Origin of the sequence: Magnetospirillum sp. 15-1, from assembly GCF_900184795.1 — a bacterium.
GTDB lineage: Bacteria > Pseudomonadota > Alphaproteobacteria > Rhodospirillales > Magnetospirillaceae > Phaeospirillum.
The window spans coordinates 224,515-339,857 of the sequence record NZ_FXXN01000023.1 but is presented as its reverse complement, the minus strand read 5'-3'; the positions used below and the strand labels follow the sequence as shown (position 1 = coordinate 339,857).

Genomic DNA, 115,343 nt, shown 5'->3' with positions numbered 1-115,343 from the left:
GACGACCTGGTGGGCTTCGACATCCGGCTGGTGGACGGCCGCGATTATCTGGCCGGCCTGGACGGGCCGCGCTTCGACCGCATCGCCCTGTTCGACGTGGCCGAGCACCTGCCCGAAGCAGCCTTGACCGAGCTGATGCGATCCCTGGCCCGGGTCCTGAGGCCCGGCGGCAAGGTGGTGATGCGCTCGCCCAATTGCGCCTCGCCCTGGGGCCTGAAGATGCAGTTCGACACCTTCGACCACGTCACCCCCATTACCAGGGGACGCATGGAGGAACTGGCGGCCGCCACCGGCTTCGCCTGCCGCGAGGTGATCGGCGGCACACGGGGAACCGGCCTGCGCCGCCTCACCCAGGCGGCGCTGCACTTCGTGCTGGACCGCTGCCTGGCCTATGGCCCCGACATCTGGGACGCCACCATCATCGGGCTGTTCGAAAAGGCCGATTCCTGATACTTCCCAAGCCACAACAAACGGGTGGAAAGCGATTGCGGATTTCCTGGTCACTGGGAGCTTGGCGGCCCATGGTGCGGCAACTGGCCGATCCGTCGGTCGTGGCGATCACCATCGACGACGCCCCCATGCCCGACACCACGCCCGCCCTGCTCGACCTGCTGGACCGCTTCGGGGCCAAGGCCACCTTCTTCATGAGCGGCTGCCGCGCCGTATCGGCCGGCGACCTGATCGCCGAGACGGTGAGGCGCGGCCACGCCGTCTATGCCCATGGCTGGGACCATGTGCGCCTCGACCGCGAGCCCACCACCCGTCTGCTGGACGACATGGAGCGCTGCGAGGCGCTGCTGGCCGTCCACCGCCCGACGCCGGAACCCTATCTGGTCCGCCTGCCCTATAACGGCGGGCGGCGCTCGGCCCGCATCCACCGGGCGCTGGCCCGATGGCGCCCCGGCTGCGCCCTGGTCCATTGGGGTCCCAGCACCGAGGACCACATGACCGCCACCCGCTGCTCCGGACCAGAGGACGTGGAGACCGAGTGCCGCAAGGATGTGGAGCGCCTGCTGGCCGATCCGCGCCTTCCGGGTGGCATCCTCCTGATGCACGACCAGCCCATCAACGAGCGGCCGGGCGCCGAGTTCAAACCCGCCGTCACCATCACCATGCTGCGCCTGCTGCTGGAGGGCCTCGCCGCCCGCCGCCTAGGCTGCGTCACCCTGCCGCCGCCGCCGCCCCAGGCGTGGTGGCGGCGCTTCATCCTGGTCTGAGAGAGGGATTTCCTTGCGCATTCTCCACACCATTCCGGGACGCAATTGGGGCGGCATGGAGCATCGCACCATCGAGCAGGTGCGCTGGCTGAAGGCCCACGGCCACGACGTCTGGCTGGCCTCGCCATCGGATGGCGAATCATACAGGCGCGCCGCCGCCGCCGGCCTGCCGGTGGTGGATTTCGACTTCGACCGCCCGTGGAAGCCGGCCACGGTGCGAAGCCTCCGCAGGCTGCTGATCGAAAAGCGGGTCGAGGTGGTGGATACCCACGTCACCCGCGACGCCAAGGCCGCCGCTGCCTGCCTCGATCTGGTGGCGGTGGTGCGCTCGCGCCACGTCAACCAGCCGCTGAAGGGCGGCATGATCCGCCGGGCGCAATGGCGGCTGGGCGCCGACCACATCATCACCGTGGCCGAATGCACGCGGCAGCAATTGCTGGGCGTCGGGCTGGCCGATGCCGGACGCTCGGTGTCCATCGGCGGCTGGGCGGACGAGCGCTTCTTCGACCTGCCCGATCCGGTCGCCACCCGCGCCAAACTACGCGCGGAGTTGAGCATTCCCGCCGATGCCTTCGCCTGGGTCTGCGTCGGCATGATCCGTCCCGACAAGGGCCAGGACCATCTGCTGGCCGCCCTGGCCCTGCTGCGGGACAAGGGTCTGACGCCCACGCTGACTGTCGTCGGCTCGGCCACCGCCGAATGCGCCGATTACGAGCGCGGCCTGCACGCGCAGTTGAGCCAATCCCGACTGACCGGTCAGGTCAGGTTCACCGGCTACCGCGACGACGTATCGGAACTGATGCAGATGGGCGACGCGGTGGTGATTCCCTCGCTGACCGAGGCCCAGCCCCGCGTCGCCGTCCAGGCCTTCGCGGTGGGCAAGCCGGTGGTGGCCAGCAATGTGGGCGGCGTGCCCGAGATCGTGCTGGATCATCAGACCGGCCTGTTGGTGCCGCCCGCCGACCCGACCCGGCTGGCCGATGCCATGGCCCTGGTGATGACCGACCATGAGGCCACCGCCCGCATGGCCGCCGCCGCCCGTTCCATGGCCGAGAAGGACATGCGCTTCGACAACCGCATGAGCCAGACGCTGGAGGTCTACCGCACGGCGCAAGCCCATGCCCGCAAGCGCCTGCTGCCCCGGTTCCGGGGGGTGGGATCATGAATACGCTGACGGCCCTGGTCGTGGTCTGTAACGAGGAAAAGCGGCTGCCCGCCTGTCTGGACAAGCTGCGCTTCGCCGATAAGGTGGTGGTGGTGCTGGACAAGTGCACCGACGGCACCAAGGACATCGCGCTCGCCTTCGGGGCACACATCGTCGAGGGGCGCTGGGACCTGGAGGGCGACCGCCGCAATACCGGCATCGCCGCCTGCGACACCGACTGGGTGCTGGAGGTGGATGCCGACGAACACGTGCCGCCGGCTTTGGCCGAGGAAATCCGCCGGGTCATCGCCGCCACGCCCTTCGACTGGCACGAGATCCCGGTGGACAATTACATCGGCGACCGGCTGGTCCGGCACGGCTGGGGCGCCAGCTACGGCAAGGCCGCCTATCCCGGCCTGTTCAGGAAGTCCGCCAAGACCTGGGGCCGCGACCGCGTTCATCCCTCGCTGGTCTGGCAGGGCAGGAAAGGCCCCATGCTGGCCAACCGGCTGAACCATTACGTGGACAAGAACATCTCGGACATGATCCGCCGGCTGGATTCCTATTCCACCGCCAAGGCCCGCGACCTGCGTGACCGGGGCGAGACCTGGGGCTCCACCGCGTCCAACATCCGCCGGCTGTTCAGCCGCTTCTTCAAATGCTATGTCCGGCGCGGCGGCTACAGGGAAGGCGGTTACGGCCTGATCATCGCCATCTGCGCCGGGCTCTATCCCCTGCTGTCCCACTTCAAGGCCAAGTACGAGAAGGAATAGCGCCGCCGTCATTCGGCGTGATACTCTGAATGACGCTGCATCCCAGGAGGCCGCCATGACCGAGCCTGTCGCCAAGACCCAGATTTCGCTGCGCGTTCCCGCCGAGCTGGTGGAAGCCTTCGATGCCATCGCCAAGGGCATGGAGCGCGATCGCTCGTGGGTGATGCTGCGCGCCCTGAAGCAATACCTGGAGACCGAGGGTGCCGACGTACTGCGCGAGCTTGAAGGACTGGCCGCGGCTGATCGCGGCGAGATGTTCGACTTCGACGAGGTCATGGCCGAGGCCAAGGAGATCATCCGCCAGGCCGAACAGCGTCACAAACGTAAAGCCTGCTGATGTCGCCGAGGCTCGCTCCCTTCACGGCACAGGCACGGGCCTGGTTCATGGCCGAGATCACCTATCTCGCCGAGCGCAATCCCGCCGCCGCAACCACCGTGATTACCCAGTTCCAGGAGGCGCGCCGGACGCTGGCGAAACATCCCGACATCGCGCGCCCCGGCCCCATCGTTGGCTTGCGTCATTTCGTCGTCGGCCCGTATGTGCTGACCATCCGGCGGAAAGCGGGCTCGGTTGAAATCCTGTCCATCCGCCACGGACGGCAGGCGGACGAAAAGGAATAGCGCCGATGGCCCGCATCGTCATGACCGACGACGGCATCGTCTTCGACGGCGCCACCCTGGAGGAGCGGCCCTTGGGCGGGGCCGAGACCTCGTTCATCGAGATGGCCAACGCGCTTGCCGCGCGCGGCCACGAGGTGCTGGTCTGCAACAAGTGCGAGGCCGAGCGCGTCCACAGGGGCGTCACCTGGCGGCCTTTGTCCCGGGGCGTACCCGAAGGCGCCGACCTCTACATCCCCAATCGCGGCGACAGGCTGATCCGCCTGTGCCCGGAGGCCCGGCGCACCATCTTCTGGATTCACAACCCCGCCGGTTACCTCCTGAAGTGGCGCTATCAATGGAAGCTGGCGCTGCGCCGCCCGGTGATCGTGTTCTCGGGGGCCAGCCACGCCTCCACCTACCCCGGCTGGGCCTTCGCCGGTGGGCGCGAGATCGTGCCCTATGGCCTGACCGACCTGTTCTGCCACGCCACGCCGCGTACCGAGGCGCCAAGGCCCCGCGTGGTGTTCACCTCCAATCCCATGCGGGGCCTGGACTGGTTGCTGGACATCTGGGAGAAGCGCATCCGCCCGGCCGTGCCCAACGCCGAGCTGCACGTCTTCGCCGGCACCGCCACCTACGGCGCGGCGGGCGCCGCCAAGGCCGGCCGCATGGGCCCGGTGCTGGACAAGGCCGCCGCCATGGCCGGCCAGGGCGTGGTGCTGCGCGGCCCCGTCCCCAAGACCCGGCTGGTGGGGGAACTGGCCGAGGCCCGCGCCCTGCTCTATCGCGGCGATATCGGCGAGACCTTCTGCTCGGCGGTGGCCGAGGCCCAGGCCATGGGCGTGCCCGCCGTGCTGGGCGACATCGCCTGCATGAGCGAGCGGGTGATCGGGGACGAGACCGGCTATTGCCTGCGAGGCGACGACGCCTTCGCCGAGGCCGGCATCCGCCTGCTCACCGACGACGACCTGTGGCGACGCATGCATCTGGCCTGTCTGGTCAAACAGCGATCGTGGCGCTGGGATCAGGCGGCGGCCGAGTTCGAGCGCATCGGCCGGTTGGGGTAGCTTGCATTCAGGAAATCTTTGGCCTACGAAGACTTGAGACGCAGAAAGCGGGGGAACGGGTGCCATGAAGTACGATCGCAAGCGGGTTCTGGTCACAGGTGGAGCCGGGTTCCTCGGCTCTCACCTTTGCGAGCGGCTGCTGGCGGAAGGCTGCGACGTGCTGTGCGTCGACAATTTCTTCACCGGCACCAAGGCCAACATCGCGCACCTGCTGGATAATCCCTATTTCGAGATGATGCGCCACGACGTCACCTTCCCCCTTTACGTGGAGGTGGACGAGATCTTCAATCTGGCCTGTCCGGCGTCGCCCATCCACTACCAGCGCGACCCGGTACAGACCACCAAGACCTCAGTACACGGCGCCATCAACATGCTGGGCCTGGCCAAAAGGGTTGGCGCCAAGATCTTCCAGTCCTCCACCTCCGAGGTCTATGGCGATCCGGATGTGCACCCCCAGCCGGAAAGCTATCGCGGCAACGTCAATCCCATCGGCCCGCGCGCCTGCTATGACGAGGGCAAGCGCTGCGCCGAGACGCTGTTCTTCGATTACTGGCGCCAGCACAGCCTGCGCATCAAGGTGGCCCGCATCTTCAACACCTATGGCCCGCGCATGCACCCCGACGACGGCCGGGTGGTATCCAATTTCATCATGCAGGCGCTCCAGGGCCACCCCATCACGCTCTACGGCGATGGCAGCCAGACCCGTTCGTTCTGCTTCGTCGACGACCTGATCGAGGGTTTTATCCGCCTGATGAATACGGCGGACGACATTACCGGCCCGGTCAACCTGGGCAATCCGCGCGAGATGACCATTCGCCAGTTGGCCGAACTGGTGGTCGAGATGACCGGCGCCAAGTCCGAGATCGTCTACAAGCCCCTGCCCGCCGACGACCCCTTGCAAAGGAAGCCCGACATCGCCCAGGCCAAGGCCTTGCTCGACAACTGGGAGCCCAAGGTGGTGCTGGAAGCCGGCCTGGAAAAGACCATCGCCTATTTCAAGGCAAAGATCGCGTGTTGAACCTCGCCCCGTCATGAAGCGCTCCACCGCCGTCGGTCCCCGCGTTATCGCCGTCGATCTGCTGTCCGCCGTGCTCGACAAGGGGCGCCTGCTGGATGAGGTGCTGGACGATCCCCGCCTCGCCAAGCTCGACGAGCGCGACCGCGGCTTTGTCCGCATGCTGCTGGGCACCACGCTGCGGCGCCTGGGCCAGATCGACGCCCTGATCGAACATTGCGTGGAAAAGCCCATGCGGGCCGGTGCCGCCTGGGCCGAGCACGCGCTGCGCCTGGGCATCTGCCAGTTGCTGTTCCTGGACGTGGCACCCCACGCCGCCATCTCCACCACCGTCGATCTGGTCAAGGGCGGCTCGCAGGCCGGCTTCGCCAAACTGCTCAACGCCGTGCTGCGCCGCCTGGACCGCGAGGGCCGCGAGCTGGTCGCCGCCCAGGACGCCCCCCTGCTCAACACGCCGGAATGGCTGTGGCGCTCGTGGTGCCGCGCCTATGGCGAAGAGATCGCCCACGCCATCGCCGCCGCCCACCTGATGGAGGCGCCGGTGGACATCACCGTAGCCGCCGATCCCCGGGGCTGGGCGGAAAAGCTGGAGGCGGAGATTCTGCCCACCGGATCGCTCCGCCGTGCCGCCGGCGGCTCCATCGCCGCCCTGCCCGGCTTCAGCGAAGCGGCATGGTGGATACAGGACGCCGCCGCCGCCCTGCCCGCCCGCCTGCTGGGCGATATCACGGGCAGATCGGTGGCCGATCTGTGTGCCGCGCCGGGCGGCAAGGCGCTGCAACTGGCCGTGGCCGGCGGCAAGGTCACCGCCGTCGATCGCTCGGCCAAACGGCTGGTCCGCCTGACCGAGAACCTCAAGCGCCTGGGATTGTCCGCCAAGGTGGTCGAGGCCGATGCCGGGGCCTGGACCCCGCCCGAGCCGTTCGACGCCATCCTGCTGGACGCGCCGTGCTCGGCCACCGGCACCCTGCGCCGCCATCCCGACGTGGCCCGCCACAAGAACCCGGCCGAGGTGATGAAGCTGGCGGCGGTCCAGGCCCGCCTGCTGCGCGCCGCCATCGCCATGCTGAAGCCCGGCGGAATCCTGGTCTATTGCACCTGTTCCCTGGAGCCGGAGGAAGGCCCTGAGCAGATCGAGGCCCTGCTGGCCGAGGGCGCGCCGATGACCCGCCTGCCCATCCGCGCCGACGAGGTCGGCGGTCTGGCCGAGCTGATCACGCCCGAGGGCGATCTGCGCACCCTGCCCTGCCATCTGGCCGACAAGGGCGGCATGGACGCCTTCTTCGCCTGCCGGCTGCAAAAAGCCTGAGGCGCCATGCGCATCTTGTTCCTGACCGAGAATTATCCGCCCGAGACCAACGCCGCCGCCACGCGGGTGTCCGAGCGCGCCGCCTATTGGGTGCGGGGCGGCCATCAGGTCACCGTGCTGACCTCGGCCCCCAATTTCCCCGGCGGCAAGCTGTTTCCCGGCTGGAGTAACAGCTGGCGGCAGGTGTCGGACATGGGCGGCGTGCGGGTGGTGCGGGTCAAGACCTATATCGCCGCCAATGAGGGCTTCGCCCGCCGCATCCTGGACTTCGTCTCCTTCATGGTCTCGGCCTTCGTCGCCGGCCTGTTCGAACCCCGCCCCGACGTTGTGGTCTCCACCAGCCCGCAATTCTTCGCCGCCGTGGGCGGCTGGGCCCTGGCGGCGGTACGCCGGGTGCCGTTCGTGTTCGAGCTGGGCGATCTGTGGCCGCGCTCCATCACCGCCGTCGGCGTCATGAAGGACAGCATCGTCATCCGCTGGCTGGAGAAGCTGGAACTGTTCCTGTATCGCCGCGCCGCCGCCGTGGTGGCCCTGACCCGGGCCTTCAAGGCCGACCTGACCGGGCGGGGCATCCCCCCGGAGAAGATCGCCGTGGTCATCAACGGCGTCGACCTGCCCCGTTACGCGCCGCGCCCGCGCGATGCGGCGCTGGAGGCGGAATGGGGCCTTGAGGGCTGCTTCGTCATCGGCTATGTGGGCACCCACGGCATGGCCCACGGCCTGATCAACGTGCTGGACGCCGCCCAGCGCCTGACGGATGCGCCCCGCATCCGCTTCCTGCTGGTGGGTGCCGGGGCTGAACGCCAGATGCTCATGGACGAGGCCGTCCGCCGAGGCCTCGCCAACGTCGTGTTCGGCCCGCCCCAGCCCAAGGAGCGCATGCCGGCGGTATGGTCCCTGTGCGACGCCGCCCTGATCCACCTCAAGAACTCCCCCGCCTTCGCCGAGGTCATCCCCTCCAAGATGTTCGAGGCCATGGGCATGGGCCTGCCCCTGCTGCTGGTGGCGCCCCGGGGCGAGGCCTCGCACATCGTCGAGGCCGACCGGGCCGGCCTGTTCGTCCCCGCCGCCGACCCGGACGGTCTGGCGACGGCGGCCCGGCGGCTGGAAAGCGACGGAGAGCTGCGGCGCCGGCTGGCCACGGACAGCCTCGCCGCCGCCGCCCGCCACACCCGCGAGCGTCAGGCCGAGCTGTTCCTCCAGGCCCTGTCCCTGGTGGTGGCCGGCAAAGGCCCGGCCGGAGCCGGAAGCGTCGAGGGATAAGACGGACGACTGTCATCCTGAGGGGGCTCGCGACCGAAGGACCTTTCACCCGAGAGAGGCGCCGTCAGAGGCTGAAAGATCCATCGCTACGCTCAGGATGACATTTCCCCAGCAGACCCGCCGCCGCCCGGGCCACCGCGTCGACCTCCAGGTCCAGCATCATGCAGGCGGTGCTGCGGTGGTCGAAATCGGGGGCGTGGCAGATGTCTTCGAAGCTGCGGGGACCGCGCACCGAGGCCACCTTGGGGCCGCACGGCCCGTAGAACAGCTCGGAACTGGGGCCGAACAGCCCCAGGGTCGGCACCCCGGCGGCGGCGGCCATGTGCATCAGGCCGGAATCATTGCCGATATAAAGGCTGGCGCGGCGCAGGCAAGCCCCGGCCACCGCCAGCGATACCCTTCCCACCAGATCGATGGTCCGCTCCGGCGGCAAGGAATCGATCAGAGCCCGAATGGAATCCCGCTCCCCCGCCGCGCCGAACAGCGCCACCCGGGCGCCGGGCAGCAAGCCATCGGCGGCGGTCAGCCGCCGGGCCAGGACGGCAAAGCGCTCGGCCGGCCATTGCTTGGCGCCCCAATTGGCGGTCGGCCCCAGGGCCAGGACCGGCGAGCCCTCGGGGATCAGGCAGGCGGCCTCGGCCTCGGCCTCGGCCGAGGTCCACAGAACCGGCGCCTGCGGCCCGATGCCCAGCAATTCGCCGAGATGGACGGTCCGGTGCCGGGGCTCCCACGAGGATTTGGCGATGCGCCGCCGAAGGGCCGGCACCACCCAGCCCAGGGCCGAGCCGCGCAGGTCGACCACCAGATGCCAGAAGCTGCCGCAGGTGGCCCGCCACAGGTCGAACCAATGGCCGGCGCGCTTGCGCTTGACCATGGGAATCACCCGCTCGACATTGGGCGCCGCCTCGAACAGCCCGGCGGCGGCGGCACCGCAGGCGACGGTGATCCGACATCCCGGATAGGTCCGGCTCAGCCAGTCCAGCAGCCCGGTGGACAGCACCGCGTCGCCGATCCGGCTGGCCGTGACGAACAGAATGCGCAAGGTCCGGGCCTAAAGCCGCCAGACGCGCAGGCCGTCGGGGATATCCATGCCGCGCCACATGCCCTTGACGTCGGCCACCAGGCCGCCGGGGCGGACCAGGACGGAGAAGCTCTCCTGGCCGAAGCCGAGATAGGGGGTGTGGGGAACGGCGCCGATGATGCAGTCGAAGCCGGACGCGCCGTCCAGGCTGGGCATCAGGGTCTCGCCATATTCGTGCTCGGCCTCGGCGGGATCGGCGAAGGGGTCATGCACCATCACTTCATGGCCCAGGCGCCGTAGCTCGCGGATGACGTCGACCACCTTGCTGTTGCGCAGGTCGGGGACGTTTTCCTTGAAGGTCAGGCCCAGCATCAGGGCCTTGGAGCCCGGCGCCAGCTGGGCGGAAATGCGCTCGGCGATCCAGGGGCCCATGCCGTCGTTGATGCGGCGGCCGGCCAGGATGATCTCGGGGTGATGGCCCTTGTCCAGGGAGCAATGGGCCAGATAGAACGGATCGACGCCGATGCAGTGGCCGCCCACCAGACCGGGCTTGAAGTTGAGGAAGTTCCACTTGGTGGCCGACGCGTCCAGCACGTCGTAGATGGAAATCCCCAGCTTCTCGAAGATCATGGTGATCTCGTTGATGAAGGCGATGTTGATGTCGCGCTGGGAGTTCTCGATCACCTTGGCGGCCTCGGCCACCTTGATGGTGGCGGCCCGGAACACGCCGCCGGTAGTCACAGCGCCGTAGACCTCGGCCAGCAGGTCGGTGACCTGGGGAGTCTCGCCCGCCACCACCTTGGTGATGCGGTCGACGGTGTGCTCGCGGTCGCCGGGATTGATACGCTCGGGGCTGTAGCCCAGGAAGAAATCCGTGCCGCGCTTCAGGCCCGAGATCCGCTCCAGCTCGGGGCCGCAGATATCCTCGGTCACGCCGGGATAGACGGTGCTTTCGAACACCACCACCGCGCCCTTGGCCATGGCCTTGCCCACCGTGCCGCAGGCGCTGAGGACCGGGCGCAGGTCGGGCTGGTTGGCGTCGTCCACCGGCGTCGGCACGGTGACGATGTAAAGGTCGGCGCCCCGGATGTCGTCGGTCGAGGCCGAAAGCTTCAGGGTGCTGGCCCGCAGCCGCGCCGTCTCCACCTCTTCGGTGCGGTCGTAGCCGCGATGCAGCTCGGCGATCCGCTCCCTGGAGATGTCAAAGCCGGTGGTGTGGAAACGCCGCGCCAGCGCCACCGCCAGGGGCAGGCCCACATATCCGAGACCGATGACGACGATTTTCTTGCTGCTCATAATGGTATAGCCAAATGCTGTCGATGAGGTGGTTTAGCCCGGTTCAACGCCTTTGTCACGACTCCAGGGGCCGGGAACGGCCGGCGACCTCGCCCAGGATGTCCAGCATGCGGTCCACATGGCTGTCCCAGGTGAAGAATTCCAGCACGCGGGCGCGCCCCCGGGCGGCCAGGCCGGCCCGCAGCTCCGGGTCGCGGTCCAGCAGGGTCAGGCAGGCCACCAGGGAGGCCACCGAGCCGGGCTGGAAATAAAGGGCGGCATCGCCGCAGACCTCGCGGTTGACCGGGGTATCGGCGGCCACCACCGGCAGGCCGCAGCCCATGGCCTCGACCATGGGATGGCCGAAGGTCTCGGAAATGGAAGGAAAGACGAAGACGTCGTTGCCCCGGTACAAATCGGGCAGGCCGTCATAGGGCTGCCGGCCCAGGGTGATGTGGCCCTTGGCCAGGGCCTCGGCCATCATCAGCCGGTCGAACAGCCCGCCCTTGAAATTGCGGGTCTCGTCCATGTTCATGGTGATGGTGGCGTGCACGGTATCGCCGGCGGCGGTCATCTGGTCCACCGCCCGGCAGATGATCTCGGGCTGCTTGTGCGGATAATAGACCGAGACATAGATCAGCCGCAGGCAGCCGTCGGCCCGCCACGGCCGCTGGGCCTTGGGCGAGGGGGCGAAGCTGTCGCTCTTGGTGCCGTAGGAATTGACCAGGATCTTGCCGGCCAGATCGGGCGCCCAGTGCAGCAGCAGGTCGCGCATGACCGCCGTCGGCGTAACCACCCGGTCGCTGTGGCGGGCCGAGGCCAGGATCAGCTGCCGGCGTACGGCACGCTGCAGGGCGGCGACCACCCCCTGGTTGGGCGTGCAATTGGCCAGATAGAAGGGATCGAACAGGTCGCCCTCGCACACCAGCAGAACCTGGGGCACCGGGCTGCGCAGCAGGCCGAAATTGGCCGACGAGAACAGCACGTCGGGCCGGATGCGTTCCACCGTGCGGCGCCACATGGTCTGTTCCCACAAGAAGCGGGCGATGGGGCCGAGATCGCTGGCCCAATGGCGCCACAGCCCCTTGCATTCATGGGGAAAGCGCGACGACACGGCGATGGTGGCGTCGACCTCGCGCTCGGCCAGGGACAGGGCGAGGTTGCGGGTATAGGTGACGATGCCGCCGATCCGGGCCGAAATGGCGTTGACCAGAATTCTCATGCCCGCTCCCCAACACAGAAATCCACCGCCTGCCGGAGCCCGGCCATGTCGGCCTCGAAATCCCACTGGACGATGCGGCGCGGCAGCGGGGCCTGAAACGGCACGGGATGGCTGACCAGATGGAGCGGCCGGATCACGACGCCCCCTTCGCCGCCGCGCGCAGCAGCACCTGGGCGGTCTGGCGGCCGGTCTCCGCCCAGGAATAGCTGGTGGCCCGGGCCATGGCCCGGGCCGCCAGCTGGTCGCGCAGGGCGGCATCGTCCAGCAGGCTCAGGATGGTGGCGGCCATGGCGCCCTCGTCCAGGGGGTCCACATAGAGGACGGCGTCGCCGGCCACCTCGGGCATGGCGGCGCTGTTGGAACAGACGACGGGGGCGCCGCAGGCCATGGCCTCCACCAGGGGATTGCCGAAGGTCTCCACCGTCGAGGGAAAGACGAAGGCGGTGCAGCGACGGTAAAGGCCGAGCAGTTCGGCGGGCGTCTGGCCGCCCAGGAAGGTCACCGACTCGGTGACGCCGCATTCCCGGGCCAGCTGCAGCAGCTCGCCGTGATACTCGGCGTCCACCAGCCGCCCGGCGATCACCAGCCGCGTGGCGGGATGGGTGCGGACGACCGTGGCCATGGCTCGAATCAGGGTGTGGAGGTTCTTTTGCACATAGACGTCGGACACCACCAGCAGTTCGTCGGGCCGGCGCGGAACGGCGGGCTCGGCCGGCGTGAAGCGGGCGTCGACGCCGTGATGGATGATGGTGGTCTTGCCCCGGAACACCGCCGGCATGCCGAAACTGAGGACGCGGCGGGCATAGTCGGACACGGCGATGGCCGAGCGGCAGCCCACCAGCGAGGCCAAGGTCGCCACCGCCAGACCGGCCCAATAGGCCCATTTGGACAGGCGCCGCTCGCGCCGGACCACCGCCAGGGAGTTTCTCAGCACGATCACCGGATTGGGTGCCAGCAGCGGGCCGTAATTGGCCAGGGAGAAGGTGACGTCGGCCCCCATCTCGCGCGCCAGGATGGGCAGGGCCAGCTGCTCCCAGATCATGAGGCGGAGAAAGCTGTTGCGGTATTCCAGCAGGTGGATGCGGACCCCTTCCGGCGGCACCCCGAACAGTTCAAACTGGTCGGCATGCAGGAAGAGATGCAGCTCCAGACCCGGTTCCGCCGCCAGATGGGGCAGGATATTGCGCAGATAGGTGACGCCGCCGCCGGTCTTGGCGTGCAGGGCGTTGATGATCACCCGGACCCGGCCCGATGGATTGTTCCGGCGCGCCATGATCACTAGACCAGCGTCTCGATCACCTTGACCGCCTGGGCAAGGTCGTCGACCACGTAATCGGCCTTGGTGCCCCCGGCATGCTTGGCGCCATGGCCGGTGCGCACCAGGAAGGAGACGGCGCCGACGCCGTGGCCCAGCTCCACATCCACCTCCTTGTCACCGATCATAAAGGCCCGCGCCGGGTCGAAATGATGGTCGGCCACCGCCTGCTCGACCATGCCGGGCAGGGGCTTGCGGCAGGTGCAGTCGTCGTCGGGGCCGTGGGGGCAGACATAGATGCCGTCGATGGCCGCGCCTTCCGATTCCAGCAGCGCGAACAGGCGGGTGTGGATCTCCTCCAGCCGGGCCAGATCGAAATAGCCGCGCGCGATCCCCGACTGGTTGGTCACCACCACCACCCCCAGGTCCAAGCGGTTCAGCCGCCGGATGGCGGCGCCGACGCCGGGATAAAGCTCCAACTGGTCCGGGTCGGACAGATAGTGCTTTTCCACGTTGATGGTGCCGTCACGGTCGATCAGCACGAAGCGCCGGGAAGTCATGGCATTTCCTTTGCAACCGGGTCAGGCCTTGGGGGCCGCCGCGTATTCGGGCACCAGCCCGCGCAGGCCGGCGACGATGGAGTCCACGTCGTGGGCGCGGCAGGCCCGGTCCAGCCGGTCGATGGCCAGGGCCAGATCGGCGGCATCGGCGGCGCGCGGCTCGGCCACCAGGATGCCCGGCAGTTCGGTGGTCACCGTCGGTTCCGAGCCGTGGAACAGCTCCTCGAACAGCTTTTCGCCGGGACGCAGGCCGGTAAAGGCGATCTTGACGTCCACATCGGGCCGCAGACCGGCCAGACGGATCATCTGGCGGGCCAGATGGACGATCTTCACCGGTTCGCCCATGTCGAGGACGAAGATCTTGCCGCGATAGGCCGGGTGGCCGATGCCGAAGGCCGAGGCCTGCAGCACCAGCTCCACCGCTTCCCTGACCGTCATGAAATAGCGGGTCATCTCGGGATGGGTGACGGTCAGCGGCCCGCCCTCGGCCAGTTGCCGCTGGAACAGGGGCACCACCGAGCCGGTGGAGCCCAGCACGTTGCCGAAGCGCACGGTGACGAAGCGGGTGCCGTCGGTATCGCGCTCGGCCAGGTCCAGGGATTGGGCGTACATCTCGGCCACCCGCTTGGAGGCGCCCATGATGTTGGTGGGATTGACCGCCTTGTCCGTGGAAATCTGCACCATCAGCGCCACCTTGTTGGCGCGGCAGGCATCGGCCACCAGACGGGTGCCGACGCAATTGGTGAAGACGCCCTCGTCGGGATTGTATTCGACCATGGGCACATGCTTGAGGGCGGCGGCGTGGAAGACCAGATCGGGCCGGTAGCGCGCCATGGCGCCGTTGACCCGCACCGGATCGCGCACGTCACCCAGCAGCGGCACCAGTTCCAGCCCGGGCTGACGCAGGGCGATTTCCTGGTCAATGGCGTAGAGATTGAATTCGCAGGCGTCGAACAGCACCAGACCGGCCGGGCTGAAATCGCTGATCTGGCGCACCAGCTCGCTGCCGATGCTGCCGCCGGCGCCGGTGACCAGCACCCGCCGGCCCTTGATCATGGCCTCCATGGCCTGACGGTCCAGCACCGCCTGGGGCCGCCCCAGCAGGTCCTCCACCGCGATGGGGCGCATGGTGACGCGCTCCTCGACCCCGTCCTTCAGCTCCATCAGGCGCGGAATGCGGGCCAGGGTCATGCCCAGGCGGTCGGCCTCGTCCAGCAGCTGGCGGACCTCGGCGCCGTCCAGGCGGTGATCGGTGATGACCAGACGCTGGGGCTGCTGCCCCTTGGCCTTCAATGCCGCCACCACCTCGGCCAGTTCATCGACAGATCCCAGCACGTCGATACCGTGGATATGGCGCCCGACCCGCCCCCCGCGCGAGCCCAGCAGGCCTACCGCCCGGTATTCGGCATCGGGCGAGCGGGCGGCGCGCAGAAACAGCTCGGCCTCGTCGCCGGCGCCCACCAGCAGCACCGGCACGCGGGAATGGTCGGTGGCGGCGCGCTTGCGGTTCTGGTGATGGTCCTTGAACATCCTGTAGATGAAGCGCGGCCCGCCCAACAACGCCAGCAGCACAAACCAGTTGATCAGCAGCACCGAGCGCGGCAGGACTTGTAACCGGGTGGTGAGGAACAGTAACAGCAGGAAGATCAGGATAGTCAGCGTTGCCGCCCGCGTCAGAGCCAACAGGTCGTTGACCGAAGCATAGCGCCAAATACCACGATACAGACGCTGGGAGACAAAGACCGGCGCCGCGACCAGGATGAAGAGGGCCGTAGCCAGCCCCAGGTCTAGCCGGTCCCACCAGGTCCATACATCGTCACCCAGCCGGAGATACAGCGAAATGACGAACGACAGCGCCGCCACCAAGATATCGTGGGCGAAGGCGAGATGGGCGCGCGTCAGCGGCGGCAGTGTCATGGACCCCTTCTTCCTCGGCATGGCCGGTCTCCCAGGCGCCGAGTATCCCTGATTAAGGGAGAGCGACAAGGCGGTCAAGAGCGACGCGGGAATGGCGCCTTCCCGTTCCGCCCTGGACTTACCCCTGGGGCTTAGATATTACCTGCCGCACCACTGTCTCGGAGGCCGGGTTCCATGAGTGTCACCAGCCAGCTTGGCGCATCCCTCCACCAGCTGGCCCAGACCTCGGTCCAACCCCTGGCCGTTATGGCCGCAATCACTACAATCATCGGCCTGACCCTGGCCGGGCGCATCCTGGTGCGCCGCGCCGACCCGGCCTCTTCCTTCGCCATGGGCATGGGCGGTTTCGTCCTGCTTTCCACCATGATCGGCTTGGCTGGCTGGGACGTGCGTCTGGGCCTGATCCCGCCGATGGCCGCTGCCGCCTGGATCCTGTCCCGACCTGACCGCTTCGCCGGCTGGGGCCGCGGACCCCTGCTGGTCTTGGCCACCATCCTGCCACTGCTACTGCTGCTGTCCGACCGACAGGGCTCGGAATGGGATGAGTTCAGCCACTGGCTCCACGCGTTCCGCTATCTGGCCGTCTGGCATGTCCTGCCCGGTGGAGCACAGGCACCTGCCATGGACTCCTGCTGCGCCGCCTATCCCTACGGCTGGCCGCTGGTAGGCATGGCGGCCATGAGCCTGTCGGGCTTCTCCGAAGCCATCCCAGCCCTGCTCAACATCCTGCTGCTGGCCCTGTTCGCGGTGCTGCTGCTGGACCTGGCCCTGGACGGGCGCCCCGCCGACTTTGGCGCCGCCGCCATGGCCGTGCTGGCGGCGACCATCGCCTCGCCCACCTTCGTGCATAAGTTGGCCTTCTCCGCCTATGCCGATGTGGCCACCGCCTTTCTCGCCGCCATGCTGGCGGTCATGGGCGAGCGCATCGCCACCGGCGAGACCGATACCGCCCCCTGGCGCCGGGCGGTGGGCTTCGGCCTCGCCGCCGCCGCCCTGCTGGCGGTCAAGCCCGGCAACGCGGCACTGTTCGGCTGTGTGCTGGGCGGCGCCGCTCTGGTGGCGCTGCGCCATCTGGGCTGGCGCGGCGTCCTACGCGTCCAGTTGCTGCCCATGGTGTTGCTGCCCCTACTGGGCTCGGTCCTGTGGCGCTGGCATGTGGGCAAGTATCTGTCGGGCCAGGAGATGGTGATCCTGGACTCTGCCCACTGGCATGTGGCCCAGATTCCCCTAATCCTGAAGGGCATGGCCGATGTGGCCGTCAACAAGGGTGGGCATTTCGGCCTGGGTCTGGTCATGGTGGTGCTGGGCCTGCGTGGGCTGGCCCGCGATGCCGGCCGGGTGGACCGGCTTTGCGCCCTGGCCGGACTGGCCTTCCTCGGCTACAATCTGTTCCTGCTGATCACCTATGTAGTGGTGTTCGGCGAGTACGAGGCCCTGCACGTGGCCTCGTACTGGCGCTACAACACCCATCTCGGCCTGATCATCATGTTGCCCGCCGCCATCTATGCCGGCCGGCTGGCGGCGCGGCTCCAGGGCACCAAAGCCGCCAATGCCTTGGGAATCCTGGCCGTTCTCCTGGTCCTGGCCGGACCGGGCCTGATGGCGGGCCAGATCCGCTTCGACGCCGATCCCATGAAGGTGTTCCTGCGCCAGGCCCTGCGCCAGGCCGGCACCGCCATGCCGCCGGGCGAGACCGCCGTGGTGGTCGATCCCTCGGGCAGCGGCCTGACCGGCGTCTTCGCCACCTATGAATGGTCGGGCCGGGTCAGGTCCAAGGGCTATTTCTCCGCCTTCAACGCCGAGCCGCCGCTGACGTGGCTGGCGCGCCAGAACGTCAACTGGGCCTTCGTCGCCTCGGGCCAGGACCGCATGGGGCTGGAGCCTGCCACCGCCGCCCTGCTGTTGCACCGCGACGGATTATCCTGGACCGTGGTGGAGCAGTTCCCCTATCCCGGCGGCAAGGTTCCCGAACGATGGCCATGACCCGGTTCCCGCTCCGATACACCTGGCTGCGCCGCCTGGGCCGCCTGGACTGGATTGCCTTCGGGCTGCGCGACCGGATCGTGCGCCGGCTGGCCGGACCGGATACCGTCTTTCTCGATATCGGCGCCAATGTGGGCCACCACAGCCTGTTCATGGCCGCCCATGCCCGGCAGGTCCATGCCTTCGAGCCCTGGACGGTGGCGGCCGATGCCATCCGGCGCAAGATCGCCCTCAACGGCACCGCCAACATCACCGCCCATCCCGTCGGCCTGTCCGACCACGCCCATGACGCGGTCTATTACGCGCCCACCCTAGCCAATCAGGGCACCGGCAGCTTCGTCGCCGGCCACAGCCACGGCAATCAGGCCGCCGGGCCTCTGCCCCTGGTCCAGGGCGATGCCTATCTGGCCGAGCGGGCGATCACCGGCATCAGCGTCATCAAGATCGACGCCGAGGGCTTCGAGCCCATGATCCTGAAGGGATTGTCCCGGACCCTGTGCCGCGACCGGCCCGTCGTCGTCTTCGAAATGTCGGCCAGCTCGGGCCGGACCCTGGAGGGCGAGAAAGACGTCGCCGCCCGGCTGCTGGCCCTGTTCAGTGAGGACTGGGAGCTGCGCATTCTGGGCGGCGGCGCCGACCGCTACCGGCTGGAGCCGTTCCGGCCGGCCTTCGACGGCCACGATATCGTCGCCATCCCGCGCGAGCTGGTTTCCAAACTGCCGGCGGCGGGGAGATTATGAGCCGGGAGCTGCGCCTGGGGCTGGTGGGGCTGGGCCGCTGGGGCCGGGTGCTGGCCGCCAATGTGGCCGATCTGCCCGGTGTGACCCTGGCCGCCATCGCCACCGGCAAGACCGAGGCGCCGGTGCCCCGATGCCTTCTTCGCCCGCACTGGCGCGATCTGCTGGAGCTGGGGCTGGACGGGCTGCTGATCGCCTCGCCGCCGGCCAGCCACGCCGCCATCGCCCGGGCCGCCCTGGCACGGGGCATGGCCCTGTTCGTGGAAAAGCCGCTGACCCTGGACGCCGCCGAGGCCGCGGCGCTGGCCGAAGCCGCCGAGGATGCCGACGGGCTGGTGATGGTCGACCACATCCATCTGTTCAGCCCCGCCTTCCGCACCCTGAAGGCCCTGGCCGGCCCCATCCGACGCATGGAGGGCCGGGCGGGCAATCACGGCCCCTATCGCCAGGATGCCGGGGTATTGTGGGATTGGGGACCGCACGACGTGGCCATGATGATCGACCTCATGGACACGGCGCCCGACCAGGCCAAGGCCGAAATGGTCGAACGCCGGGCCATGGGTGACGGAATCGGCGAGACCATCCGCCTCGACCTGGGCTTCGGCGCGGCGGAGGGAAGCGCCACCCTCAGCACCCTGACCGACAAATGCCGATCCCTGACCGTGGAATGCGCCGACGGCACCCTTCTGGTCTATGACGACGTGGGGCCGGTCCGCCTGAGCCGCCGCCCGCCCGGAGGCGAGGCCGAGCCGGTGGAGTGCGGCCCGGAGCGGCCGCTGCAGGTGGCCTTGGGCGAATTCGCCCAGGCCATCCGCACCGGCTCGCGCGAGCGGTCGGGCCTGCGTCTGGGGCGGCAGGTGGTGGAGGTTCTGGGCCGGTGTCAATCTTCCCTGGGAGGAGCGCCATGACGGCTTTCGCGACGGATGCCGTTGCCGCCTGGGCCGGCGCCTGGCCGCCGGGGCTGGTGGCCCTGGGGCTGGCCGTGCTGCTGACCCGTCAGGTCATCCCCTACCTCCTGCGCCGCCAGATGCTGGATCGGCCCAACGAGCGTTCCAGCCATACCCGGCCCACCCCCAGGGGCGGCGGGCTGGCGGTGGCCCCGGCCGCCCTGCTGGGCTGGGCCTTGGCCCTGGCCGCGTCGCCGCCGGGAGAGCTGCGCCCGGCCCTGATCGCCATGGCATTGGGCGGCGTGGCCCTGATGCTGCTGGGCTGGGCCGACGATCGCCATTCCCTGCCGGCGGGACCGCGCTTCGCCGCCCACGGCCTCGCCGTCGCCGTCGCCATGGCCCTGCTGCCCGGCGATGCCCTGGTGTTCGGCGGGCTGCTGCCGGGCTGGGCCGACCGGCTGGTGACAGGATTGGGCTGGCTGTGGTTCGCCAATCTCTACAATTTCATGGACGGGATCGACGGCATTTCCGGGGTGGAGACCGCCTGCCTGGGCCTGGGCGCCGCCCTGGTCGCCACCCTGGCCGGAGCTTTCGGCCTGATCCCCTTCGGCCTCGCCCTGGCCGGGGCGGGCGCCGGCTTCCTGGTGTGGAACTGGCATCCGGCCAAGATCTTCCTGGGCGATGTGGGCAGCGTGCCCCTGGGCTTCCTGGCGGGAGGGCTGCTGATCGCCCTAGCCCTGTCCGGCCAGCTGGCGGCGGCGCTGATCCTGCCCGCCTATTACCTGGCCGACGCCACCATCACCCTGACCCGCCGCGCCCTGGCCGGCGAGAAGGTCTGGCAGGCCCACCGCAAGCATTTCTACCAACGTGCCGTCCAGGGCGGACGCAGCCATGCCCAGGTCAGTCTGGCCGTGCTGGCCGCCGGTCTGGCCCTGACCGGAGCCGCCCTGCTGGCCGCCGCCGGGCGGATGGGACCGGGCCTCGCCCTGGCCGGTCTGGTCACCATTGCCATCCTGGGGCTGTTCGCCCATTGGGCCAAGGGGAAGAGTCCATGAAGGTCCTGGTCACCGGTGCCTCGGGCTTCGTCGGCCCCGCCGCCTGCCGCGCCCTGATCGCCGCCGGTCATCGGGTGGCGGCCGCCGTGCGCCGGCCGGAAAGTGCCCCCGCCGGCACCGAGGCCCGCCCGATCGGCGATCTCGGCCCCGAATGCGACTGGAGCGCCGCCCTGGCCGGAATGGACTCCGTGGTGCATCTGGCGGCGCGCGCCCATGTGATGAACGACCGGGCCAGCGATCCCCTGGCGCTGTTTCGCCACATCAACCGCGACGGCACCATCCGGCTGGCCGAACAGGCCGCCGCCGCCGGCATCTCGCGCTTCGTCTTCGTCAGCACCATCAAGGTCAACGGCGAGGCCACCTTCGACCGGCCCTTTCGCCCCGACGATTGCCCGGCGCCCCAGGACCCCTACGGCATCGCCAAGGCCGAGGCCGAGGCCGCCCTGGCCGCCATCGCCGCCCGCACCGGCATGGAATACGTGGTGGTGCGGCCGCCACTGATGCACGGCCCCGGCGCCAAGGGCAACCTCGCCACCCTGCTGCGGGTGCTGGGACGAGGCATTCCCCTGCCCCTGGGCGCCATCCGCAACCGCCGCCACCTGCTGGGCATCGACAATCTGGGCCATCTGCTGGCCCTGTGCCTCGGCCATCCCGACGCCGCCGGGCGGGTGTTGCTGGCCTGCGACGGCGAGGCGGTCTCCACTCCCGAGCTGCTGCGCCGCCTGGGTGACGCCCTGGGGCGGCCCGCCCGCCTGCTGCCGGTGCCGCCGTCCTGGCTGCGCGCCGCCGCCGCCCTGCTGGGCAGGGGCGCCGCCGTCGACCGCCTGACCCAGTCCCTGGAGGTGGACGATTCCATCACGCGCCAGACCCTGGGCTGGACGCCGCCGCTGAGTCTCGACGCGGGTTTAAGGCTGATGGCCGGGAGATAGTTAAAAGAAGTGGCTGTCCACCTGCCGCGCCCAGCCGCGCAGGCCGCGTCCGCCGCCGATCCAGTCGGCCACCGGAATGCCAAAGCCGGTCTTGGGCCGGTCAAGGATGGTGGGCAGCAGGCCCGGCCTGGGTGAAAGCGCCATGTGGCGCTTGCCCGGCGGATTGGCCCCGGCCATGGCCGGCAGCAGGGCGCGATAGAGATCCACATCCACCAGCGGCACGCGGATTTCCAGGGAATGGGCCATGCCGGCCCAGTCGGAATCCCGCAGCAGCTGATTGCGCATGTAGCCGCCGGCCTCCAGGGCGCCGACCCTGATCCGGTCGCTCCGCAGGTCCTCGACCATGGCGGCGAGGTGGCTCCGGGCCGCCAGATCGCGCCAGCCCTCGCGGACCAGATCGGCGTCCAGGACCCGGGGCAGCTCCCACGGCATGAACAGGCCCCGGCGCAGCAGATAGGCGTCGCCGAACGAGGTGCCCAGCTCCAGCAGACCGGCCAGCTTGGGCGAGGCGAAGCGCCCGATCCAGGCGGAGGTCGCCAGACGGAAGCCCTTGCCGAGAAAGGGCACGCAGCCCAGGGGCCGCAAGGCCCGGACCAGACGCGGAATCTGGTGGAAACTGTCATAGCCGCCGAACAGCTCGTCACCGCCCAGGCCCGACAGGGCCACCTTCAGGCCGCGGCCCGCCGCCGCACGCGACACGAACCAGGTATTGACGCCATCGACCGAAGGCTGGTCCATGGCCGCCAGCACCTGCTCGCGGCTGGCGGCGAAATCCTGGGCCGAAACCCGGGCGGTAACATGGTCGGCGCCATAGAGGCGGGCGACGGTCTCGGCCAGGGGCGTCTCGTCCCCAGGGGTGCCGGCGAATTCGTCGAAGCCCAGGGTCACGGTCTTGAGCGGGTTCGGCGTCAGTTCCGCCGCCAGACCGGCCAGGGTGGTGGAATCCAGCCCCCCCGACAGGAACACCCCCAGGGGAACGTCGGCGATCAGATGCGCCCGCATGCTGTCGAGTAGGGTCTCGCGCAGGCTTTCGGCGGTCCAGGACGGCGCCGGCGCCGCTTCCGCCTCGACCAGCATGGTCCTCAGGCTGTTGAAGTCGTGCTCGGCCCGGCTGCCGTCGGCCCCCACCCACAGCGCCCGGCCGGCGGGCAGGGCGGTGATGGCGGCCCAGGCGGTGAAGGGCTCGGCCACATGGCCCCACAGCAGGAACGACACCCGCCCGGCGGGCGAGGGCGATGCCGGCACCGCGCCGCCGGCCAGCAGGGCACGGCATTGGGACGCCACCCGCAGGCAGCGGCCGTCATCGGCCAGATACAGCGGCTTGATGCCCAGCGGATCGCGGGCCAGCAGCAGGCCCTGGCGGTTCTCGTCCCAGATGGCCAGAGCGAACATGCCGCGCAGCCGGCCCAGCATGGCGATGCCGTCGCGGCGGTAAAGGGCCAGCACCACCTCGGTATCCGAGTGGGAGCAAAAGCGCTCGCCCCGCTGGGTCAATTCGTCGCGCAGCTGGCGGTAATTATAGATCTCGCCGTTGAAGACGATGCGGGTCCGGCCGTCCTCGCTGGCCATGGGCTGCAGGCCGGCGTCGGACACGTCGATGATGGACAGGCGGCGATGGGCCAGCCCGACCCGGTCGTCCTGACCCATCCAGGTGCCGGCACCATCGGGGCCGCGCCGGACCATGGCGTCGCGCACCCGGTCCAGTTCGGCCCGGTCGACGGGGGGCGAGCCCCGATAGGCGAGGAAGGCGGCCAGACCGCACATGATGGGAACACTCGTCCTGGGAGAGAACGCGGCCCTTGTATCACGGCGACCAAGGGGGGCAAACCCCCGTTTCCAAACGCAATTGTCCCCCGACCAGCGCTCATGCTTGGTTTCGCGCGCCTTTCCGCCTCTTTCCGGGGTCGCCCCTTGCACCGCCACCTCACCTCGTTGGCCTTGCTGTTCTCCGTGGTCTGCCTGGGCCTGTCGGCCATGGAGATGGGAGTCGCCCGGTTCGCCCCCCAGCCCCTGGTACGCGCCTATGGAATCGCCCATCCCGATCTCGGCACCTGGCAGCGCCCTTCCGTCACCTTCCACGACACCACCGACGGCGATTACTGGGTCCGCGCCAATGCCCAGGCCTTCCGCATGGACGAGGATGCCGACCTGTCGCCGGGGCGCCGCCGCGTCATCATCTATGGCGATTCCTTCGTGCTGGGCTGGGGCGTGAACATCGAGCAGGCGTTCTTCTCCCTGCTCAAGCAGAGCCTGGAGGGGCGCGACCCGTCGCTGCAATTGCTCAATTCCGGCGCCGGCGGCTATTCCACCGGCCACGTCAAGAAGCTGGCCGAGGCCCATCTGGCCGGCCTGCGCCCGGCGGCGGCGGTCTATTTCTTCAACAACAACGACATCATCGAAAACGCCATCACCGACCTGGATTACCGGGTCACCGATTATGCCTTCGCCCCCGACGGCACGGTAACGCTGACCGACCGCCAGCCCTTCACGCCGTGGAAGCGCTTTCTGCTCAACCACACCCCCTATGGCTGGCTGAACCAGCATTCCCACCTCTTCGTCCTGGGCAAGGACGAGTTGGCCCGCCTGTCCGCCGCCCATCTCGACCGCCTCGCCACCGTGCTGGAAAACGCGGGCGTGCCCCTGGTGGTGGTGTGGATTCCGTCCTGGGACGAGATCGCCGGCCAGGGCGATGCCGTCAAGCTGGAGCTGATGGCCCGGTCGGTGGCGGCGCTGAAGGAGGTGGCAGCCCGGCGGGGCTTCGCCTTCATCGATCCCGACACCCTGATGGCGGCGGATTCCCTGCGCCTGCCCGACGGCCATTTCAATGTGGCCGGCAACCGCTGGTTCGCCGAACTGATCGAGCCCGCCTTGGCCCAATCCCTGTCGCGGGCGTTGGGCCGTGACCGCTAGGTGATTCGACATTCAGGCACACCACAGGGGTAGTGTTGCGAGACAAAGGAAGGCCATGAAGTTGGCGACCTTGCGATCATAATGTGTCGCAATACGGCGGAAGTGCTTGAGTTTGTTGATGGCCCGCTCGACGAGGTTCCGCTTTTTGTAGATGCGTGCATCAAAATCGCGGATACGCTTCATGCACGAGCGCCGCGGAATGATGGGTTGGGCACCGCAGGCCTCGACCGCGTCGAGAATAGCGTGAGAATCGTAGCCCTTATCCGCCAAGAAATAGCGGGGCCTTGCCTCGCCGAGCAATGCCAGGGCTTGGGTTCCATCATTGACCTGCCCAGCCGTCAGGATGAAGCGAACCGGGCGGCCCTCGCCATCGACAGCGAGATGGATCTTGGTACTCAATCCACCTCGGGAACGCCCCAGAGCCGAATTTTGGCCCCCCCTTTTCCGGTCGCAGCCTGCTGGTGCGCCCGGACGATGGTGCTGTCGATCATCAGGTAATCGTTGTCTCGATCCCGGATCAGATGGTCGAAGACCCTGTCCCAGACACCTTTGGCGGCCCAACGCGTGAAGCGCTTGTGTACCTAGGCCGGGCGACCGGATTCTGGCCTGGGCCTTCGCCCCGTGGGCGCTGGCGGTGTCCGCCGCCTTCCTGGCCGATTTCGCCGGCCATGTCATGGACAAGCTGCGCGAGTTCGGATTTTGGTGAGCCCCGGCATCCTCGCCGCGCCGCTGATCGCCGCCGCCGCCGGGCTGCTGGGCCGTCCCCTGGTGGCGCGGCTGGGCCGAAGGCCGCCATGTGGCCTTCCTCGACCTGTCGTCGCCGTTCTTCGCCGGCGATCCCGAGACCGTGGTCGCCCAAGACCTCATCGCCGGTGACGTTCACTGGAACGAAGAGGGCCACCGCATCATCGCCGGGCAATTGCGGGCGGCCCTCGCCCGGTAAAAATGTGGATAAGGCCGGGAGCGGGATGTTATATGCCCCTCACCCGTGTTCCAGGGAGGAGCTTTGATGACGACGCCCGACCGTCGCGGTGGCACGGGTCCCGGCCTTCCGTCCTGGGTGATCGCCCCCGAGGGCGTGCTGGTCCTGGCCGCCCTGCTGCTGGCGCCGCTGGCGGTGCTGGCGCCGCTGCTGGTGGGCGCCTCGGTGCTGCTGCTGGCGGTGGGCTGGCGGCGGATACCGTGGCGGCGCCTCGACCGAATGGTGCTGGTGGGGCTGGCCGCCCTGGTGCTGTGGGCCGTCCTGTCGTCACGCTGGTCGCCGCAGCCCGGCCCCAGCCTGCGCGGCGCCCTGCAGCTGGGCGGCACCCTGATCCTGGGCGGCCTTTACTTCGTCTTCGCCCAGGACCTGGATCGCCAAGGCCGGCGCCGGGTGGGCCTGGCCTTCCTGGCCGACATGGGCATCGCCCTGCTGGCCCTGGGATTCCTGGTGCTGCGCGCCCGCTTCGTCACCACCAGCGATTACACCTTGCATCAGGCCCTGGCCCATTTCAGCCGCGGCGCCATCGTCGTCACCGCCTCGGTGGTCCCCCTTGCCGCCGTCCTTTTCGTGCGCGCCGGCGCCAAGGCGGTGCTGGCCGCCGTGGCAACCGTCGCCGTGGCCATCATGCTGGGCAGTTCCGGCGCCGCCAAGATGGGGCTGCTGGCCCTGCTGGCCATCGCCGTGGCCGCCCGTGTCCTGCCCCGGGCCGCCGCCTGGGTCCTGGCGGCGGCGCTGGTGGCGACGGTGATCGCCACCCCCCTGCTGGCGGCCCGGCTGCCGTCGCCCCAGCGGATCGCCGATCAATGGCCGTCCCTCAGCAATTCCACCCATCACCGCATGACCATCTGGAGCTTCACCGGCCGCAATATCGCAAAAAAGCCCATGGTGGGCTGGGGCTTCGACGGGTCCCGCTCCATTCCCGGCGCTGACGACGAGATTCGGGTCGTCCTTCACATGGAGAGTCAGGACTTGCCGGTCACCGAACCGCAATTGCCTCTTCATCCCCATAACAACATGCTGCAATGGTGGCTGGAGCTAGGCCTGATCGGTGTCGCCATAATTACGGTGGTACTGCTGGTGGCCCTGCGGCGCGCCGCCACGATACCCAGCCGGATGGGCCGGTCCTTGCTTTTGGCCTTCGCCGGCACGGCTTTCATGGTGGCCCAGACAAGCTTCGGAGCCTGGCAAGTGTGGTGGCTGGCAGGATTATGGATGCTGGCGGGGCTAAGCGCCGCCTTTGTCCGCGACCTTCCCGCCGGAGAGTGTTGATGAAAGTCGTGGTGGCGGTGCATGGGCGCTTTCACGGCTTCGATCTGGCCCGCGAGCTGATGGCCCATGACGCCCTCGGCGGGCTGATCACCACCTATCCCGCCTTCGCCGCGCGGCGCTTTCTCGGCAACCCACCCGGCTTCGCCACCCAGCCCTGGCTGGAACTGGCGCGGCGACTGCACGACCGCTGGGGCATCGGCCCGGCGCCCGGCGCCTGGCTGGGCGAGCGCTTTTCCCGCCTCGTCGCCAACCACCTGCCGGACGGGATGGATGTGCTGGTAGGCTGGAGCGGCGCCACCCTGCACGCCATCACACCCGCTCAGCGGCGTGGCGCCAAAGTTGTGATCGAGCGCGGCTCGTCGCACGTCGCCCATCAGGCCCAGGTTCTGGCCTCGGCGCGGAAGCGCTATGACCTGCCGGTGGGACAGGTCGATGCCCGCTCCATCGCCCTGGAAGAAGAGGAATACACCGCCGCCGACCTGATCTGTGTTCCCACCGGCTTCGCCAAGCGAACCTTCGTCGCCCAGGGCATCGCCGCCGACAAGATCGCCGTCAATCCCTATGGCGTCGACCTTGCCCACTTCCACCCGTCGCCGCCCCCGGCCAAGGCCCGCCCCCTGGTGCTGTTCGTCGGCCGGGTTGGGCTGCGCAAGGGAGTTCCCGATCTGCCAGCGGCGTCGCGCCTGCTAGGCGGCCGGGTGGATGTGCGGCTGGTGGGGCCGGTGGAGCCGGGCATGGCGCCGCTGCTGGCCGTTCATCCCGAAATCCAGGTGACCGGGGCCTTGCCCGGCGCCGCCCTGGCGACAGAATACGACCGCGCCGACATCTTCGTCCTGCCTTCCCTGGAGGAGGGCCTGCCCCTGGTGCTGCTTCAGGCCATGGCCTCGGGCCGCCCGGTGGTGGCAACCCCGGAAACCGGGGTCGAGGATATAGTGACCGATGGAACCCACGGGTGCATCGTCCCATCCTCAGCCCCCGAAGCCCTGGCGACGACGCTGGCGGAATTGGCCAGCAACGCCGAAGCCCGGGCCGCCATGGGCCGCGAGGCCCGCCTCCGAGTGGAAAACGGATTCGGCTGGGATTCCTACGGCACCCGCGCCCTCATTATCTACCAACAACTTCTGGACGCCAGCCTGGCGCCTGAGTCATGCCAATGAAACGGATCACCATGGCCACTCTTTCGTCCGTCCTGACCCACCCCGAAGCCCCCCTGGTCCTGGCGGCCATTATGGCCGGACCCGTCGCCGTCCTGGCGCCCCTAGGCTGTGCCCCACTGATGGTAGTAGTAGCCACGGCGCTGTTGGCTCAGAGCCGGGGCCGGCTACCCTGGCGGAGTCTCGACCGGCATCTGGTTCTGCTGCTGGCCACCCTGGCGGCCTATGCCAGCCTCAGCGTCTTGTGGTCGGATCAACCCCTGACCACCGTCGCCGGGTCATTGTCCCTGATCGGCACCTTAATCTGCGGCGTGATCGTCCTGGGCACGGCCGCAACCCTGTCCGCCGAGGGCAGGCAACGGGTGGAACTGGCGCTGGCCCTGGGCGTAATTCTCGGCTTCGTGGCCCTGGCCGCCCTGCAGTTCAACATTCGCTTGACCGCCCAGAGCGAATATATGACGCGGCTGCGACTGTCGTTGCTCAGCCGCGGGGTCATCGTTGTCAGCCTGCTACTGTGGCCGACCCTGCTGGTTTTGCGGCACCGGCCGCTGCCGTCGGCTTTAGTCGCCGTACTGGCGACTGGGACCATCCTGAGTTCGGACATCGGCGGCGCCAAGCTCGGCCTGGCGGGGGGATTGCTGTGCGGCCTGGCCGGCCTGGCCGCCCCCCGGCTGGCCGGGCGGGCCATGGGCTACGGAGCCGCGATCCTGGTCATCGCCGCGCCGTTCCTGGCCCTCAAGCTGCCCGAGCCCCAGGGCGTCATGGACCACTGGCCGCAATTCTCGACCTCGGCGCTTCATCGCATGGTGATTTGGAATTTCACCGCCGAGCACATCATCGAGCGCCCGATCCTGGGATGGGGCCTGGAATCATCGCGCTGGATTCCTGGTGCGGATGACGACACCAGGGTCACCGTCAAACGGAATGGCGACGATGCGGTAATGCCGCTGACCCACCTGCCCCTCCATCCCCACAATGCACCGCTGCAATGGTGGCTGGAGTTGGGGCTGGTCGGGGCCGCCATCCTGGCCTACGGCATCATCCGGGTGACCGGCGCACTGCCCGCCGCCCTGGACCGCGCCAGCCGGTTCACCGCCTTCGGCACCACCGGGGCGGTTCTGGCGGTGTCTTGCGTCAGCTTCGGAGCCTGGCAGAAATGGTGGCTGGCGGCGGCCTGGCTGCTGGCCAGCTTCACCGTCATCGCCATCAGATCAGGGAACGCTCGCGCAGCAGGGCGATGACCCGGTCGGCCATCTCCTCCAGGGATTGCGTATCGGTGTGCAGGTGGAGATCGGGCTGCTCCGGGGCTTCATAGGCGGAATCGATGCCGGTGAAGTTCTGGATCTCGCCGGCCCGGGCCTTGCGGTAGAGGCCCTTGGGATCGCGCCCCTCGCACACCGCCAGCGGCGCGTCGGCGAAGACCTCGATGAACGCGTCGGCGCCCACCAGATCGCGCGCCATGCGGCGTTCCAGCCGGAAGGGCGAGATGAACGAGGTCAGCACGATCATGCCCGCATCCACGAACAGCCGGGCGACCTCGGCGACGCGGCGGATGTTTTCCACCCGGTCGGCATCGGTGAAGCCCAGGTCGCGGTTGAGGCCGTGGCGGACATTGTCGCCGTCCAGCAGATAGGTATGGCGCCCCAGGGCCGTCAGCTTGCGCTCCACCAGATCGGCGATGGAGGACTTGCCGGCGCCCGACAGGCCGGTCAGCCAGACCACGGCGGGGCGCTGGCCCTTGAGGGCGGCGCGGGCGGCCTTGTCGACGGTTACCGCCTGCCAGTGGATGTTGGCGGCCCGCCGGAGGGCGAAGTCGATCATGCCGCAGCCGACGGTCTCGTTGGTGACCCGGTCCATGAGGATGAAGCCGCCCAGGCTGCGGTCGACTCCATAGGGCTCGAACACCACCTGACGGTCCAGGGCGATGTTGCACACCGCCACGTCGTTGAGGTCCAGCCGGGTGGCGGCCGTATGCTCCAGGGTGTTGACGTTGAGACGGTACTTGATATGGGAGACCTGAAAGCCGGCGGTCTGGTTGCCGATGCGCATCAGGTACGAGCGCTCGGGCAGCAAGGGGCGCTCGGACATCCACACCAGATGGGCGGCGAACTGGTCCGACGAGGCCGGACGGTCGTCGGCGGCGGCGATGACGTCGCCCCGCGACACGTCCACGTCGTCGGTCAGGGTCAGGATCACCGCCTGTCCCGCCCCGGCCCCGGTCAGGACGCCGTCATGGGTGACGATGCTTTCCACCCGGCTGGCGCGGCCGCCGGGCTCGATGGTGACGGCCATGCCCGGCGCCACCCGCCCGCTGGCGATGGTGCCGGCATAGCCCCGGAAATCCTGGTTGGGCCGGCAGACCCACTGCACCGGCATGCGCAGGCCGGCGCCCTGGGGATGGCGTTCCACCCGCACCGTCTCCATGAAATGCAGCAGGGTCTGGCCGGTGTACCAGGCCATGGAGTCCGACGGTACCGCCAGATTGTCGCCCTTCAGCGCCGATACCGGGATGGCGGTGACATGGGCGATGCCGATGGCGGTGGCGAACGCCTTGAACTCGGCCTCGATGCGCGCGAACACCGCCTGGTCATAGCCGACCAGATCCATCTTGTTCACCGCCAGCACCACGTCGGTGATGCCCATCAGATGAACGATGGTGGCATGGCGGCGGGTCTGGGTGACCACGCCCTGGCGGGCGTCCACCAGCACCACCGCCAGATCGGCGTTGGAGGCGCCGGTGGCCATGTTGCGGGTGTACTGCTCGTGGCCGGGGGTGTCGGCGACGATGAACTTGCGCCGCTCGGTGCCGAAATAGCGATAGGCCACGTCGATGGTGATGCCCTGCTCGCGCTCGGCCTCCAGACCGTCCACCAGCAGGGAGAAGTCCAGGCCGCCCTCGGGCATGGAGCGGCGGCTGTCGCGCTCCAGCGCCGCCATCTGGTCGGTGGCCACCGAGCCGGTGTCGTAGAGCATCCGGCCGATCAGCGTGCTCTTGCCGTCATCGACGCTGCCACACGTCAACAGGCGCAGGATGTCCTTGGCGGCATGGGCGTCCAGGACGGCGTCGAGAGACTGGGGATGTCCGCCCATCAGAAATAGCCTTCCTGCTTCTTGCGTTCCATGGAGGCGGACTGGTCGTTGTCGATCACCCGGCCCTGGCGTTCCGAGCTTTTGCTGGCCAGCATCTCGGCGATGATCTCGGTCAGGGTCGCCGCCTCGGATTCCACCGCCCCGGTCAGCGGCCAGCAGCCCAGGGTGCGGAAGCGGACCTTGCGCAGGACGGGAACCTCGCCCGGATTGAGGGGCAGGCGGTCGTCATCGGCCATGATCAGGGCGCCGTCGCGCTCGACCACCGGCCGCTCGGCGGCGAAATACAGCGGCACCACCGGAATGCCCTCGCGGCGGATGTACAGCCAGACATCCATCTCGGTCCAGTTGGACAGGGGGAACACCCGCATGGATTCGCCCTGGCCCAGGCGTCCGTTGTACTGGGACCACAGCTCGGGCCGCTGGCGCTTGGGGTCCCAGCGGTGGTTGGAGCGCAGGGAGAAGATGCGTTCCTTGGCACGGCTGCGCTCCTCGTCGCGGCGGGCGCCGCCCAGGGCGCAGTCGAAGCCGTAGCGGTCCAGGGCCTGGCGCAGGGCCTGGGTCTTCATCACGTCCGTATGGACGGCGGAACCATGGCTGAACGGGCCGATCCCCTCGGCAATACCGTCCTCGTTGACATGGATGATCAGGTCGAGGCCCAGCTCGGCGGCACAGGTGTCGCGGAAGGCGATCATGTCCCGGAATTTCCAGGTGGTGTCCACATGCATCAGCGGAAAGGGCGGCTTGGCCGGATAAAAGGCCTTCAGCGCCAGATGCAGCAGGACCGAGCTGTCCTTGCCGATGGAATAGAGCATCACCGGATTGCGGAACTGGGCCGCGGCCTCGCGGAAGATATGAATGCTCTCGGCTTCGAGATAATCCAGATGGGTACGGAGGGATTGGTCGGACATGATCCACGCGAGGCTGCAACAAAGGCAATGGAAAACACATTTGCAAGGCAAGCGGCAACAGCATTCCGCCGAAAAGTCATACGCAAATCCGACACCGGGACAAATCCCGAGGCTGTTTCTTCACTCCTCCATTATCCACAGACCGCGCACGCGGCCGTCACCACGCCGCCCATTTCCTTATGTCCACCTGTCTCGACGGGTCCGGTGAGATATCTCACCGGACCTTCGCCAGACGAGGGAGGCTGGCCTTAGGCTGTATCGACATTCAGCTTGCGTCTGATGTGCCCGCGTGATTCACCGAGTCAGGACCAACTTGGCTCGGTGTACCATGGCGAAGAGATACGAACTGACATCGACGCAATGGGCGCGGATTGAGGGATTGCTGCCCGGTAAGGCCAGCGATCCCGGTCGTAGCGGGGTTGACAACCGCACCTTCGTCAACGCCGTGCTTTGGGTTCTGCGGTCGGGCGCCCGCTGGTCGGACATGCCGGAGCGCTATGGCAAATTCAAGACGGTACACAAGCGCTTCACGCGTTGGGCCGCCAAAGGTGTCTGGGACAGTGTCTTCGACCATCTGATCCGGGATCGAGACAACGATTACCTGATGATCGACAGCACCATCGTCCGGGCGCACCAGCAGGCTGCGACCGGAAAAGGGGGGGCCAAAATTCGGCTCTGGGGCGTTCCCGAGGTGGATTGAGTACCAAGATCCATCTCGCTGTCGATGGCGAGGGCCGCCCGGTTCGCTTCATCCTGACGGCTGGGCAGGTCAATGATGGAACCCAAGCCCTGGCATTGCTCGGCGAGGCAAGGCCCCGCTATTTCTTGGCGGATAAGGGCTACGATTCTCACGCTATTCTCGACGCGGTCGAGGCCTGCGGTGCCCAACCCATCATTCCGCGGCGCTCGTGCATGAAGCGTATCCGCGATTTTGATGCACGCATCTACAAAAAGCGGAACCTCGTCGAGCGGGCCATCAACAAACTCAAGCACTTCCGCCGTATTGCGACACGTTACGATCGCAAGGTCGCCAACTTCATGGCCTTCCTTTGTCTCGCAACACTACCCCTGTGGTGTGCCTGAATGTCGAATCAGCCTAGTGCCGGAAGTGGCGCATGCCGGTGAAGACCATGGTCAGGCCCTGTTCGTCGGCAGCGGCGATGACTTCGGCGTCGCGCATGGAGCCGCCGGGCTGGATCACCGCCGTCGCTCCCGCCGCCGCCGCCGCCAGCAAGCCGTCGGCGAAGGGGAAGAAGGCGTCGGACGCCACCACCGAACCGATGGTCTGGGGCTGGGCGAGACCGGCGGCGGTCGCCGCCTCCTGGGCCTTCCAGGCGGCGATGCGCGAGGAATCGACCCGGCTCATCTGGCCGGCGCCGATGCCGACGGTGGCACCGTCCTTGACGTAAATGATGGCGTTGGACTTAACGTGCTTGCAGATGCGGAAGGCGGTCAGCAGGTCCTTCAGCTCGCGCTCGGTGGGGGCGCGCTTGGTCACCACCTTGAGGTCGGCGGCCATGACGCGGCCGTTGTCCTTGGTCTGGAACAGATAGCCGCCGGCCACCGGGCGCAGCGTCATGCCGGGCGAGGACGGATCGGGCATGCCGCCGGTGACCAGCAGGCGCAGGTTCTTCTTGGCGGCGAAGACGGCGACGGCGTCGTCATCGGCCTCGGGGGCGATCACCACCTCGGTGAACAGCTTGGCGATCTCCTCGGCGGTGACCTTGTCCAGGCGGCGGTTCATGGCGACGATGCCGCCGAAGGCCGAGACCGGGTCGCAGGCCAGGGCGCGGAGATAGGCGCTTTTCAGGTCGGTGCCCACGGACACGCCGCAAGGATTGGCGTGCTTGATGATGGCGATGGCGGGCTCGTCGAACTCGGCGGCTAGCTCGAAGGCGGCGTCGGTGTCGTTCAGGTTGTTGTAGCTGAGTTCCTTGCCCTGCAGCTGGCGGGCGGTGGCGACGCCGGCGCGGGTGGTGCCGTTGGTGTAGAAGGCGGCGGCCTGATGGGGGTTCTCGCCATAGCGCAGGGCCTGCTTCAGCTCGCCCGCCACCACCACGCGGCGGGGGAAGGTGTCGCCCAGTTCCTTGGCGAACCACTGGCTGATGGCGGCGTCGTAGGCGCCGGTGCGGGCATAGGCGGTGGCGGCGAGGCGCTTGCGCAGGCCGAGCGTGGTGGCGCCCTTGTTGGCCTCCATCTCCGCCTGGACCACGGCGTAATCCTCGACGTCGACCACCACGGTGACCGAATCGTGGTTCTTGGAGGCGGCGCGGATCATGGCGGGGCCGCCGATGTCGATATTCTCGACGCAGGTGTCGTAATCGGCGCCCTTGGCCACCGTCTCCTCGAAGGGATAGAGATTCACCACCAGCAGGTCGATGGCCTGGATGCCGTGGGCGTTCATGGCCGCCTCGTGCTCGGCGTTGCCGCGGATGCCCAGCAGGCCGCCATGGACCTTGGGGTGCAGGGTCTTGACCCGGCCGTCCAGCATCTCGGGAAAGCCGGTGAAGTCGGAAACGTCGATCACCGCCAGGCCGGCATCGCGCATGGCCTTGGCCGTGCCGCCGGTGGAGAGCAGCTCCACGCCGGACTGGCTGAGAAAGCGGGCGAACGCCACCAGACCGGTCTTGTCGGAAACGGAAAGGAGCGCGCGGCGAACGGGTCGCAGATCGGACATCGGCCTAAACCCTCGTGGGTGATGGGAAATTCGACCGGGCTATAGCATGCCCGCCCGAGCGCCCACCAGTCTTTTCCACCACCAAAGGCTGGGCCCTCATACGGCGGGCGGACGCCGTGCGTCCTTGCCTCCCGCGCCACAAGGCGCGCGGCCCCTTGGGCCTGGCAGCCCGCGATGAGGTCCGCTCAACGCGGGCTGATATCAAGCCTCGGCGTCGAGAATGCGGGCGATGCGTTCGGCGGCCCGGCCGTCCCACAGGGCCGGCACCCGCCCGCCCTTGCCGCCGGTGGCCCGCCAGTCGGCGAAGGCGGCCATGATCGCCTTCGGATCGCGCCCGACCAGGGTATTGGTGCCCTCGTCCACGGTGATGGGGCGCTCGGTGTTGTCGCGGAGCGTCAGGCAGGGCACGCCGAGCGCCGTGGTCTCCTCCTGGATACCGCCGGAATCGGTCAGCATCAGCCGGGAGCCGGCCATCAGCCCCAGCATGGCGAGATAGCCCTGGGGCTCCAGCAGGGCGATGGGAGCGGCGCGCAGGCGGTCGAGGAAGCCGAAGGCCTCCAGCCGCTGGCGGGTGCGGGGATGGCAGGGAAAGGCCAGGGGCAAATGGGCGGCGATGGCGACCAGGGAATCGACCAGACCGGCCAGCACCCCTTCGTCGTCCACATTTGCCGGGCGGTGCAGGGTCACCAGCCCGTAGGAGGAGGCGTCGACGCCGCTGCCGGCCAGGGTCGCGGCGGCCGGCACCGCCCGCTTCAGATTGCCCAGCAGGGTGTCGATCATGACGTTGCCCACCAGATGGACGCGCCCGGCATCGATGCCCTCGGCCCTGAGATTGTCCAGCGCCTCGGCCTCGGTGCAGAATAGCCAGTCGGACAGCTGGTCGGTGAGGATACGATTGATCTCTTCGGGCATGGCGCGGTCGCCCGAGCGCAGGCCCGCCTCCACATGGGCGACCTTGACCCCCAGCTTGGCCGCCACCAGGGCGCAGGCCAGGGTGGAATTGACGTCGCCCACCACCAGCACCACCGGATCGGCGGCGCCGGTCACCACCGGCTCGAACCGCATCATCACCTGGGCGGTCTGCACCGCATGACTGGCCGAGCCCACCGCCAGATTGACATCGGGGGCGCGGATGCCAAGGTCGGCGAACAGGGCGTCGTTCATCTGGGGGTCGTAATGCTGACCGGTATGGATAAGGACGGTGCGAAAGCGCGGCACAGCGTCCAGGGCGGCGAGGACGGGACCGATCTTCATGTAATTGGGCCGCGCACCAACCACGCACAGCAGCGTCCGCAGGCCCTTGGCCGTCATCGATAATCCTCCGTCAGGCAGCCGACACACCACCCCGGACGGGACGGACCGGGTGATTTTTACCGCTACCAACCACGGTTGTGAAGGGTTATGCTGCGGCCCATGTCCGCCGCCTTTTCGCCCCGAAGCTTTCGCCATGCCCACGGCGCCGGTGACTGGCGCCGCGCGGAGGCCGCCTTGACAGGCCGGCGCCCCCCCTATAGACGCATTCCCTGGAATTGACTCCACAAGGCGGGTTCTGGCCGCCTGACGAAGGACATGATGACCTCGAAAACCGCACTCATCACCGGTGTCACCGGGCAAGACGGCGCCTATCTGGCCGAACTGCTCTTGTCCAAGGGTTACACCGTGCACGGGGTGAAGCGGCGCGCGTCCTCGCTGAACACCAGCCGGATCGACCACCTCTACCACGACCCCCACGAAAGCGGGGTGCCGTTCCACCTGCATTACGGCGACATGACCGACGCCACCAACCTGATCCGCCTGGTGCAGGAAACCCAGCCCGACGAGATCTATAACCTGGCGGCGCAAAGCCACGTGCAGGTCAGCTTCGAGACGGCGGAATACACCGCCAACGCCGACGCCCTGGGCACGCTGCGCCTGCTGGAGGCCATCCGTATCCTCGGCCTGGACAAGAAGACCCGCTTCTATCAGGCCTCGACCTCGGAGCTGTACGGCAAGGTCCAGGAAATCCCCCAGACCGAGACCACGCCGTTCTATCCGCGCAGCCCCTATGCCGCCGCCAAGCTGTACGCCTACTGGATCTGCGTCAATTACCGCGAGGCCTATGGGCTGTTCGCCGCCAACGGCATTTTGTTCAACCACGAAAGCCCCATCCGCGGCGAAACCTTCGTCACCCGCAAGATCACCCGCGCCGTGGCCGCCATCCATCTCGGCCGCCAGGACGCCCTTTACATCGGCAACCTGGACGCCAAGCGCGATTGGGGCCATGCCCGCGATTACGTGGACGGCATGTGGCGCATCCTCCAGCAGACCGAGGCCGAGGATTTCGTCCTGGCCACCGGCGAATGCCATACCGTGCGCGAATTCCTCGAACGGGCCTTCGCCGTGCTGGGCCACACCATCGTCTGGCAGGGCAGCGGCGTCGACGAGACCGGCACCGATACCGCCACGGGCAAGGTGGTGATCCGGGTGGACAGCCGCTATTTCCGCCCCACCGAGGTCGAGCTGCTGCTGGGCGATGCCAGCAAGGCCAAGGCCAAGCTGGGCTGGACGGCCACCACCAGCTTCCAGCAGCTGATCGAGGAGATGGTCCGCTCCGATCTGGCGGCGGCCCAGGCGGAATCCGGCCGATGATTTCCTCCGCGCTGGAGGGCAAGCGGGTCTGGGTCGCCGGCCATCGCGGCATGGCCGGCTCGGCCCTGGTGCGCCGCCTGCAGCGGGAGAATTGCCGGATCCTGACCGTGGATCGCGCCCAGGTCGATCTGCGCGACCCGGCCGCCGTCCAGGCCTGGGTCCAGGCCAACCGGCCCCAGGCGGTGTTCGTCTGCGCCGGCAAGGTCGGCGGCATCCTGGCCAATTCCCAGTATCCCGCCGATTTCCTCTACGACAACCTGATGATCGCCGCCAACACCATCCATGCCGCCCATTTGGCCAAGGTGGAGAAGCTGGTCTATCTGGGCTCGTCTTGCATCTATCCGCGCATGGCGGCCCAGCCCATGACCGAGGACATGCTGCTGACCGGCCCGCTGGAGCCCACCAACGAAGGCTATGCCATCGCCAAGATCGCCGGCATCAAGATGTGCCAGACCTACCGGCGCCAGTACGGGGATGATTTCGTCTCGGCCATGCCCACCAACCTCTATGGCCCCGGCGACAATTACCACCCGGAGAACAGCCATGTGGTCGCCGCGCTGATCCAGCGCATCCACGGCGCCAAGATGGCCGGGGCGTCCAGCGTCGCCCTGTGGGGCACGGGCGAGCCGGTGCGCGAGTTCCTGTTCTGCGACGATCTGGCCGACGCCCTGGTCCACATCATGGGCCATTATTCCGACGAGCCGCACATCAACGTGGGCACCGGCATCGAGCATTCCATCCGCGAGCTGGCCGGGGCGGTGGCCGATACCATCGGCTTTACCGGCGACTTCGCCTGCGACCTGACCAAGCCCGACGGCATGCCGCGCAAGGTCATGGACGTGTCCCGGCTGCGCGCCCTGGGCTGGAGCGCCAAGACCCCGCTCCGCGACGGGCTGGCCGTGGCCTATGAGTGGTTCCGGCGTCAGGCCGGCTGATCACGCCCGTCCGGCGCCGGTGCCTTCAATTGACACTCCAGGCCGGCAGGCGTAATGTTCGCGCCGTGAACATGTGGCGGGGCAATCCGGTTGCGGGGCGGCATATGAGTGTTTACAAACACATCTGATGCGGCGGCACCCGGTTCCGGCACGGTGGCCCGAACCTTGGCATTAAAGGAAACAGCACGGTGAATGTTGATCTTACTGGCAAGAAAGTCGCGCTGATCGGTGGCGCGGGCTTCATCGGTCACAACATGGCTCTCAAGCTGCATGCCCTGGGTGCCGAGCCGCACATCATCGACGGCCTGCAGGTCAACAATATGGGGGCGTTCTCCGACGGCGTGCACCCCAATTCCCGCCTGTACATGAGCTTCATCAACGAGCGCCTGGACCTGCTGCGCCATCTGGGCATTCCCCTGCACATCCTGGACGCCCGTGACTATTCCCTGCTGTCGCCGCGGCTGCAGGCCATCCACCCGGACGTGGTCGTCCAGCTGGCGGCGGTAGCCCATGCCAACCGCTCCAACAAGGACCCCTACAGCACCTTCGACCATTCCATGCGGACGCTGGAAAACGCCCTGGACAGTTCGCGCGGGTTCCTGCCGCATTTCATCTATTTCTCGTCGTCCATGGTCTACGGCAATTTCGACGGCGAGGCCGTGGTCGAGGACCGGGTCTGCGACCCCATGGGCATCTACGGCGCCCTGAAATACGCAGGCGAGAAGCTGGTGATCGCCTATAATCAGGTGTTCGGCATGCCCTACACCATCATCCGCCCCAGCGCCCTGTACGGCGAGCGCTGCGTCAGCCGCCGGGTGGGTCAGGCCTTCATCGAAAACGCCGTGCGGGGCCAGAACGTCACCGTCAACGGCGACGGCACGGACCAGCTGGACTTCACCTATATCGAAGATCTGATCCAGGGCATCTGCCGCGCCATCGCCACGGAAAAGTCCCATAACCAAATCTTCAACATCACCTACGGCTCGGCCCGCTCGCTGAACCAGATGGCCGATATCCTGAAGGCCCATTTCCCGGCGGTGCAGGTCAGCCACAATCCCCGCGACAGCCTGATGCCTGAACGCGGCACCCTGTGCATCGACAAGGCGCGCGAGCTGCTGGGCTACGAGCCCGCCTTCCCCCTGGAAAAGGGCTACGTCAACTACATCAACTGGTACAAGGACTTGGCCGCCCGCATGCCCGAGGCGTTCGCCAAGCCCGGTACCGCCCCGTGAGTCAAGCCGGCGCAGGCGGCGGCCCGCTGGTCGCCGATCCGTGGCTGGGGGGATTGTTGGGGCGGCCGGCCTTCCGTCTGGCGGCGCCCATCTGCGATCCAGCCTGCCTGACCGGCGCCGTCTTCATCACCGCCAAGGTGGCCTGCACGGACATGGCCCGGGCCTTCGCCCTGCAGGACCTGGGCTTTCGCGTGGTCGACACCGCCCTGACCTTCGACGCCGGCCGCCTGGACGCCCCCGCCGCCGACCCGCGCGTCCGCTTCGCCCGCCCCGGGGATGAAGCGGCGGTGCGCGCCGTCGCCGGTCAGTCCTTCCTCTATACCCGCTTCCACCTGGACCCGGTCCTGCCCGACGCCCTGGCCCACCGCGTCAAGGCGGAATGGGCCGGCAATTACTTCGGCGGCAAACGCGGCGACGGCATGGTGGTGGCCGAGGTGGACGGCGCCGTGGCCGGCTTCCTGCAATTGCTGTGGGACCAGCAGGGACGGCTGGTCATCGACCTGATCGCCACCCATCCCCGAGCGACGCGCCGGGGTCTGGCCCGCGCCATGATCGGCTTCGCCCAGGCCAACGGCACCGGCGATGCCCGCCGCCCCACCGGCCTGCTGGTCGGCACCCAGGCCGCCAACATTCCCTCAGCCCGCCTGTACGAGGGTCTGGGCCTCAAATTCCACGGCGCCGCCCAGGTCCTGCACCATCATGGCTCGGCGCCCGGCTATTCCTGTCCTGCGGAGACCGCATCGTGAAAATCGGACCCATTGATCTGGATCGGGACGTGCTGATCGTTGCCGAGATCGGCAACAACCACGAGGGCGACATGGCCCTGGCCGAGGAGATGATCGCCCAGGCCGCCCAGGCCGGCGCCCATGCGGTCAAGTTCCAGAGCATCATCCCCGCCCATCTGGTCGCCCCCGACCAGCCGGCGCGGCTGGCCCAGCTGGGCCGCTATCAGCTGTCGGCGGAAAATCACGTCCGGCTGGCCCAGGTGGCGCGCGACAACGCCATCATGTTCATGTCCAGCCCCTTCAGCCTGGACGCGGTCGATCTGCTGGCGCCTTTGGTCCCGGCCATGAAGGTGGCGTCGGGCGACAACGACCACGTCGTCCTGCTGGACCGCATCGCCGCCACCGGCCTGCCGGTGATCCTGTCCACCGGCATGACCGATCTGGACGGCGCCGCCTTTTCCGCCGGCACCCTGTGCCGGGCCTGGGCCAAGGCCGGCATCGCCGATCCCGGCCTGGTCCTGCTCCATTGCGTGTCGTCCTATCCCACCCCGGCCGACCAGGCCAATCTGCGCGCCATCCGCACCCTGGCCGGGCTGGGTCACGTGGTGGGCTATTCCGACCACACCCTGGGGATCGAGGCGGCGGTGCTGTCCGTGGCCCTGGGCGCCCGGGTGATCGAGAAGCATTTCACCCTGTCCAAGACCCAGTCCGAGTTCCGCGACCATCAATTGTCGGCGGAGCCCCACGAGCTGAAGGCCCTGGTCGAGCGGGTGGCCGAGGCCAATGCCCTGCTGGGCGACGGGGTCAAGCGGGTGATGCCGGGCGAGGAAGCCACCGCCCAGGCCGCCCGCCGCTCCCTCTGCGCCGCCGCCGACCTGCCGGCGGGCACGGTGCTCGGCCTGGGCGATCTGGCCTGGCTGCGTCCGGCCGGCGGCATGGCTCCCGGCGCGGAATGGCGGATTTTGGGGCGGCGCCTGACGCGCCCGGTGGCGGCGGGCGACCGCCTCGCCCTGGACATGTTCGAACAGTAAAGGCGCACTCATGTGTGGAATCGCAGGATATAGCGGCCCCCGGCCGCTGCCCGACGAGCGGATCAGGGCCTGCCTGGAGCTGATGGGCCGGCGCGGCCCCGACGCCCGGGCGGCGACCCATGGCCAGTCGGCCCAGGGCCGCCACGTGCATCTGCTGCATTCGCGTCTGGCCATCCTGGACCTGGACCCGCGCGCCAACCAGCCCTTCGTCCAGGGCGGCGGCGTGCTGTCCTATAACGGCGAGATCTACAATTACCTGGAGCTGCGGGCCGAGCTGGAGCGCCAGGGGCCGCCCCTGGCCAGCACCAGCGACACCGAAGTGCTGGCCCGCCTGCTGGACGGCCGGGGCGCCGAGGCCCTGGGCGCCTGCGAGGGCATGTTCGCCCTGGCCTGGGCCGCCGGCGACGGCAGCCTGCTGCTGGCCCGCGATCGCTTCGGCGAAAAGCCGCTGTACCTGCTGCGCGAGGCCGATGGCGGCGTCTATTTCGGCTCGGAGGCCAAGTTCATCTTCGCCCTGGCCGGACGCCAGCCGCCCATCAACCTGCGCCATCTCCGCCGTTATCTGGTGAACGGCTACAAGGCCCTCTACAAGACCGGCGACACCTTCTTCGAAGGGCTGGAGGAGCTGCCCGCCGGCCATGTGGGCGTGATCAGCCCCCGGGGGCGCTGGGATTCCTATCCGTTCTGGTCGCCGGCCTTCGGCCCGACCGCCCAGGAGATGAGCTACGAGGAAGCGGTGGCCGGCGCCCGCCAGCGGCTGATCCGCTCGGTGGAGCTGCGCCTGCGCGCCGACGTGCCCATCGCCTTCTGCCTGTCGGGCGGCATCGATTCCAACGCCCTGATCGGCATCGCCAAGCGCGAGCTGGGCTACGACGTCCACGGCTTCACCATCATGAACACCGATTCCCGCTACGAGGAACGGGACATGGTGGAAACGGCGGTGCGCGAGCTGGGCCTGCGCCACACGCCGGTGGCGGTGGATACCCGCGACTTCCTGCCCAATCTGCGCGAGCTGGTGCGCTATCACGACGCCCCGGTCTACACCATCACCTATTACGCCCAGTGGCGGCTGATGGCCGAGGTGGCCAAGGCCGGCTACAAGGTCTCGGTCAGCGGCACCGCCGCCGACGAGATGTTCAGCGGCTATTTCGACCACCACAACGCCTATCTGGCGGCCATGGCCCTGGAAGACCCGGTGCGCCACGCCCAGGCCCTGGCCGAATGGCGCGAGGTCGTTGCGCCCATCGTGCGCAATCCCTTCCTGCAGGACCCGTCCTATCTGATCGACCGGCCGCAATGCCGCGACCATATCTATCTGGACGCCGCCGCCTTCGCCCGGTTCCTGACCACGCCCTTCGCCGAGCCCTTCGCCGAGATGTGCGTGGCCGAGCCTCTGCTGCGCAACCGCATGGCCAACGAGCTGCGGGCGGAAAGCGTGCCGGTGATCCTGCACGAGGACGACCTCAACGCCATGTACTTCTCCATCGAGAACCGCTCGCCGTTCCTCGATACCGCCCTGTTCGACTGGTGCCAGTCCATCCCCACCCGCCACCTGATCCGGGGCGGACGGGCCAAGGCGGTGCTGCGCGACTGCGTGCGCGGCCTTGCTCCCGACGCCATCTTGGACAATCCGCGCAAGGTGGGCTTCAACGCCCCCATCCTGGATTACCTGGACGTGGCCGACCCCGCCATCCGCGCCGAATTGCTGGCCGACAGCCCGGTGTTCGAGGTCTTGCGCAAGGACCGCATCGCCGAGATGCTGGACAAGGCCAGCCTGGCCAACAGCCAGTCCAAGTTCCTGTTCAACTTCATCAACGCCAAGCTGTTCCTTGAGGAGTTCCAGACATGAGGTGGTGCCGCTCCTGCGTACTGCCCGACAGCCGCCCCAATCTGGTGATCGGGCCAGACGGCATCTGCAACGCCTGCCACAGCCACGGCACCAAGCGCCATATCGACTGGGACCAGCGCGCCGGCCAGCTGCGCGACGTGGCGGCCTGGGCCAAGGCGGCCAGCGGCGGCTATGACTGCCTGATCCCGGTGTCGGGCGGCAAGGACAGCACCTGGCAGACCATCCGCTGCCTGGAGCTGGGCCTGCGCCCCCTGGCGGTGACCTGGAAGACCCCGGCCCGCACCGCCATCGGCCAGCGCAATCTGGACAACCTGATCTCGCTGGGCGTCGACCACATCGACTACCGCATCGACCCCAAGGTCGAGGCCCGCTTCATGGTCAAGGCCTTCGAGCGCTTCGGCTCCACCGCCGTGCCCATGCACATGGCCCTGTTCAATATTCCCCTGACCATCGCCGCCCGCTTCCGCATTCCCCTGGTGGTGTGGGGCGAGAATTCCGCCTTTGAGTACGGCAGCGCCAACGACGCCCATACCGGGTTCCGCCTGGACGCCGAATGGCTGCGCACCTATGGCGTCACCCACGGCACCACCGCCGCCGACTGGGTGGACGACGAGCTGTCGGCCAAGGACCTTGCCGCCTATTTCGGCCCCACCGAGGCCGAACTGAGCGCCAGCGGCGTGCGCGCCATCTTCCTGGGCTATTACCTGCCCTGGGACCCGGAGGAGACCCGCCGCGTCGCCGCCTTGCACGGCTTCGAGGCCGATACCGGCCGGGCGCGCACGGGCTATTACGACTTCGCCGATATCGACGACGACTTCATCTCCATCCATCACTGGATGAAGTGGTACAAGTTCGGCTTTACCCGTCTGTTCGACAATCTGTCCCTGGAAATCCGCAACGGCCGCATGACCCGCGAACAGGCGGTGGAGATCATCGGCCGCACCGGCGACCAGACCCCCAGGGACGATATCGCCAGCTTCTGCGCCTTCGCCGGCATCCCTTCGGAGCGCTTCTACGGCGCCGCCGAGACCTTCCGCAACACCAAGGTGTGGAGCCGCCGCCCCGACGGCCTGTGGCACATTCCCGATTTCCTGATCAAGGATTGGCACTGGTCATGAAGTTCAGCCCGAAAGACCCGCCCCGCACCTTCCCGGTCGGCAATTCCGTCATATTCGACATGAAGGATTGCGGCACCCTGGCCCTGGCGCCCGACGAGCAGGTGACCCTGGTCACCGAATCCGGCGGCGAATACGACGTGGCCCGCAAGGATTGGGGCTTTTACGCCACGCCCTCGCTCAACGGCCGCCTCGAACAGTTCGGCCTGCGCGCCGTGCTCATCGTCAACCGCGGCACCGGCCGCTATTTCCTGCTGCTGGTGGAAGCGGGCAAGGAGGAGCTGTTCGACGCCTATTGCCGGCAGGAGAATCTGGCGGTGGTGGCGTGGCTGGACAATACCGCCGCCTGCGGCGCGGTCCGGGCGAAGCTGGCTCCATGACCAGGACCCGCCCCACCCTGCATTGCCCGTGCGAGCGCCGGACCGGCGCCACCAGCTTCACCTACGACGCCGCCCCGGCGGGCGAGACCGCCTTCGACCTCAAGGGCCAGGACTACCGCCGCACCTACTGGCGCTGCGGCATCTGCCGGCACGAATTCTCCGACCACGAGTTGGACCTGTCCGGCCTTTACGGCGGCGCCTATGTGGAGCAGACCTACGGCCCGAAGATGCGGGCCACCTTCGAGCGCATCATCGCCCTGCCGCCGGAACGCTCGGACAATGCCGGGCGCGTGCGCCGGGTCGTGGACTTCGCCGTCGGTCATTTTGCCCCCGGAATCGTGCCCCGGCTGCTGGATATCGGCGCCGGGCTCGGGGTGTTTCCCCACGGCATGAAGCAGGCGGGCTGGAACGTCACCGCCCTCGACCCCGATCCCCAGGCCGGGCGCCATCTGACCGAGGTGGTGGGCGTGCGGGCGGTGACCGCCGATTTCTTCGCCGTCGACGCCGCCACCCTGGGTCCGTTCGACGTCATCACCCTGAACAAGGTCATCGAGCATGTGGAGGCCCCGGTCCCCATGCTGGCCAAGGCCGGGGCGCTGCTGGCGGCGGGCGGCTTCGTCTATGTGGAGGTGCCCGACGTCGTCGCCGCCATTGACGGGCCGGGGCGCGAGGAATATTTCATCGAACACCACCACGTCTTTTCCCACGCCTCGCTGGCCATGACCGCCGAGCGGGCCGGGCTGGCGGTCATGGACCTAGAGCGTTTGCGCGAACCCAGCGGCAAGTTCACGCTGCGCGGCTTCTTCGCCGGCACACCGTAAGGGGAACCCGATGAACATCAAGGCCGTCGCCAGCACCCTGCCCGATTGGGTCGTCGACAACCCCACCATCGAATCCTGGTGCGGGCTGCCGCAATCCATGCTGGCCGACAAGATCGGCGTCCACCACCGCCGTTTCCTGGCCGCCAGCGAAACCGGCACCGACCTGTCGGAACGGGCCGTGCGCAACCTGGCCGCCGCCAATCCCGATTTCGACCCCGCCCGCGTCGGCCTGCTGATCGTGGTGACGCAGAATCCCGACCACCAGTTGCCGCACAATTCAGCCCTGCTGCAACATCGCTTGGGACTGGCCCCCACCACGGCCTGTTTCGACGTGTCGCTGGGCTGTTCGGGCTTTGTCTATGCCCTGTCGGTGGCCAAGGGCTTCATGTTGGCCGAAGGCATCGACGAGGCGTTGATCGTCACCTGCGATCCTTATTCCAAATGCATGAGCCGGGCGAACCGCGACGTGGCCGGCCTGTTCGGCGACGCCGCCAGCGCCACCTGGCTGCGCGCCGACGGACGCGGCGTGATCGGACGGGGCGATTTCGGCACCGATGGCGGCGGCGCCGGCAACCTGATCGTGCGTGCCGGAGGCTCGGCCCAGCCGCTGGCCCACCTGGACGGCACCCCGGCCGCCGACCCGGCCGAAGCCGACCGATTCCTGCACATGAACGGCCGCGCCATCTTCAACTTCATGATGACCCGGGTCGCCGGCACCGTCGATTCCTGCCTGGGCCGCAACGGCCTGAGCCGCGACGAGGTCGATTTCTTCGTATTCCACCAGGCCAGCCGCTACCTGCTGGAAACCCTGCGCGACCGCATGGGCCTGCCCCCCGAACGCATGCCCATCACCCTGGCCGAAACCGGCAACACGGTTTCGTCCACCATTCCCTTGGTGCTTGAGGAATTGCTGCGCGACGGCCGTTGCGCGCCGGCCACCGTGCTGGTCAGCGGCTTCGGCGTCGGCCTTTCCTGGGCCAGCAACATCATCCGATTTGGAGCATGACCATGAGCGACACCGACATCCTGGCGCAGTTGGCCGCCATCCTGGAAAAGGTGGTGAAAAAGCCGGTGCAGATCACCCTGGACACCGACATGATCGAGGAAGGCATCCTGGATTCCCTGGACGGCATGGTGTTCATGCTGGAAGTGGAACAGGCCTTCGGCAAGGCTTTCCCCGAGGACATCGACCTGGTGGGCGAGGGATATTACCGCGTGCGCAAGCTGGTCGGCCACCTGAAGGGTTGATGCCATCATGCGGCTGTTGCCCAAATCCGAAATCGTCGAAGCCCTGCGCGCGCTGAACATCGCCCCCGGCGACGTCGTCCACGTGCAAAGCGACCTGCGCCGCATCGGCCCGGTCGAGGCGCCGCTGACCCGCGACGGCCAATGCGGTTTTTACCTGGAAGCCCTGCAAGAGGTGATCGGCCCCACCGGCACCATCACCTGCTGCACCTCTTTCGAGGATTACGGGCGTTACGGCACCCCCTTCGTGCGCGAGGAATCGCCGTCGCGCACCGACATGTTCAGCGAATATCTGCGCACCCGCCCGGGCGCCGTGCGCTCCATGCATCCCATCGTCTCGGTCACCGGCCTGGGGCCGCGCGCCGAGGAATTGTGCGGCGGCAACCATTTCAGCGGCTTCGGCTATGATTCCCCCTGGGGGCGGCTGCACCGCGCCAACGCCAAGATCCTGACCTTGGGCATTGCCAGTGACGTCGAAGGCGGCATGACCTTCCTGCATCACGTGGAAGCCATGTACGGCATGCCCTATCAGTACATCAAACTGTACCGGGCCCCGGTCATCGCCCAGGGCCAGCGGGTGCCCGGCGACTTCGTCATGCATGTCCGTTACCTGGACTATTCCATCGTCAACGCCGTCTACGACGTCAAGGCCCGGTTCCTGGCCGAAGGCCACGCCCGCCAGGTCAAAACCGGACGCACCATGACCTATTGCATTCCGGCGCAGGCGGCGTTCGCCCAGATGATGCGCTATCTTGACGAGAACATGTGGGCGTATCTCCAGGCCCCCCCCAATTTCCGGCAGGGGGAAATCCCCATGGACGGCCCCGTCGGGGAAATGAAGGTGTGCTATGACAACCAGCCCTGACACACCCTTGGTGGTGCCCTTCCTGGGCGCCCGCGGCTATCTGCAAGGCCCCAGCATGCTGGAAGCCATCCAGGGCCATCGCGGCATCGAACCCCAGTTCACGTTCAAGGTCCGCTCTCGTTTCACCACCAATCGCCTGGATCTGTGCGCCACCCCCCGCGACGGCGTGACGCCGGGAGCGGAATATCATTGGCGCAACCCCACGAACAGCGGCTGCCTGCTGGTTTACCCTGGCCCGGCGCTTGACCCCGAACAGCGTGCGCCATTCGACGAAACCCTGATCACCGGCCCGGCCTCCATCGACGGGGAACGCATCAGCGTGGACCGGCAACCGCCGTTCGGCCTGCCCACCGTGGTGGTCTCGCTCAACAAACATCTTCTGCACCAAATCTGGCCCATAACCCAGCCGGGGCGTTGGGTGTTCATGGCGTTGGACATGGAAACCACCCCTGATCCCGCCCAGACCTTGTCGGTGGTGGCGGAAAAACGGATCGCGTCTTCGCTGTTGGCCCGCAGTTCCATCCACAGCGGCCAACGCCGGATCGGCACCGTCGACTTCATCTGGCGGTGACCGCCCATGGACCCGCGCCTGAGGCGGGCGCGGTCCAGGCCGGCAGATTTTTTGGGTATCCCGAGGCCAACGGCCCCCTAGCAGAGTGATCGCCATGTCCAAGCGCTTCCAACTGAAAAACGTGAACCCCAATTTCAGTACCTTCGCCGAGGGGGCGAACGCTTCCGGCGACAACTCGGTCATCGCCCTGGATATCCAGACCAAGCTGCAATTCCTGGCCGAGGATGGCGGCATCCGCCACGAATACGAGTTTCCGTCCGACCGCCACATCCAAAATTGCGGCGGCTATATCGACAAGCTGATCAAATACCGCTCGCAGCCGGTGCGCGAGGCGGTGGCCGCCATGTTCTCGGGACAGGGCGCCGCCGTTCAGTTGCCGGTGTTGCTGGGCCGCTCGATCCTGGTCGACACGCTGCTGACCAAGATGATCGACCGCTTTGTCGGCAGCGGCGCCGGGCCGCGCGCCAAGCTGTTCGACCACGGTTGCACGGTGGCCGAACATTACGAAATGATCGACCAGATGCTGGCCGCTTATTGTGGCCGCTCGGCCCAGGATTGCCTGTCCTATTACGGCCTGGACATCTCACCCTTGGCGCTCAGCGCCGCCCGCCTGCTGCACCCCAAGGCCCCGGCGGCGGATTTCCAACTGACCCTGGCCGAAGGCAGCGACATCACCCTGCCCGCCGATTCGATGGATTTTTCCATGAGCATCGGCGTGGTCAACCACGTGCAGGATCCGGTCCACGCCCTGAACCGCCTGATCGACGCCACCCGTCACGCTACTGTGCTGGTCCTGTGGATCACCGGCGAATCCCAGGGCTTTTGGGCCATCAACCACGCCGGTTTTCCCAACTATTTCTTCTCGGTCAAGGACCTGAACGTCCTGGCCAAGCGTTATGCCGCCAAGGGCAGTTTCTATTACGCCGACTTCACCCCGGAACGCTCGTCGACCCAGACCAGCAGTTATATGGGGATTTCGGACGAACGCCTGGATCTGTTGGGCAGTTACACCCTGGTGTTCTGCGGCAAGGATTACGTGGTCGACGGCTTGAACCCTATCGATTTTGGGGAAATGTGATGAAGTCCTTGATTTGGTCTGCCGGAAAATTCATCTATCCCAAGGGCTCGTCGTTGCCGGTGCATTTCATGCCCCTGCAGGATTTCAGCCTGGAAATCGCCTTGAACTACAGCCTGCTGGTTGCCCTGCGCGTCGCCCGCACCGAACAGTACGAAGGGCTGCTGTCCAAGATCGAGATCGGTCAATGGCGCCATCGCTTGCTTACCGACGACGTCGTCGAGCTGGTCAAGGCCGCCAAGTTCAGCCACCCGCGGTTCCACGACTTCGGCAGCGATTGCGCCCTATTGTTCGAGGAAATGAAGCTGGCCCACGCGGTGATCGGTGATTTCGATTATGTGGTGCATCTCAACGACCATCAGCACGACCATCATCTGGCGGTCATGCATCCGGCGGAGGATTGGCCGCTGCAAGTGCGTCACCAGCCCTTGACCCCGTCCGAACTGGACCAACGCAGCGTGGTGATCATCAACTCGGTGCTGGGTCTGCGCCCGCAGCACGACGCCCCCCCGTCGCTTGACGCCGTCGACTTGGGGCCGGCCCAAGGCTGCGTGCTGGCCTTGCGCGCCTGCGAGGCCGAAGCGGCAACCCAGCGCACCACCGTCCATGGCGAAGACGTGGTCATCCCCACGCTGTCCTCGGTCCATGACTGGATGGCCGCGACTGGCCGACGCTGGTACGTCCGTTGGCTGCCCCGCCACGACGTCGGTTTCTTCCTGCCAGAAGACGGGGTTCCCGACGCCGGGGTTGTTCTCGCCTACACTTCGGAACAGGTGGAAAAGCGCCCCGGCTTTCGCTTGATGGACATGGCCCAGAAAAGTTCCGTCTAAACGACGAATGCGAGGGTGCTCCCCCTCGCATTCGTCACGACCTTGACCCCTTGTCTGAGGAAACAGACCGATCATGGCTGAAATCGTCGGTTCCACCCAGTACATGAACTCTGATTATGTGGAATACCAAAAGAAATATCGCCGCGATATGCGCGAAAGCGACAGGGTCACCAGCGCCCTGATCAAGGACAACCTGCCGGCCGGCGACGACCTGACGCTGCTGGACATCGGCTGCCACAACGGCAACCTGCTCTATCACCTGAAGAACGCGTTGCCGACGCTGCGGATGACCGGTGGGGACCTGTTCCAAGGCGTGATCGACGGCTGCCGTTCCGCGGCGCCTTGTTCCAACCATGGTGTCACCTGATGGCGGGCAAGGCATCCTAGGTCACGCATCCATGTCGTCGCCGGGTGGAAGTGCTTGTTCGCACCTTCGGCCCCGCGGTACTCCTCCCCCCCCTCTTCGCTGAGTTCAAAGCATGGCCAGTCTCCTTATCGTCGATTTCGTCCCCGGCTTGGCCGAGGCCATTGTGCGCTCCGTGCGCCGCGTCCGTCCCGACCTGGGCTTCATCGTCGTCTCGACCGAGAATGCCTATGTCGACGACCCGACCGTGCGGTGGATGGACTTGGCGGCCCTGCAACACGCCACGTACAATCCCGAGGCCATCGCCGCCTGCCCGCAGCCCCTGGTCAACGCCATGGCCTGCTATGAGATCATAGCCCTAAAATGCATGGACAAGCTGTCCAAGATAACCAATCTGCGCGTCGCCACCATCCTGAGCAACCATGCCGGCCGGTCGATGGACACCAGCTATGGCTATCGCCGCGCGGTGTATTTGCGTCACCTGGGTTTTTGGGACCGCGTCTTCGACCATGAACAGGTCATCGGGGCAGTTTTCACAAATATCCCCCACGTGTCCCTGGATTACGTCGTCTATGGATTGTGCAAGGTTCGGGAAATCCCGGTTCTGACCTTCGAGGACGTGTCCCATTTCGGCTGCGTGATCCCCCGCCATTGCGTGGAATCGCTGCCATCGGAAACCTTGGCGGCCTTGCGCCGCCCGGGAGACGCGCCGCTGTCGGACTTCGCCCGCGCCAAGATCGAGCACATGTCGCAAAAAAACTGCGACCCGCATCCCCATTACATGTCGCACAGCACCTTTGGCGGATTTTCCTTTCACAATTACCGCAACAGCCTGCGCCCGACCGCGCGTTCGATCATCCGTTCCCTGCTGGCCCCACCCCCCGAGAAAAAGACCCACAACGAACTGATTCGCAAGTACCTGAAAAAGGAAAAGTTCATCAACGCCGCCCTGACCCGTTGCCAAACCCAGGTCGACCTGGGGCGCCGCTATGTTTACGTCCCGTTATCCGTGCAACCCGAATTGTCCACCGCCCCCCTAGCCGGCGCTTTCGTCGACCAGATCAACCTGATCCGCCTTCTGGTCGAATGTCTGCCCGAGGATGTGGCCGTCTATGTGAAAGAACATCCGGCCCAAGGGGCCATTTCCCGCAATCCCGAAGAATATTACGAGATCGCCGACATCCCGCGGGTCAGCCTGTGCGAAACCGGGGTCTCCACCTTCACGTTGATCCGCAACGCCCTGGCCGTGGCCACGTGCACAGGCACCGCTGGCATCGAGGCGTTGTTCCAGGGAAAGCCTGCCCTATTTTTTGGTGAATGCGCGTTCTCCTATGCCCCCGGCGCCCACGCCATCCGCACCCGCCAGGATTGCCAGCAGGCCATCGACGCCATCCTGGCCGGAGAAAAGCCCGATATCGCGCGGTTGCACGCCTTCGTCTCGGCGCTGGAAGGCGTCGGAGTCCGTGCCAAGATAGCCGCCATCGACGATTATCACCGTAACCAACTGGGCCTAAGCCAACAGGACAACGCAAGAATACTGTCCGACATCACCGCCCGGTGGGTTGCCGATACCCAGGCCAAGGCGAAAAAGGAATGAAAGCATGTTGCCCTTGATCCACGACCTGTGCGGGTTCCGCACCGCCGTCGTCGCCGACGACAACGAGGCGCTGTTCGCCCGCATCGGCCGGGAAATCCCGCTGACCCTATTCCGCATTCCGTCGGGCCAGCGCTACAACGGCTGGCAGGTGCCCGGCAACTGGCGGGTGAAGCGGGCCAAGCTGTTCAAGGACGGGGTCGAGCTGTTCGACTTCACCGTCAACAGCCTGGGGGTGGGCTATTACTCCAAATCCTTCAGCGGCGATCTGGACTGGGAGGAGCTGCGGCCCAAGCTGGTGACCAATCCCGCCCTGCCCGACGCCTTCATGTTCCATTGCATGTGGCAATACCGCCCCTGGGACGCCGATTGGCGGCTGGTCCTGCCCCATCGGGTGTTCCAGACCCTGGGGCCTGGCCGCTATCGCGTCGAGCTGGAGACCGAGACCCTTCCCGGCGAGATGCTGGTGGGCCAGTGCCACAAGCAGGGCGCCAGCGACAAGACCATCGTCTTCAATTCCAACAATTGCCACCCGCACATGGCCAATGACGGCTTTGCCGGTACAGCGGTGCTGATCCGGCTGATGCAGTGGCTGATGGCCCGCGATACCCATTACAGCTATCGCCTGGTCATCGGGCCCGAGCATCTGGGCAGCGTCTTCTACCTGCGCGACCTGCCCCGGGCCGAGGTGGATGCCATGGTCTGCGGCGTGTTTGAGGAAATGCCCGGCACCGGCGGCGCCATCAAGGCCACCAGCACCTTTGCCGGCGGCCATATGATCGACGACGCCTTCGCCAATGTGCTGGGCCATCACAGCCGCGCCCATGCCATCGTGCCGTGGCGCAAGGGCGCCGGCAACGACGAGACCGTGTGGGAGGCTCCCGGCTACGAGGTGCCCTTCGTGGAGCTGACCCGCTGCGAGGACCAGTTCGCTCCCTATGCCGAGTACCATTCCAGCCAGGACACCCCCGAGCTGATGCAGCCCGCCCAGCTGGACGAGATGCTGGATTGCCTGAAGCGGGTGGTGGACGTGCTGGAGGACAATGCGGTGGTGACCCGGCGCTTCGACGGCCTGATCTGCCTGTCCAATCCCGATTACGACCTGTACATGGAGCGGCCCGACCCCACCGTGGTCAAGGACCTGGACGCCGACGCCGAGCAATGGGGCCACCTGCTGGATTGCCTGTTCCGCTACATGGACGGCGATCACACCATCTTGGACATCGCCGCTATGCACAACCTTCCCTTCGACCGGCTTTCGCGCTACCTTCGCCGCTTCGAGGAGAAGGGGTTGGTTGAATTGCGCCGTGCCGAGATTCCGCGCCGCCTGCCCCGGCGGGTGTCCCCATGATCACCATCATCGACAGCGGCATCTGCAATATCGGGTCCGTCCTCACCGCCCTGGAGCGGGTGGGCGCCTCCTTTGCCGTCACCACCGATCCGGCCCGGGTGGCCCAGGCCAAATCCCTGCTGCTGCCCGGCGTCGGCGCCTTCGCCGACGGCATGGAGGCCCTGCGCCGCCACGGGCTGGTGGACCCCATCCGCGCCCATGCCGCCCAGGGCAAGCCCATTCTCGGCATCTGCCTGGGCATGCAGCTGCTGGCGGAATCCTCCGAGGAATTCGGTACCCACCAGGGCCTGGGCCTGATCCCCGGCCATGTGCGCAAATTGCCCGCCGCCCCCGGTCTGCGGGTGCCCAACATGGGCTGGTGCGACATGCAGGTTCAACCGGGCGCCCGCCTGTTCGCCGGCCTGGAGCCCGGGGCGTCGTTCTACTTCGTCCACTCCTACGCCATGGATTGCGCCGACCCCCGCCACAGCGTCGGCACCATCGCCTTCGGTCCCCGCCCGGTAACGGTGGCGGTCGAGCGCGACAACATCTTCGGCGCCCAGTTCCACCCGGAAAAGAGCCAGGATACCGGCTTGGCCTTCCTCGCCAATTTCGTCAACACGGTGGACGCGCAATGACCACCCTCCCGCCGGCCCCCACCCATAGCGGCCCCCGCCCCCGCCTGATCCCGGTATTGCTGCTGAAGCACGGAGTCATCGTGCGCAGCCAGCTGTTCAAGGTGCATCAGGTCATCGGCAACCCCATGAGCACGGTCGAACGCTATTCCAACTGGAATGCGGACGAACTGGTGATCCTGGACATCAGCCGGGGCGAGGACCGCCACGACCTGCGCCGCGACGACCTGCAGCAGAATTACGCCGGCACCTCGGCCATCAACGTGCTGAAGGCGGTGGCCAAGGTCTGCTTCATGCCCCTGACCTTCGGCGGCCGCATCCAAAGCGTCAATGATATCGAGGTCCGTCTCGTCGCCGGCGCCGACAAGGTTACCATCAACACCGCCGCCTTCGACGATCCCGACCTGATCGAACAGGCGGCCCGCCGCTTCGGCAGCCAGTGCATCGTCGCCAGCATCGACGCCCAGGCCCGGCCCGATGGCGGCTGGGAGGTGTTCGTGGACGGCGGACGGCGCGCCACCGGCCTCGATCCCGCCCAGTGGGCGCGGGAGATGGAGCGGCGCGGCGCCGGCGAGATCTTCCTCAATTCCATCGACCGCGACGGCTCGGCCCTGGGCTACGACCTGGACCTGATCCGCCACGTGACCCAGGCCGTCGCCATCCCGGTGGTGGCCTGCGGCGGCGTCGGCCAGTACGAGCACGTGGCCCCGGCCGTCCTGGACGGCCACGCGGCGGCGGCGGCGGCGGCCAACATCTTCCACTTCTTCGAACTGAGCTATCCCCACGCCAAGCGGACGGCCATCGCCGCCGGCGTGCCCATGCGGCCGGTGCGCCTGGGCTCGGAATTCCTGGCGCGCGAGCCGGTCTATGACCGCCCGCACGAGGATGCCCGCATCGCCGAGCGCCTGCGCCAGGCCCGCGACGGGGATTACCCGGCGGCCCGCCCGGATGCCGCCGCCAAGCGGCGCGACATCCGCTGGTGCACGGAATGCACCTATCCCTCCATCTCCGCCGCGCCCATGGAGTTCGACGACCACGGCGTCTGCACCGGCTGCCAGATGGCCAAGGTCAAGGCGAAGATTCCCCGTTCGGAATGGGACCGGCGCAAGGAATTGCTGCGCGAGATGGTCGAGCGCTACCGCTGCAAGGACGGCAGCCGTCACGATGTGGTCATCGCGGTGTCGGGCGGCAAGGATTCCTACTTCCAGGTCCACGTCCTGAAGGAGGAATTCGGCCTCAACCCCCTGCTGGTCACCTATGACGGCAACAACTGGACCGATGCCGGCTGGCGCAACATGGTTCGCATGCGCGAGGCCTTCGGCGTCGACCATGTGCTGGTGCGACCCTCGGTCGCCACCTTGAAAAAGCTGAACAGGCAAGCCTTCGTCATCATGGGCGACATGAACTGGCACGGCCATGTGGGCATCATGACCGCGCCCATGGCCGAGGCCGCCAAGCGCGGCATCCCCCTGGTGTTCTATGGCGAGCACGGCTATCTGGACCTGTGCGGCCAGTTCTCCATGGACGATTTCCCCGAGGTGACCTACCGCGACCGCCTGGAGCATTTCGCCCGCGGCTATGAATGGTCCTATTTCGTCGGCCGCGACGGCCTGACCGCCCAGGACATGGATCTGTGGAAGTATCCCGAGGACCGGGCCATGCTGGACCTGGACCTGCGCGGCATCTTCCTGGGCAATTTCGTCTATTGGGAAGCCAACGACCATATCAAGCTGGTGACCGAGCGCTACGGCTTCGAAGTCAGCCACGAGCCCTTCGACCGCACCTATCGCACCATGTCGAACCTGGACGACATGCACGAGAACGGCGCCCACGATTACCTGAAATACATTAAGTTCGGCTATGGCCGCGCCACCGACCATACCTGCAAGGATATCCGGGCCGGATTGATGACGCGCGACCGCGCCATCGAACTGGTCAACCACTATGACCCGATCAAGCCCAGCGATCTTTATCGCTGGCTGAACTACGTGGGCATGAGTGAAGACGAATTCGACCGTATCGCCGATACCTTCCGGGACCCCCGGGTCTGGCGGATGGAAGCCGGCAGCTGGGTGCGGCAGAAATTAGGCGAATAAATGTTTCCTCAGATTAGACGGGCTTTCGCTCTTCTCGAACGCCAGGACCGTTCCTGGGTGTGGGCGTATTTTGCATCATCAATGATGTCTTCGACCCTGGAAGCCATGGGTTTGGCCCTTGTCTTTGGCTTTTTCTATACCTCCATGAATCCGGGGCAGATTGCCGATCTGCCGTTCCTGGGCGCCCTCTATCGCTTCACCGGCTTTCCTCCCATACACAAGTATCTTGCCATCCTTAGTGTGTTGGTGATTTTTGCATTTGTCGTACGTGCGGGTGTCCTCCTTCTTGCCGGGTGGATATCCGTCGCATTTCGCCGCAGAATTCAAGATAGTCTGGCATCCCGCCTCTTTAACTCCTATATGCACCAGCCTTTAGTCTGGCATATGAAACGCGGCTCGTCATATTTGCTTAATGCTGTTGTTTCCGGGACGGGTCAGGTTGGTCAACATATTATTGTTGGCTCCCTGGATATTGCTACATCACTGATAACACTTAGCTTTCTTCTTCTGACCATGGCGTGGCTGAAGCCTGAGGAAACCGCCTTTGCCGCGGCCTTTCTCTTTGTTCTGGGCGGCTCTTTCATATTGTTTTTTCGCCCCATTCTAAGCCGCTGGGGCCTTCGCATGATGACCGCATCGGAACATATGTGGCAGGCTGCCCGCGAGCCGTTGCGCGGTGTGAAAATCGTAAAAGTTTATGGCCTTGAAAAATATTTTGCAGATCGCTTCCGATCCGCGCTTAACGAGTTCCTCGACATAAACGTCAAAAACTCTCTGGTGCAGCAGCTTCCGAAGCTTATACTTGAAGCATCCATCATAACAGGCATATTAACCGTCATCAGTATTGCATTCAGCACTGGGGTAGAGGCTTCATCTATTATTCCAGGAATGATCTTGTTCGCGGGAGCGGCAATTCGACTTCTGCCGCAGATTGTTAATATCATTGGAAACATCAATTACATGCGCTTCTCGGAAGCCGCTTTGGCTTCCGTTTCAGAAGACATGAATTTGCCCTCGGGTGAGGGTGCAGATAATGACACACACAGACATGATGCCTTCAATTCGTTGTCATTGCGAAATGTTGGATTTTTCTATGATGGACAATCCAGACCTGCCCTGCGCGACATCAATCTGGATTTGAAGGCCGGCGAGCATTTGGCACTGGTCGGATTGTCGGGTGCGGGAAAGACCACCCTGGTCGACCTTCTGCTGGGGTTGATACGTCACCACAGCGGCGCATTAACCATGAACGGCCAACCGCTTGATTCGTTCCCCAGAGACCTGTTCACCTATGTCCCCCAGGACCCCTTCATTGTCCACGATACCCTGGCGAAAAACATCGCGCTGGGAGCCGATATCATCGACCATGACGCCCTTCTTCGGGCCGTAGGCGATGCTGCCCTGAATGAAGTGATCGCCCGACTCCCCAATGGACTCGATTCGCTGATGGGCGAGGACGGCCTTGGTCTATCCGGGGGAGAACGTCAGCGCCTGGGCATTGCCCGTGCCCTTTACAGGGATGCCCCCATCATCATCATGGATGAGCCGACATCTGCGCTGGACGCCGTCACGGAAGCCCAAATCTCTGGAACTATTGCCGCACTACGTGGCAAGAAAAATATCATCATGATCGCCCACCGCATAAGTCTTGTGAAGTGTTTTGATAAATTAGCCATGATGGAGGATGGACATATCGCCGACATTGGCACATTTGATCAGCTATATACCAACAACAATCGATTCAGGGCTATGGTCGATATATTGAATATGACTACGGACGTGAGATAGAGGATGCCTGAGATGAAATGCACCATCTGCAATTTCCCCCTAGGCGATGAACTTATCGTCATCACGTCCCCCGATCGCTTTGAGCTGGGCTGCGGCATCCCGTCGGCCGGCTATCGCCGGACATGGCGGGACTGTCCCAATTGTGGTGCCGCCATCAACGTTCTGCCGCCGGAAAGCCGCGAAAAGCTGGCCGCCATCGAAAGCAGCTATTACGAAATCGATTTCGCCGGCAGCGATATCCGCCAGAAATACGACAAGGTCATGTCCTTGCCGCCCCAGGGCTCGGACAATGCCGGACGCGTGGCACGCATGATCTCCACCCTGGAGAGTTTCCCGACGACGCGGGACGGCTCCTGGCGGGTGCTGGACATCGGTGCGGGCACGGGCGTCTTCCTCAGCGGCATGCTGCGTGCCAGCCCGCGCATCGCCGAGGCCATGGGCGTCGAGCCCGATCCCCGCGCCGCCCGGCACCTCGAAGCGCTGGGCCTGTTCACCGTCATCAATGAATGCTTCCCCATCCAACGCGACATCGGCCGTTTCGATCTCGTCACCTTGAACAAGGTGATCGAGCACATCGACGAGCCCGTCGCCTTTCTGGCAGAGGCGGCCCGTTCTCTGCTCCCGGGCGGTCTGCTTTATGTCGAGGTCCCAGATCGCCTCACCACCCAGCGCCGGCCCGGCACCGACAACATCCTTGGCGCGCTTCACCGTCATCTGCACGGCCCGGAAAGCCTGGCCCGCATGGTGAGGGCCGCCGGTCTGGTCTGCCTTTCGGTCGAGCGCATCATCGAGCCCAGCGGCAAGCTGACGGTTTACGCCTATGCCGCGCGCCCGGAAATGCTCGACCTCTGGGATCGGGACGCGTAATGTCCGGCGATTATCGCCAAACCAATCGGATTGCCATGACCGGCCCTGTCGCGCCCCCTTCACAGGACGATTTGCCCCTGGGCCAACGTCTGTCCGAGCATGAATTGTGCCCCGACGATCTGCTGGCCGGCCAGGAGGCCGCCTTCGCCCGCGACATCGTCCGCCTGCACCAGCATGACGACCAGCTGGTGGCGGTGGCCTGCCCAGCCTGCGGCACCGACCGCCCCGACCATGCCTTCGCCAAGTTCGGCTTCGCCTTCCAGCGCTGCCCCGAATGCCGCACGGTCTATATGAGCCCGCGCCCGTCGGAAGCGCTGATGGCCGATTACTACGCCAATTCGGAAAACTACGCCTATTGGGCCGAGCACATCTTCCCCGCCTCGGAAGACACCCGGCGCGAGAAGATCCACAAGCCCTGGCTGGCCCGGGTGGCGGAATATTGCGACCGCTTCGGCATCGATCGCGGCACGCTTTTGGAAGTGGGGCCGGGCTTCGGCACCTTTTCCTCGGTGGCGACCCAGTCGGGCGCCTTCCGCCGGGTGGTGGCGGTGGAGCCGACGCCGGAAATGGCCGCGGCCTGCCGCCAGCGCGGCGTCGAGGTCATCGAGAAGCGCATCGAGGATCTGGACGGCGCCGTCGACCGCGCCGACGTTGTCTGCGCCTTCGAGGTCATCGAGCATCTGTTCGAGCCCGCCCGCTTCGTGCGCGGCATCCGCAACGTGGTGGCGCCGGGCGGCCTGCTGATCCTGTCCTGCCCCAACGGCGAGGGCTTCGACATGGCGCTGCTGGGCGGCAAGGCCCTGGCCGTGGATGCCGAGCACGTCAACCTGTTCAATCCCGACTCCCTGTCGCGGCTGGTGCGCGATGCCGGCTTCGAGATTCTCAGCGTCCAGACTCCGGGCCGCCTGGATGCCGAGCTGGTGCGCGACGCCGCCCTGGCCGGCGACATCGTCCTCGACCCCTTCCTGCAACGGGTGCTGGTGGACGAATGGGAGCGCCTGGGCTGGCCGTTCCAGCACTTCCTGGCCGAGAACGGATTGTCGTCGCACATGTGGCTTGCCGCCCGCAGGCCGGAATAGGGCCGGAACCGATCATGGACCGTGACGCGCTGGAATCTTCCGTTCGCCATTGCTACAGCACCTGGGGCGAGCGCTATTACGCCGATTACTACCAGGCCGACGGCGCCTATCCTCCCATCCATACCGGTATCGTCCGCGACCTGCTGAGCCGGGAGAAGGCGCGCACGGTCCTTGACGCCGGCTGCGGCCCCGCCTCCATGCTGCGCGACCTGGCCCTGCCGGGGCTGGACCGCTATGGCTTCGACCTCACCCCGGAAATGGTGCGCGAGGCCCGCCGCGTTCTCGGCGGCCAGGGCGTGCCCGAGAGCCATGTCTGGGAAGGCAGCGTGCTCGACCCCCAGGCCTTCGCTCCGGTCAAGGCCTTCGCGCCGGTCAGCGGCATGGACCTGGCCCTGTGCTTCGGCGTCCTGCCCCATATCCCTCAGGCCGCGGACCGGGTGGTGCTGGAGCATCTGCGCGATTGCGTGCGCCCGGGCGGCCTGATCGCCGTGGAGGCCCGCAATGAGCTGTTCGCCCTGTTCACTCTCAACCGCTACAGCCGCGAACTGTTCCGCGACACCCTGATCCACGAGGCTGGACTGAAGGCGGCGGCCGGCGACGAGGCCGAGCGCGCCGCCCTGGATTCCGCCCTGGCCGAGCTGGACCAGCGCTTCCGCATGGACCTGCCGCCCCTGCGCAAGGGCTATGCCGACGAGCCCGGCTATGACGAGGTGCTGTCGCGCACCCACAATCCGTTCGAGATGCGCGCCGCCGCCGAGGCGGCGGGCCTGACCGAGGTGCGGACCCTGTTCTATCACTACCACGCCCTGCCCCCCATGCTGGAGAAGGCCGTGCCTTCCCTGTTCCGCCGCCAGAGCGTCGCCATGGAAGCCCCCGAGGACTGGCGCGGCCATTTCATGGCCTCGGCCTTCATCCTCGTCGGCCGCCGGGCGGCGTAAGGGATTCGCGCCCATGGCCGCCGATCCCATTTGGCCCGATCCCATTTGGCAAGACGACGGCTGGCTGGCCCACAATATCTGGGAGCACAGCCGGACGGTGCGCGAGCTGTACGCCGCCCGCGCCCGCGACGAGGCCGAGGAGATGACCTGCGCCGCCCAGGCCGCCGAATTGCTGGCGCCCCTGCTGCGGCCCGGCGACAGCCTGCTGGATGCGGGCTGCGGCAGCGGCTATTTCTTTCATTCCCTGCGCCGCCGCGCCCTGCCGGTCGCCTATCACGGCTTCGACGCCAGCCCGTCGCTGATCGCCATCGGCCAGCGGGAATTGCCGGCCTTCGGCCTGCCCGCCGAACGCCTGCGCGTCCTGCGCCTGGAAGATTTCCAGGGCCGGGCCGACCATGTGCTGTGCATGAACCTGCTGTCCAACCTGGACAATTACCACCGGCCGCTGGAACGCTTGCTGAAGGCGGCGGGCCGCTCGCTGATCTTGCGGGAATCCATCACCGACGGCGCCCGCTACGCCTATGTGCGCGACAATTTCCTGGACGAGGGTGTCGACCTCAAGGTGCACGTCAACGCCTATGACCGCGCCGAGATCACTGCCTTCGTGGAAAGCTACGGCTTCTCGGTGCGCCAGGTGACCGACCGGCGCACCGGCGGCCAGCCCGAGGACGTCATCGGCTATCCCCATTGGTGGAGCTTCCTGGTGGCGGTCCGTACCGTCTAGACTTTCCTGCCCTCTTTATCCTGCCCTTTTTCCTGCCCTTTTTCCTGATCGAGAAGACCATGTCCCGAATCGCAGGCCTTGTCCGTTTTACCGCCGCCCGCCCCAGTGACCGGGCCTTGGCCGACCGCATGCTGGCGCCCCTGCCCGGCCCGGACAAGAAAGTGCTGGCGGCCGGCTCCGCCCTGTTCGGCCGCACCGCCTTTGCCGGCGGCGCCATCGGCGGCGGCCTGACCCTGGCCGACGGCCTGCTGGTCTGCCTGGACGGGCGGGTGCTGAACCATGCCGAGCTGGCGGCGGCGGAAGGTCTGGCGGCGGGCGACGACGCCGCCCTGATCGCCGCCCTGACCCGCCGCTACGGCTTTGCCGGAGCCCTGTCGCGGCTGGTGGGCGATTTCGCCGTGGCGGTGTTCGACGCCGCCCAGGGCCGGCTGTGGCTGGGCCGCGACCGCTTCGGGGTCAAGCCCCTGTACTGGGCGCCGGTGGCCGACGGCATCACCTTCGCCTCCCAGCCCCGCGCCCTGCTGGCCCTGCCCGAGCTGCCCAAGGAGGTCAACCGCGCCTTCGTCGCCCGCTTCGCCGCCTCCCATTATCGGGTGTTCGACAATCCGCGCGAGGAATCGCCCTACGCCGCCATCCGCCAGCTGCCCGCCGCCCATGGGGTGGAGCTGAGCGCCGGGTCCTGCCCCGCCCCCCAGGCGTGGTGGAGCCTGACCGAGCAGCCAGAATTCGCCGAAAGCGACGCCGAATCCCTGGCCGAGCGCTACCGTGCCCAGCTGCTGACGGCGGTGGGCCGCCGAGTCAAGGCCTCCAGCAACCCGGCCTTCACACTGTCGGGCGGCCTGGATTCCTCGTCGGTGCTGTGCTGCGCCGCCGAGATCACCGGCGAGAAGCAGCACGCCGTCTCCAGCGTCTATGCCGACGCCACCTTCGACGAGCGCCACGAGATTCAAGACGTGGTGGTGGAGAAGGTCAGCCAGTGGCATCCGGTGGAGCTGGGCGACGACATCGACCTGTTCGGCCTGATCGACCGGCTGGTGCGCACCCATGACGAGCCGGTGGCCACCGCCACCTGGCTGTCCCATCTGCTGGTCTGCGATCAGGTCGCCGCCGACGGGTTCGGGGCGCTGTTCGGCGGCCTGGGCGGCGACGAGCTGAACGCCGGGGAATACGAGTACTTCCCCCTGTTCTTCGCCGATCTGCGCGCCGCCGGACGCGAGGACGAGGTCCGTCACGAAGTGGCCGAATGGGCCCGCCATCACGACCATCCCATCTATCACAAGGACGCCGCCGTCGCCGAGGACATGATGGCGCGCCTGACCGATCCCGCCCATCTCGGCCGCTGCCTGCCCGATCTGGGCCGCATGCGCCGCTACTACCCCACCCTGAACCCGTCCTGGCACGATCTGTCCGGCTTCCTGCCGGTGATGGACCAGCCCTTCACCAGCTATCTGCGCAACCGCACCTATCAGGACATGATCCGCGAGACCCTGCCCTGCTGCCTGCGCGCCGAGGACCGTCAGTGCACCGCCATGGGGCTGGAGCATCACGACCCCTTCCTCGACCACGAGCTGGTGGAGTTCATGTACCGGGTCCCCGCCACCCTGAAGATCAAGGACGGCGCCACCAAGCAGCTGCTGCGCCGGGCCATGCGGGGCATCTTGCCCGAAGCCACCCGCACCCGCATCAAGAAGACCGGCTGGAACGCCCCCGCCCACCGCTGGTTCGGCGGCCGCACCCTGGAAGCCCTGCGCGACCGGGTGTCCTCGGCCAAATTCCGCGATCGCGGCATCTACGACCCGGCGGCGGTCATGGCCCTGATCGACGACCATCTGGCCGTGGTCAACGGCGACGGCACCCGCGAGAACCACATGATGTTCCTGTGGCAGCTGGCCAATGTGGAATGCTGGCTCGACAGCATCGAGGGCCAGGGCTGACATCGACCGGGCCGGCGCCGGAAGGCCCGCCGGCCCTTCCATTGACAAGGCGGGCCGGGCTGGCTATGTTCGCGCGGTGAACAGAAATCCGGTTCGGCCCATGCCGCCAGAAAACAATGAAATCACCCTTGGCATTCTAAGCGCCGTTTCCCGTGATGACCGCGTCACCCAGCGCTTTCTCGCCACCGAGCTGGGCATCGCCCTGGGACTGGCCAACGCCTATCTGCGCCGTTGCGTCAACACCGGCCTGATCAAGGTCCAGCAGATTCCGGCCAACCGCTACGGCTATTACCTGACGCCCACCGGCTTCGCCGAGAAAAGCCGTCTGGCCGCCGAATACTTCTCCCAATCCCTGCAGCTGTTCCGCGTCGCCCGCCAGCAATTGGACGAGATTTTGCGGATCTGCCACGATTCGGGCTGGTCGCGCGTCGCCCTTTGGGGCATGAGCGACCTGACCGAGATCGCGCTGCTGTGCGCCACCGACCTGCCGGTGACCCTGGTGGGCGTGGTCGACCGGGCCGGCGGCCAAAGCGGCTTTCGCGGCCTGAGCGTCGCCACCGAGCTGTCGGGCCTGGCCCCCCACGACGCGGTGGTCATCACCGCCCTGGCCGGTGCCCAGGAAGCCTTCGACGAGGCGGCGTCCCTGCTACCCGTCGACCGGGTGCTGGCGCCGCCGTTTCTGGCGGTGGTCGGCGCCCCCGACCGGAGCATGGGAGAGTAGCGTGCAGGCAAAGCGGCTGTTGATCGTGGTGGGCGGGGTACCCCACCCCACCGAGGGCGCCAGCGTGGTGCTGTTCCACAAGTATATCGACGGTTTTCGCCAGGCGGGCTACGACATCCTGACCCTGATCCTAGCCCAGCCCGACAATGCCCGCCCCGAGCGGCTGGCCGAATGGCGGGCGGCCATGGAGGGGCCGAAGTTCCAGGTCCGCGTCGCCCACAGCCCGGCCTTCGTGCATTCGGGACGCCGGCGCTGCACCTTCGATCACGCCGCCCTGGCGCCGGTGCGGGCCGAGATCGAGGCCTTTCGTCCCGACGCCGCCCTGCTGTTCGATCTGGCCAGCGCCTGGGCGATGGACGGCTGGTCCATCGGCCGCCGCACGGTCTGGCTGGGCGATCTGAACTTCGATACCTATCTGTATCACACCCGCTACGCCCGCCGCGAAGGCCAGGGCAACTGGCGCCATTTCCTCATGGGCCATTGGCGATCGTGGCAGTGGAAGCGCATCTATGCGCGCGTGCTCCGGGGCTGCGAGCGGATCGTGGTGGCCTCCAAATCCTCCGAGGCCCGCCTGGCCAGGCTGGGTCTCGAAGCCCGCTACATGCCCTATCCCTGGCCGTCCGAGCCGGCGGACCCGGCGGCGCTGGGACCCAAGCCGGCCAAGCCCACCTTCTTCTTCTTCGGCCAGCTGGCCGGGCTGGGCTCGCGCTCGGCCTTCCATCTGATGACCGAGGGCATCTATCCGCGCCTGCGCGAGGCCTTCGGCCCCGGCGGCTTCGAGATTCTGATCGGCGGGCGCGGCGATCTGCCCGGCTGGGTGGTGGACGGCCTCAACAACCGCCCGGAGCTGCGCTATCTGGGCTTCGTCGAGGATTTGGACCGGGTCATGGGCGGCTGTCACGCCGTGCTGGCCCCCATCGACGTGCCGGTGGGCAACCGCAGCCGCATCCTGACCGCCCTGGCCAAGGGCATGCTGGTGGTGGCCCATACCAACACCGCCCTGGGCAACCCCGATCTGGTGGACGGCCAGTCGTGCTGGCTGGCCTCGACCCCCGAGGAATTCGTCGACCGGCTGCGCCGCGCGGTGGAGCAGACGGACAAATCTGCGGCAGTTGCGTTGGGCGGCCAGCGCGTCTACAAACAGCTTTTCGCTCCCGAGGTTGCGGTGCCTGCACTGATCCGGGCGGTGGCTGCCGGACTATGAGACCGGGCGGAATGGATCAAGAAGGAGTAAGCGGTGCAGTCCAAACCCAATCATGACTTGGCGGTCGGCAAGATTGATTGCTGCCAGATCTGCGGCTCCAGCCATCTGGAGCTGGTCATCGACCTGGGCCACCAAGCGCCGTGCGACTCGCTCCTGCGCTCCCATCAGCTCGACCAGCCCGAGGCGACCTATCCCCTGCGCTTTCTGCGCTGCCCCGAATGCAGCCTGGCGCAGATCGACTATGTGGTCCCGCCCGAGGAGCTGTTCTACCCCGATTACCCCTACCGCTCGGGCATCACGCCCTCGCTGGTGAAGAATCTGCGCTCGACCAGCGCCAAGATCATCGAGCGCCACGGCCTCAAGCCGGGCTCGCTGGCCATCGACATCGGCTCCAACGACGGCACCCTGCTGTCGGGCTTCAAGGATCTGGGCATGCGGGTGCTGGGCATCGAGCCCACCAACATCGCCCATATCGCCAACGACGCCGGCATCGAGACCGTGCAGTCCTTCTTCTCGGAGAAGCTGGCCGCCGACATCGTCGCCAAGCACGGCCACGCCTCGGCGGTGACCGCCGCCAACATGTTCGCCCATGTGGCGTCCCTGGGCGACCTGATCCGCGGTGTCGAGCACCTGCTGCAGCCCGGCGGCGTGTTCGTCAGCGAATCCCACTACCTGCTGGACCTGATCGAGACCGTCCAATACGACTCGATCTATCACGAGCACCTGAAGTTCTACTCCCTGCGCTCGATGATCCGCCTGTTCGACTTCTACAATTTCACCGTCGCCGATATCGAGCGCATCCCCAATTACGGCGGCTCCATCCGGGTCTATGCCGTCAAGGGCAAGGGCCTGCCGGTGTCCCAGGCGGTGACCGACCTGCTGGCCGAAGAGGAGCGCTTCGGCCTCTATGACGGCGCCGTCTTCACCCGCTTCGCCCTGCAGGTGCGCAAGTCGCGCCAGGACCTCCAGCGTCTGGCCATCCAAGTCAAGGATGCCGGCCACACCATGGTGGGCGTCGGCTGCCCCGGCCGGTCCAGCACCCTGCTGAACTACGCCGCCCTGGATTCCGAGCTGATGCCCTATATCGCCGAGCAATCCACTTCGCTGAAGCTGGGCATGTTCCTGCCGGGCAAGCACATCCCCATCGTCGACGAGGAGCGCATGTTCCGCGAGCAGCCGGAATATGCCGTGATGCTGTCTTGGCATTACTGGGAGCCCATCGTCGCCAAGCTGCGCCAGAAGGGCCTCAAGTCCAAGATCGTGCTGCCCCTGCCGGAATTGCGGGTGATCGAATCCTGAGCGATTCCTCCGTAGCCCTGGGCATCGGCATCATTGGCGCCGGCTTCGGCGCCAAGGTCCATCTACCGGCCTTTTCGGCGGTGCCCGGCGCCCGGGTGCGCATGCTGGCCGATGGCGGGTCCGGCCGGGCCACATCGGTTCGGCAGGCGGGATTGCAGGCGGTGTCCGACTGGCGCCGGGTGATCGAGGCCGCGGATATCGATTTGGTGGTGGTCGCCGTTCCCCCCGACCGCCACGCCGCCATCACCCTGGCCGCCCTGGAGGCCGGCAAGCATGTGCTGGTGGAAAAGCCCTTCGGCGCCGATGCCGCCCAGGCCCAGGCCATGGCCGAGGCCCGGAGCCGCAGCGGCACGGTGGGCGCCGTGGGCTTTCAGTTCCGCTTCGAGCCCCATCTGCGCGCCCTGTCCGCCGCCGTCAAAGCCGGCCGGATCGGGGCGGTGCGCCGGGTGGAGCTGTCCTGGCAAAGTGCCGGGCGGGCCGATCCGGCCACGCCGTGGTCGTGGCAGAACGACCGGGAGGCCGGCGGCGGCGTCGTCAACGCCTTCGCCAGCCACGCCCTCGATCTGGTGCAATGGCTGGCCGGGGCGCCCATCGCCGCCGTCGGCCGGGCCGAGCGCCAGATCGTCATCGCCCACCGTCCCCACGGCAACGGCCGGCGCGCGGTGACGGCGGAAGACCGCGTCGGCGCCGAGCTGGCCCTGGAGCACGGCATCACCGCCGGGCTCGACATTTGCAACTGCCGCCGGGACGGCGACGGCATGAGGATCACCGTCCACGGCGAGAGCGGAACCCTGACCAGCCATCAGCGCCCGCCCTTCCGCCCCCAGGACGCCCAGGTCATTCTGGAGCCGGGCGGTGCCCTACCCATTCCCCTGCCCGCCGGCTGGCCCGAGGGCGACAGCCGCCTGGGCGCCGCCATCGGCCTGTCTTGCGCCCTGGTCGCCGCCATCACCGGAGATGGGACGCCGGATTACCCGGATTTCAATGCCGGCCAGTCCGTGCGCCGGGTGCTCGATACTTTACTGGCCGCGCCCTGCGCCGGCCCGGACCATGGGGGGATGGATCGTGTCTAAGCAGCTGAGAGTGGGCGTCATCGGCCTGGGCGTGGGCGAGCAGCATGTGATCGGCTACAACCGCCTGGACAATGTGCGGGTCACCGACGTCTGCGACATCGACCCCGCCAAGCTGGCCGAGGTGGCCGACCGCCAGGACGTGCCGGGCCGCCACACCGACTGGCGCTGCATCACCGAGAATCCCGACATCGACGTGATATCGGTGTGTTCCTATGACGACGCCCATGCCGAGCAATGCGTGTCCGCCTTCAACAACGGCAAGCATGTGATGGTGGAAAAGCCGGTGGCCCTGCGCCGCGCCGACGCCGAGGCGGTGCTGCGCGCCCAGCAAGACAACCGCCGGCTGCTGACCTCGAACCTGATCCTGCGCCAGGTGCCCCGCTTCCGCGAGGTGCGCCGCCAGATCCAGGCCGGGGAATTCGGCGAGATCTTCGCCATGGAAGGCGATTACATCCACCAGATCCTGTGGAAGATCATCACCGGCTGGCGCGGCCAGATGGATTTCTACTGCACGGTGTTCGGCGGCGGCATCCACCTGATCGACCTGATGCGCTGGATGATCGGCCAGGAAGTGACCGAGGTCTGCGGCATGGGCTCCAAGCTGCTCAGCCGCGACACCGCCTACCGGTTCGACGACACCTACATGCATGTGCTGCGTTTCGCCGGCGGCGCCCTGGCCCGGACCATGACCACCTTCGGCCCGCAGCGCACCAAGTTCCACTCCCTGGCGGTCTACGGCACCAAGAAGACCTTCATCAACGACATGCCCCACGGCAAGGTCTTCACCGGCGACCAGCCGGAAGACGAAAGCGCCATGACCGTCGGCTATCCCGCCGTGGAAAAAAGCGACCTCGTTCCCGACTTCATCGCCGCCATCCGTGAACACCGCGAGCCCGTGGTCAACCACCTGGACGTCTTCCGGGTCATGGACGTATGCTTCGCCGCCCTGGAAGCGGCCGAGCAGCGTCGGGTTGTCCCGGTCAGCTATTTGATTTGAGGACACGCCCCATGACCGATCAGCCCATTCCCTTCGGCCGCCCCCTGCTGGACCAAAGCGAAATCGACGCAGTGGTCAAGGTGCTGTCCGGCACCCAGTTCGTCCACGGCCCGGTGACCAAGCAGTTCGAGGAGGAATTCGCCCGCCGTGCCGGCGCCAGGCACGCCATCAGCGTGTCGTCTTGCACCGCCGGCCTGCACCTGTCGCTGTTCGTCAAGGGCATCAAGGCGGGCGACAAGGTCGCGGTGCCGGCCATGACCCATGTGGCCACCGCCCATTCCGTGGAATATTGCGGCGCCACTCCGGTCTTCATCGATGTCCAGGCCGAGACCGGCAACATGGACCCCGATCTGCTGGACCTGACCGCCCAGGACGGCCTGTCGGCGGTGACCGTGGTCCATTATCTGGGCCTGCCCTGCGACATGGACCGCATCAACGCCATCGCCGCCCGCGCCAACGCCTTCGTCATCGAGGACTGCGCCCTGGCCATCGACGCCACCTATGGCGACCGCAAGGCCGGGACCCTGGGCCTCACCGGCTCGTTTTCGTTCTACCCGGTCAAGCACATGACCACCATCGAAGGCGGCATGATCACCACCAACGACGACCACATGGCCGAACTGCTGCGCGCCCAGCGCGCCTTCGGCTATGACCGTGGCCTGGGCGAGCGCGCCGTGCCCGGCATGTATGACGTCACCCGCCTGGGCTACAATTACCGCATGAACGAGGTCGAGGCCGCCGTGGGCCTGACCCAGCTGGGCAAGCTGGACGGCTTCCAGGCCGCCCGCGCCCGCAATTACGCCGCCCTGAAGGCGGCCCTGGCCGACATCGCCGAGATCACCGTGTTCGAGCCCAGCCACGGCCCGGCCCGCTCGGCCCATTACTGCCTGAACGCCATCCTGCCCAAGGACGGCAGCGTCGACCGCTTCGAGGTGGTGTCGCGCCTGAACGCCCAGGGCATCGGCACCAGCGTCCATTACCCCCAGGCGGTGCCGCTGTTCAGCTATTACCGGGAAAAGTACGGTTACCGCTCCGGCCAGTTCCCGGTGGCGGAATGGCTGGGCGCCCAGACCATTTCCCTGCCCGTGGGACCCCATGTGCCCGAAGGCTACGAGCGCCGCATCGCCGCCGCCATGAAGGAGGCCGTGCGGGCCGCCCGGGCTCCATGAGCACCGGCTATCTGGTCTTCGCCCGGCTGGATTCGGCGCGTCTGCCCGGCAAGGCCCTGACCGATCTGGGCGGGCGGCCGCTGCTGGGCCGGGTGCTCGACCGGCTGCGCCTCGCCGCCGGGACGCGCCCGGTCATCGTCGCCACCTCGGACCGTCCGGTGGACGATCCCATCGCCGCCTTCGCCACGGCCGACGGCGCGCCGGTGTTCCGGGGCGACTGCGACGACGTCGCCGGCCGCGCCCTGGCCGCCGCCCGCCGGTTTGGGCTGGAACGTTTCGTGCGCATTTCCGGCGACAGCCCGTTCATGGACCCGGCCCTGTGCCGCCTCATGGTCGATCTGGCCGAGACCGGCGACGACGATGTGGTGACCAACGTCTTCCCGCGCGGCTGGCCGCCGGGCTGCAGCGTCGAGATCATCCGCACCGCCGCCATGGAGCGGGCGGTGGCGGCCATGACCGACGCCCATGACCACGAGCATGTGACGCCCTATTTCTACCGCCACGCCGATCGCTTCAGGATTTGCAACGTGCCGCCGCCCGAGGCGCTGCCCCTGGTGCCCCTGACCCTGGACACCGCCGGGGACCTGAAGGTGGTGCGGGCCATGATGTCCATGGCCGGGCCAAAGCCCGAGGCGGTGGATATTGTCACTCTGATCGACATTGCGCTAAAGTGCCGCGCGCGGGAGTGCTGAGCTGATGGTTTTTCCTGGCATCATTGCCGAAATCGGTTCGGTCCATGACGGCTCGTTCGGCAATGCCTGCAAGCTGGTGGAAGCCGCCGCCGCCTGCGGTGCCGACGCCGTCAAGTTCCAAACCCATATCGCCGCCGCCGAAACCCTGCGCGACGCCCCCATGCCGCCCTATTTCAAGGGCGAGCCGCGCTTCGAGTATTTCAACCGCACCGGCTTCAGCCGCGAGCAGTGGCTGATGCTGCGCGACGTCTGCGCCCTCAACAAGGTCGCCTTCCTGTCGTCCCCCTTCAGCCTGGAGGCGGTGGACCTGCTGGAAGAGATCGGCATCGGCATCTACAAGATTCCGTCGGGGGAGGTTAGCAACCTGCCGCTGCTGCGCAAGGTCGCCGCCACCGGCAAGCCGGTTCTGCTGTCCTCGGGCATGAGCTCCTGGGCCGAGCTGGACGCGGCGGTGGCCGCCCTGGCCGGCGGCGGGCCGGCCTGCGTCATGCAGTGCACCTCGGCCTATCCCTGTCCGCCCGAGCGGGTGGGGCTGAACATCCTGGTGGACATGAAGGCCCGCTATGGCTTGCCCGTGGGCTATTCCGACCACACCATGGGCCATGCCGCCTCCTTCGCCGCCGCCGCCCTGGGGGCCGGGGTGATCGAAAAGCATTTCACCTTCTCCCGCCTGATGTATGGTTCCGACGCGCGCCATTCCATGGAGCCCGAGGAGTTCAAGGTCTTCACGGCGGGCCTGCGCGACATCTGGGCCATGCTGGCCCATCCGGTGGACAAGGCCGATCTCCAGCCCTATCGGGAGATGAAGGCCATTTTCGAAAAGAGCGTCGTCGCCGCCCGCGCCCTGCGCGCCGGCAGCGTTCTGACCGAAGCCGACCTGGCGTTCAAGAAGCCGGGCGACGGCATTCCGGCAGCCAGAATGAATGAACTGGTGGGTCGGGTGATGGGCCGCGACGTGGCGGCGGATCACCAATTCACCTGGGAGGACGTACAGTGACTAAGCGTAAGGTCTGCATCGTCATCGGCTCGCGGGCCAATTATTCCAGCATCAAATCGGCCATGCGCGCCATCAAGGCCCATCCCGACCTTGAATTGCAGACGGTCCTGGCCGCCTCGGCCCTGCTCGACCGCTATGGCGCCGTCATCAACCTGATCCGCGCCGACGGCTTCGAGCCCGACGCCGAAGTGCACATGCTGATCGAGGGCGAGACCCCCACCACCATGGCCAAGTCCACCGGCCTGGGCCTGATGGAGCTGCCCTCGGTGTTCCTGCGGCTGAAGCCGGATTTCGTCCTGACCGTGGGCGACCGCTTCGAGACCATGGCCACCACCCTGGCCGCCGCCTATATGAACATCCCCGTCGCCCACACCATGGGCGGCGAGGTCAGCGGCACCATCGACGAAAGCATCCGCCACGCCGTCACCAAATTCGCCCATGTGCATTTCCCCGCCAGCCGCGACGCCGCCGACCGCATCATCAAATTGGGCGAGCGGCCCGAGGACGTCCATCTGGTCGGCTGCCCCCGCATCGATCTGGTGGCGGAAATCCTGGAGGGCGACGACGCCAGCCTCAGCCAGGACCTGTTCAAGACCGGCGTCGGCGCGCCCCTGGACCTGGACCAGCCCTTCCTGCTGGTCTCCCAGCATCCGGTGACCACCGAATACGGCACCGGCGAGCGCCAGATCACCGCCACCCTGGAAGCCGCCGACCAGTCGGGCCTGCCCGCCATCGTGCTGTGGCCCAACGCCGATGCCGGGTCCGAGGACGTGGCCCGCGGCATCCGCAAATGGCGCGAGCAGGGCCGCGACAAGAAGATGCACTTCTTCAAGAACCTGCCCATCGACGTCTATGTGCGGCTGATGAAGCGTACCGCCTGTCTGGTGGGCAATTCCTCCAGCGGCATCCGCGAAGGTGCCTTCATCGGCACGCCGGTGGTCAATGTGGGCTCGCGCCAGACCGCCCGCGACCGGGGCCGCAACGTCATCGAGACCCCGTGCGAGGCCCCCGCCATCCTGGCCGCCATCCGCCAGCATCTGGCCCACGGCCCCTATGGCATGGAGCCCATCTACGGCGACGGCAAGGCCGGTCAGCGCATTGCCGACATCCTGGCGACCAAGATCGTCGACGTGCAAAAGCGGATCACCTACTGACCGTGGTTAACCTGCTGGCCATCATTCCGGCGCGGGGCGGCTCCAAGGGCGTGCCGCGCAAGAACATCCGCATGGTGGGCGGCAAGCCGCTGCTGGCCTGGTCCATCGAAGCCGCCCGGGCGAGCCGCGCCGTGTCGCGGGTGGTGGTGTCCACCGATGACGCCGAAATCGCGGAAATCGCCCGGCAATACGGTGCCGAGGTGCTGATGCGCCCGGCCGGGCTGGCGGCCGATGACAGCCCGACCCTGGCCGTGCTCCGCCACGTGACCGCACATCTGGCCGAGGCCGAGGGCTGGCGGGCCGACGCGATCCTGACCCTGCAGCCCACCTCGCCCCTGCGTACCGCCCGCCATATCGACGAGGCCTGGGCCTTGTTCGCCGCCGACGCCACCGCCGATTCCCTGGTCAGCTGCATCGCCGTGCCCCACATCTTCCATCCCCGCTCGGTGATGCGGCGCAACCGGGACGGCTATCTGGAACCCTATCTGGCCGACCTCCAGCCGACCCGACGCCAGGACAAGGAGGCGGTCTTCGCCCGCAACGGCGCCGCCCTCTACATCACCCGCGCCGACCGGCTGGACTCCTATGTCTTCGGCGGCAGGCTGCTGTGCTACATGATGGAGGAGGCCGATTCCGTCGACATCGATACCGAGGACGATCTGCGCCGCGCCGACGCCCTGCTCAACGCCCGCGCGGCGGCGCCATGAGCGCCCTGGATAAGGTCAGGACCTACGGCCTGCTGGCGGCCGATCTGTGGCGCTGGCGCCGGCTGACCGCCGGAATGCGCGCGGCACGGCCGGCGCTGGCGCAATCGCGCCGGCTGATCATCTGCGATCTGGTCAACAGCCTGATGTCGGCCAAGGCCCAGGGGCTGATCGCCCGCGCGGCCCAGGACCGGGGCATGGCCACCACCGTGCTGATGGCCCGGCCCTGGCGGCTGGCCGAGGCCACCTACCGCGCCGCCGGGCCGGTGGAGTTCGTCTATCTGGACGATTTCCTGACCACCGACATCCGCCGCCGGGCCGAGGACGAGGCCGCGCGGCTGGTGGAGGCCGATCCCCACCTCACCGGCCTGATCACTCTGGAGCAGGACGGCATCCGGGTCGGGCGCAACGTCATGTCCATCGTGCTGCGCCATCTGCGCCAGGGCCGCATCGACCCTTCCAACCGCGAGCATCGGGATCTGGTGCGCCGGCAGCTGGCCCAGTCCCTGGCCACCAAGGAGGCCAGCGCCGCCCTGCTGCGGGCTCATCCGGCCCAGGCGGCGCTGTTCAACGAGCGCGGCTATACCCCGGCGGGCGAGTTCTTCGATTCCTGCCTGATGGCGGGCGTGGACGCCATCCAGTGGCTGGGCGCCCCCCAGGCCGAGCGGCTGCTGTTCAAGCGCTATGGCCTGGAGAACCGGCCCATGCATCCCCTGGCCCTTTCGGATGCCAGCTGGGAGCGGATCAAGGCCCGGCCGTGGACCGCCGAGCTGGATCAGCGGCTGATGGCGCAGATGACCGGCCATTACAATTCCGGCACCTGGTACAACCGCCAGCAATTGCAGGACGGCAAGCAGATCAAGCCCGCCCACGAGGTGCGCCGGCAGCTGGGCCTGGACCCGGACAAGAAGACCGCCGTGATCTTCTGCCACATCCTTTACGACGCCACCTTCTTCTTCGGCGACAGCCTCTATCCCGATTACGAGAGCTGGCTGGTGGAGACGGTGCGCGGCGCCATGGCCAATCCCCACCTCAACTGGGTGGTCAAGGTCCATCCGGTCAATGTCTGGCGCTCCAAGATGGACGGCCAGCCCATGGAGCAGCTGGAGGCCCAGGCCCTGCAGCGGGCCTTCGGCACCCTGCCCGATCATATCCGCATCATGGCGGCCGATACGGACATCAATACCCTGTCCCTGTTCAACGCCATGGATTACGGCCTGACCGTGCGCGGCACCGTGGGCATGGAACTGCCCTGCTTCGGCGTTCCGGTGGTCACCGCCGGCACCGGGCGCTATGCCGGGCGGGGTTTCACCATGGACCCCGCCGACCCGGACGAATACCAGCGCCTGCTGGCCCGCCTGCACGAGGTTCCGGCCCTGGCGCCGGAGGTGGTGGAGCTGGCCCGGCGCTATGCCTATGGCACCTTCTTCCTGCGCCCCATCCCCTTCACCTCCTTCGCGCTGGATTTCAACGCCGACGGCCGGGGCGTGGTCGCCCTGAACCAGAATGTCAGGCTGCAGGCCGGACTGACCGAGATTCCCCCCGATCTGGCCGCCCTGGCCGATTGGATGGCAAATGGCCGCGAAGCGGATTACCTTGACCCCCACGCCGCCGCGAAGGAATGGGACCAGTGAAACAATACCGCCAATTGCAGTGGACGCCGGAGATGGTGTCCCGCTTCTGGGACTGGCAGTCCCAGTTCCCCGAGCAATACTTCACCTACCAGTTCGCCCGGCCCATCGTCGCGGCCCTGAGCCATCTGTTCCGGGGCAAGCGCTACATTCTGGATTACGGCTGCGGCACCGGCTTCCTGCTGCCCGAGCTGTGCCGGCTGGGGGCCAAGGTGACCGGCGCCGACTTCTCGCCCGCCTCGGTGGCCGCCGCCAACGGGCGGCATGGCGGCTTGCCCAATTTCGCCGGCATCTTCGTGCTGGACGACCTGCTGGCCAAGAATCTCACCTTCGACGCCATCATCTCGGTCGAGGTGGTCGAGCATCTCTATGACGAGCAGCTGGAGCAGATGTTCACCGCCCTCTCCCGCCTGCTGGAGCCCGGCGGCACCCTGGTCCTGACCTCGCCCAACGACGAGAATCTCAAGCTGAACGAGCTGTATTGCCCGGCGTCGGACGCCCTCTATCACCGCTATCAGCATGTGCGCAGCTGGACCGCCGCCAGCCTGTCCCAGGCGGCGGCGGCGCACGGCTTCCAGCCCGTCGGCTCCTTTACCACCGATTTCTCCCTGTCGTGGCGCCAGCCCTACCGTCTGGCCCGCCGTCTGGTCGGACGCCTGATCGGCCGGGGCAAGGACCCCCATCTGGTCTGCGTCTTCACCCGGCCCGGACAAGACTGAGCGCCATGTGCGGCGTCGTCGGACTGATCGGAGCCCAAGACCCAGCGTGGATCGATGCCATGAACGGCATCCAGACCCATCGCGGTCCCGACGACAGCGGCACCTTCCGCCATGGCGAGACCGCCCTGGCCATGCGGCGGCTGTCGATCATCGACCTCGGCGGCGGCCACCAGCCCATGGAAAGCGCCGACGGCCGGTATGTCCTGGTCTATAATGGCGAGATCTACAACGCTCCCGCGCTGCGCCACGAGTTGGAAGCCCAGGGCGAGCGTTTCGTCACCGACCATTCCGACACCGAAGTGCTGCTGCGCCTGCTGGAGCGCAAGGGCGAGGCCGCCCTGCCCCTGCTCAACGGCATGTTCGCCTTCGCGTTCCATGACCGCCAGCAGGGCAGCCTGCTGTGCGCCCGCGACCGCATGGGCATCAAGCCGTTCTACTGGCTGAACCAGCACGGCCGCTTCGCCTTCGCCTCCGAGCTGAAAAGCCTGCTGGCCCTGCCCTTCGTCCGGCGCCGGGTCGACCGGGCCAGCCTGTTCCACTATTTCAGCCTGATGTACGTCCCGGGCGAGGCCACCATCCTGGAGGGCATCAACCGGCTGGCTCCCGGCCATCTGCTGCGCCTGCGCCCCGGAGCCGCGCCGGAGACCGAACGCTGGTGGACGCCGGACTTCCGGCCCGACCACACCGTTCCCGCCGCCGAATGGCCCGGCCGCATCGCCGCCACCCTGGAACAGGCGGCCAAGCGCTGGACCCTGTCCGACGTGCCCATCGCCGCCTCCCTGTCGGGCGGCCTGGATTCCTCGGCCCTGGTGGGCTTTCTCGCCCGCTCGGGCATGCGCCTCAAGACCGTCTCCCTGGGCTTTTCCTCGCCCGGCGAGGAGGATTGGAACGAGCTGCCCATCGCCCGGACCGTGGCGGCCAGATGGGGCACCGAGCACGAGGAGATCGTCCTCGATCCCGAACGTCTGCTCGACGATCTGACCGCCATGGTCTGGCATCTGGACGAGCCCTATGGCGGCGGCCTGCCGTCGTGGAACGTGTTCAAGGCCATGAGCCAAAGCGTCAAGGTCGGCCTGTCGGGCACCGGCGGCGACGAGCTTTTCGGCAATTACGGCAAGTGGCGGCAGCTGGAGGGCGGATTGCTGACCCGCCTGCTCGGCGGCCGCCAACCCGATGCCCAAAACTTCCGCCGTCAGGTGTTCGAGCGCTTCTACTACCTGTCCGACACCGATAAGCGCCGGCTGGTGACCGGAAGCGATGGTTGCCCCGACACCTCGGATCTGCTGTGGCGCCATTTCGCCGCCGCCGCCGGTCCCGTGCGCGACCGCATGGCGGTGACCGATATCGGCACCCAGCTGGCGGAAGAGTTCCTGATGATGACCGACCGTTTTTCCATGGCCCACGGCCTGGAGGCGCGCACCCCCTTCCTCGACAATGCCATGGTCGATCTGGCCCTTTCCATCCCCGCCGCCCTGCGCACCCATCGCCGCGACCTCAAGGGCCTGCTGCGCCGCGCCGTGATGCCGGTGCTGCCGCAAGAGGCCATCGCCGCCCCCAAGAAGGGCTTCGTCATTCCCCTGGGCCGCTGGCTGCGCGGCCGACTGCGCCCCTTGTGCGAGAACCTGCTCGACCCGGCCCGGCTGGCCGACCAGGGCCTGCTCGACCCCCGCTTCCACGCCGAATTCGTCGCCCCCCATCTGGCCGGGGCCGCCGACCACACGCCTCGGGTTTGGGCGGCGCTGATGTTCCAGCTGTGGCATAAGCTTTACATGGAACGCACCGACCCGACCGCGCCGCCGCCCTCCCTGGACGAGGTGATGGGATGAGCCGCCCCCTTTCCGTCGTCCACTTCTCCACCGCCGACAACGAGGGTGGCTCGGGGCGCTCGGCCTATCGCATCCATGACGGCCTGCGCCGCCTCGGCCATGAATCCCACATGCTGGTGGGCACCCGCACCACCGACGACCCCGACGTGGAGACCATCCATGGCGGTGGCTTCGGCCGGCTGGCCGACCGGCTGGCCGACGAGGTGACCCGGCGCCTGGGCCTGCAATACTGGGCCTATCCGTCGCGGCACCGCATTCTGGCCCATCCCTGGGTCCGGGGCGCCGATATCGTCCAGCTCTACAACACCCATGGCGGCTATTTCAGCCACCGCCTGCTGCCGGCCCTGTCGGCGGTGGCGCCGGTGGTCTGGCGTCTGTCCGACCTGTGGCCCATGACCGGCCACTGCGCCTATCCAAGATCGTGCGAGCGCTGGCGGACGGGATGCGGCACCTGCCCCGATCTGGCCGCCTATCCGCCGCTGCCCCGCGACACCAGCGCCCTGCTGTGGGCGCAAAAGCGCCGGCTTTACGCCCGCACCCGCCTGACTATCGTCGCCCCGTCCAGCTGGACCGAGCGCCACGCCCGCCAGAGCCCGCTGTTCGCCGGCTGCGCCGTGCACCGCATTCCCAACGGCCTGGACCTGGGGGTGTTCCGTCCCCTGGACCGCCATGCGGCGGCGGCGGTGCTGGGGGTCGAGCCCGGCCGCAAGGCCATCTTGTTTTCCGCCAACGTGGTCGACGACAATCCGCGCAAGGGCAGCGGCCTGCTGATGGAGGCGCTGCGGCGCCTGGGTCCCTGCGACGGGGTGCAGCTGCTGCTGGCCGGCATCGGCGGCGAGCGCTGGCAGGGCAAGGTCCCCATGCCGGTGGTACCCCTGGGCTATCTGCGCGACGACCGCCTGATCGCCGCCGCCAATGCCCTGGCCGACGTGGTGGTGGCGCCGTCGGTGGCGGAAAACCTGCCCAACACCATTCTGGAAGCCATGGCCTGCGGCAAGCCGGTGGTGGCCTTCGATGCCGGCGGCATCCGCGACGCGGTGATCCCCGGCGAGACCGGGCTGCTGGCCCCGGCCGAGGACGTGGACGGGCTGGCCGCCGCCCTGGGCACCATCCTGGCCGAGAACAATCTGCGCCTGCGTCTGGCCGAGGGCGCCCTGGCAAGGGCGCGGGCGGAATACGATGCCCGGGTCCAGGCCCGGCGCTTCGAGGCGCTGTACCGCGACCTGACCGGGACCAAGGCGCCATGAGCGACGACTTCCCCCGCGTTCTGTTCGTGACCTCGGCGGCGTTCAACAAGATCACCGGCGGCGGCATCACCTTTTCCAACCTGTTCCGGGGCTGGCCCCGCGACCGGCTGGCCACGGTGACCAGCGATACCGTGCCGGTCAGCGACGACGTCTGCGACACCTATTTCCACCTGGAGGGCGAGATCGCCCGCCTGGGCAGCGGCCCCCGCCCGCCCGGCGGCCGCGCCCGCCCGGCCATGGCCCCCACCAACACGCCGCATCGCGCCGCCTGGAAGACCAGGCTCAAGACCCTGGCCGTGGGCAATGCCTTTCCCGATCGCGGCCGGCTGTCGCCCGAGCTGGACACCTTCATCACCGCGTTCAAGCCCGACGTGATCTTCACCATCCTGGGCACCATCGGCATGATGGAGCTGGTGGGCGCCATCCATCACCGCACCGGCGCCGCCCTGGTGGTGCATTTCATGGATGACTGGCCGGCGACGCTGTATCGCGGCGGATTGCTGTCGGTGCTGGCGCGCCGCCGCATGGAGGTGCTGCTGCGGCGCCTGACCGCCGATGCCCGGCTGTGCCTGGGCATCGGCGACCATATGTGCACGGCCTATGCCCGGCGCTATGGCACCCCCTTCACGCCGTTCCAGAACCCGGTGGATACCGCCCGCATCGCCGCGCCGCGCCCGGCGGTCCCGGCGGCCAGCCCAGCACGGGTGGTCTATTGCGGCTCGATCTTCTCCAACGCCCAGTCGGAAAGCCTGATCGAAATCGGCGCCGCCATCGCCGAGCTGAACCGAAGCGGCCGCCCGGCCCGTCTGGAGATCTATTCACCGCCCTTCCTGGCGGCGCCGTTCCGCGACCGCCTGCTGGCCCATGCCGGTGTGGCGCTGCACGACACCATCAGCGACGATGAATCCTTCTTCGCCCTGATCGCCCAGGCCGATCTGCTGCTGCTGCCGGTCAATTTCGACCGGGAAAGCCGCACCTTCATCCGCTATTCCATGCCCACCAAGCTGCCGGCCTATCTGGCCAGCGGCACGCCGGTCCTGGGCTATGGCCCGCCGGAGGTGGCGCAGCTGGCGGTGCTGGCCGACGAGGGCTGCGGTCTGGTGGTGGGCCGCCGCGATTCCGACGCCCTGGTGGAGGGCTTGCGGCGGATTCTCGACGACGGCGCCCTGCGCGCCGATCTCTCCGCCGCCGCCATCGCCCGCGCCGCCACCCAGCATGACGGCGACCGCATCCGCGCCCGGTTCCAGGCCGCCCTGCGGGGTGCGGCATCATGAGCTCCCTGCCCGATCCCGCCACCGACGCCGTCGGCTATGGCAAGCGCCTGGACTTCATCGCCGCCGAGCTGGCCGCGTCCCGGCCCCGGCGGGTGCTGGACATGGGCTGCGGCACCGGGCTGATGCTGACGGCCCCCCTGGCGGCGCTGTTCCCCGAGACCAGCTTCGTCGGCGTCGACGACGACGGCGCCAGCATCGCCTGGGCGGCGGACAATCTCCGCGCCACCAATCTGCGCTTTACCGGCCCCCAGGGTCTGGCCGCCGACGAGCGCTTCGATCTGGTGATCGCCTCGGAGGTCCTGGAGCATGTGCGCGAGCCCGCCCCCTTCCTGGCCTTCCTGGCCGGGCGCGTGCCGCCGGGCGGGCGGCTGGTGATCACCGTGCCCAACGGCAACGGTCCTTCGGAAATCCTGGCCCTGGCCGAGGTTCTGGCCAAGCTGAGTGGCGTGCAAAAGCTGCTGGGCGGCCTCAAGCGCCGGCTGCTGGGCCAGGCGGGCGGCGGTGGCGGCAATGCCGGCGCCACCCTGGCCATCAGCCCGCATGTCCAGTTCTTCCGCCGCTCCGACCTGGAACAGCTGTTCGCCGGAGCGGGCCTCGCCATCGTCGCCTTCCGGGCGCGGACCATCCTGTGCGGCTGGCTGCTGGACAGCCTGATCCGGCTCACCCGCTCGGGCCGGCTCAACGCCGCCCTGGCCGATAGCCTGCCCGCCTGCTGCGCCAGCGACTGGATGTATGTGCTGGAACGCAGCACCGCGGCGCCTTCGCCGGAGCGGGAATGGCGTCAGGGGCGGCTTGCGTCCTGGCGGCGGCGAATGATACTACTCCGCTGGGGAATCAACGGCTGACAGCGCTCATTCCCGGGTCGTGACGACCACTGCCTTTACCAGCCCATCAGGGATAGAGTCATGTCGACCTTGAACGATCAGGTCCGCGCTTTTTGGGAACAGGGTCCCTGCGGCACCAATCCCGGCATCACCGGCACCATCGAGCCCCTGTCGCGGGACTGGTTCGAGCAGGTGGAGCGGGTGCGCTACGAGCGCGAGCCCATGATCCACGGCGTCGCCCAGTTCACCCGTCATGGCGGCCAGCGCATCCTGGAGATCGGCGTCGGCGCCGGCACCGACCATCTGCAATGGGCCCGCGCCGGAGCCGAATGCCACGGTCTCGACCTGACCCAGGCGGCCATCGACACCACCGCCGCCCGCTTCAAGCTCTATGGCTTCGAGTCCAACCTGCAGCGCCACGACGCCGAGACCATTCCCTTTCCCGACGCCCATTTCGACGTGGTCTGGTCGTGGGGGGTGATCCATCATTCCGAGACCCCGGAACGCATCGTCGCCGAAATCCACCGGGTGCTGAAGCCCGGCGGCCAGTTCCTCGGCATGTTCTACAAGCGCCGCTCGCTGGCGGTGTTCAAGGAATGGCTGAAATGGGCGGCCCTGAGGGGCAAGCCCTGGCGCAGCTTCGCCGACGTGCTATGGCACCATTTCGAGAGCGTCGGCACCAAGGCCTACGAGCCCCATGAGATGGCCCGCATGTTCCAGGCCTTCGGCCAGTTCCGCTGCGACATTGCCATGACGCCCTACGATCTCCAGCACTTCCCCCGCTGGCTGCATCCCTGGTTCCCCCAGGGCTGGGGCTCGTTCCTCGACATCACCGCCACCAAGTAGAGCGGCCCATGTGCGGCATCGCCGGCATCCTCTCCTTTGCCCCCGGACGCGCCCCGGCCTCACCGGCGCTGGTCGCCGCCATGCGCGACACCATGGCTCATCGCGGCCCCGACGGTGCCGGATTATGGGACTCGGGCGACGGACGCATCGCGCTCGGCCATCGCCGGCTGGCCATCATCGACCTGTCGACCGCCGCCACCCAGCCCATGATCGACGGCGATCTGGCCCTGGTCTTCAACGGCGAAATCTATAATCACGCCGAGTTGCGGCGCGAGCTGATCGCGCTCGGCCACCGCGACTGGCGCACCGACCATTCCGACACGGAAGTGGTCCTGAAGGCGTTCCGGCAATGGGGCATCACCTGCATCGAACGCTTTCGCGGCATGTTCGCCATCGCCTTGTGGGACGGTGCCGCCCAGGAGATGTGGCTGGTCCGCGACCGTATCGGCGTCAAGCCGCTCTATTGGGCCATGGACAGCGACGGCATCGCCTTCGCCTCGGAGATCAAGGCCATCCTGGCCGATCCCAACCGCAGGCGGGTGGTGGACGAAGAGGCGCTGTTCCACTTCCTGTCCTTCATCACCACGCCGGCACCCATGACCATGTTCGCCGGCATCCGCAAGCTGGAGGCCGGCTGTTGGATGAGGATCTCCGCCGGCGGACACGTGGTGCACCAACGCTGGTGGGACGTGCTCGACCATGCCCAGCCCCGGTCCTTAAGCGAGGGCGAATGGGCCGAAGCGGTGGCGGCCAAGCTGCGCGAAGCGGTGGCCTATCGCAAGGTCTCGGACGTACCGGTGGGTATCTTCCTGTCGGGCGGCATTGATTCCAGCACCAATCTGGTACTGTTCTCGGAAGGTGAGGGTGGGCCGGTGCGGACCTTTTCCATCGGCTACGAGGGCACCCATGCCAGCGTCGCCGACGAGTTGCCCCACGCCCGTGCCATGGCCGCCCTGACCGGGGCCGAGCATCATGATGTTCGCCTGACACCTCAGGACCTGATCGACTTCCTGCCGCGCATGGTCCATCTCCAGGACGAGCCCATCGCCGATCCGGTCTGCGTGCCGGTCTATTACGTCTCCAAGCTGGCCCGCGACAACGGCGTAGTGGTGGCCCAGGTGGGCGAAGGCGCCGATGAGCTGTTCTACGGCTATCCCGGCTGGCATCAGGTGGTGCGCCTTGAGCGTCTCAACGCCCTGCCGGTACCGCGCTTCCTCAAGGGACTGGGTGTCTCGGCGCTGGAGGCGGCCGGGCATGGACGGCGGACCTATACCGAATTGCTGCGCCGGGCGTCCCGGGGCCAGCCCCTGTTCTGGGGCGGCGCCGAAGCCTTTTCCGAACCGGTCAAGTCCAGCCTGCTGTCGCCCCGCCTGCGCCAGACCTTCGCCGGCCGCTCGTCCTGGGAGGTGCTGGCCCCCATCCGCGCCCGCTTCCTGGATAAGTCCCCCGAGCCCGGCGTGCTCAACTGGATGACCTATCTCGACCTCAACCTGCGCCTGCCGGAACTGCTGCTGATGCGGGTCGACAAGATGTCCATGGGCGTCGGGCTGGAGGCCCGCGTACCCTTCCTCGACCACGAACTGGTGGAACTGGCCATGTCGGCCCCGGAAAGCGTCAAGCTGGGTGGCGGCGACCCCAAGCGGCTGCTGAAGCGAGCCGTGGGCCATCTGCTGCCCGACGAGGTGCTGAACCGGCCCAAGCAGGGCTTCGCCATCCCCATCCGCGAATGGTTCCTCGACCGGCTGGGCGACAAGATGCGCCGCACCCTGGACGAGTTCTGCGAGACCACCAGCCTGCTGGACCCCGCCGGCGTGCGCCGGCTGTTCGACGAGGGACGGGGCGCCCAGGCCTGGTATCTGTTCAATCTGGCCTTGTGGTGGCGCCATCATTTCCAGGCCGGAGACCAACCGGACAATAGGGAGAGACACCCTGGCTAACCGTCGAGACACCATGATCACCTGGTTGGCCATCGCCTGGGTCGGCACGGTGCTGGTATTTTATTACGCCGGAAATTGGCCCTACTACCTGGAAAAGGTCTCGGTGTTCGGCATCGGACTGATTCGACTCGACGCCTGGTCCATGGGAGGGTTGGCGGTCGCCGCAACAATCTTGGCCGGATTGGGATTGCGAGCCGCCCCCTTTTCCGTCTGGTCCGCGGCCCTCGTCCGCGAGGCGAGGCAACTGGCCCATGACCGCGTGGGGCTGACACTGTGGCTGGCCCTTGGGGTGGTCGGCCTGTCCTCCCTGCTGCAGGGGTTAGCGCCGCCCAACGATTACGACGGCCTGATGTATCATCTGCCCCTGGCTCTGCACGATGTGGAACTGGGGCGGATCGAGCCCTATTGGGCCTTGGCGGAATTCGTCTTCTTTCCCCAATTGCTGGGCAATCTCTACCGGCTGTTCATGGCCCTGGGACTCGCCGACGCGACGCAGATGATCCACGGCCTGTTCGGTCTGGTGGCCGCCGCCTTCACCGCCGCGTTGACACGACGGCTTGGAGGAACAAAGGAGGAGGGCTTGCTGGCTGCTCTGATGCTCCTGATCCTGCGGGTGGTCATCTGGGAGATGGGAACCGCCGAGGTCGATATCGCCACCGCGGCCTTTACCATCGCGGCCCTGTTATCCTGCCTGACCTGGCTGCAATCCGGCTCGTGGCGATCGGCGATCCTCACCGGGCTGATGCTGGGTGCCGGGTCCTGCGTCAAGTTCAACGGTCTGGTGGTCGCCCTGACCATGGACCCCCTGGCCCTGGCTCCCGCATGGCGCCGCCTGGGCATGCTGGTCCAAGGAATCACCATCGCCGCCGCCGCCTTGGTTTTCAGCCCGCACGCTCTATGGGCGTGGAGCAACTCCGGCAATCCGGTATTCCCCCTGTTCAACCGATTTTTCAACCCGGATCAGATTCAGCTTATCGAGGGCGCGGGTCAGCTTTATGGCTACCAACGAACCGTAGCCAACTCCTTCCCAGCCTGTGGCGGATCTTCATCAATCCCACGATCGCCTTCGACGGCGCGGTCATCGGGGCCCCCTATCTGCTGGCCTTTGCGCCCCTGGCGTTCCTGCCGGGTGTTCAACGCCGGGAACGGTGGCCGGTTCTGGTGTTTTTCGGGACCTTCTACGTGATGTGGTACTATTTCATGTCGCAGCAGGTCCGCTTCCTGTTGCCCGTGATGCCGATCTTCGCCGCTTTCGCCGCCCTTGGCCTTGGCCGGGCCTGGGCGATGACCGCGGATATCAGGCCGGCTCGCCTGCTGTTGGCAGGGGCCGTTCTGGTCCTGGCGATCAATCAGGGTCTGTTCGTTGGCATTTACGCCACCCTGCGGCTGCCGCCGGCCCTGGGCCTGAAAAGTGCCGCAGCCTATCATCGCGACGCACCGACCATGCAGGGTGCATTCTACGAAAACTGCACCTACGTGACCCGGCATCTCGAGCCCGGCGAGCGTTATCTTGGCCTGATCTGGCCGCATTCCTACTACTGCCCGCAGAGTACCGCCGCAGTGAACGGCTGGTTCGCCGGTACCGAACGCGAAAGGCTGTATCCTCTCAAAGGCATATCCCTCGACGAAGTCATCACCGCCTTTGAACGCGAGAACACCGCGCTGGTCACCGTTCCTACCAACAGCGAGAACCGCCACAACGAATTTTCCCGCACTGAGATCATCGCCGCCGACCCGAGCAGCAGCTTCGTCGGGCGCTATTTCGCCGACACCATTCCCGGGCTGGTCCCCCTGGCCCGGGACCGGTTCTCGGCGGTGTATGACGGGCACGAGATCCTCGCCTACATGAAGGCCAAGCGGTTGGAAAGGCCATGATGCAACGGCTGCGCCTGGTCCTCAGGCTGCCGGTCCATGTGGTGGCGCGCCGTACCGCCGGTCTGGTGCGGCGGCGGCTGGCGGCGGCCCTGGCCCATCGCCGCGACATCCGGCACCCGACCTTCGCCCCGGCGCCGGCGGGGGCGCTGCGGCGCCTGCTGGCCCCGCCGCCGCGCCAGGAACTGGCCGCCCAGCAGGACTGGCTGCGCCCCCTGGCCGCCCTGCACCGCGACGGCTGGGTCGATCTGCTGGGATCGGGCTGGGTCCGCCCCCGCCACGGTATGACGTGCGCCGGCACCGAAGGTCACGCCTATCACTCCGCCGCCGCAGGCGATGCGATCAACGAGGCCAATCTGGCACAGTCCCGCCGAATCCGGGCCTTGATCGATCCCCAATGGCAGCCCATGGACTGGCAGCTGGACATCAAGTCCGGCTGGCGCTGGTCGGAAAGCCAATGGTACGGCCACATCGCCTTCGGCCATGCCGCCGGGGCCGATATCAAGGTTCCCTGGGAACTGGCCCGCATGCAGCATCTGCTGGTGCTGGCCTGGTCGTTCGCCCTGGACGGCGACGCCGCCGACGCCCGGGCTTTCCGCAATCAGGTGCTGGATTTCATCGCCGCCAATCCGCCGCGCTTCGGGGTCAACTGGCGCTGCGCCATGGATGTGGCCATCCGTGCCGCCAATTGGGTGGTGGCCTTCGACCTGTTCCGCGCCGTCGGCCACGTCTTCGACGCCGATTTCGAGCAGGTGCTGGCCGCCAGCCTGACCGACCATGGCCGCCATATCGTTTCCCATCTGGAATGGTATCCCGAAGGGCGGGGCAACCACTATCTGGCCGATATCTGCGGCCTGGCCTTCATCGCCGCCCTGCTGCCGCCCTCGGCCGAGAGCGACGCCTGGCTGGCCTTCGCCGCCCAGGAGCTGGAGACGGAAGCCGCCCATCAGGTGCTGAGCGATGGCGCCAGCTTTGAGGCCTCCACCTGCTATCACCGGCTGTCGGGTGAGATGATCGTCTTCACCGCCGCCCTGCTGACCGGACGGACGGATGAGGGCCGCGCCGCCGATCCCTCGGCCCTGCGGACCCGGCCCCACCGGCCGCTCCGCCCCGGCCACCGCCCCGATCTGGATTCCCTGCGCCGTCTGGCCGGGCGCATGGCCGCCTTCACCCGTGCCGTCACCCGTCCCGATGGCCGGGTGGCCCAGATCGGCGACAACGACAGCGGCCGGTTCTTCAAGGCCCATCCCGTGCTGACCCGGCGCTCGGCGGCCGAGGCGCGCCGCCTTTACGCCAATCTGGACGGTTGGGACGGCCTGGACGACAGCGCCGTCTATTGGGACGAGGATCTGCTCGACCACCGCCCCTTCGCCGCCGCCGCCGAGGCCTTCGCCGGCCATGCCGGGGATGGGAACTGGCTGGATGCCCTGCTGGTGCGGCTGCTCTGCCCCTCCTCCATCCCCGCCGAACCCCCCATCCCCGCCGCCCGGATCAGCGGTGAGGACGCCGCCCCGGACGGTGAGTGCCGGCGGATCGAAATCCGCTGTCCCGGCGAGGACCTGGACCAGGGCCTGGAAACCCTGGCCTTTCCCGCCTTCGGCATTTTCATAATGAAGACGAAACGGGTATGGCTGAGCCTGCGTTGCGGCGCCATCGGCCTCAACGGCCGGGGGGGGCACGCCCATAACGACCAGCTGGCCCTGGAGCTTTGCATCGACGGCGAGGATTGGCTGAGCGATCCCGGCGCCTATCTCTACACCGCCGACCGCCGCTGGCGGAACGCCTACCGCTCGGTGGCGGCCCATGCGGCGCCGGCGCCGGTGGCGGGGCCGCGGGAGCCGGGGCGCCTCGATCTCGGTGATTTCTGGCTGGGCGACGAGGCCAAGGCCCATTGCCTGTCCTTTGGGCCGGAGGGATTCGACGGCCTGCACCACGGCTTCGGCGCACCGGTACGCCGCCGGGTCCGCCTGACCGCCTGGGCCATCATCGTCGAGGATTACGGCCTGGCCCCCGGCCATGTGACCCTTGACGGGCGGGAGGAGCTCCGCGCCTATTTCAGCTGTTCCGTTCCCTTTTCCCCCGGCTATGGCAAGCGCCTGCGATCATGCGCATCCTGATCATCTCGAACCTGTACGCCCCGGACCGGGCACCCCGCGCCTATCGCTGGACGGCCATTGCCGAATATCTGGCGGGGCAGGGCCACGAGGTCGACGTGGTGGCGGCCTGGAAAAGCGGCGACGCCCGCCGCGAGACCCTGAACGGCGTCCGTATCCACCGGGTGGGCAGCCGGCTGGGGCAATGGCTGCGCGGCCGGCTGGGGCGGCGGCCCCACGGAGCGGAAACGGCGGCCAGCGGCGGAGGGGGACGGCGAGGCCTGCTGGCCCGGCTGATCAAGGCGGTCTACGACCGGACCTGGCGCCGGCTGTTCTGGCCCGATTACGCCTGCCTCTGGTACTTTCCCGCCCTGGGCCGGGCCGAGGCCCTGCTGCGGCAAGACGGCGGCCATGACGCCCTGGTGACGGTGTCCCATCCCTTCACCGGCCATCTGGTCGGCCTCACCCTGAAACGGCGCCATCCCGGCCTGACCTGGATCGCCGACAGCGGCGATCCGTTCAGCTTCTTCCACGAGATTCCCCTCAACAACCACGGCCTCTATTCCGGGCTGAACCGGCGCACCGAGGCGGCGGTGGTGGCCCGGGCCGATCGGGTGACGGTGACGGTGGAATCGTGCCGCGACGCCTATGCCCAGGCCTTTCCCGGCCTGGGCCATATCGCCGTGGTGCCGCCGCTGCTGTCCCTGCCCGATCTTCCTGCGGCGGCGGAACGCCTGGGCGACGGCGTCCACATGGTCTATGTGGGCACCCTCTACCGCGCCATCCGCAATCCGGCCTGGCTGCTGGAGCTGACCCACGGGCTGGTGGAGCGCGGGCTCGATCTGCATCTGCACCTGCTGGGCGACATCAACGACTGCACCGCCGAGATCGCCCGGGGCCGGGGCCTGCTGGGCGAGCGGCTGCATGTGCACGGCTCGGTGGCGCGGCCCAACGTGGCCCGGATGCTGGCCGCCGCCCATATCCTGGTCAATCTCGGCAACAGCACGCCCCACCAGTTGCCCAGCAAGGTGGTGGAATACGTGGCGGCGGCCAAGCCCGTCCTGAATCTCGCCCCGGTGACCGACGACACCTCGGCCAAATTCCTCGACCGGTCCGGCGCCGCCCTGTCTCTGTCCACCGCCGAACCGGTCGGCGCCGAAAGTCTGGAGCGGGCCGCGGTCTTCCTGGGCGCGCCACCCATCCCCGATCCCGCCATCATCGCCGCCATCCTGGCCGAACACCGCATCGACGCCGTCGCCGGTGCCTATCTCACCCTGATGGGGACCTGATGCGCGGCGCGGTGATCATGGCCCTGCTGGCCCTATCCGCCGCCGGCTGGCTGGCCGTGGGCCTGCCGGTGCCGCCGGTGCGCCTGGGCCTGCTGCTGTTGCTGGCGGCCATCGTGGCGCTGGGACTAAGGAGCGGGCGCCGCTATGCCCTGCTGTCGCCGCTTTTCCTGCTGGCCGTCCTGGTCATCATCTTCTATTCCCTGACCACCTCGGTCATGCCGTTCCTGCCGCCCGGCCTTGTCAGCGGCTGGGGCGAGCGCTGGGCGCCGGCCTTTCTCGGCCATGGGGCCGAACGGCTGGTGCTGGGTTTCGCCGCCCTGTGCCTTGCCGCCCATGCCGGGATATCGGCCTTCTGTCCCACGGGTGAGATCGCCCTGACCCTGCCCCGGGGGCGCCCGGTCCTGCTGCGCGCACTGTGCCTGGGCCTGGCGGCGCTGGAGGCGCTGTGGACCTGGGCCTCGCCCCGCTACGGCCTGCTGTCGGCGCCGGTGGCGTCCATCGCCGGAATGATCATGCCCTTCCTGACCATGACGGTGACCCTGCTGGTCCTCGACGCCATCCATGTCCCGTCGCGGCGCCGGATGTCTCTGCTGGTTTCGGGTTTGGCCCTGATGGTGATGCTGTCCTACGGCGTCGGAAAGGAACCTCTGCTGCTGATGGTCTGCCTGGCTCTGGCCGGATTGCTGGCATCGGCGCGAATCGCGGTAATGCTGGGCGGCGTCGCCATCCTGGCCGCATTGCTGATCGGAGCCATGACGTCCCTGCCCTATACCCGCGGGCTGATGGGTCCGAATATTCCGGTCACCCCTTATCAGATCGCGGTGGCGGCGGTAGGCAAGCTGGGCGAACGGCAGGCCGAAAGCGGCTATTGCCTGAGCCGGGTGGTCGACCGGGCCGGCATGGACCAGACATCGGATTCTCCGTTCTATTTTCTCGGTTCGGTCATTCCCCGCATCGTCTGGCCCCATAAGCCGAGCCTGTCCCAGGGCCGGCTTCTGTTGTGGGACCGCTATTGCGGCACCCCGGAGCGGGTGGTGGCTGGCTATTCCGGGTCGCCGACCCTGCTGGGGAAACCGCTGATCCGCGCCGTCTGGGCCGGCCTTGCCGTGGCCACCGCCTTCATGCTGGCCCTGCTGTCGGCCATCAGCCTGTTCGGCAGCCGCGGAAGCGGGCGCGGCTATGCCCTCATGCTGGCCATCGGCACCCTGCGGCGGCCCGGTGAGGGGGAGGCGGCATGAGCAAGGTCCTCCTCGCCACCATTCCGCCGTTCGAAGGCGGCGTGCCCGCCAAATGCGCCATCCTGGCCCACCATCTACGCGCGCTGGGCCATCAGGCCTATTACGCCATCTGGGGCGACGAACCCGGTCTGGTGGCGCCCAGCTGGCGCCTGCTCCAGGGGGCGCGGCCGGGTATCCGCCGCGGGACCTGCTTCGGCGGCATCGACTGCGTCGGCATCGGCTGCTGGCTGCCCGAGCTGGAGCGATGGAGGAACGGCCTTGCCGACGCCTGGGAGCAGGTCTGGAGCGGACGGCCATGACGGCGCTGCGCATCCTGTTCGCGGGCGAGGACGTTCCCGGCTCGCGCACGCCTCAACGCGTGGCGGCGCTACGGCGCCTGGGCCATGACGTCGCCTTCGTGCCCTCCACCCCGCCCGGGCGCACCTGCGAGGACCGGCCCAGCCTGATGCGCCGCCTGCGCCACCACCTGCGCCGCCCCGCCGACGAGGCCGGACTCAATCCCGCCCTGCTGCGGCTGGCGGCCTCGGGCGGCTGGGACATCCTGTTCGCCGACAACGTCCCCACCCTGACGGCGGCGACGTTGCGGGCGCTGAAGGCCGCCTGCCCCGGCATCCGGCTGGTCTGGTATTCCGGGGACGACCTGATGAATCCCCGCCTGGGCTCGGCGCAGCTGGACCGGGCCTTGCCGCTGTTCGACCTGTGGGTCACGACCAAGTCGTTCAATGCCGGCCCGGCGGAAATCCCCGCCCGTGGGGCCAAGCGGGCCCTGTTCGTTCATAACAGTTTCGATCCGATCCTTCACCAGCCGACCGAGCCGAGCGAAGCCGAGCGCGTCGCGTGGGGCACGGACATCAGTCTCATCGGTACCTTCGAGCGCCCCCGCCGCGACAGCATCCTGGCCCTGTGCCGGGCCGGCCTGGCGGTACGGGTGTGGGGCAACGGCTGGGCCGCCGAAGCCGGCGCCCATCCGCTGCTTCAGATTGAGAACCGCCCCGTCTACGGCGAGGATTTCGCCAAGGTCATCGCCGCCAGCGCCATCAACCTCACCTTCCTGCGCAAGGCCAACCGCGACCTCCAGACCTGCCGTTCCATGGAGATTCCCGCCTGCGGCGGCTTCATGATGCACGAGCGCAATTCCGAAATCGCCGGATTGTTCCAGGACGGAACCGAGGCCATTCTGTTCGGCGACGAGTCCGAACTGGTGGACTCCGCCCAACGCTGGCTGGCCGATGCCGAAAGACGGGCCAGGATCGCCACCGCCGGCCGGGCCAGGGTGTTGGCTGACGGTCACGACCACGACAGCCGCCTCGGCGCCATCCTGGCCGAGGCCGGACGAGACGGAGAGGGCTGAATTCATGTGCGGCATCGCCGGAGCCACCAACATCGCCCTGCCCGACCTGGACGCCATGCGGCGGCGGCTGGACCATCGCGGCCCCGACGATCATGGCCTGTGGCGGGACGAGGATTCAGGTGCCGCCCTGGCCCAGACCCGTCTGGCGGTGATCGACCTGTCGCCGGGCGGGCACCAGCCCATGGCCTCGCCCTGCGGCCGCTGGGTCGTGGTTTTCAACGGCGAGATTTACAATTACCGGGCCTTGCGGGCGGAGTTGGAGGCCAAGGGCGAGACTTTCGCCACTGCCAGCGACACCGAGGTACTGCTGCGCCTGCTCATGCGCCAGGGCGAGGCGGCCTTGGACCAGCTGGTGGGCATGTTCGCCGTGGCCCTGTGGGACCGGCATGAGTGCTCGCTGCTGCTGGTCCGCGACCGCTTCGGGGTCAAGCCCCTGGTCTGGGCGGCCCTGCCAGGCGGGCATCTGGCCTTCGCTTCGGAAATTCACGCTTTGGCCGCCTGCCCGGGCGTCGATCTCGGCCTGGATCACCGGGCGGTGTCGGACTATCTGGCCTGCCTCTACGTGCCGGCGCCGCGCACCATCCATGCCGGCATCGCCAAGCTGGAGCCCGGACATCTGTTACGGTGGCGCAACGGGTCCTGGGACATCCGGCGCTGGTGGAGCCCACCCTTCACCGGTGGCCGCCCCATACGCCATGACGAGGCGGTGGAGGAGCTGATCCCCCTGGTGCGTCAGGCGGTGGTCGACCGTCTGGTCTCGGACGTGCCGGTGGGCTGCTTCCTGTCGGGGGGCATCGATTCCTCGGTGATCGCCGCCCTGATGGCCGAGGAGGCCCGCCGCCAGGGCGCGCCGCCCATCCGCACCTTCACCATGACCTTCGACGCCGCCGCCTATGACGAGCGCGACGCCGCCGCCCAGGTCGCCGCCCATGTGGGCAGCCACCACACCGAATTGCCGGCCAGCCCCGGCATCGCCGGACGGCTAGACGCCATGGTGCGGCATTTCGGCGAGCCCTTCGGCAATCCCACCGCCCTGCTCATCGACGATCTGTCCCGGCTGGCCCGCCAGCACGTCACCGTCGCCCTGGTCGGCGACGGCGGCGACGAGATCTTCGCCGGCTATCCCCGCTACCAGGGGGGGCTGCTGGCCGAGCGCGCCGCCCGCCTGCTGCCCGTCTGGCTGCGCCGGGGCGTGGTGGCGCCCCTGGCCGGGCTGATCCCGGAAAGCAGCTCTGGCCGCCATGCCTTCCGCCGCGCCCGTGAGTTCCTGGGGTCTTTGGGCCTTGCGGCGGACGAGCGCTATGCCTCGTGGGTCGAGTATTTCGACCCTGCCGAGCGGGCGGCGCTGCTGGGCGGGGCCGAGGCCGGGCGGCCGCTGGCCGCCCTGTACCGCGCGGTGGCCGGGGCCGACGCCCTGGACGCCATGCAGCAGACCGACCTGCTGTCCTTCCTGCCCGGCAACCTGCTGTCCTACGGCGATGCAATGAGCATGGCCCATGCCCTGGAATTGCGGCTGCCGCTGCTGGACCACCGGCTGGCCGAGGCGGTGGGCGCCATCCAGGCCGCCACCCGTTTCGCCTTCGGCAAAAAGTCCCTGCTGAAGGCGGTGGCGCGCCGGCTGCTGCCCGCCGAGATCGTCGACCGGCCCAAGCTGGGGTTTAATCCGCCCATGGGATTGTGGTTGCAGCGCGAGCTGAAGCCCATGGTGGCCGAGCGCCTGACCCCCGCCCGCCTGGAGGAGCTGGGGCTGCGCTGGCCGCCGGTGGAGCGCCTGCTGGCCGAACAGCGCAGCGGGCGGCGCGATCATTCCCTGAAGGTCTGGGCGCTTCTGGTGCTGGAGGCCTGGCAGCGGCAGCAGGGCGGGGCGCCAAGCCCATGCTGATCAAGCTGGCACGGGCGGGCGGGCGGGCCCTGGCCGGCGGCAACGCCGCCCAGGCCGCCGCCGGTTTTGCCGCCAACCTGCTGCTGGTGCGCTTTGTTGTGCCCGAAGATTTCGGCCGCTTCCCCGTCATCCTGGCCACCGTCAATCTGGCCCTGGTCATGGCGTCACTGCGGACCAATATCTTGATCATCCGGTATCCCGAAGCCGGATTGGACTCCCGCCGTCTGGCGGTCTATCATAGCATTTCCGTTATCGAAACGATTCTTGTGACGCTGGGCGCCGCCCTGTGGCTGGCCCTCGCCGAGGATGCCGGGCCGCTGGAATTGAGCCTGCTGGCCGCCATCGGGCTGGCCCACTGGCTGAACCTCAACAAGGCGTTCTTTGAGCGCTCCATGGCCTATGGCCGCATCGCCATCTGTGAGACCGCCACCTCCCTGACCGGCCATGCCGTGTCGGTGGTGGCGGTTCTGACCGGCCTGGGCGCCCTGTCTTTGTACCTGCGCGAGATCGTCGCGGCCCTGGTCCAGGCCGCCGCCCTGGGCCGGGCCAGCGCCCTCACCCTCCATCCCCTGGTCTGGCCCAGCGCCGCCGAATGGCGGGGTGTGCTGGCCGAAGCCCGGGGGGCCTGGGCCGATGGCGTGTTGGAGGGAGCCCTCGCCCGGGTCGTCATTCTTTGCACCGCCGCCCTGGGCGGCGAGCGCGCCGCCGGCCTGCTGGCCCAGGCCCAGCGTCTGGCCGGGGTTCGCCATCAAGTGCTGGCGCCCATGGTGACCCGCGTGGCCGGCACCTGGTTCGGCCAGACCACCGATGCCGGGGAAAAGACCGCCGGCCGCCGCCGTCTGCTGGTGATGGTGGCGCTGCCCCTGGCCATCGCCGCCGCCGAAGGGCAGTGCCTGTTCGCCGACCCGGTGGTGCCCTGGCTGTTCTGCGAGAATTGGCGCGCGGCGGCGCCGCTGCTGGCGGCGCTGGGCGGCTTCATACTCTTCAACACCCTGTTCGAGATCGGCCGTTCCTACGCCCTGGCCGGGGGGCTGACCCTACCGCTGATGGCCGGGCGGCTGTGCCAGTATGGCGGGCTGGGCCTGGGCCTCGCCCTGGCCCAGGCCGACCCGGCCATGGGCGCCGCCCTCGGCCTGTCGGTGGCCGCCATCGCCGCCTTCACCCTGACCGAGGCGCTGCTGCGCCGCCGCGAGGAGCGCTGAGATGTACGGCATCGCCGGAGCCATCGGCCTGCGCCCCCTGCGCCCCGAAGCGGTCGCCGCCATGACGGCGCTGCTGGCCCATCGCGGTCCCGACGATCACGGCCTGTGGAGTGCGGCGGACGGGCGCGCCGTGCTGGGCCACCGCCGCCTGTCGGTGATCGACACCAGCAGCGGCGGCCACCAGCCCATGGAAAAGGACGGCCTGGTCATCGTCTTCAACGGCGACATCTATAATTACATCGAGCTGCGGGCCGAGCTGACGGCCCTGGGGGCACGGTTCGACGGCGCCTCGGATCCCGAGGTCATCCTCGAGGCCTGGCGCCATTGGGGCGCCGATTGCCCGGCCCGCTTCAACGGCATGTTCGCCTTCGCCCTGATCGACCTGAAGGCGCGGGTACTGTTCGCCGCCCGCGACCGTTATGGCGAAAAGCCCTTCCTGTTCGCCACCGGCAACGGCTTTTTGGCTTTTGCCTCGGAATACAAGGCCCTGCTGGCCCTGGCTGAACTTTTCGCCGCCTTCGAAAAGCGGCCCCTGGCCCGCTTCCTGATCAATCCCGATGGCGGCCTGGACGATCACCGCGCCACCCTGTTTCCCGCCATCACCCAGTTGCTGCCGGGTGAGCGCATGGTGGTAGGCCTGAACAGCCTGGAGCGGCGCATCGACCGCTATTGGGATTTGCACCCCGACCCCGAAGCCGCCCGCCTGACCCTGACCGAGACGGCGGAGCGGTTCCGCGACCTGCTGACGGATTCCGTGCGGCTGCGCCTTCGGGCCGATGTGCCGGTGGGATCGTGCCTGTCGGGGGGACTGGATTCGTCCGCCATCGTCTGCATCGCCCGCCGCCTGCTGGGAGCGGATGTTCCCTATCACGTCTTCACCGGCCGCTTTCCCGGCACCAAATCCGACGAATGGGAGCACGCCAGACAGGTGCTGGATGCCACCGGCGCCGTCTCCCACGTGGTCGAACCCGATGGCGCCGGCTTCCTGGCCGATCTGGCCGATTTTGCCTGGGCCAACGAGCTCCCCGTGGGCAGCACCAGCCAATACGCCCAGTACCGGGTGTTCCGCCTCGCCCGCGAGGCCGGGGTGACGGTGCTGTTGGACGGCCAGGGCGCCGATGAGCTGCTGGGTGGCTACGAACAGTATTTCCGCCGCTACCTCGCCGGATTGTCCCCCGCCGGGCGACGGGCCGAGGAGCCCATGATCCGCGCCCGCTATCCCCAGGCCCTGGCCGGGCGGCGGGAAAGCCTGGGCCGGGTCCTGCCCCTGGGATTGCGGCGTCTGGCCTCGGACCTGACCGGGCGCGGCTCGGACCTGCGCCTCGGCATCACCCCTGATCTGGTGGCCGGGCTGGAGAGCGGCGGCGACGAGACCGCGTCGCTCAACGAACAATTTGCCCATGACAGCTTCAACGGCCATCTGCCCGTCCTGCTGCGCTATGGCGACCGCAATTCAATGGCCCATTCCCGCGAGGTGCGGCTGCCCTTCTGCGACCACCGGCTGGCGGAATTCGCCCAGGGCCTGCCTGCCACCCACCTGATGGGCGAGGCCCAGACCAAGCGAATCCTGCGCGAAGCCATGCGCGGCATCCTGCCCGAACCCATCCGCACCCGCTGGAACAAGCAGGGCTTCCTGCCGCCCCAGGAGCACTGGTTCGCCGCCGGGCTGGCCCAACACGCGGCCAAGGTCATCCACGATCCCGGCTTCGGCGCCTCGGGCGTGTGGCGGGTCAAGTGGTGGCGGCGCGCCCTGTCCCGCTTCCAGGCGGGCGAGAGCCATCTGGCCTGGGTGCCGTGGCGGCCATTGATGGCCGAGGCCTGGAGAGTGTATTTCCTCGACCGGGTGGCCGCGCTGCCCAAGACCAAACTTCTGGCGGATTGAGCCATGCGCGCCGTCTTCGTCAGTCATCTTCATCCCGAAACGAATCATGTTGGCGCCGTGCGGGTGCGGGAATTCGCCCAGGCCATGGCGCGGCGCGGCCACCGGATCGTGCTGCTGACCCAGAGCCTGACCCCGCGGGACCCCGCCCCCGACCCGGATGGGCTGGCCGCCGCCCTGGACGGCCATGACTGGAGCCGGCCGTTCCCGCTGGCCTGCCCGCCGTGCCCTTCGCCGCTGCTGCAAGCCCAGCGCGGCGGGCGCCTGCCCCGGCCCCTGCGCCTGGCCCTGATCGGCTGGAACTATGGGGTGGAAGGCGGCGTCTTTTCCGACTGGACACGGGCGACGCAGCCTTTGTGGCCGATCCTGGCCGAACATTTCCGTCCCGACGTGGTCTGGGGCACCTTCGGCAACACCGATGCCTGGAAGATCGCCCAGGGCGTGGCGCGGGCCGCCGGCAGCCCCTGGGTGGCCGACATCAAGGATGCCTGGGATATCTTCATTCCCGCCCCGCTGCGGCCCCTGCTGGCCTGGCGGTATGGCGATTGCGCCGGGCTGACCGGCCTGTCCGCCGCCCATCTCGCCCATACCGGCAAGCATTTCAGCCAACCGCGCCAGACGGTGTTCAGCGGCTTTCCCGCCGCCCTGCTGGACCATGCCGACGATTCCGATCAGCCGGCGCGGCGGATAACCGTCACCGGCAGCCTGTATTCCGAGGCCGGCGCCGAGGCCGTGGCGGAGGGGGTGCGCCTGTGGCTGGCCCGGGCCGGGCGGCAAGCCCGAGCCAAGGTGGTGTTCACCTATGCCGGCGGCGACCGCAACCGCATGGAGCGGGCGGCCGGGCGCCTGGACGGGCTGTGCCGCCTGGATATCCGCGGGTTCCTGCCCCTGGCCGAACTGGTTGGGCTGCAGCGCGGCGCTTTTCTCAATCTTTATGCCCGCCACACCGGCAGCGCCGATTCCTTTCACCACAAGCTGCTGGAGCTGATGGCCGTCGGCCGCCCGGTGGCCTGCATCCCCGAGGAGATCCCCGAAGCCCTGGCCCTGGCCGAAGCCGCCGGCGGCCGCCTGTCGTCCTGCGCCGACCCCGCCACCCTGGCCCTGGCCCTCGACCGGGCCTGGGAGGAACGGGACGGGCCGCCCGTCGCCGACCGCGACCGCCTGGCCGGTTTCACCTGGGACGCCCAGGCGGAGCGGCTGGAGGAGATTCTGATGTCGGCCCAGGCCGCCGCCCCCTGCGGGTACCGCCTGATCCCGGTCCTGGCCTCCGTGTGGATCGCCGGTATCATCCTCGCCTATCTGCGCCAGTTCCTGGACATGGCCCCGGCCATCCTGGGGGTGCTGCGATGATGACGGCCTTGCTGGCGGTCACCGCCCTGACCCTGTTCTGCCTGGGCGCCGGCGCGGCGGCCTTGCGCGCCGCCGGGCTGCTGGGGCGCCTGGGCCGGGCCGAGGGCCTGGGCTGGTCCTTCGCCCTGGGCTTCGGCCTGCTGGGCTGGCTGATATTCTGGCTGGCCCTGCTGGGCTGGCTGCAGCCCTGGGCCATCGCCGCCTGCTGCGTCCTGGCCCTACCCGGCCTGTTGGCGTTGCGCGACGGTAAAGCCGAACGTGGGGCGTGGTCGTGGCGGGCCTGGATCGTCCTGGCGGTCCTGGCGCTGATCATGGCTCTGGACGGGCTGGAGGCCCTGGCGCCGCCCGCCGATGCCGACAGCCTGGCCTATCACTTCGCCCTGCCCCGCCGCATCCTGGACGCCGGGCATCTTCTGTTCATCGAGCGCGCCCTGGATTCCGCCTCGCCGCAACTGGTGCAGATGACCTATCTGGCCGCCCTGGCCCTGGGCGGCGAGCAGGCCCTGACCCTGTGGTGCATGGTCAGCGGCTGGGGCATCGGCCTGCTGACCTATGGACTGGCGCGGCGCCATCTGCCCCTGGACTGGTCCCTGGCCCTGGCGGCGGTGGTGCTCAGCCTGCCGGCCATGCTCTATGCCGGCGGCACCGGTCAGGTGGAGCCCCGCACCGCCATGTTCGTGCTGGTGGCGGTGGTGGCCGCCATCGAAGCGCGGACACCCGGCGCCCTTGCCCCCGCCCTGGTCGCCGGTCTGGCCTGCGGCTTCCTGGTGGCCAGCAAGTATACCGGCCTGCTGCCCGCCTTCGTCTGCGGCGTGGCGGTGCTGTCGGGGCGGAACGGCATCCGGGGGGCCCTGGTCTTCGGGGTGGCGCTGCTGCTCATGGGCGGGCAATGGTACGGCTGGAACGCCTGGAATACCGGTGATCCGGTCTTTCCCCTGCTGTACGGCCGAATTGCCTATACGCCCCAAACCGCCTGGAACGGCGCGCAGGCGGCCTATATGGCCGCCAGCCTGTCGCCCATGGAGCTGGGCGTGCCGCGCTCGGCCTTCTGGCTGCTGGCCTATCCCGTCGTCGCCACCCTCCAGGGTCATCCGGTGTTCGAATCCGGCCGCACCGGCTTCGGCCTGCTGGGGCTGCTGCTGCTGCCCCTGGCCGTGGCCGCCGCATGGCGCCGGCGCGAACGGCTGGCCGGCCATCCCCTGACCGCCACCGCCCTGGTGATCCTGGTCACCTATGGATTGTGGTTCTTCCTGGGGCCGTCCCAGCGGGTCCGCCATCTGCTGCCCCTGTTGCCGCCATTGCTGGTGGCGCTGCTGGCGGCGGCGCGGTCGGCGGCCCGGCACTGGCGCTTTGGGGCCAGTCTGTGGCTGGGCATGGCCGTGGTTCTGGCCCTGCAACTGGCGGGAGCGGGGGTGTTTTCCGTCAAATTCGCCCGCTATCTGGCCCAGGGCCGCGACCGCGACGCCTTTCTGGCCGCCAACGTCAATTTCTACGCTCTGGCCCAGTGGCTGAACACCCATATGGGGCCGGACGACAGAGTGCTGCTGCCGGTACGCGAGATCGACTATCTGGTCCGGGTCCCCATGCTGCAGGCCAATCCCTATATCCAGTCCGAGGTGGAGATCCGCCCCGACAGCACCGACCCCCGCCGCTTCCTGGCCCAACTGCGCGCCCACGGCATCACCCGGGTGGTGGCCGGTCCCCAATCCTCGTTCGGCTCGGGGGCGGAGGTGCCCGACCTTTTGTCCTGGCAATTGGTGGAGATGGGCTGCGCCGCGCCGCCCCGCAGGTGGTGACCACGCCGCCGGCCATCCCGTCGCGGACCCTGAACCTGCGGGGCGGCGCAGCCGGCGCAATTCTTCGTCTACCGCCTGATGCCGTGCGGCGGCGGCGCTTTACCCGGACGGTGAAAACGCTGTAAAACTCGCCCACCTTTCATCAGCGGCGAAATCATCGACCATGAAGCAGATCGTTCAGAGCGCGCGAACCGGCCGTCTGGCCATTCGGGACGTCCCCGAACCCCAGGTCCGCGCCGGTCACCTGCTGGTCCAGACCCGGGCGTCGCTGATCTCGGCCGGCACCGAGCGGATGGTGGTGGATTTCGCCCGCAAGAGCCTGGCGGCCAAAGCCAAGGCCCGGCCCGATCTGGTCAAGAAGGTGCTGGACAAGGCCCGGCGCGACGGCATCGTCGCCACCTTCCAGGCGGTGCTGGCCCGCCTGGACGAGCCCATGCCTCTGGGCTATTCCGCCGCCGGTGTCGTCATGGCCGTGGGCAAGGGGCTGGAAGGTCAGTTCCATGTGGGCCAGCGCGTGGCGGTCGCGGGCGCCGGCCTCGCCAATCATGCCGAGCTGAATTCCGTTCCCCGCAATCTGGCCGCCCCCATTCCCGATGGAATCGACGACGAGGAGGCCTGCTTCGGCACCCTGGCCGCCATCGCCATGCACGGCGTGCGCAATCTGTCGCCCCAGCTGGGCGACGTGGTCGCCGTCATCGGCGTCGGTCTGGTCGGCCAGATCGCCAGCCAGCTGCTGGCCCTGGCCGGCTGCCGGGTGCTGGCGCTGGATTACAATGAAGCCCGCCTGGCGCTGGCCAAGAGCCTGGGCGCCGAGCAGGGCCTCAGCCTGGAGAGCGACGGCCTGGACGAGGCAGTGCGCGCCATGACCCGCGGCCTGGGCTGTGACTCGGTGCTGATCGCCGCCGCCACGGATTCGTCGGCGCCGCTGGAAATCGCCGCCCAGATCGCCCGCGACCGGGCCAGGATTTCCCTGGTGGGCAAGACCGGCACCGAATTCCCCTTCGCCGATTTCATGAAGAAGGAATTGTCGGTGGTGGTGTCGCGCTCTTACGGCCCGGGCCGCTACGACGAGGATTTCGAGGGCCGGGGCATGAAGTATCCGCCCGGCTTCGTGCGCTGGACCGAAAGCGAGAATCTGGCCGAATGCGTGCGCCTGATGGGGCCTGGCCTGATCCGGCGCCTGGACATGAAGGCGCTGATCACCCACCGCTTCGACTTCCTGGCGGCCGAGGACGCCTATTCCATGGTGATGGGCAATACCCAGCCCCATCTGGGCGTGGTCCTGACCTATCCCGATGTGCCGATCGCCCCGGTGGCACGGCCCGTCTTCGCGCAGCCCAAGGCGGCGGCGGGGCATTGCACCCTGGGCGTGGTGGGGGCCGGTGCCTTCGCCCGTACGGTGCTGCTGCCCGCGCTGAAGAAAATGCCCGATGTGCGGCTGCACACTTTGGTCACCCAACGGGGTCTCAACGCCGAACACGGCCAGCAGAGCTACGGCTTCAGTCATTGCGCCACCGATGCCGAACTGGTGTTCGCCAACCCAGAGATCAACGCCGTACTGATCGCCACCCGGCACGCCAACCATGCCGAGATGGTGTCACGCGCACTGGCTGCCGGAAAGTGTGTCTTCGTCGAGAAGCCGCTGGCGGTGGACCGCGCCCAGCTGGCCCAGGTGATCACCGCCCGCCAAGGCTCGGCCGGCTTCTTCACCGTCGGTTTCAACCGCCGCTTCGCCCCCATGAGCGAATCACTGCGCCGCCATTTCGCCGGCACCGCCGGCCCGCGTGTCGCCACGCTGCGCGTCAACGCCGGAGCCATGCCCGCCGAATCCTGGGTCAACGCCGCCGAGGAAGGCGGAGGGCGCATGGTGGGCGAAATGTGCCACTTCATCGACTTGGCCCGCTCCTATGTGGGCCAGCCCATCACCAAGGTGCGGGCCGAATGCGCCACCCCGGCGGCAGGAGCCGCCGACGATCTGGCGGTGACGCTGCACTTCGCCGACGGCTCGCTGGCCAACATCGTCTACACCGCCCTGGGCGACACCGCCTATTCCAAGGAACGGTTCGAGGTCTTCGCCGGCGGCAAGGTGGCGACCATCGACAACTTCCTCAGCCTGGGTCTGGTGTCGGGCGGAACCATCAAGACGGAAAAGGCCCGCGCCGGCCAGGACAAGGGCCATGCCGCCGAGCTACGCGCCTTCGCCCAGGCCGTGACCAAGGGCGGCCCCGCTCCCATCGAAGAGGCCGAGCTGATCGAAACCGCCGAGGCGACCATCGCGGTCGCCGAATCCCTGCGCCTCGGCGAGACGGTGGCCATCGGCGGCGACTGAGGCCCTTCGGCCGCCGTTGATGAACACCCCTCCCGAGCGATGGAAGACGTTGTCAGTCCCTGTGGGACTGAAGCAACGACTTCCGTCGATGATCCGGTAACGACGACCGGATCCCATGAAACCTTACGCACTTTATTGCGCAGCCTGGCCACAGGACGTTCAACCAATAGGTTAAGCGCCATCCCGACCGCGATGGATACGGCCAATGTAACGGCGAATTTCGAGCCATCGGACAATCCGGTCACGGTGACCATGTCGATGACCGGCATGTGACAGAGATAGATGGCATAGGTGTAGTCACCCAGTCGCCGGTCGAGCCGCACAAATTTGGGAGAAACCTCCCTGACGGTCGCCAAAATACCGAACAGTGCCAGCGATATGACAAAGACCACGAACGACGGAAGCGCACTGGCCCCGCCTCCTTGATAGCTCCAGAACGAAAAGAACATTGCGCCCAGTGATGGAACCATGATCCACCATAACTGGTTCCTGCCCTTGGCAAGAATAAAATAACCGGTAACTCCGCAAATGAAGTACGGAGAGAATCTGAGTATCGAATACCAGCGATAATACTGAGCCGTTAATTCAATAGAAACTGATACGGAAATTAAACATATGGCCAATAACACCATTATTATATAGCGAATATTTGCCTTTTGTTTGACGAGAAAAAATGCTCCATAAAGTATATAGAATATAAGCTCAGTTACCACTGCCCATGCGATGGATATATATAGCAAGCCATTAAATTTATGAAAATATGATGCAATAATTGTTATATTTGCAATGATCGAGACTGTATCGATTCGCAGTGGTCGATCCAAAATAAATCCTACTAATACAGCCATTATAGCAGCACACCAATATCCAGGATATATTTTTAAGAATCTATTGGCTGCATATCTAAATATGGATTTTTTATAAAAAATATCAATTGCTTCGGCAATCACAAAGCCGGATAAGACAAAGAAGCTCAGAACTCCAATGTTTCCCAATAAAAATGGTGAGATAGACTGACACCAAGCGGAGGCATGGCTCATGACAACGAAAATTGCTAAAATAAACCTATATGTCCCAAATACTTTATATGATTGATTTACATTATTTTGCACATCATTATGTGAGTGTGTATATTTATCATGATGTTCTGAATTTTTATTATCTATAGACTTCATCTTAATCTTCCGTATTTTATATAGACGTATGTCTACATCCCATACATTCTACTAATGGGACTCTAAGGCACTGGGTAATATGTGTCAACTCGACCAAATCGGACCTCGATCGAAGCCTTCCTTCAGTCAATAGGATGTGCAATCGACTCGGCTAAATCAGTTGCACTGCGGCGGGACGGCGGATAGAACACCACCATCCCTCATCGCCGGAACCGGTTCATGGTCAAGGTCAGCGTCATCATCCCCGCCTACAACGAGGAGAAGACCATCGCGTCCGTCCTCGAAAGCGTACGGGCCCAGACCATCCCGGACATCGAGTTGGAAGTGGTCGTGGTCAATGACGGCTCCCGGGACCGGACCCGCGAAATTCTCGATTCCCGCCCGGAGCTCTACGACAAGGTCATTCATCAGGCCAACGGTGGCAAGGGTGCCGCGGTGACTGCCGCCCTGGGGGTCGCGACCGGCGATTACGTGCTGTTCCAGGACGCCGACCTGGAATACGACCCTGCCGACTATGCCCAAATCTTTCTGCCAATTCTGAAATTAGAAGCCGATGTGGTCATGGGTTCGCGCTTCATCGCCCCCAAATGCACTCGTGTCTATTATTTCTGGCACAAGATCGGTAACTGGGCGATCACGTTCCTCTTCAACATCCTGAACAACACCACGTTCAGCGATATCTATTCGTGCTATCTGTGCTATCGCCGCTCGCTGGTGAATGGCGCCGCGCTGAGGACCCGGGGCTGGGAGCAGCACGCCGAGATCCTGTCCAAGGCGGTGGCGGCCAGCACCGTCTACTACGAAGTGCCGGTCAGCTATCACGGTCGCACCTATGCCGAGGGTAAGAAGATCAAAGCCCACCATATCTTCGCCGTGTTCGCGACCATCATCCGCGAACGCTTCGTTCGCTGAAAATAAGGCAGGTTCCATGTCCCACGACCACGACCATTACCACGACATCGAACCGGTGACCGAGGAAGAGAAACTCACCTGGCCACCCTTCGATAAGGTGGTGAAGCTGGAAAAGGCCTTCACCGACGCGCGCGGCACCATCCAGCCACTGGTGGACCGGCTGATGAAGTCCGCGGTACTGATCGAATCCAAGGCCGGGTCCTTGCGCGCCAATCACTACCACAAGACCGACTGGCATTATTGTTACGTGGTTTCGGGCTCCATCGAGTACTGGCATCGCCCCACCGGCAGCACCGAGCCGCCGACCCTGATGCTGGTCAAGGCCGGCGAGATGATGTTCACGCCGCCCATGGTCGATCACGGCATGGTGTTTCCCGAGGATTGCACCTTCCTGACCCTGTCGCGCAATTCCCGCGACCAGGCCGCCTACGAGGCCGACGTGGTCCGCATCGAATTGCTGGCCGCCGAGGGGTTGACCTCGTGGACGCCGGAAGAGAAGTAAGCCCATGAGTGCCCAGCACCATCGCCGCGAGACCTGCCGCCTGTGCGGCGGCACCCATCTGTCCATGGTGCTGTCCCTGGCGCCCACGCCGCCGGCCAACGCCTTCGTGCCGGCCGAGGAGCTGGGCAAAACCCAGGAGCGCTTCCCGCTGGACCTGTTCTTCTGCGAGGATTGCGCCCATGTCCAGCTGCTGGACGTGGTCGATCCCCGCGTGCTGTTCGAGCATTACGTCTATGTCTCGGGCACCTCGCCGGTCTTCGTGAAGCACTTCGAATCCTATGCCGCCTTCGTGATGGAGCGCTTCAAGCCCATCCCCGGCGGCCTGGTTCTGGACATCGGCTCCAATGACGGCACCTTGCTGTCCTTCTTTCAGAAGGCCGGCATGAAAGTGCTGGGCATCGATCCCGCCCAGGAAATCGCCGCCGAGGCCAGCGCCAGGGGCATCCCCACCATCTGCGGCTTCTTCGGCCCCGACACGGCGGGCGAGATCGCCGCCGGTCACGGCAAGGCCGAGGTCATCACCGCCAACAACGTCTTCGCCCATATCGACAACCTATCGGGCGTGGTGGACGGCGTGCGCAATCTGCTGGCACCCTCGGGCGTGTTCGTGTTCGAGGTGTCCTATCTGGTCGACGTGTTCGAAAACACGCTGTTCGACACCATCTACCACGAGCACCTGGATTATCACTCGGTCAAGCCGCTGGGCGCCTTCTTCGCCGCCAAGGGCATGGAGCTGGTGGAAGCCATCCGGGTCGACTCCCACGGCGGCTCCCTGCGCGGCATCGCCCAGCTGAAGGGCGGGCCGCACGCGGTCGGCGCCTCGGTAACCCGGGCGGTGGCGGAGGAAGAGCGCCTCGGCCTGGACAAGGCCTCCACCTTCCGCAAGTTCGCCGCCGACATCGACGCCCTGGGCGCCGAGCTGAACGCCCTGCTGAAGCGCCCTCAAGGCCGAGGGCAAGCGCATCGCCGGTTTCGGCGCGCCGGCCAAGGCCACCACCTTGATGTACCATTTCGGCATCGGTCCCGAGCTGGTGGACTTCATCATCGACGACAGCCCCCTGAAGCAGGGCCTGTTCACGCCCGGCATGCATGTGCCGGTGCTGTCGTCGGCGGTCATCGCGGAGAGGAAGCCGGATTATCTGGTGATCCTGGCGTGGAACTTCGCCCGGCCGATCATCGAGAAGAACGCCGCCTTCACCAAGGCCGGCGGAAAATTCATCATCCCCATTCCCAAGGTCGAGGTCGTGTGATGGCCGAGTTTCTGCTGCAATCCGATATCAAAGAGATCTGCGAGCGCCTGGGCGACACCGCCCACGACTTCACCGGCAAGACCGTGCTCCTGACCGGCGGCCGAGGCTTTCTCGGCCGCTATTTCATGGAGATCTTCGCCTACCTCAACAAGAACGTGCTGAAGAAGCCGGTCAAGCTGGTCGCGGCGGACAACCTGATCACGGCGGGCAAGGAAGGCTCGGTGATCACCGAGTATCCCCATACCGAATTCATCCAGCACGACGTCATCCAGCCGCTGAAGTGGAAGGGTGGCCTCGACTACGTCATCCACGCCGCCGGCATCGCCAGCCCGTTCTATTACCGCGCCCATCCCCTGGCCACCCTCGAGGTCGCCATCACCGGCACCAGGCGCATGCTGGAACTGGCCCAGGAGCATGGCGCCCGCTTCACCTTCTTCTCGTCCTCGGAAATCTACGGCGACCCCGACGCCAAGCACGTTCCCACCCCGGAAAGCTATCGCGGCCACGTGTCGTGCCAGGGACCGCGCGCCTGCTACGACGAGTCCAAGCGGGTGGGCGAGACTCTGTGCTACATCTTCCACGGTGAGCACGGCACGGCGACCAACACCATCCGCCCGTTCAACGTCTTCGGCCCCGGCATGCAGGAGACCGATTACCGCGTGCTGCCCAACTTCGCCAACCGGATCAAGGGCGGGCATCCGCTCAACGTCTACGGCTCGGGCAACCAGACCCGCACCTTCTGCTACATCACCGACGCCATGGTCGGCTTCCTGCTGGTGATCCTGCGCGGCGTGCCGGGCGAGGCCTACAACATCGGCAATCCCAAGCCGGAAATTTCCATGGTCGACCTGGTCAACCGGATTTCGGACGTGCTCGGCAAGCCGGTGGCGCACAACGTCATCGAATACCCGGATTCCTATCCCGCCGACGAGCCCAACCGGCGCTGCCCGGATATCCGCAAGGCCAAGCTGCAGCTCAAGTTCGAGCCCAGTGTGGAGCTCAACGAGGGTCTGCGCCGCTTCCTCACCTGGGCGGACGGCGTCTATACGGGCGAACAGTAATGGAAGCCCTGTCCTGAACGGTGATCGCAGACAAGCGCATGGAGTCTGCGTCATCGTTCAGGGCAGGGTTCTTCTTTTTGGGGTACTGCGAGCATAGCCGTGCTATTAGGTCGGCGCCGGAACGCCCTACCTCCTTGGAACCATCGTGAGCAATCCCAGTTCGCCCATTCCCCACTATGAAGGCCGGGATCTGGAAATCCTTGCCGACGCCCCCCGCTATCAATCCTGGATCGTCGACCAGTTTCGGCCATATCTCGGTGGGCATGTGGTCGAGTACGGTGCGGGGTTCGGCTCCATTTCGATCCTGCTCGCCCCCAATTGCCGCCGCCTCGATCTGGTGGAGCCATCGGAGCCGCTGATCCCTCCCCTGACCCGTCGAGTGGCCAGTCTGGAGCATGTTTCGGTATTGCGCTCCAGCCTGGAATCCCATGTGGCCGAGCTTGCCGACAATAGTCTGGACGGCGTCGTCCTGGTCAACGTCCTGGAACACGTGGAAGATGACATCGCGGCTCTGCGCCAGTTGGCCCGCGTCATCAAGCCGGGTGGGCATCTGATGCTCTACGTTCCGGCCTTGTCCTGGCTTATGAGCGAACTGGATCGGATGCACGGGCATCACCGCCGCTATTCACGGCAGGATCTGCGTTCGCGCGTCTCCGCGGCAGGTCTTAGGGTGCTCCGTGATGGGTATATGGATCTGGTGGGCGTGGTGCCCTGGTGGCTGATCAACGTGGTGGGCGGAAGCACGGCCTTCAGCCCCCGCATGATCAAGCTGTATGACCGGCTGTTCGTGCCCGCGACCAAGATCATCGAGCGCCTTGTGGGAGCTCCCATCGGCAAGAATCTGATTCTGGTGGCGCACAAGCCTCTGGCGCCGAGCGAATCCTGAGGCTCGCGGGCGGAAGGTCGCTGATCGTCGTGATAGTCGACGCCCAGGCGAAAAGCCCGGCCATCCTTGACACAAACCGGCGTTGATTTTACACACCGGTGCAGGCCGGAGAGCGGGAGGATTGGGATGACGCAGGCGGGTAAGGCTGACGCAGGGCCGGCGATTGTCCCGGTCATCCTGTCGGGCGGCGCCGGAACGCGGCTGTGGCCGCTGTCGCGTGAGAAGTTTCCCAAGCAATTGCAGAATCTGACCTCGGAGCTCTCGCTGCTTCAGGAGACGGCGTTGCGGGCCCAGGCCGTGCCCGGTACCGGCGCTCCCATCATCGTCTGCAACCAGGAGCACCGCTTCATCGTCGCCGAACAAATGCGCGAGATCGGTATCGAGCCGCGCGCCATCGTCGTCGAGCCTCTGGGGCGCAATACCGCCGCCGCCGCCGCCGTCGCCGCCCTGGTGCTGGAGGCCGAACCCGACGCGCTGCTGCTGGTGATGCCTTCCGATCATACCGTGCGCAAGCCCGAAGGCTTCGTCGGCGCGGTGCGCATCGCCGTGCCCCTGGCCCGGGCCGGTCATCTGGTCACCTTCGGCATCGTTCCCGATTCGCCCGCTACCGGCTATGGCTACATCCATCGCGGTGCGTCCATCGCCGGCCACGACGGCGCCCATATGGTCGACCGCTTCGTCGAGAAACCCGATCTGGCCACCGCTCAGGCCTTCCTGGCCACCGGCGCCTATAGCTGGAACAGCGGCATCTTCATGTTCTCGTCGGCCGCCATCCTGGCCGAGATGGGCCGCCTGCGCCCCGATATCCTGGACGGCAGCCGCGCCGCCCTGGCCCAAGGCGCCACCGATCTGTTCTTCTTCCGCCTGGACGAGGCCGCCTTCGCCGCCGTCCCCTCGCTCTCCATTGATTATGCCGTGATGGAGCACACCGCCAAGGCCGCGGTGGTGCCCGCGGAGATGGGCTGGTCCGACCTGGGGTCGTGGTCGGCCCTGTGGGCGGAACTGGAGCAGGACGCCGACGGCAACGTCATCCGTGGCGACGCCTTCGCCCACGATTCCAAGGGCTGCCTGCTGCGCAGCGACGGCCCGCTGGTGGCCGCCCTGGGGCTGGAGGACATGATCGTCGTCGCCACCGGCGACGTGGTCATGGTCGCCGACAAGAGCCGTGACCAGGAGGTCAAGGCCCTGGTCGACGACCTCAAGGCCAGGGGCCGCGACGAAGCCGTCCAGCCGGCCCGGGTCTACCGCCCCTGGGGCTGGTTCGAAACCATCGACGAAGGTCCCCGCTTCCGCTGCAAGCACATCCTGGTCAAGCCGGATTCCAAGCTGTCGCTGCAAAAGCACTGGCACCGCTCCGAGCACTGGATCGTCGTCACCGGGACCGCCCTGGTCACCTGCGGCGACAAGACCTTCCTGCTGCGCGAGAACGAATCCACCTTCATCCCCAGCGGCACGCCCCACCGCCTGGAAAATCCCGGCAAGATTCCGCTCCGGATGATCGAGGTGCAGTCGGGCGAGTATGTGGGTGAGGACGATATCGTCCGCTTCGAGGACGATTACGGCCGAACGGCTTGACCCCCGCCGGCCTTGGGCACGCAGTCAAAGCCGCCGCCGTGATTGCGCAGCAGAAAATAGCCGGTAAGGTCGACAAGGCAGGCCGGGTCGGCCACCAGCGGCCACAGGACATCGGCACCGACGAACAGATGGCGCTGATCCTCTGCTGACCCGGCACCGGTCCAGACCGTGGTGGCCTGTGCACCCCAGCTGAACCCCTCCATCAAACGATAGCGCCAATGCCCCGGCGGGCTCGCCTTCAAGCCGGCCTGACGGGCGATGATCCACTCGAAGCCCTGCTGGCCCTGGGTGAAGAGGTAGACGCGGGGCGGCTGGGCCGCCAGACCGGCCAGGTGCCGGGCCAGGGAATCCGCCTCGGTGGTGACCTGCGCCACCAGGGCCGCCGCCGCCGGACTCTCGCTGCCTCGGAATTGGGCATTGTCCAGGCTGGCCCCCACGGCGCGGACCTGCTGTAGCACCAGCACTGCCACGGCCAGCGCAAGCAGCCGGGGCCACAGCTTCCCCCGTTTGGCCAGCGCCGCCAGCACGGCCTCGGCCAGCAGCACCGTTCCAACCACATGCACCACGCGCAGGCCAACCCGGCTATAGCGGGGCAACGACGCCAGCTGCTCGCGCTCGTAGGCGGTGAAGCAGAAGGCGTAATACCAGCCTGCGCTGATTGAAACTCACGTGGGGGATTCCCAAGATCGCCCGGATATGATTCACCATGGCAAACAGTGGGAGGTTTGCCATGGGTGCCCCGATACCGCTTCGTCCGGACTTTGATGGTTCTGTTCTTCGCCGTCTTGCCCGCGCCTCGGATGATGCCGATCAGACGCGTCGTCTGTTGGCGCTGGCGTCGATCTATGACGGCGGCAGTCGGAGCGGCGCGGCGAAGCTGGGCGGGGTCGGGCTCCAGGTGGTTCGGGATTGGGTGGTGCACTTCAATTCGGACGGACCTGCGGGCCTGATCGACCGCAAGGCTCCCGGCCAGGTGTCGAAGCTGAATGCTGAGCAACGCCAGTCCTTGGTTGACAAGGTGGAGCGCGGCCCGATCCCGGCGGTCGATGGGGTCGTCCGTTGGCGCCTCAAGGATCCGGCCCTGTGGCTCTTCGAGGATTTCGGCATCTCGCTGGACGAGACGACGGTGGGGCGAGAATTGAAGGCGATGGGCTTCCGCAAGCTGTCGGCGCGGCCTCGCCATCATGCCCAGAACGGCGATGCCGTTGAGGATTTTAAAAAAGTTTCCCCACCGAGCTGGCGGCGATCCGGGCCAAGCTGCCGCCAGGAACCGACATAGAGGTCTGGTGGCAGGACGAGGCCCGGGTCGGGCAAAAGAACAAGATCACCCGCCGCTGGGCCAAGCGGGGGACGCGCCCTTCGGCGCCCCATGACCAGCGCACCCAGTCCGCCTACATCTTCGGCGCCATCTGCCCCGAGCGCGGTGTCGGCGCCGCCCTCGTCCTGCCGCGCTGCGACACCCTCGCCATGCAGTGGCACCTGGACGAGATCGCATCCCAAGTGAGGCCGGGCGCCCACGCCGTCCTCATGCTCGATCAGGCGGGATGGCACACCGCCGACAAGCTGGCCGTGCCGGACAACATCACCATCCTGCCCTTGCCGCCCCGCTCGCCGGAACTCAATCCGGTCGAAAACATCTGGCAGTTCATCCGCCAGAACTGGCTCTCCAACCGTGTCTTCGAATCCTACGACCAGATCATCGCCTTGTGCTGCCATGCATGGAACAGGCTCATCGACCAGCCATGGAAAATCATCTCCATCGGCCGTCGCCAGTGGGCGCATAGGTTTTGATCAATGCAGGTTGGTATAAGTCACCAGCAAGCCGGCAGCATAGGCGGCCAGCCAGGCCACCAGCACCGCCACGGCCGGACGGGCGACGCGGTCGCGGACCGCCAGGGCCAGTCCTAGAGTCTGTCTGACTTAGATTGAAGCATACCCTGCGTGCCGCAGATATGCGGCGCACTCCTGCGGAGGGAAAGCGTCCAGGAGTTTACCGACGCGCCTCCATGTGGTTTCGATGGTTCGTTCGTCAGCCTTTCGGACGAGGGTCTTGAGTTTGGCGAACATCATCTCGATGGGATTGAGATCGGGGCTGTAGGGCGGCAGGAAGAGCAGATGAGCACCGACCTTGCGAATGGCTTGGCGTGCCGGCTTTCCTTTGTGGCTTCCCAGATTATCGAGGATGACGACGTCACCGGGTTCCAGGGCCGGTGCCAAGGATTGCTCCACCCAGGCGGTGAAGGTCGCCCCATTGATGGGGCCGTCGAGGACCAGGGGAGCGATGATCCGGTCATGGCGCAGGCCCGCCAGGAAGGTCAGGGTTTTCCAGTGGCCGTGGGGAACCTTGGCCAGGAGGGCCTCTCCCCGAGGGCTCCATCCGCGCAGACGCGTCATGTTGGTCTTGACCCAGGTCTCATCGATAAAGACCAGGCGCGAGGGATCAAGCCTGTGTTGATGGGTTTTCCAGCGATGGCGCAGCCGCGCTACCCTCGGCCCATCCTGTTCCTTGGCCATCAGCGTTTTTTTTGAAGCTCAAGCCCAGACCACGGACGAAACGCCAGACGGTATCGTGGGTGACGACGACACCCCGCTCGGCCAGTTCTGCCGCCAGAGCCCGCATGGTCAGGTCCTTCTTCTCGGCCAGCCGGGATTGTATCCAATCGGCGGTCTCTCCGCTCAGAAGTGGGCGGCGATGCCCGCCCATCTTGCTGGGCTGAAGACCGCGCCCGGATCGCCACTTCTGGCCGATCCGAACCGCCGTCGCCACCGAAACCCCAAAGCGCTTCGCTGCCGAGCGTGTCGTCTCGCCTGAATTCAGGGCTGCGGCTATCCGCTGCCGAAGGTCTTGCGAAAGAGGTCCTGCCATCCCTGCTGGCCTCCTATCCAGCCAGCAGTTTGAATCACATTCTCGGCACAAGGGGAATCCCTATTCCGATTCCGCTTAAGTCAGACGGACTCTAGGACGAAGCCAAAGACGCCCTCGCCGGCCAGGATGAACCGCACCTCGTCGTCGGCATGGGTGTGGCAGCGGTGAAACCGCAGGGTTCCCAGTCCGGGGGTTTCGGGAAACAGCGCGAAAACATCGGCACCCACGTGGCTGGCGGGCAGCAGGTGACGGTTGGCGGCCAGGATCTGGCGGCTGTCCTCGTCGGTCAGCCGCCGTCCGGCCATTACCCGGCCCAACGCCAGGCTGGCGGCGGGAGCGGCTTTCGCCACCCCCAGCCCCAGGCTGCGGACCAGCCGCTCGGCGTCGGCAGCCCGGGTGACCACGCTGCCGTCTGGTCGGGTGATGGTCGGCATGATGCTTACCAGGTGGGAATGATGGTGCCGTCGAAGCGCTACTCGATGAAGGCCTTGACCTCGGGCGAGCGATAGACGGCGATGTACTTGGCGATACGCGGGTCGTCCTTGCGGGCCTTCTGCGTGACGAACCACAGGTTCCACTGGCTGTCGATGGTCTCCAGCAGCAGGGCGGTCTTGGGATTGAGGCCGGCGCCCACCGCGTAGTTCAGGGTCACCGCCGCGAAATCCACGTCGTCCAGGGACCGCGGCAGCTGGGCGGCGTCGATCTCCTTGATCTTCAGCTTCCTGGGGTTGTCGGTGATATCGAGCGGAGTGGCGCCGATGCCCGCCTTGGGGTCGATCCTCAGCAGCCCGGCCTGTTGCAGCAGGATGAGGGCGCGGGTGCCGTTGGAGGGATCGTTGGGAATGGCCACCGTGCTGCCGTCCTTCAACTCGGACAGGCTTTTCAGCCTCTTGGAATAGAGGCCCAACGGCACCACGATGCTCTTTTCCACCGGCACCAGTTCGTAACCCCGCGTCTTGATCTGGTTGTCCAGGTAGGGCTTGTGCTGGAAATTGTTGAGGTCCAGGTCCCCTTGGGCCAGGGCGGCGTTGGGCATGGTGTAGTCGGCGAACTCGGTGACCTTGACCTCGATGCCCTCCCGCTCCTTGGCAAGCCTGCCGGCGAATTCCAGGATTTCGGCATAGGGGCCGGCCGAGACGCCGACACGCAACGGCTCGGCGGCCTGGGCGGTGAGGGGCAGGGCAAAAAGGGCGGCCAGGGAGATCAGGCGAAGCAATTTCATGGAGTGTGCTCCTTCAGGTTGTCCAAAGTCCGGTGCGGCGGTCGTCGACGCGTTTGGCCTTGTGGGTGGCGCGGGGCAGGGTGTCGGGGGCCAGCACGGTGACGCGGGCTCCCACCCCGGTGATCGCCTTGAGGCGCCGGGTGAGCCGAGCCGCCAGATCGTCGGGGTGGGTGTTGACGCCGTGGCGGCGCTCGGCCTCCACCGTCACCGAGTCCAGGTGGTCGTGGCGCTCGACCACCAGGCGGTACTCGCCGGAGAAGTCGCCGTCCTGGCGCACCACCGCCTCGACGTCGCTGGGGAACAGGTTGACGCCGCGGATGATCAGCATGTCGTCCAGGCGCCCGTGCACGCCCAGCAGGCGCTGGGAGGTCCGGCCGCAGCGGCAGGGCTCGGAGGTGAACGACACGATGTCGCCGGTGCGGAAGCGGATCAGCGGCCGCGCCCGCTTCTGCAGCGTGGTCAGCACCAATTCGCCGCGCTCGCCTTCGCGCACCGGCTCGCCCGTGGCGGGGTCCAGCACCTCGGTCAGGATATGGTCCTCGGCCCAGTGCAGGCCGTCGCGCTCCTCGCACATGCCGGCGCAGGCGCCGAAGATGTCCGACAGGCCGTAATAGTCATAGACCTTGGCGCCCCACAGGCTTTCGATGCGCTCGCGCGTTTCGGGGATGGAGCCGCCGGGCTCGCCCGCCACGAAGATGCGCCGCACCGCCAGGTCGCGGCGGGGATCGATGCCTTCCTTCTGGGCGGTTTCGCCCAGGTACCAGGCATAGGACGGTGTGGTCCAGATGGCGGTGGCCTGGAATTGCCTGAGGATGGCCAGAAGGCGTTCGGACGGCACCGTGCCGGCGTGAATGCATAGTGCTCCCAACTTCTGGGCGCCCAGCACGCAAGGTCCGCCGACGAACAGCGAGAAATTCAGCGAATGGCAGTAGCGGTCATGGGGGCGCAGGCCCGACGACCAGAACAGCCGCGCCTCGAAATCCTGCCATGCGTCGAAGTCCCGGGCGGTGAAGGGCGAGACGGTGGGTACCCCGGTGGAGCCCGACGAGGCGGAGATGTAGACCACGTCGCGCTCGGGCACCGCCGCCAGATCGCCCAGCAGCGGTTCGGCCTCCTGGCGCTCGCGCAAGATCCGCTTGTCGATGAAGGGGAAGCGGGCCAGATCGTCCAGGCTGTTCAGGGAGAGGGGCGTCACACCCGCCCTATCGAAGCTGTCCCGGTACCAGCGGGAGCCGGCATAGGCGTGGGCCAGGTGCTTTTGCAGCAGCGCCAGCTTCAGGGATTCCCATTCCTCGCGGGATTGGGTTTCCAGGGCCGGAGCCCAGTAGCGTTGCTCGGTGCCGGAGAGCTGGATGGTCATGCCGCCTGCTCCGCCATGTCCACCCGGCTGAAATGGTAAAGGCGGCAGGGCTGGCGGAAGATGACGGCGCCGCTGCCGTCGCCGAGGCCCAAGCGGACAAAGGTGTCGCGCAGCGCCCGTTCGTGCAGGGCGAAGGTCTCGCCGCGCACTTCGTCGCCGTCGGTGATGCGGGCGCGGAAATCCTCGAAACCGGTGAAGCGCTCCAGATGGATGTAGCTGCCGGCGATCAGCGGCTTCAGCCCCATGTCCCAGGTGGAGGCGACGGAGCGGATGGTCTGGGCGCGCCGCTCGGTGGGGTCGTCGATCAGCCGGATCAGCTCGAAATAGGGTCCTTCGGCGAAGGGTTCCACCATGTGCAGCCGTCCGCCGGGCCGCAGCACCCGGCGCGCCTCGCGCAGGGCGGCGGCATGGCGCTCGGCCGGCAGGGCGCCGAAGGTGAACAGGCAGGTCACCAGATCGGCGGCCCCATCGTCCAGGGGCAGGGCGTCGGGGGCGCCGGCCTCGTAGCGGATGCGCTTGGAGCGTGGCGACAGGGCGCGGGCCGCCTCCAGCCGGGGGCCGGCGGGGGCGATGCCGATGGGCCGCGCCTTGCGCTCGGCCAGGGCGCGGACCAGGGCCCCTTCGCCGCAGCCCACGTCGACCACCACCGCGTCGGGCAGGTCGGCGAAATGTTCCAGGTATTTGAGGTGAACGTCGATCATGGGGGCCTCACTTTCCGTCGCGGCCGGGAGATTGCCGCTTATCGAGCCGTCGCGCCGCGAGGTCGCCGGCACTTTGGACCGCCTGCACCAGCAAGATCAGCACGCCGACCACGGCGGCCATCACCTCGCCCTGGAAGCGCTGGTAGCCGTAGCGGATGCCGAGATCGCCCAGCCCGCCGCCACCTACCGCGCCGGCCATGGCGGAATAGCCGATCAGGCTGACCACGGTGATGGTCAGTCCGGCGGCGATGCCGGGCAGGGCTTCGGGGATCAGCACCTTGAGGACGATCTGCCACGGCGTGGCGCCCATGGCCTGGGCGGTTTCGATCAGGCCCGGCTCCACCTCGCGCAGCGAGGCCTCCACCAGG

At 67.2% G+C, this 115,343-nt stretch carries 105 protein-coding genes and 2 pseudogenes (2 of these 107 only partly in view); 86 read left to right on the top strand and 21 right to left on the bottom strand.

Going from position 1 to position 115,343, the window contains the following annotated elements; genetic code table 11:
- The 10 genes from CP958_RS11120 to CP958_RS11075 form a co-directional block, all read left to right on the top strand.
- Positions 1 to 450, top strand: partial view of a class I SAM-dependent methyltransferase gene (locus CP958_RS11120; RefSeq protein ID WP_096702019.1) — the 3' portion only. It extends 231 nt beyond the left edge of the window; the window shows 450 of its 681 coding nt (coding positions 232-681); the start codon falls outside the window, past its left edge; it ends in the stop codon at positions 448 to 450.
- Between the two features lie 71 nt (positions 451 to 521).
- The gene (locus tag CP958_RS11115) at positions 522 to 1,217 is read left to right on the top strand and encodes a polysaccharide deacetylase family protein (protein ID WP_096702018.1); all 696 of its coding nucleotides are present in this window, start codon (positions 522 to 524) and stop codon (positions 1,215 to 1,217) included.
- A 13-nt stretch (positions 1,218 to 1,230) separates the two neighbouring features.
- On the top strand, positions 1,231 to 2,382 hold the full coding sequence (locus CP958_RS11110; RefSeq protein WP_096702017.1) for a glycosyltransferase family 4 protein: 1,152 nt from the start codon (positions 1,231 to 1,233) through the stop codon (positions 2,380 to 2,382).
- Entirely contained in the window at positions 2,379 to 3,134 is a 756-nt protein-coding gene (locus tag CP958_RS11105) for a glycosyltransferase family 2 protein (protein WP_096702016.1), read from the top strand. Before CP958_RS11110 ends, CP958_RS11105 begins: the two co-directional genes overlap by 4 nt.
- A gap of 55 nt (positions 3,135 to 3,189) precedes the next feature.
- The gene (locus CP958_RS11100; RefSeq protein ID WP_242442843.1) at positions 3,190 to 3,471 is read left to right on the top strand and encodes a ribbon-helix-helix protein, CopG family; all 282 of its coding nucleotides are present in this window, start codon (positions 3,190 to 3,192) and stop codon (positions 3,469 to 3,471) included.
- The gene (locus tag CP958_RS11095) at positions 3,471 to 3,755 is read left to right on the top strand and encodes a type II toxin-antitoxin system RelE/ParE family toxin (protein ID WP_096702014.1); all 285 of its coding nucleotides are present in this window, start codon (positions 3,471 to 3,473) and stop codon (positions 3,753 to 3,755) included. Before CP958_RS11100 ends, CP958_RS11095 begins: the two co-directional genes overlap by 1 nt.
- Positions 3,756 to 3,760: 5 nt before the next feature.
- Complete coding sequence (locus tag CP958_RS11090) at positions 3,761 to 4,801, top strand: glycosyltransferase (protein ID WP_096702013.1); 1,041 nt, start codon at positions 3,761 to 3,763, stop codon at positions 4,799 to 4,801.
- Positions 4,802 to 4,865: 64 nt separating this feature from the next.
- Positions 4,866 to 5,819, top strand: a complete 954-nt coding sequence (locus CP958_RS11085) for a UDP-glucuronic acid decarboxylase family protein (RefSeq protein WP_096702012.1) — start codon at positions 4,866 to 4,868, stop codon at positions 5,817 to 5,819.
- A 13-nt stretch (positions 5,820 to 5,832) separates the two neighbouring features.
- Positions 5,833 to 7,125: a transcription antitermination factor NusB gene (locus CP958_RS11080; protein ID WP_096702011.1), complete on the top strand. Its 1,293-nt coding sequence runs from the start codon at positions 5,833 to 5,835 to the stop codon at positions 7,123 to 7,125.
- 6 nt (positions 7,126 to 7,131) lie between these two features.
- A complete protein-coding gene (locus CP958_RS11075; protein WP_096702010.1) occupies positions 7,132 to 8,388 on the top strand; it encodes a glycosyltransferase family 4 protein in 1,257 nt (418 codons plus the stop codon).
- 64 nt (positions 8,389 to 8,452) lie between these two features.
- Here CP958_RS11075 and CP958_RS11070 read toward each other — a convergent pair whose 3' ends face one another.
- Genes CP958_RS11070 through CP958_RS11045 form a run of 7 tightly spaced genes read right to left on the bottom strand, consistent with a single transcriptional unit; the run spans position 8,453 to position 15,659 of the window.
- Positions 8,453 to 9,430, bottom strand: coding sequence for a glycosyltransferase family 9 protein (locus CP958_RS11070; RefSeq protein WP_096702009.1), 978 nt, complete (start codon positions 9,428 to 9,430; stop codon positions 8,453 to 8,455).
- Between the two features lie 9 nt (positions 9,431 to 9,439).
- Complete coding sequence (locus CP958_RS11065) at positions 9,440 to 10,705, bottom strand: nucleotide sugar dehydrogenase (protein ID WP_096702008.1); 1,266 nt, start codon at positions 10,703 to 10,705, stop codon at positions 9,440 to 9,442.
- 55 nt (positions 10,706 to 10,760) lie between these two features.
- On the bottom strand, positions 10,761 to 11,906 hold the full coding sequence (locus CP958_RS11060) for a glycosyltransferase family 1 protein (RefSeq protein ID WP_170958938.1): 1,146 nt from the start codon (positions 11,904 to 11,906) through the stop codon (positions 10,761 to 10,763).
- On the bottom strand, positions 11,903 to 12,043 hold the full coding sequence (locus CP958_RS26345) for a hypothetical protein (protein WP_170958937.1): 141 nt from the start codon (positions 12,041 to 12,043) through the stop codon (positions 11,903 to 11,905). The genes CP958_RS11060 and CP958_RS26345 overlap by 4 nt, the downstream gene beginning before the upstream one ends.
- On the bottom strand, positions 12,040 to 13,179 hold the full coding sequence (locus CP958_RS11055; protein ID WP_242442842.1) for a glycosyltransferase family 1 protein: 1,140 nt from the start codon (positions 13,177 to 13,179) through the stop codon (positions 12,040 to 12,042). Before CP958_RS11055 ends, CP958_RS26345 begins: the two co-directional genes overlap by 4 nt.
- Before the next feature lie 5 nt (positions 13,180 to 13,184).
- Positions 13,185 to 13,721: a D-glycero-beta-D-manno-heptose 1,7-bisphosphate 7-phosphatase gene (gmhB, locus tag CP958_RS11050; RefSeq protein ID WP_096702006.1), complete on the bottom strand. Its 537-nt coding sequence runs from the start codon at positions 13,719 to 13,721 to the stop codon at positions 13,185 to 13,187.
- Between the two features lie 21 nt (positions 13,722 to 13,742).
- On the bottom strand, positions 13,743 to 15,659 hold the full coding sequence (locus tag CP958_RS11045) for a nucleoside-diphosphate sugar epimerase/dehydratase (protein WP_242442841.1): 1,917 nt from the start codon (positions 15,657 to 15,659) through the stop codon (positions 13,743 to 13,745).
- A 153-nt stretch (positions 15,660 to 15,812) separates the two neighbouring features.
- Between CP958_RS11045 and CP958_RS11040 the strand changes: the two genes are divergently transcribed.
- Genes CP958_RS11040 through CP958_RS11020 form a run of 5 tightly spaced genes read left to right on the top strand, consistent with a single transcriptional unit; the run spans position 15,813 to position 21,229 of the window.
- On the top strand, positions 15,813 to 17,621 hold the full coding sequence (locus CP958_RS11040; protein ID WP_096702004.1) for a hypothetical protein: 1,809 nt from the start codon (positions 15,813 to 15,815) through the stop codon (positions 17,619 to 17,621).
- Entirely contained in the window at positions 17,618 to 18,361 is a 744-nt protein-coding gene (locus tag CP958_RS11035) for an FkbM family methyltransferase (RefSeq protein ID WP_170958936.1), read from the top strand. Before CP958_RS11040 ends, CP958_RS11035 begins: the two co-directional genes overlap by 4 nt.
- Complete coding sequence (locus CP958_RS11030; RefSeq protein ID WP_096702002.1) at positions 18,358 to 19,266, top strand: Gfo/Idh/MocA family oxidoreductase; 909 nt, start codon at positions 18,358 to 18,360, stop codon at positions 19,264 to 19,266. The genes CP958_RS11035 and CP958_RS11030 overlap by 4 nt, the downstream gene beginning before the upstream one ends.
- Positions 19,263 to 20,300, top strand: coding sequence for a glycosyltransferase family 4 protein (locus tag CP958_RS11025; protein WP_096702001.1), 1,038 nt, complete (start codon positions 19,263 to 19,265; stop codon positions 20,298 to 20,300). Before CP958_RS11030 ends, CP958_RS11025 begins: the two co-directional genes overlap by 4 nt.
- Positions 20,297 to 21,229, top strand: coding sequence for an NAD-dependent epimerase/dehydratase family protein (locus CP958_RS11020; RefSeq protein WP_096702000.1), 933 nt, complete (start codon positions 20,297 to 20,299; stop codon positions 21,227 to 21,229). The genes CP958_RS11025 and CP958_RS11020 overlap by 4 nt, the downstream gene beginning before the upstream one ends.
- Here CP958_RS11020 and asnB (CP958_RS11015) read toward each other — a convergent pair whose 3' ends face one another.
- Positions 21,230 to 22,993: an asparagine synthase (glutamine-hydrolyzing) gene (gene asnB / locus CP958_RS11015; protein WP_096701999.1), complete on the bottom strand. Its 1,764-nt coding sequence runs from the start codon at positions 22,991 to 22,993 to the stop codon at positions 21,230 to 21,232.
- Between the two features lie 147 nt (positions 22,994 to 23,140).
- On the opposite strand from asnB (CP958_RS11015), the gene CP958_RS11010 reads away from it, so the two are divergent.
- Entirely contained in the window at positions 23,141 to 24,139 is a 999-nt protein-coding gene (locus tag CP958_RS11010; RefSeq protein WP_170958935.1) for an SGNH/GDSL hydrolase family protein, read from the top strand.
- Between the two features lie 12 nt (positions 24,140 to 24,151).
- Here the strand turns inward: CP958_RS11010 and CP958_RS11005 are convergent.
- Positions 24,152 to 24,717, bottom strand: a pseudogene (locus CP958_RS11005) (IS5 family transposase); the annotation flags it as partial.
- Positions 24,718 to 24,935: 218 nt separating this feature from the next.
- Between CP958_RS11005 and CP958_RS26340 the strand changes: the two are divergent.
- From CP958_RS26340 to CP958_RS10990, 4 genes are all read left to right on the top strand, one after another.
- The gene (locus CP958_RS26340) at positions 24,936 to 25,082 is read left to right on the top strand and encodes a hypothetical protein (RefSeq protein WP_170958933.1); all 147 of its coding nucleotides are present in this window, start codon (positions 24,936 to 24,938) and stop codon (positions 25,080 to 25,082) included.
- A gap of 66 nt (positions 25,083 to 25,148) precedes the next feature.
- Positions 25,149 to 26,390, top strand: coding sequence for an O-antigen ligase family protein (locus CP958_RS11000; RefSeq protein WP_096701996.1), 1,242 nt, complete (start codon positions 25,149 to 25,151; stop codon positions 26,388 to 26,390).
- On the top strand, positions 26,390 to 27,547 hold the full coding sequence (locus CP958_RS10995; protein ID WP_170958932.1) for a glycosyltransferase family 4 protein: 1,158 nt from the start codon (positions 26,390 to 26,392) through the stop codon (positions 27,545 to 27,547). The genes CP958_RS11000 and CP958_RS10995 overlap by 1 nt, the downstream gene beginning before the upstream one ends.
- Before the next feature lie 11 nt (positions 27,548 to 27,558).
- Positions 27,559 to 28,785 carry an O-antigen ligase family protein gene (locus tag CP958_RS10990; protein WP_170958931.1) on the top strand — a complete coding sequence of 409 codons (1,227 nt, stop codon included), beginning with the start codon at positions 27,559 to 27,561 and terminating at the stop codon, positions 28,783 to 28,785.
- On the opposite strand, the gene cysN is transcribed toward CP958_RS10990, so the two are convergent.
- Both cysN and cysD read right to left on the bottom strand, forming a co-directional pair.
- Positions 28,751 to 30,634, bottom strand: coding sequence for a sulfate adenylyltransferase subunit CysN (gene cysN / locus CP958_RS10985; RefSeq protein WP_096701993.1), 1,884 nt, complete (start codon positions 30,632 to 30,634; stop codon positions 28,751 to 28,753). The two genes, CP958_RS10990 and cysN, sit on opposite strands and share 35 nt — an antisense overlap.
- On the bottom strand, positions 30,634 to 31,542 hold the full coding sequence (gene cysD / locus CP958_RS10980; RefSeq protein WP_096701992.1) for a sulfate adenylyltransferase subunit CysD: 909 nt from the start codon (positions 31,540 to 31,542) through the stop codon (positions 30,634 to 30,636). The genes cysN and cysD overlap by 1 nt, the downstream gene beginning before the upstream one ends.
- 328 nt (positions 31,543 to 31,870) lie before the next feature.
- Here cysD and CP958_RS10975 point away from each other — a divergent pair.
- Positions 31,871 to 32,625 (top strand): IS5 family transposase gene (locus CP958_RS10975; protein ID WP_197706390.1). Its coding sequence is split into 2 segments (ribosomal slippage): positions 31,871 to 32,210 and positions 32,210 to 32,625, totalling 756 coding nucleotides; the frame shifts between segments, so codons are not numbered across the junction.
- 13 nt (positions 32,626 to 32,638) lie between these two features.
- On the opposite strand, the gene purH is transcribed toward CP958_RS10975, so the two are convergent.
- Positions 32,639 to 34,219: a bifunctional phosphoribosylaminoimidazolecarboxamide formyltransferase/IMP cyclohydrolase gene (purH, locus tag CP958_RS10970; protein ID WP_096701990.1), complete on the bottom strand. Its 1,581-nt coding sequence runs from the start codon at positions 34,217 to 34,219 to the stop codon at positions 32,639 to 32,641.
- Positions 34,220 to 34,420: 201 nt separating this feature from the next.
- Positions 34,421 to 35,530 (bottom strand): UDP-N-acetylglucosamine 2-epimerase (non-hydrolyzing), encoded by a 1,110-nt coding sequence (wecB, locus tag CP958_RS10965; protein WP_096701989.1) that lies wholly within the window; start codon positions 35,528 to 35,530, stop codon positions 34,421 to 34,423.
- Between the two features lie 261 nt (positions 35,531 to 35,791).
- On the opposite strand from wecB, the gene gmd reads away from it, so the two are divergent.
- On the top strand, positions 35,792 to 36,847 hold the full coding sequence (gene gmd / locus CP958_RS10960; protein WP_096702050.1) for a GDP-mannose 4,6-dehydratase: 1,056 nt from the start codon (positions 35,792 to 35,794) through the stop codon (positions 36,845 to 36,847).
- On the top strand, positions 36,844 to 37,782 hold the full coding sequence (locus CP958_RS10955; protein ID WP_096701988.1) for a GDP-L-fucose synthase: 939 nt from the start codon (positions 36,844 to 36,846) through the stop codon (positions 37,780 to 37,782). The genes gmd and CP958_RS10955 overlap by 4 nt, the downstream gene beginning before the upstream one ends.
- Here the strand turns inward: CP958_RS10955 and CP958_RS26335 are convergent.
- Positions 37,770 to 38,033 carry a hypothetical protein gene (locus tag CP958_RS26335; RefSeq protein WP_170958916.1) on the bottom strand — a complete coding sequence of 88 codons (264 nt, stop codon included), beginning with the start codon at positions 38,031 to 38,033 and terminating at the stop codon, positions 37,770 to 37,772. The genes CP958_RS10955 and CP958_RS26335 overlap by 13 nt on opposite strands.
- A gap of 3 nt (positions 38,034 to 38,036) precedes the next feature.
- Between CP958_RS26335 and CP958_RS10950 the strand changes: the two genes are divergently transcribed.
- The 62 genes and pseudogenes from CP958_RS10950 (at position 38,037) to CP958_RS10650 (ending at position 108,826) form a co-directional block, all read left to right on the top strand.
- A complete protein-coding gene (locus CP958_RS10950; RefSeq protein ID WP_197706389.1) occupies positions 38,037 to 39,014 on the top strand; it encodes an NAD(P)-dependent oxidoreductase in 978 nt (325 codons plus the stop codon).
- Positions 39,011 to 39,760 carry a GNAT family N-acetyltransferase gene (locus CP958_RS10945; RefSeq protein ID WP_096701986.1) on the top strand — a complete coding sequence of 250 codons (750 nt, stop codon included), beginning with the start codon at positions 39,011 to 39,013 and terminating at the stop codon, positions 39,758 to 39,760. The genes CP958_RS10950 and CP958_RS10945 overlap by 4 nt, the downstream gene beginning before the upstream one ends.
- Positions 39,757 to 40,770, top strand: a complete 1,014-nt coding sequence (locus CP958_RS10940; protein ID WP_096701985.1) for an N-acetylneuraminate synthase family protein — start codon at positions 39,757 to 39,759, stop codon at positions 40,768 to 40,770. Before CP958_RS10945 ends, CP958_RS10940 begins: the two co-directional genes overlap by 4 nt.
- Positions 40,771 to 40,780: 10 nt before the next feature.
- On the top strand, positions 40,781 to 42,619 hold the full coding sequence (gene asnB, locus CP958_RS10935) for an asparagine synthase (glutamine-hydrolyzing) (RefSeq protein ID WP_096701984.1): 1,839 nt from the start codon (positions 40,781 to 40,783) through the stop codon (positions 42,617 to 42,619).
- The gene (locus CP958_RS10930; protein WP_096701983.1) at positions 42,616 to 43,737 is read left to right on the top strand and encodes an N-acetyl sugar amidotransferase; all 1,122 of its coding nucleotides are present in this window, start codon (positions 42,616 to 42,618) and stop codon (positions 43,735 to 43,737) included. The genes asnB (CP958_RS10935) and CP958_RS10930 overlap by 4 nt, the downstream gene beginning before the upstream one ends.
- A complete protein-coding gene (locus tag CP958_RS10925; protein WP_096701982.1) occupies positions 43,734 to 44,114 on the top strand; it encodes a hypothetical protein in 381 nt (126 codons plus the stop codon). The genes CP958_RS10930 and CP958_RS10925 overlap by 4 nt, the downstream gene beginning before the upstream one ends.
- Positions 44,111 to 44,935, top strand: coding sequence for a methyltransferase domain-containing protein (locus CP958_RS10920; protein WP_096701981.1), 825 nt, complete (start codon positions 44,111 to 44,113; stop codon positions 44,933 to 44,935). The genes CP958_RS10925 and CP958_RS10920 overlap by 4 nt, the downstream gene beginning before the upstream one ends.
- A gap of 10 nt (positions 44,936 to 44,945) precedes the next feature.
- Positions 44,946 to 45,941: a ketoacyl-ACP synthase III gene (locus tag CP958_RS10915; protein WP_096701980.1), complete on the top strand. Its 996-nt coding sequence runs from the start codon at positions 44,946 to 44,948 to the stop codon at positions 45,939 to 45,941.
- Between the two features lie 2 nt (positions 45,942 to 45,943).
- Positions 45,944 to 46,183, top strand: a complete 240-nt coding sequence (locus CP958_RS10910) for an acyl carrier protein (protein WP_170958930.1) — start codon at positions 45,944 to 45,946, stop codon at positions 46,181 to 46,183.
- Between the two features lie 7 nt (positions 46,184 to 46,190).
- Positions 46,191 to 47,045 (top strand): AAC(3) family N-acetyltransferase, encoded by an 855-nt coding sequence (locus CP958_RS10905; protein ID WP_096701978.1) that lies wholly within the window; start codon positions 46,191 to 46,193, stop codon positions 47,043 to 47,045.
- A complete protein-coding gene (locus CP958_RS10900) occupies positions 47,029 to 47,616 on the top strand; it encodes a hypothetical protein (RefSeq protein WP_141400486.1) in 588 nt (195 codons plus the stop codon). Before CP958_RS10905 ends, CP958_RS10900 begins: the two co-directional genes overlap by 17 nt.
- A gap of 94 nt (positions 47,617 to 47,710) precedes the next feature.
- Complete coding sequence (locus CP958_RS10895) at positions 47,711 to 48,694, top strand: methyltransferase domain-containing protein (RefSeq protein ID WP_141400485.1); 984 nt, start codon at positions 47,711 to 47,713, stop codon at positions 48,692 to 48,694.
- A complete protein-coding gene (locus tag CP958_RS10890; protein ID WP_096701975.1) occupies positions 48,694 to 49,521 on the top strand; it encodes a hypothetical protein in 828 nt (275 codons plus the stop codon). The genes CP958_RS10895 and CP958_RS10890 overlap by 1 nt, the downstream gene beginning before the upstream one ends.
- Positions 49,522 to 49,594: 73 nt before the next feature.
- Complete coding sequence (locus CP958_RS10885; protein WP_096701974.1) at positions 49,595 to 49,888, top strand: class I SAM-dependent methyltransferase; 294 nt, start codon at positions 49,595 to 49,597, stop codon at positions 49,886 to 49,888.
- Between the two features lie 148 nt (positions 49,889 to 50,036).
- On the top strand, positions 50,037 to 51,482 hold the full coding sequence (locus CP958_RS10880; RefSeq protein WP_170958929.1) for a hypothetical protein: 1,446 nt from the start codon (positions 50,037 to 50,039) through the stop codon (positions 51,480 to 51,482).
- 4 nt (positions 51,483 to 51,486) lie between these two features.
- Entirely contained in the window at positions 51,487 to 52,830 is a 1,344-nt protein-coding gene (locus tag CP958_RS10875; RefSeq protein ID WP_096701972.1) for a DUF4910 domain-containing protein, read from the top strand.
- Entirely contained in the window at positions 52,827 to 53,447 is a 621-nt protein-coding gene (hisH, locus tag CP958_RS10870) for an imidazole glycerol phosphate synthase subunit HisH (protein ID WP_096701971.1), read from the top strand. The genes CP958_RS10875 and hisH overlap by 4 nt, the downstream gene beginning before the upstream one ends.
- Positions 53,444 to 55,540 (top strand): N-acetyl sugar amidotransferase, encoded by a 2,097-nt coding sequence (locus CP958_RS10865; protein WP_096701970.1) that lies wholly within the window; start codon positions 53,444 to 53,446, stop codon positions 55,538 to 55,540. The genes hisH and CP958_RS10865 overlap by 4 nt, the downstream gene beginning before the upstream one ends.
- Positions 55,541 to 57,328, top strand: a complete 1,788-nt coding sequence (locus tag CP958_RS10860; protein WP_096701969.1) for an ABC transporter ATP-binding protein — start codon at positions 55,541 to 55,543, stop codon at positions 57,326 to 57,328.
- A 12-nt stretch (positions 57,329 to 57,340) separates the two neighbouring features.
- Positions 57,341 to 58,195, top strand: a complete 855-nt coding sequence (locus tag CP958_RS10855; RefSeq protein WP_170958928.1) for a class I SAM-dependent methyltransferase — start codon at positions 57,341 to 57,343, stop codon at positions 58,193 to 58,195.
- 35 nt (positions 58,196 to 58,230) lie between these two features.
- Positions 58,231 to 59,274 (top strand): class I SAM-dependent methyltransferase, encoded by a 1,044-nt coding sequence (locus CP958_RS10850; RefSeq protein ID WP_096702049.1) that lies wholly within the window; start codon positions 58,231 to 58,233, stop codon positions 59,272 to 59,274.
- 14 nt (positions 59,275 to 59,288) lie between these two features.
- Positions 59,289 to 60,212, top strand: coding sequence for a class I SAM-dependent methyltransferase (locus CP958_RS10845; protein WP_170958927.1), 924 nt, complete (start codon positions 59,289 to 59,291; stop codon positions 60,210 to 60,212).
- Between the two features lie 13 nt (positions 60,213 to 60,225).
- Positions 60,226 to 60,936, top strand: a complete 711-nt coding sequence (locus CP958_RS10840; RefSeq protein WP_096701966.1) for a class I SAM-dependent methyltransferase — start codon at positions 60,226 to 60,228, stop codon at positions 60,934 to 60,936.
- 59 nt (positions 60,937 to 60,995) lie between these two features.
- The gene (locus CP958_RS10835; protein WP_096701965.1) at positions 60,996 to 62,870 is read left to right on the top strand and encodes an asparagine synthase-related protein; all 1,875 of its coding nucleotides are present in this window, start codon (positions 60,996 to 60,998) and stop codon (positions 62,868 to 62,870) included.
- A gap of 100 nt (positions 62,871 to 62,970) precedes the next feature.
- Entirely contained in the window at positions 62,971 to 63,591 is a 621-nt protein-coding gene (locus CP958_RS10830) for a winged helix-turn-helix transcriptional regulator (RefSeq protein ID WP_096701964.1), read from the top strand.
- A gap of 1 nt (position 63,592) precedes the next feature.
- Complete coding sequence (locus tag CP958_RS10825) at positions 63,593 to 64,795, top strand: glycosyltransferase (protein WP_096701963.1); 1,203 nt, start codon at positions 63,593 to 63,595, stop codon at positions 64,793 to 64,795.
- Between the two features lie 33 nt (positions 64,796 to 64,828).
- The gene (locus CP958_RS10820) at positions 64,829 to 66,094 is read left to right on the top strand and encodes a class I SAM-dependent methyltransferase (protein WP_096701962.1); all 1,266 of its coding nucleotides are present in this window, start codon (positions 64,829 to 64,831) and stop codon (positions 66,092 to 66,094) included.
- Positions 65,995 to 67,167, top strand: coding sequence for a Gfo/Idh/MocA family oxidoreductase (locus CP958_RS10815; protein ID WP_096701961.1), 1,173 nt, complete (start codon positions 65,995 to 65,997; stop codon positions 67,165 to 67,167). The genes CP958_RS10820 and CP958_RS10815 overlap by 100 nt, the downstream gene beginning before the upstream one ends.
- Positions 67,160 to 68,164: a Gfo/Idh/MocA family oxidoreductase gene (locus CP958_RS10810; RefSeq protein ID WP_170958926.1), complete on the top strand. Its 1,005-nt coding sequence runs from the start codon at positions 67,160 to 67,162 to the stop codon at positions 68,162 to 68,164. The genes CP958_RS10815 and CP958_RS10810 overlap by 8 nt, the downstream gene beginning before the upstream one ends.
- 11 nt (positions 68,165 to 68,175) lie before the next feature.
- Positions 68,176 to 69,333: a DegT/DnrJ/EryC1/StrS aminotransferase family protein gene (locus CP958_RS10805; RefSeq protein ID WP_170958925.1), complete on the top strand. Its 1,158-nt coding sequence runs from the start codon at positions 68,176 to 68,178 to the stop codon at positions 69,331 to 69,333.
- Positions 69,330 to 70,025 (top strand): NTP transferase domain-containing protein, encoded by a 696-nt coding sequence (locus tag CP958_RS10800; RefSeq protein ID WP_170958924.1) that lies wholly within the window; start codon positions 69,330 to 69,332, stop codon positions 70,023 to 70,025. Before CP958_RS10805 ends, CP958_RS10800 begins: the two co-directional genes overlap by 4 nt.
- Positions 70,026 to 70,029: 4 nt before the next feature.
- Complete coding sequence (locus CP958_RS10795; RefSeq protein ID WP_096701957.1) at positions 70,030 to 71,022, top strand: N-acetylneuraminate synthase family protein; 993 nt, start codon at positions 70,030 to 70,032, stop codon at positions 71,020 to 71,022.
- Positions 71,019 to 72,176: a UDP-N-acetylglucosamine 2-epimerase gene (gene neuC / locus CP958_RS10790; protein WP_096701956.1), complete on the top strand. Its 1,158-nt coding sequence runs from the start codon at positions 71,019 to 71,021 to the stop codon at positions 72,174 to 72,176. Before CP958_RS10795 ends, neuC begins: the two co-directional genes overlap by 4 nt.
- A gap of 2 nt (positions 72,177 to 72,178) precedes the next feature.
- Positions 72,179 to 72,883 (top strand): acylneuraminate cytidylyltransferase family protein, encoded by a 705-nt coding sequence (locus CP958_RS10785; protein ID WP_170958923.1) that lies wholly within the window; start codon positions 72,179 to 72,181, stop codon positions 72,881 to 72,883.
- Entirely contained in the window at positions 72,880 to 74,514 is a 1,635-nt protein-coding gene (locus tag CP958_RS10780) for a hypothetical protein (RefSeq protein WP_096701954.1), read from the top strand. The genes CP958_RS10785 and CP958_RS10780 overlap by 4 nt, the downstream gene beginning before the upstream one ends.
- Entirely contained in the window at positions 74,511 to 75,230 is a 720-nt protein-coding gene (locus tag CP958_RS10775) for a class I SAM-dependent methyltransferase (RefSeq protein ID WP_170958922.1), read from the top strand. Before CP958_RS10780 ends, CP958_RS10775 begins: the two co-directional genes overlap by 4 nt.
- Before the next feature lie 5 nt (positions 75,231 to 75,235).
- Positions 75,236 to 77,056, top strand: a complete 1,821-nt coding sequence (gene asnB, locus CP958_RS10770; RefSeq protein ID WP_096701952.1) for an asparagine synthase (glutamine-hydrolyzing) — start codon at positions 75,236 to 75,238, stop codon at positions 77,054 to 77,056.
- Positions 77,053 to 78,303: a glycosyltransferase family 4 protein gene (locus CP958_RS10765; RefSeq protein ID WP_096701951.1), complete on the top strand. Its 1,251-nt coding sequence runs from the start codon at positions 77,053 to 77,055 to the stop codon at positions 78,301 to 78,303. Before asnB (CP958_RS10770) ends, CP958_RS10765 begins: the two co-directional genes overlap by 4 nt.
- Positions 78,300 to 79,577, top strand: coding sequence for a glycosyltransferase (locus CP958_RS10760; protein WP_096701950.1), 1,278 nt, complete (start codon positions 78,300 to 78,302; stop codon positions 79,575 to 79,577). The genes CP958_RS10765 and CP958_RS10760 overlap by 4 nt, the downstream gene beginning before the upstream one ends.
- A complete protein-coding gene (locus CP958_RS10755; protein ID WP_096701949.1) occupies positions 79,574 to 80,422 on the top strand; it encodes a class I SAM-dependent methyltransferase in 849 nt (282 codons plus the stop codon). Before CP958_RS10760 ends, CP958_RS10755 begins: the two co-directional genes overlap by 4 nt.
- A gap of 60 nt (positions 80,423 to 80,482) precedes the next feature.
- A complete protein-coding gene (locus tag CP958_RS10750) occupies positions 80,483 to 81,247 on the top strand; it encodes a class I SAM-dependent methyltransferase (protein WP_096701948.1) in 765 nt (254 codons plus the stop codon).
- A gap of 8 nt (positions 81,248 to 81,255) precedes the next feature.
- Positions 81,256 to 83,184 (top strand): asparagine synthase (glutamine-hydrolyzing), encoded by a 1,929-nt coding sequence (gene asnB / locus CP958_RS10745; protein ID WP_096701947.1) that lies wholly within the window; start codon positions 81,256 to 81,258, stop codon positions 83,182 to 83,184.
- A 13-nt stretch (positions 83,185 to 83,197) separates the two neighbouring features.
- Positions 83,198 to 84,370, top strand: coding sequence for a glycosyltransferase family 39 protein (locus CP958_RS10740; RefSeq protein ID WP_096701946.1), 1,173 nt, complete (start codon positions 83,198 to 83,200; stop codon positions 84,368 to 84,370).
- The gene (locus tag CP958_RS10735; protein WP_096701945.1) at positions 84,370 to 85,059 is read left to right on the top strand and encodes a hypothetical protein; all 690 of its coding nucleotides are present in this window, start codon (positions 84,370 to 84,372) and stop codon (positions 85,057 to 85,059) included. Before CP958_RS10740 ends, CP958_RS10735 begins: the two co-directional genes overlap by 1 nt.
- Positions 85,056 to 87,173: a heparinase II/III family protein gene (locus tag CP958_RS10730; protein ID WP_096701944.1), complete on the top strand. Its 2,118-nt coding sequence runs from the start codon at positions 85,056 to 85,058 to the stop codon at positions 87,171 to 87,173. Before CP958_RS10735 ends, CP958_RS10730 begins: the two co-directional genes overlap by 4 nt.
- A complete protein-coding gene (locus CP958_RS10725; RefSeq protein WP_096701943.1) occupies positions 87,161 to 88,438 on the top strand; it encodes a glycosyltransferase in 1,278 nt (425 codons plus the stop codon). Before CP958_RS10730 ends, CP958_RS10725 begins: the two co-directional genes overlap by 13 nt.
- Positions 88,438 to 89,676: a hypothetical protein gene (locus CP958_RS10720; RefSeq protein ID WP_096701942.1), complete on the top strand. Its 1,239-nt coding sequence runs from the start codon at positions 88,438 to 88,440 to the stop codon at positions 89,674 to 89,676. The genes CP958_RS10725 and CP958_RS10720 overlap by 1 nt, the downstream gene beginning before the upstream one ends.
- Complete coding sequence (locus tag CP958_RS26330; protein ID WP_170958921.1) at positions 89,673 to 89,975, top strand: hypothetical protein; 303 nt, start codon at positions 89,673 to 89,675, stop codon at positions 89,973 to 89,975. Before CP958_RS10720 ends, CP958_RS26330 begins: the two co-directional genes overlap by 4 nt.
- On the top strand, positions 89,972 to 91,027 hold the full coding sequence (locus CP958_RS10715; protein WP_170958920.1) for a glycosyltransferase: 1,056 nt from the start codon (positions 89,972 to 89,974) through the stop codon (positions 91,025 to 91,027). Before CP958_RS26330 ends, CP958_RS10715 begins: the two co-directional genes overlap by 4 nt.
- Positions 91,028 to 91,031: 4 nt before the next feature.
- The gene (gene asnB / locus CP958_RS10710; protein WP_096701940.1) at positions 91,032 to 92,909 is read left to right on the top strand and encodes an asparagine synthase (glutamine-hydrolyzing); all 1,878 of its coding nucleotides are present in this window, start codon (positions 91,032 to 91,034) and stop codon (positions 92,907 to 92,909) included.
- Positions 92,903 to 94,111 carry an oligosaccharide flippase family protein gene (locus CP958_RS10705; RefSeq protein ID WP_096701939.1) on the top strand — a complete coding sequence of 403 codons (1,209 nt, stop codon included), beginning with the start codon at positions 92,903 to 92,905 and terminating at the stop codon, positions 94,109 to 94,111. Before asnB (CP958_RS10710) ends, CP958_RS10705 begins: the two co-directional genes overlap by 7 nt.
- A gap of 1 nt (position 94,112) precedes the next feature.
- A complete protein-coding gene (gene asnB, locus CP958_RS10700; RefSeq protein ID WP_096700112.1) occupies positions 94,113 to 95,993 on the top strand; it encodes an asparagine synthase (glutamine-hydrolyzing) in 1,881 nt (626 codons plus the stop codon).
- Between the two features lie 3 nt (positions 95,994 to 95,996).
- Positions 95,997 to 97,340 (top strand): glycosyltransferase, encoded by a 1,344-nt coding sequence (locus tag CP958_RS10695; protein ID WP_096701938.1) that lies wholly within the window; start codon positions 95,997 to 95,999, stop codon positions 97,338 to 97,340.
- Entirely contained in the window at positions 97,337 to 99,136 is a 1,800-nt protein-coding gene (locus tag CP958_RS10690; protein ID WP_096701937.1) for a hypothetical protein, read from the top strand. Before CP958_RS10695 ends, CP958_RS10690 begins: the two co-directional genes overlap by 4 nt.
- 163 nt (positions 99,137 to 99,299) lie before the next feature.
- Positions 99,300 to 101,465: a bi-domain-containing oxidoreductase gene (locus tag CP958_RS10685; protein WP_096700116.1), complete on the top strand. Its 2,166-nt coding sequence runs from the start codon at positions 99,300 to 99,302 to the stop codon at positions 101,463 to 101,465.
- 1,394 nt (positions 101,466 to 102,859) lie between these two features.
- Positions 102,860 to 103,552 (top strand): glycosyltransferase family 2 protein, encoded by a 693-nt coding sequence (locus CP958_RS10675; RefSeq protein WP_096700118.1) that lies wholly within the window; start codon positions 102,860 to 102,862, stop codon positions 103,550 to 103,552.
- A gap of 16 nt (positions 103,553 to 103,568) precedes the next feature.
- On the top strand, positions 103,569 to 104,054 hold the full coding sequence (locus CP958_RS10670) for a cupin domain-containing protein (RefSeq protein ID WP_096700119.1): 486 nt from the start codon (positions 103,569 to 103,571) through the stop codon (positions 104,052 to 104,054).
- 4 nt (positions 104,055 to 104,058) lie between these two features.
- Positions 104,059 to 104,952: pseudogene (locus CP958_RS10665) on the top strand (class I SAM-dependent methyltransferase); the annotation flags it as partial.
- A gap of 100 nt (positions 104,953 to 105,052) precedes the next feature.
- Positions 105,053 to 105,304 (top strand): methyltransferase C-terminal domain-containing protein, encoded by a 252-nt coding sequence (locus CP958_RS26945; RefSeq protein ID WP_347337838.1) that lies wholly within the window; start codon positions 105,053 to 105,055, stop codon positions 105,302 to 105,304.
- Positions 105,304 to 106,365 carry an NAD-dependent epimerase/dehydratase family protein gene (locus CP958_RS10660; protein WP_096701935.1) on the top strand — a complete coding sequence of 354 codons (1,062 nt, stop codon included), beginning with the start codon at positions 105,304 to 105,306 and terminating at the stop codon, positions 106,363 to 106,365. The genes CP958_RS26945 and CP958_RS10660 overlap by 1 nt, the downstream gene beginning before the upstream one ends.
- 145 nt (positions 106,366 to 106,510) lie before the next feature.
- Positions 106,511 to 107,251 carry a class I SAM-dependent methyltransferase gene (locus tag CP958_RS10655; protein WP_170958780.1) on the top strand — a complete coding sequence of 247 codons (741 nt, stop codon included), beginning with the start codon at positions 106,511 to 106,513 and terminating at the stop codon, positions 107,249 to 107,251.
- A gap of 126 nt (positions 107,252 to 107,377) precedes the next feature.
- Entirely contained in the window at positions 107,378 to 108,826 is a 1,449-nt protein-coding gene (locus CP958_RS10650) for a mannose-1-phosphate guanylyltransferase/mannose-6-phosphate isomerase (protein ID WP_096700122.1), read from the top strand.
- Here the strand turns inward: CP958_RS10650 and CP958_RS10645 are convergent.
- A complete protein-coding gene (locus CP958_RS10645) occupies positions 108,808 to 109,422 on the bottom strand; it encodes a hypothetical protein (protein WP_096700123.1) in 615 nt (204 codons plus the stop codon). The genes CP958_RS10650 and CP958_RS10645 overlap by 19 nt on opposite strands.
- 134 nt (positions 109,423 to 109,556) lie before the next feature.
- Between CP958_RS10645 and CP958_RS10640 the strand changes: the two genes are divergently transcribed.
- A protein-coding gene (locus tag CP958_RS10640) for an IS630 family transposase (protein WP_170958781.1) occupies positions 109,557 to 110,617 on the top strand; the annotation gives its coding sequence in 2 pieces (ribosomal slippage) (positions 109,557 to 110,049 and positions 110,049 to 110,617; 1,062 coding nt in all).
- Between the two features lie 129 nt (positions 110,618 to 110,746).
- Here CP958_RS10640 and CP958_RS10635 read toward each other — a convergent pair.
- The 6 genes from CP958_RS10635 to CP958_RS10610 form a co-directional block, all read right to left on the bottom strand.
- Positions 110,747 to 111,692 (bottom strand): IS630 family transposase gene (locus CP958_RS10635; RefSeq protein WP_170958782.1). Its coding sequence is split into 2 segments (ribosomal slippage): positions 110,747 to 111,352 and positions 111,354 to 111,692, totalling 945 coding nucleotides; the frame shifts between segments, so codons are not numbered across the junction.
- 80 nt (positions 111,693 to 111,772) lie between these two features.
- Positions 111,773 to 112,126 (bottom strand): hypothetical protein, encoded by a 354-nt coding sequence (locus CP958_RS26630; protein WP_197706388.1) that lies wholly within the window; start codon positions 112,124 to 112,126, stop codon positions 111,773 to 111,775.
- A 38-nt stretch (positions 112,127 to 112,164) separates the two neighbouring features.
- Entirely contained in the window at positions 112,165 to 112,914 is a 750-nt protein-coding gene (locus CP958_RS10625) for a MetQ/NlpA family ABC transporter substrate-binding protein (RefSeq protein WP_096701934.1), read from the bottom strand.
- Between the two features lie 13 nt (positions 112,915 to 112,927).
- Positions 112,928 to 114,274 (bottom strand): phenylacetate--CoA ligase, encoded by a 1,347-nt coding sequence (locus tag CP958_RS10620; RefSeq protein WP_096701933.1) that lies wholly within the window; start codon positions 114,272 to 114,274, stop codon positions 112,928 to 112,930.
- Positions 114,271 to 114,975 (bottom strand): class I SAM-dependent methyltransferase, encoded by a 705-nt coding sequence (locus CP958_RS10615; RefSeq protein ID WP_096701932.1) that lies wholly within the window; start codon positions 114,973 to 114,975, stop codon positions 114,271 to 114,273. Before CP958_RS10615 ends, CP958_RS10620 begins: the two co-directional genes overlap by 4 nt.
- Positions 114,976 to 114,982: 7 nt before the next feature.
- A protein-coding gene (locus CP958_RS10610; RefSeq protein WP_096701931.1) for a methionine ABC transporter permease crosses the window boundary here: on the bottom strand, positions 114,983 to 115,343 show its 3' portion. The gene runs 317 nt beyond the window's last position; the window shows 361 of its 678 coding nt (coding positions 318-678); the start codon falls outside the window, past its right edge; the stop codon is at positions 114,983 to 114,985.

Bases quoted from the DNA above. Each gene is read 5' to 3' on its own strand.
- CP958_RS10900 (WP_141400486.1), top strand. From the start codon at position 47,029: ATGACAACCAGCCCTGACACACCCTTGGTGGTGCCCTTCCTGGGCGCC.
- CP958_RS10830 (WP_096701964.1), top strand. From the start codon at position 62,971: ATGCCGCCAGAAAACAATGAAATCACCCTTGGCATTCTAAGCGCCGTT.
- CP958_RS10720 (WP_096701942.1), top strand. From the start codon at position 88,438: ATGCGCGGCGCGGTGATCATGGCCCTGCTGGCCCTATCCGCCGCCGGC.
- CP958_RS10800 (WP_170958924.1), top strand. From the start codon at position 69,330: ATGAGCACCGGCTATCTGGTCTTCGCCCGGCTGGATTCGGCGCGTCTG.
- CP958_RS11085 (WP_096702012.1), top strand. From the start codon at position 4,866: ATGAAGTACGATCGCAAGCGGGTTCTGGTCACAGGTGGAGCCGGGTTC.
- CP958_RS10730 (WP_096701944.1), top strand. From the start codon at position 85,056: ATGATGCAACGGCTGCGCCTGGTCCTCAGGCTGCCGGTCCATGTGGTG.
- CP958_RS10910 (WP_170958930.1), top strand. From the start codon at position 45,944: ATGAGCGACACCGACATCCTGGCGCAGTTGGCCGCCATCCTGGAAAAG.
- CP958_RS10860 (WP_096701969.1), top strand. From the start codon at position 55,541: ATGTTTCCTCAGATTAGACGGGCTTTCGCTCTTCTCGAACGCCAGGAC.
- CP958_RS26330 (WP_170958921.1), top strand. From the start codon at position 89,673: ATGAGCAAGGTCCTCCTCGCCACCATTCCGCCGTTCGAAGGCGGCGTG.
- hisH (WP_096701971.1), top strand. From the start codon at position 52,827: ATGATCACCATCATCGACAGCGGCATCTGCAATATCGGGTCCGTCCTC.
- asnB (WP_096701952.1), top strand. From the start codon at position 75,236: ATGTGCGGCGTCGTCGGACTGATCGGAGCCCAAGACCCAGCGTGGATC.
- CP958_RS11065 (WP_096702008.1), bottom strand. From the start codon at position 10,705: ATGAGCAGCAAGAAAATCGTCGTCATCGGTCTCGGATATGTGGGCCTG.
- CP958_RS11105 (WP_096702016.1), top strand. From the start codon at position 2,379: ATGAATACGCTGACGGCCCTGGTCGTGGTCTGTAACGAGGAAAAGCGG.
- CP958_RS10905 (WP_096701978.1), top strand. From the start codon at position 46,191: ATGCGGCTGTTGCCCAAATCCGAAATCGTCGAAGCCCTGCGCGCGCTG.
- CP958_RS10660 (WP_096701935.1), top strand. From the start codon at position 105,304: ATGGCCGAGTTTCTGCTGCAATCCGATATCAAAGAGATCTGCGAGCGC.
- CP958_RS10885 (WP_096701974.1), top strand. From the start codon at position 49,595: ATGGCTGAAATCGTCGGTTCCACCCAGTACATGAACTCTGATTATGTG.
- CP958_RS11090 (WP_096702013.1), top strand. From the start codon at position 3,761: ATGGCCCGCATCGTCATGACCGACGACGGCATCGTCTTCGACGGCGCC.
- CP958_RS10925 (WP_096701982.1), top strand. From the start codon at position 43,734: ATGAAGTTCAGCCCGAAAGACCCGCCCCGCACCTTCCCGGTCGGCAAT.
- CP958_RS10755 (WP_096701949.1), top strand. From the start codon at position 79,574: ATGAGCTCCCTGCCCGATCCCGCCACCGACGCCGTCGGCTATGGCAAG.
- asnB (WP_096700112.1), top strand. From the start codon at position 94,113: ATGTACGGCATCGCCGGAGCCATCGGCCTGCGCCCCCTGCGCCCCGAA.
- CP958_RS11055 (WP_242442842.1), bottom strand. From the start codon at position 13,179: ATGGCGCGCCGGAACAATCCATCGGGCCGGGTCCGGGTGATCATCAAC.
- asnB (WP_096701940.1), top strand. From the start codon at position 91,032: ATGTGCGGCATCGCCGGAGCCACCAACATCGCCCTGCCCGACCTGGAC.
- CP958_RS10725 (WP_096701943.1), top strand. From the start codon at position 87,161: ATGCGCATCCTGATCATCTCGAACCTGTACGCCCCGGACCGGGCACCC.
- gmd (WP_096702050.1), top strand. From the start codon at position 35,792: ATGACCTCGAAAACCGCACTCATCACCGGTGTCACCGGGCAAGACGGC.
- cysN (WP_096701993.1), bottom strand. From the start codon at position 30,634: ATGGGCGGACATCCCCAGTCTCTCGACGCCGTCCTGGACGCCCATGCC.
- CP958_RS11025 (WP_096702001.1), top strand. From the start codon at position 19,263: ATGACGGCTTTCGCGACGGATGCCGTTGCCGCCTGGGCCGGCGCCTGG.
- CP958_RS11035 (WP_170958936.1), top strand. From the start codon at position 17,618: ATGACCCGGTTCCCGCTCCGATACACCTGGCTGCGCCGCCTGGGCCGC.
- CP958_RS11060 (WP_170958938.1), bottom strand. From the start codon at position 11,906: ATGAGAATTCTGGTCAACGCCATTTCGGCCCGGATCGGCGGCATCGTC.
- CP958_RS10895 (WP_141400485.1), top strand. From the start codon at position 47,711: ATGTCCAAGCGCTTCCAACTGAAAAACGTGAACCCCAATTTCAGTACC.
- CP958_RS10795 (WP_096701957.1), top strand. From the start codon at position 70,030: ATGGTTTTTCCTGGCATCATTGCCGAAATCGGTTCGGTCCATGACGGC.
- cysD (WP_096701992.1), bottom strand. From the start codon at position 31,542: ATGTCCGACCAATCCCTCCGTACCCATCTGGATTATCTCGAAGCCGAG.
- CP958_RS10990 (WP_170958931.1), top strand. From the start codon at position 27,559: ATGGCCACTCTTTCGTCCGTCCTGACCCACCCCGAAGCCCCCCTGGTC.
- CP958_RS10625 (WP_096701934.1), bottom strand. From the start codon at position 112,914: ATGAAATTGCTTCGCCTGATCTCCCTGGCCGCCCTTTTTGCCCTGCCC.
- CP958_RS10995 (WP_170958932.1), top strand. From the start codon at position 26,390: ATGAAAGTCGTGGTGGCGGTGCATGGGCGCTTTCACGGCTTCGATCTG.
- CP958_RS10950 (WP_197706389.1), top strand. From the start codon at position 38,037: ATGGCTCTCAAGCTGCATGCCCTGGGTGCCGAGCCGCACATCATCGAC.
- CP958_RS11080 (WP_096702011.1), top strand. From the start codon at position 5,833: ATGAAGCGCTCCACCGCCGTCGGTCCCCGCGTTATCGCCGTCGATCTG.
- CP958_RS10850 (WP_096702049.1), top strand. From the start codon at position 58,231: ATGACCGGCCCTGTCGCGCCCCCTTCACAGGACGATTTGCCCCTGGGC.
- CP958_RS10675 (WP_096700118.1), top strand. From the start codon at position 102,860: ATGGTCAAGGTCAGCGTCATCATCCCCGCCTACAACGAGGAGAAGACC.
- CP958_RS10845 (WP_170958927.1), top strand. From the start codon at position 59,289: ATGGACCGTGACGCGCTGGAATCTTCCGTTCGCCATTGCTACAGCACC.
- CP958_RS11030 (WP_096702002.1), top strand. From the start codon at position 18,358: ATGAGCCGGGAGCTGCGCCTGGGGCTGGTGGGGCTGGGCCGCTGGGGC.
- CP958_RS10690 (WP_096701937.1), top strand. From the start codon at position 97,337: ATGATGACGGCCTTGCTGGCGGTCACCGCCCTGACCCTGTTCTGCCTG.
- asnB (WP_096701999.1), bottom strand. From the start codon at position 22,993: ATGTGCGGTCTGGCCGCCTTCCTCGCCTATCGGGGCTCGCCCCCCGTC.
- CP958_RS10735 (WP_096701945.1), top strand. From the start codon at position 84,370: ATGTGGTACTATTTCATGTCGCAGCAGGTCCGCTTCCTGTTGCCCGTG.
- CP958_RS26630 (WP_197706388.1), bottom strand. From the start codon at position 112,126: ATGCCGACCATCACCCGACCAGACGGCAGCGTGGTCACCCGGGCTGCC.
- CP958_RS10715 (WP_170958920.1), top strand. From the start codon at position 89,972: ATGACGGCGCTGCGCATCCTGTTCGCGGGCGAGGACGTTCCCGGCTCG.
- CP958_RS10760 (WP_096701950.1), top strand. From the start codon at position 78,300: ATGAGCGACGACTTCCCCCGCGTTCTGTTCGTGACCTCGGCGGCGTTC.
- CP958_RS10670 (WP_096700119.1), top strand. From the start codon at position 103,569: ATGTCCCACGACCACGACCATTACCACGACATCGAACCGGTGACCGAG.
- CP958_RS10890 (WP_096701975.1), top strand. From the start codon at position 48,694: ATGAAGTCCTTGATTTGGTCTGCCGGAAAATTCATCTATCCCAAGGGC.
- CP958_RS11075 (WP_096702010.1), top strand. From the start codon at position 7,132: ATGCGCATCTTGTTCCTGACCGAGAATTATCCGCCCGAGACCAACGCC.
- CP958_RS10915 (WP_096701980.1), top strand. From the start codon at position 44,946: ATGAACATCAAGGCCGTCGCCAGCACCCTGCCCGATTGGGTCGTCGAC.
- purH (WP_096701990.1), bottom strand. From the start codon at position 34,219: ATGTCCGATCTGCGACCCGTTCGCCGCGCGCTCCTTTCCGTTTCCGAC.
- CP958_RS11100 (WP_242442843.1), top strand. From the start codon at position 3,190: ATGACCGAGCCTGTCGCCAAGACCCAGATTTCGCTGCGCGTTCCCGCC.
- CP958_RS10930 (WP_096701983.1), top strand. From the start codon at position 42,616: ATGAGGTGGTGCCGCTCCTGCGTACTGCCCGACAGCCGCCCCAATCTG.
- CP958_RS10835 (WP_096701965.1), top strand. From the start codon at position 60,996: ATGTCCCGAATCGCAGGCCTTGTCCGTTTTACCGCCGCCCGCCCCAGT.
- CP958_RS10780 (WP_096701954.1), top strand. From the start codon at position 72,880: ATGAGCGCCCTGGATAAGGTCAGGACCTACGGCCTGCTGGCGGCCGAT.
- CP958_RS10855 (WP_170958928.1), top strand. From the start codon at position 57,341: ATGAAATGCACCATCTGCAATTTCCCCCTAGGCGATGAACTTATCGTC.
- CP958_RS10695 (WP_096701938.1), top strand. From the start codon at position 95,997: ATGCGCGCCGTCTTCGTCAGTCATCTTCATCCCGAAACGAATCATGTT.
- CP958_RS10765 (WP_096701951.1), top strand. From the start codon at position 77,053: ATGAGCCGCCCCCTTTCCGTCGTCCACTTCTCCACCGCCGACAACGAG.
- CP958_RS11045 (WP_242442841.1), bottom strand. From the start codon at position 15,659: ATGCCGAGGAAGAAGGGGTCCATGACACTGCCGCCGCTGACGCGCGCC.
- CP958_RS10865 (WP_096701970.1), top strand. From the start codon at position 53,444: ATGACCACCCTCCCGCCGGCCCCCACCCATAGCGGCCCCCGCCCCCGC.
- CP958_RS11115 (WP_096702018.1), top strand. From the start codon at position 522: ATGGTGCGGCAACTGGCCGATCCGTCGGTCGTGGCGATCACCATCGAC.
- CP958_RS10620 (WP_096701933.1), bottom strand. From the start codon at position 114,274: ATGACCATCCAGCTCTCCGGCACCGAGCAACGCTACTGGGCTCCGGCC.
- CP958_RS10685 (WP_096700116.1), top strand. From the start codon at position 99,300: ATGAAGCAGATCGTTCAGAGCGCGCGAACCGGCCGTCTGGCCATTCGG.
- CP958_RS10875 (WP_096701972.1), top strand. From the start codon at position 51,487: ATGTTGCCCTTGATCCACGACCTGTGCGGGTTCCGCACCGCCGTCGTC.
- CP958_RS10740 (WP_096701946.1), top strand. From the start codon at position 83,198: ATGATCACCTGGTTGGCCATCGCCTGGGTCGGCACGGTGCTGGTATTT.
- CP958_RS11095 (WP_096702014.1), top strand. From the start codon at position 3,471: ATGTCGCCGAGGCTCGCTCCCTTCACGGCACAGGCACGGGCCTGGTTC.
- CP958_RS10920 (WP_096701981.1), top strand. From the start codon at position 44,111: ATGACCAGGACCCGCCCCACCCTGCATTGCCCGTGCGAGCGCCGGACC.
- CP958_RS10840 (WP_096701966.1), top strand. From the start codon at position 60,226: ATGGCCGCCGATCCCATTTGGCCCGATCCCATTTGGCAAGACGACGGC.
- CP958_RS10750 (WP_096701948.1), top strand. From the start codon at position 80,483: ATGTCGACCTTGAACGATCAGGTCCGCGCTTTTTGGGAACAGGGTCCC.
- CP958_RS11020 (WP_096702000.1), top strand. From the start codon at position 20,297: ATGAAGGTCCTGGTCACCGGTGCCTCGGGCTTCGTCGGCCCCGCCGCC.
- CP958_RS10650 (WP_096700122.1), top strand. From the start codon at position 107,378: ATGACGCAGGCGGGTAAGGCTGACGCAGGGCCGGCGATTGTCCCGGTC.
- CP958_RS10705 (WP_096701939.1), top strand. From the start codon at position 92,903: ATGCTGATCAAGCTGGCACGGGCGGGCGGGCGGGCCCTGGCCGGCGGC.
- CP958_RS11000 (WP_096701996.1), top strand. From the start codon at position 25,149: ATGACGACGCCCGACCGTCGCGGTGGCACGGGTCCCGGCCTTCCGTCC.
- CP958_RS11040 (WP_096702004.1), top strand. From the start codon at position 15,813: ATGAGTGTCACCAGCCAGCTTGGCGCATCCCTCCACCAGCTGGCCCAG.
- CP958_RS10805 (WP_170958925.1), top strand. From the start codon at position 68,176: ATGACCGATCAGCCCATTCCCTTCGGCCGCCCCCTGCTGGACCAAAGC.
- asnB (WP_096701947.1), top strand. From the start codon at position 81,256: ATGTGCGGCATCGCCGGCATCCTCTCCTTTGCCCCCGGACGCGCCCCG.
- wecB (WP_096701989.1), bottom strand. From the start codon at position 35,530: ATGACGGCCAAGGGCCTGCGGACGCTGCTGTGCGTGGTTGGTGCGCGG.
- asnB (WP_096701984.1), top strand. From the start codon at position 40,781: ATGTGTGGAATCGCAGGATATAGCGGCCCCCGGCCGCTGCCCGACGAG.
- CP958_RS10615 (WP_096701932.1), bottom strand. From the start codon at position 114,975: ATGATCGACGTTCACCTCAAATACCTGGAACATTTCGCCGACCTGCCC.
- CP958_RS10955 (WP_096701988.1), top strand. From the start codon at position 36,844: ATGATTTCCTCCGCGCTGGAGGGCAAGCGGGTCTGGGTCGCCGGCCAT.
- gmhB (WP_096702006.1), bottom strand. From the start codon at position 13,721: ATGACTTCCCGGCGCTTCGTGCTGATCGACCGTGACGGCACCATCAAC.